Source organism: Azohydromonas sediminis, assembly GCF_003574675.1.
Classification (GTDB): Bacteria; Pseudomonadota; Gammaproteobacteria; order Burkholderiales; family Burkholderiaceae_C; genus Calidifontimicrobium; species Calidifontimicrobium sediminis.
This window is the reverse complement of record NZ_QOAZ01000011.1, coordinates 1-97,239: the sequence shown is the minus strand read 5'-3', so window position 1 is coordinate 97,239 and position 97,239 is coordinate 1. Positions and strand designations below refer to the sequence as shown.

General features: G+C 71.3%; 90 protein-coding genes. 46 read left to right on the top strand and 44 right to left on the bottom strand.

The annotated features are described in order from the left end of the window. The first annotated feature begins 100 nt into the window (after positions 1-100). Together DRV96_RS08445 and DRV96_RS08440 are read left to right on the top strand one after the other, a co-directional pair. Positions 101-1,105 carry a tripartite tricarboxylate transporter substrate binding protein gene (locus DRV96_RS08445; protein WP_119289861.1) on the top strand — a complete coding sequence of 335 codons (1,005 nt, stop codon included), beginning with the start codon at positions 101-103 and terminating at the stop codon, positions 1,103-1,105. 16 nt (positions 1,106-1,121) lie between these two features. Next, on the top strand, positions 1,122-2,315 hold the full coding sequence (locus DRV96_RS08440) for a M20 aminoacylase family protein (protein ID WP_119289860.1): 1,194 nt from the start codon (positions 1,122-1,124) through the stop codon (positions 2,313-2,315). A 150-nt stretch (positions 2,316-2,465) separates the two neighbouring features. Here the strand turns inward: DRV96_RS08440 and DRV96_RS08435 are convergent, their stop codons facing one another. The 3 genes from DRV96_RS08435 to DRV96_RS08425 form a co-directional block, all read right to left on the bottom strand. After that, positions 2,466-2,774 (bottom strand): high-potential iron-sulfur protein, encoded by a 309-nt coding sequence (locus DRV96_RS08435; RefSeq protein WP_119289859.1) that lies wholly within the window; start codon positions 2,772-2,774, stop codon positions 2,466-2,468. Between the two features lie 131 nt (positions 2,775-2,905). Further along, positions 2,906-4,654, bottom strand: coding sequence for a SulP family inorganic anion transporter (locus DRV96_RS08430; protein ID WP_119289858.1), 1,749 nt, complete (start codon positions 4,652-4,654; stop codon positions 2,906-2,908). Then, positions 4,651-5,427 (bottom strand): spermine/spermidine synthase domain-containing protein, encoded by a 777-nt coding sequence (locus tag DRV96_RS08425; RefSeq protein ID WP_119289857.1) that lies wholly within the window; start codon positions 5,425-5,427, stop codon positions 4,651-4,653. Before DRV96_RS08425 ends, DRV96_RS08430 begins: the two co-directional genes overlap by 4 nt. A gap of 141 nt (positions 5,428-5,568) precedes the next feature. Between DRV96_RS08425 and DRV96_RS08420 the strand changes: the two genes are divergently transcribed. Continuing rightward, positions 5,569-5,769, top strand: a complete 201-nt coding sequence (locus tag DRV96_RS08420; RefSeq protein ID WP_119289854.1) for a ribbon-helix-helix protein, CopG family — start codon at positions 5,569-5,571, stop codon at positions 5,767-5,769. A gap of 54 nt (positions 5,770-5,823) precedes the next feature. On the opposite strand, the gene DRV96_RS08415 is transcribed toward DRV96_RS08420, so the two are convergent. The 4 genes from DRV96_RS08415 to tal all read right to left on the bottom strand — a co-directional run bounded on the left by DRV96_RS08415 (position 5,824) and on the right by tal (position 11,787). Continuing rightward, a complete protein-coding gene (locus tag DRV96_RS08415; RefSeq protein WP_119289852.1) occupies positions 5,824-7,794 on the bottom strand; it encodes a gamma-glutamyltransferase family protein in 1,971 nt (656 codons plus the stop codon). 39 nt (positions 7,795-7,833) lie between these two features. After that, positions 7,834-9,024, bottom strand: a complete 1,191-nt coding sequence (locus DRV96_RS08410) for an SO2930 family diheme c-type cytochrome (RefSeq protein ID WP_210756999.1) — start codon at positions 9,022-9,024, stop codon at positions 7,834-7,836. Positions 9,025-9,235: 211 nt separating this feature from the next. After that, complete coding sequence (gene pgi / locus DRV96_RS08405) at positions 9,236-10,834, bottom strand: glucose-6-phosphate isomerase (RefSeq protein WP_119289847.1); 1,599 nt, start codon at positions 10,832-10,834, stop codon at positions 9,236-9,238. After that, on the bottom strand, positions 10,831-11,787 hold the full coding sequence (gene tal, locus DRV96_RS08400; RefSeq protein WP_119289869.1) for a transaldolase: 957 nt from the start codon (positions 11,785-11,787) through the stop codon (positions 10,831-10,833). The genes pgi and tal overlap by 4 nt, the downstream gene beginning before the upstream one ends. 140 nt (positions 11,788-11,927) lie before the next feature. Between tal and zwf the strand changes: the two genes are divergently transcribed. Both zwf and DRV96_RS08390 read left to right on the top strand, forming a co-directional pair. Beyond that, the gene (gene zwf / locus DRV96_RS08395) at positions 11,928-13,385 is read left to right on the top strand and encodes a glucose-6-phosphate dehydrogenase (RefSeq protein ID WP_119289845.1); all 1,458 of its coding nucleotides are present in this window, start codon (positions 11,928-11,930) and stop codon (positions 13,383-13,385) included. A gap of 34 nt (positions 13,386-13,419) precedes the next feature. Then, positions 13,420-14,322 carry an SIS domain-containing protein gene (locus tag DRV96_RS08390; RefSeq protein WP_119289867.1) on the top strand — a complete coding sequence of 301 codons (903 nt, stop codon included), beginning with the start codon at positions 13,420-13,422 and terminating at the stop codon, positions 14,320-14,322. Here the strand turns inward: DRV96_RS08390 and DRV96_RS08385 are convergent. From DRV96_RS08385 to DRV96_RS08330, 12 genes are all read right to left on the bottom strand, one after another. Beyond that, a complete protein-coding gene (locus tag DRV96_RS08385) occupies positions 14,271-14,591 on the bottom strand; it encodes an STAS domain-containing protein (RefSeq protein ID WP_119289843.1) in 321 nt (106 codons plus the stop codon). The genes DRV96_RS08390 and DRV96_RS08385 overlap by 52 nt on opposite strands. After that, on the bottom strand, positions 14,591-15,202 hold the full coding sequence (locus tag DRV96_RS08380) for an MlaC/ttg2D family ABC transporter substrate-binding protein (protein WP_119289841.1): 612 nt from the start codon (positions 15,200-15,202) through the stop codon (positions 14,591-14,593). Before DRV96_RS08380 ends, DRV96_RS08385 begins: the two co-directional genes overlap by 1 nt. Positions 15,203-15,270: 68 nt before the next feature. Beyond that, positions 15,271-16,077: an MlaA family lipoprotein gene (locus tag DRV96_RS08375; protein ID WP_119289839.1), complete on the bottom strand. Its 807-nt coding sequence runs from the start codon at positions 16,075-16,077 to the stop codon at positions 15,271-15,273. Next, positions 16,074-16,583, bottom strand: a complete 510-nt coding sequence (gene mlaD, locus DRV96_RS08370; protein ID WP_119289837.1) for an outer membrane lipid asymmetry maintenance protein MlaD — start codon at positions 16,581-16,583, stop codon at positions 16,074-16,076. The genes DRV96_RS08375 and mlaD overlap by 4 nt, the downstream gene beginning before the upstream one ends. Positions 16,584-16,737: 154 nt before the next feature. Next, positions 16,738-17,499 carry a lipid asymmetry maintenance ABC transporter permease subunit MlaE gene (gene mlaE, locus DRV96_RS08365; RefSeq protein ID WP_259374268.1) on the bottom strand — a complete coding sequence of 254 codons (762 nt, stop codon included), beginning with the start codon at positions 17,497-17,499 and terminating at the stop codon, positions 16,738-16,740. A 26-nt stretch (positions 17,500-17,525) separates the two neighbouring features. After that, positions 17,526-18,344 carry an ABC transporter ATP-binding protein gene (locus tag DRV96_RS08360; RefSeq protein WP_119289832.1) on the bottom strand — a complete coding sequence of 273 codons (819 nt, stop codon included), beginning with the start codon at positions 18,342-18,344 and terminating at the stop codon, positions 17,526-17,528. Between the two features lie 177 nt (positions 18,345-18,521). Then, on the bottom strand, positions 18,522-20,000 hold the full coding sequence (locus DRV96_RS08355) for a glutamate synthase subunit beta (RefSeq protein WP_119289830.1): 1,479 nt from the start codon (positions 19,998-20,000) through the stop codon (positions 18,522-18,524). A 24-nt stretch (positions 20,001-20,024) separates the two neighbouring features. After that, positions 20,025-24,776: a glutamate synthase-related protein gene (locus DRV96_RS08350; RefSeq protein ID WP_162910986.1), complete on the bottom strand. Its 4,752-nt coding sequence runs from the start codon at positions 24,774-24,776 to the stop codon at positions 20,025-20,027. A gap of 254 nt (positions 24,777-25,030) precedes the next feature. Further along, positions 25,031-25,744, bottom strand: coding sequence for a transposase (locus DRV96_RS08345; protein ID WP_119289826.1), 714 nt, complete (start codon positions 25,742-25,744; stop codon positions 25,031-25,033). Positions 25,745-25,756: 12 nt separating this feature from the next. Then, positions 25,757-26,908: a deoxyguanosinetriphosphate triphosphohydrolase gene (locus DRV96_RS08340; protein ID WP_235823333.1), complete on the bottom strand. Its 1,152-nt coding sequence runs from the start codon at positions 26,906-26,908 to the stop codon at positions 25,757-25,759. Further along, positions 26,905-28,038 carry a 3-dehydroquinate synthase gene (aroB, locus tag DRV96_RS08335; protein ID WP_119289823.1) on the bottom strand — a complete coding sequence of 378 codons (1,134 nt, stop codon included), beginning with the start codon at positions 28,036-28,038 and terminating at the stop codon, positions 26,905-26,907. Before aroB ends, DRV96_RS08340 begins: the two co-directional genes overlap by 4 nt. Before the next feature lie 40 nt (positions 28,039-28,078). Continuing rightward, complete coding sequence (locus tag DRV96_RS08330) at positions 28,079-28,681, bottom strand: shikimate kinase (protein ID WP_259371658.1); 603 nt, start codon at positions 28,679-28,681, stop codon at positions 28,079-28,081. 267 nt (positions 28,682-28,948) lie between these two features. Between DRV96_RS08330 and DRV96_RS08325 the strand changes: the two genes are divergently transcribed. From DRV96_RS08325 to DRV96_RS08295, 7 genes are all read left to right on the top strand, one after another. After that, a complete protein-coding gene (locus DRV96_RS08325) occupies positions 28,949-29,407 on the top strand; it encodes a type IV pilin protein (protein ID WP_119289819.1) in 459 nt (152 codons plus the stop codon). Further along, a complete protein-coding gene (locus DRV96_RS08320) occupies positions 29,401-30,012 on the top strand; it encodes a GspH/FimT family pseudopilin (RefSeq protein WP_119289817.1) in 612 nt (203 codons plus the stop codon). Before DRV96_RS08325 ends, DRV96_RS08320 begins: the two co-directional genes overlap by 7 nt. Position 30,013: 1 nt before the next feature. Beyond that, the gene (gene pilV, locus DRV96_RS08315) at positions 30,014-30,469 is read left to right on the top strand and encodes a type IV pilus modification protein PilV (protein ID WP_119289815.1); all 456 of its coding nucleotides are present in this window, start codon (positions 30,014-30,016) and stop codon (positions 30,467-30,469) included. A gap of 10 nt (positions 30,470-30,479) precedes the next feature. Then, a complete protein-coding gene (locus DRV96_RS08310) occupies positions 30,480-31,538 on the top strand; it encodes a PilW family protein (RefSeq protein WP_119289812.1) in 1,059 nt (352 codons plus the stop codon). Continuing rightward, positions 31,532-32,152, top strand: coding sequence for a pilus assembly PilX family protein (locus tag DRV96_RS08305; RefSeq protein ID WP_119289811.1), 621 nt, complete (start codon positions 31,532-31,534; stop codon positions 32,150-32,152). Before DRV96_RS08310 ends, DRV96_RS08305 begins: the two co-directional genes overlap by 7 nt. Positions 32,153-32,191: 39 nt before the next feature. Next, a complete protein-coding gene (locus tag DRV96_RS08300) occupies positions 32,192-36,505 on the top strand; it encodes a pilus assembly protein (RefSeq protein WP_119289809.1) in 4,314 nt (1,437 codons plus the stop codon). Between the two features lie 106 nt (positions 36,506-36,611). Further along, positions 36,612-37,226 carry a hypothetical protein gene (locus tag DRV96_RS08295; protein ID WP_119289807.1) on the top strand — a complete coding sequence of 205 codons (615 nt, stop codon included), beginning with the start codon at positions 36,612-36,614 and terminating at the stop codon, positions 37,224-37,226. Between the two features lie 545 nt (positions 37,227-37,771). Here DRV96_RS08295 and DRV96_RS08290 read toward each other — a convergent pair. The 5 genes from DRV96_RS08290 to DRV96_RS08270 are packed head-to-tail and all read right to left on the bottom strand — an operon-like array spanning position 37,772 to position 42,935. After that, positions 37,772-39,922, bottom strand: a complete 2,151-nt coding sequence (locus DRV96_RS08290; protein WP_235823332.1) for a type IV pilus secretin PilQ — start codon at positions 39,920-39,922, stop codon at positions 37,772-37,774. 38 nt (positions 39,923-39,960) lie between these two features. Continuing rightward, the gene (locus tag DRV96_RS08285; protein ID WP_119289803.1) at positions 39,961-40,503 is read right to left on the bottom strand and encodes a pilus assembly protein PilP; all 543 of its coding nucleotides are present in this window, start codon (positions 40,501-40,503) and stop codon (positions 39,961-39,963) included. Next, positions 40,500-41,213 carry a type IV pilus inner membrane component PilO gene (locus tag DRV96_RS08280; RefSeq protein WP_119289801.1) on the bottom strand — a complete coding sequence of 238 codons (714 nt, stop codon included), beginning with the start codon at positions 41,211-41,213 and terminating at the stop codon, positions 40,500-40,502. The genes DRV96_RS08285 and DRV96_RS08280 overlap by 4 nt, the downstream gene beginning before the upstream one ends. A gap of 13 nt (positions 41,214-41,226) precedes the next feature. Continuing rightward, the gene (locus DRV96_RS08275; RefSeq protein ID WP_119289799.1) at positions 41,227-41,859 is read right to left on the bottom strand and encodes a PilN domain-containing protein; all 633 of its coding nucleotides are present in this window, start codon (positions 41,857-41,859) and stop codon (positions 41,227-41,229) included. Further along, entirely contained in the window at positions 41,856-42,935 is a 1,080-nt protein-coding gene (locus DRV96_RS08270; RefSeq protein ID WP_119289797.1) for a pilus assembly protein PilM, read from the bottom strand. The genes DRV96_RS08275 and DRV96_RS08270 overlap by 4 nt, the downstream gene beginning before the upstream one ends. Positions 42,936-43,360: 425 nt before the next feature. Between DRV96_RS08270 and DRV96_RS08265 the strand changes: the two genes are divergently transcribed. Then, positions 43,361-45,682, top strand: coding sequence for a penicillin-binding protein 1A (locus tag DRV96_RS08265; RefSeq protein WP_119289794.1), 2,322 nt, complete (start codon positions 43,361-43,363; stop codon positions 45,680-45,682). Positions 45,683-45,709: 27 nt separating this feature from the next. Here the strand turns inward: DRV96_RS08265 and cyaY are convergent, their stop codons facing one another. Then, entirely contained in the window at positions 45,710-46,060 is a 351-nt protein-coding gene (gene cyaY, locus DRV96_RS08260) for an iron donor protein CyaY (RefSeq protein ID WP_119289792.1), read from the bottom strand. 19 nt (positions 46,061-46,079) lie between these two features. Between cyaY and lptM the strand changes: the two genes are divergently transcribed. Both lptM and lysA read left to right on the top strand, forming a co-directional pair. After that, positions 46,080-46,244 (top strand): LPS translocon maturation chaperone LptM, encoded by a 165-nt coding sequence (lptM, locus tag DRV96_RS08255; protein WP_210756998.1) that lies wholly within the window; start codon positions 46,080-46,082, stop codon positions 46,242-46,244. Beyond that, positions 46,241-47,512, top strand: a complete 1,272-nt coding sequence (gene lysA, locus DRV96_RS08250) for a diaminopimelate decarboxylase (protein WP_119289788.1) — start codon at positions 46,241-46,243, stop codon at positions 47,510-47,512. The genes lptM and lysA overlap by 4 nt, the downstream gene beginning before the upstream one ends. A gap of 499 nt (positions 47,513-48,011) precedes the next feature. Here lysA and DRV96_RS08245 read toward each other — a convergent pair whose 3' ends face one another. The 8 genes from DRV96_RS08245 to DRV96_RS08210 all read right to left on the bottom strand — a co-directional run bounded on the left by DRV96_RS08245 (position 48,012) and on the right by DRV96_RS08210 (position 57,484). Beyond that, on the bottom strand, positions 48,012-49,022 hold the full coding sequence (locus DRV96_RS08245; protein ID WP_119289786.1) for an ABC transporter ATP-binding protein: 1,011 nt from the start codon (positions 49,020-49,022) through the stop codon (positions 48,012-48,014). After that, complete coding sequence (locus tag DRV96_RS08240) at positions 49,019-49,996, bottom strand: ABC transporter ATP-binding protein (protein ID WP_119289865.1); 978 nt, start codon at positions 49,994-49,996, stop codon at positions 49,019-49,021. Before DRV96_RS08240 ends, DRV96_RS08245 begins: the two co-directional genes overlap by 4 nt. A 76-nt stretch (positions 49,997-50,072) precedes the next feature. Continuing rightward, complete coding sequence (locus DRV96_RS08235) at positions 50,073-50,984, bottom strand: ABC transporter permease (protein WP_119289784.1); 912 nt, start codon at positions 50,982-50,984, stop codon at positions 50,073-50,075. Positions 50,985-51,047: 63 nt separating this feature from the next. Then, entirely contained in the window at positions 51,048-52,616 is a 1,569-nt protein-coding gene (locus DRV96_RS08230; protein ID WP_119289782.1) for an ABC transporter substrate-binding protein, read from the bottom strand. Between the two features lie 25 nt (positions 52,617-52,641). Further along, positions 52,642-53,625: an ABC transporter permease gene (locus DRV96_RS08225; protein ID WP_119289780.1), complete on the bottom strand. Its 984-nt coding sequence runs from the start codon at positions 53,623-53,625 to the stop codon at positions 52,642-52,644. Between the two features lie 67 nt (positions 53,626-53,692). Beyond that, positions 53,693-53,842, bottom strand: coding sequence for a hypothetical protein (locus DRV96_RS08220; protein ID WP_162910983.1), 150 nt, complete (start codon positions 53,840-53,842; stop codon positions 53,693-53,695). A 203-nt stretch (positions 53,843-54,045) separates the two neighbouring features. After that, the gene (locus DRV96_RS08215; RefSeq protein WP_119289776.1) at positions 54,046-56,226 is read right to left on the bottom strand and encodes an O-linked N-acetylglucosamine transferase, SPINDLY family protein; all 2,181 of its coding nucleotides are present in this window, start codon (positions 56,224-56,226) and stop codon (positions 54,046-54,048) included. A gap of 124 nt (positions 56,227-56,350) precedes the next feature. Further along, positions 56,351-57,484 (bottom strand): porin, encoded by a 1,134-nt coding sequence (locus DRV96_RS08210; protein WP_119289774.1) that lies wholly within the window; start codon positions 57,482-57,484, stop codon positions 56,351-56,353. 246 nt (positions 57,485-57,730) lie between these two features. Here DRV96_RS08210 and coq7 point away from each other — a divergent pair, with 246 nt between their 5' ends. After that, the gene (gene coq7, locus DRV96_RS08205; protein ID WP_119289772.1) at positions 57,731-58,369 is read left to right on the top strand and encodes a 2-polyprenyl-3-methyl-6-methoxy-1,4-benzoquinone monooxygenase; all 639 of its coding nucleotides are present in this window, start codon (positions 57,731-57,733) and stop codon (positions 58,367-58,369) included. A 37-nt stretch (positions 58,370-58,406) separates the two neighbouring features. On the opposite strand, the gene DRV96_RS08200 is transcribed toward coq7, so the two are convergent. After that, the gene (locus tag DRV96_RS08200; protein WP_119289770.1) at positions 58,407-58,832 is read right to left on the bottom strand and encodes an OsmC family protein; all 426 of its coding nucleotides are present in this window, start codon (positions 58,830-58,832) and stop codon (positions 58,407-58,409) included. Positions 58,833-59,143: 311 nt separating this feature from the next. Between DRV96_RS08200 and ilvA the strand changes: the two genes are divergently transcribed. Both ilvA and DRV96_RS08190 read left to right on the top strand, forming a co-directional pair. Continuing rightward, entirely contained in the window at positions 59,144-60,715 is a 1,572-nt protein-coding gene (ilvA, locus tag DRV96_RS08195; RefSeq protein ID WP_119289768.1) for a threonine ammonia-lyase, biosynthetic, read from the top strand. Between the two features lie 33 nt (positions 60,716-60,748). Next, positions 60,749-61,837: a nicotinate-nucleotide--dimethylbenzimidazole phosphoribosyltransferase gene (locus DRV96_RS08190; RefSeq protein ID WP_119289766.1), complete on the top strand. Its 1,089-nt coding sequence runs from the start codon at positions 60,749-60,751 to the stop codon at positions 61,835-61,837. Positions 61,838-61,958: 121 nt separating this feature from the next. On the opposite strand, the gene DRV96_RS08185 is transcribed toward DRV96_RS08190, so the two are convergent. Next, the gene (locus DRV96_RS08185) at positions 61,959-62,549 is read right to left on the bottom strand and encodes a type II secretion system protein N (RefSeq protein WP_119289764.1); all 591 of its coding nucleotides are present in this window, start codon (positions 62,547-62,549) and stop codon (positions 61,959-61,961) included. Between the two features lie 55 nt (positions 62,550-62,604). Between DRV96_RS08185 and gspG the strand changes: the two genes are divergently transcribed. The 14 genes from gspG to DRV96_RS08115 all read left to right on the top strand — a co-directional run bounded on the left by gspG (position 62,605) and on the right by DRV96_RS08115 (position 75,509). Continuing rightward, complete coding sequence (gene gspG, locus DRV96_RS08180) at positions 62,605-63,072, top strand: type II secretion system major pseudopilin GspG (RefSeq protein ID WP_119289762.1); 468 nt, start codon at positions 62,605-62,607, stop codon at positions 63,070-63,072. Positions 63,073-63,099: 27 nt separating this feature from the next. Beyond that, positions 63,100-63,546 carry a pilus assembly FimT family protein gene (locus DRV96_RS08175; RefSeq protein WP_119289760.1) on the top strand — a complete coding sequence of 149 codons (447 nt, stop codon included), beginning with the start codon at positions 63,100-63,102 and terminating at the stop codon, positions 63,544-63,546. Next, positions 63,543-63,926: a type II secretion system minor pseudopilin GspI gene (gene gspI / locus DRV96_RS08170; protein ID WP_119289758.1), complete on the top strand. Its 384-nt coding sequence runs from the start codon at positions 63,543-63,545 to the stop codon at positions 63,924-63,926. Before DRV96_RS08175 ends, gspI begins: the two co-directional genes overlap by 4 nt. 1 nt (position 63,927) lies before the next feature. Further along, the gene (locus tag DRV96_RS08165; RefSeq protein ID WP_119289756.1) at positions 63,928-64,593 is read left to right on the top strand and encodes a prepilin-type N-terminal cleavage/methylation domain-containing protein; all 666 of its coding nucleotides are present in this window, start codon (positions 63,928-63,930) and stop codon (positions 64,591-64,593) included. Beyond that, positions 64,590-65,552 carry a type II secretion system minor pseudopilin GspK gene (gene gspK / locus DRV96_RS08160; RefSeq protein WP_119289754.1) on the top strand — a complete coding sequence of 321 codons (963 nt, stop codon included), beginning with the start codon at positions 64,590-64,592 and terminating at the stop codon, positions 65,550-65,552. The genes DRV96_RS08165 and gspK overlap by 4 nt, the downstream gene beginning before the upstream one ends. Positions 65,553-65,636: 84 nt before the next feature. After that, on the top strand, positions 65,637-66,881 hold the full coding sequence (gene gspL / locus DRV96_RS08155; protein ID WP_119289752.1) for a type II secretion system protein GspL: 1,245 nt from the start codon (positions 65,637-65,639) through the stop codon (positions 66,879-66,881). Then, the gene (gspM, locus tag DRV96_RS08150) at positions 66,878-67,387 is read left to right on the top strand and encodes a type II secretion system protein GspM (RefSeq protein WP_235823330.1); all 510 of its coding nucleotides are present in this window, start codon (positions 66,878-66,880) and stop codon (positions 67,385-67,387) included. Before gspL ends, gspM begins: the two co-directional genes overlap by 4 nt. Beyond that, positions 67,384-68,286, top strand: coding sequence for a type II secretion system protein N (gene gspN / locus DRV96_RS08145; protein ID WP_235823329.1), 903 nt, complete (start codon positions 67,384-67,386; stop codon positions 68,284-68,286). Before gspM ends, gspN begins: the two co-directional genes overlap by 4 nt. A 2-nt stretch (positions 68,287-68,288) precedes the next feature. Then, the gene (gene gspD / locus DRV96_RS08140) at positions 68,289-70,472 is read left to right on the top strand and encodes a type II secretion system secretin GspD (RefSeq protein ID WP_119289750.1); all 2,184 of its coding nucleotides are present in this window, start codon (positions 68,289-68,291) and stop codon (positions 70,470-70,472) included. A 15-nt stretch (positions 70,473-70,487) separates the two neighbouring features. Then, positions 70,488-71,909, top strand: a complete 1,422-nt coding sequence (gspE, locus tag DRV96_RS08135; RefSeq protein ID WP_119289748.1) for a type II secretion system ATPase GspE — start codon at positions 70,488-70,490, stop codon at positions 71,907-71,909. A 3-nt stretch (positions 71,910-71,912) separates the two neighbouring features. After that, positions 71,913-73,127, top strand: a complete 1,215-nt coding sequence (gspF, locus tag DRV96_RS08130) for a type II secretion system inner membrane protein GspF (protein WP_119289746.1) — start codon at positions 71,913-71,915, stop codon at positions 73,125-73,127. 151 nt (positions 73,128-73,278) lie between these two features. After that, entirely contained in the window at positions 73,279-74,277 is a 999-nt protein-coding gene (locus DRV96_RS08125) for an AAA family ATPase (protein WP_119289744.1), read from the top strand. Between the two features lie 54 nt (positions 74,278-74,331). Then, positions 74,332-75,273, top strand: a complete 942-nt coding sequence (locus tag DRV96_RS08120; RefSeq protein WP_119289741.1) for a 5'-nucleotidase — start codon at positions 74,332-74,334, stop codon at positions 75,271-75,273. After that, positions 75,267-75,509: a hypothetical protein gene (locus tag DRV96_RS08115; RefSeq protein WP_119289739.1), complete on the top strand. Its 243-nt coding sequence runs from the start codon at positions 75,267-75,269 to the stop codon at positions 75,507-75,509. Before DRV96_RS08120 ends, DRV96_RS08115 begins: the two co-directional genes overlap by 7 nt. Here DRV96_RS08115 and DRV96_RS08110 read toward each other — a convergent pair. Continuing rightward, positions 75,500-76,186, bottom strand: coding sequence for a Crp/Fnr family transcriptional regulator (locus DRV96_RS08110; protein ID WP_235823335.1), 687 nt, complete (start codon positions 76,184-76,186; stop codon positions 75,500-75,502). The two genes, DRV96_RS08115 and DRV96_RS08110, sit on opposite strands and share 10 nt — an antisense overlap. A gap of 172 nt (positions 76,187-76,358) precedes the next feature. Between DRV96_RS08110 and DRV96_RS08105 the strand changes: the two genes are divergently transcribed. The 10 genes from DRV96_RS08105 (at position 76,359) to DRV96_RS08060 (ending at position 86,781) form a co-directional block, all read left to right on the top strand. Beyond that, positions 76,359-78,293 carry an AMP-dependent synthetase/ligase gene (locus DRV96_RS08105; RefSeq protein ID WP_119289735.1) on the top strand — a complete coding sequence of 645 codons (1,935 nt, stop codon included), beginning with the start codon at positions 76,359-76,361 and terminating at the stop codon, positions 78,291-78,293. Next, positions 78,290-79,120, top strand: a complete 831-nt coding sequence (locus DRV96_RS08100; protein WP_119289732.1) for an ABC transporter ATP-binding protein — start codon at positions 78,290-78,292, stop codon at positions 79,118-79,120. The genes DRV96_RS08105 and DRV96_RS08100 overlap by 4 nt, the downstream gene beginning before the upstream one ends. Before the next feature lie 18 nt (positions 79,121-79,138). After that, a complete protein-coding gene (locus tag DRV96_RS08095) occupies positions 79,139-80,068 on the top strand; it encodes a branched-chain amino acid ABC transporter permease (RefSeq protein ID WP_119289730.1) in 930 nt (309 codons plus the stop codon). A gap of 18 nt (positions 80,069-80,086) precedes the next feature. Beyond that, entirely contained in the window at positions 80,087-81,163 is a 1,077-nt protein-coding gene (locus DRV96_RS08090) for a branched-chain amino acid ABC transporter permease (protein WP_119289728.1), read from the top strand. Positions 81,164-81,247: 84 nt separating this feature from the next. Further along, positions 81,248-82,573 (top strand): ABC transporter substrate-binding protein, encoded by a 1,326-nt coding sequence (locus tag DRV96_RS08085; protein ID WP_119289725.1) that lies wholly within the window; start codon positions 81,248-81,250, stop codon positions 82,571-82,573. Positions 82,574-82,759: 186 nt separating this feature from the next. Then, positions 82,760-83,575, top strand: coding sequence for an ABC transporter ATP-binding protein (locus DRV96_RS08080; protein ID WP_119289723.1), 816 nt, complete (start codon positions 82,760-82,762; stop codon positions 83,573-83,575). Between the two features lie 111 nt (positions 83,576-83,686). Further along, complete coding sequence (locus DRV96_RS08075; RefSeq protein ID WP_235823328.1) at positions 83,687-83,983, top strand: hypothetical protein; 297 nt, start codon at positions 83,687-83,689, stop codon at positions 83,981-83,983. Beyond that, positions 83,976-85,241, top strand: a complete 1,266-nt coding sequence (locus DRV96_RS08070; protein WP_119289719.1) for a phenylacetate--CoA ligase family protein — start codon at positions 83,976-83,978, stop codon at positions 85,239-85,241. Before DRV96_RS08075 ends, DRV96_RS08070 begins: the two co-directional genes overlap by 8 nt. A 137-nt stretch (positions 85,242-85,378) precedes the next feature. Next, entirely contained in the window at positions 85,379-86,344 is a 966-nt protein-coding gene (locus tag DRV96_RS08065) for a tripartite tricarboxylate transporter substrate binding protein BugD (protein ID WP_119289717.1), read from the top strand. Positions 86,345-86,367: 23 nt separating this feature from the next. After that, on the top strand, positions 86,368-86,781 hold the full coding sequence (locus DRV96_RS08060) for a hypothetical protein (protein WP_210756997.1): 414 nt from the start codon (positions 86,368-86,370) through the stop codon (positions 86,779-86,781). A gap of 13 nt (positions 86,782-86,794) precedes the next feature. Here the strand turns inward: DRV96_RS08060 and dtd are convergent, their stop codons facing one another. From dtd to tyrS, 5 genes are all read right to left on the bottom strand, one after another. Beyond that, the gene (dtd, locus tag DRV96_RS08055) at positions 86,795-87,238 is read right to left on the bottom strand and encodes a D-aminoacyl-tRNA deacylase (RefSeq protein WP_119289715.1); all 444 of its coding nucleotides are present in this window, start codon (positions 87,236-87,238) and stop codon (positions 86,795-86,797) included. Positions 87,239-87,245: 7 nt separating this feature from the next. Continuing rightward, positions 87,246-88,136 (bottom strand): cation diffusion facilitator family transporter, encoded by an 891-nt coding sequence (locus DRV96_RS08050; protein WP_119289713.1) that lies wholly within the window; start codon positions 88,134-88,136, stop codon positions 87,246-87,248. A 45-nt stretch (positions 88,137-88,181) separates the two neighbouring features. Next, a complete protein-coding gene (locus DRV96_RS08045; RefSeq protein WP_119289710.1) occupies positions 88,182-89,153 on the bottom strand; it encodes a lysylphosphatidylglycerol synthase transmembrane domain-containing protein in 972 nt (323 codons plus the stop codon). After that, a complete protein-coding gene (locus tag DRV96_RS08040; protein ID WP_235823334.1) occupies positions 89,150-90,157 on the bottom strand; it encodes a glycosyltransferase family 2 protein in 1,008 nt (335 codons plus the stop codon). The genes DRV96_RS08045 and DRV96_RS08040 overlap by 4 nt, the downstream gene beginning before the upstream one ends. Positions 90,158-90,245: 88 nt before the next feature. Next, a complete protein-coding gene (tyrS, locus tag DRV96_RS08035; protein ID WP_119289706.1) occupies positions 90,246-91,499 on the bottom strand; it encodes a tyrosine--tRNA ligase in 1,254 nt (417 codons plus the stop codon). A gap of 227 nt (positions 91,500-91,726) precedes the next feature. On the opposite strand from tyrS, the gene DRV96_RS08030 reads away from it, so the two are divergent. Together DRV96_RS08030 and DRV96_RS08025 are read left to right on the top strand one after the other, a co-directional pair. Continuing rightward, the gene (locus tag DRV96_RS08030) at positions 91,727-93,100 is read left to right on the top strand and encodes a M23 family metallopeptidase (protein ID WP_119289703.1); all 1,374 of its coding nucleotides are present in this window, start codon (positions 91,727-91,729) and stop codon (positions 93,098-93,100) included. A gap of 19 nt (positions 93,101-93,119) precedes the next feature. Beyond that, a complete protein-coding gene (locus DRV96_RS08025) occupies positions 93,120-94,244 on the top strand; it encodes an anhydro-N-acetylmuramic acid kinase (RefSeq protein ID WP_119289701.1) in 1,125 nt (374 codons plus the stop codon). Between the two features lie 48 nt (positions 94,245-94,292). Here the strand turns inward: DRV96_RS08025 and erpA are convergent, their stop codons facing one another. The 3 genes from erpA to rplM form a co-directional block, all read right to left on the bottom strand. Beyond that, positions 94,293-94,667: an iron-sulfur cluster insertion protein ErpA gene (erpA, locus tag DRV96_RS08020; RefSeq protein WP_119289699.1), complete on the bottom strand. Its 375-nt coding sequence runs from the start codon at positions 94,665-94,667 to the stop codon at positions 94,293-94,295. A 241-nt stretch (positions 94,668-94,908) separates the two neighbouring features. Continuing rightward, positions 94,909-95,301 carry a 30S ribosomal protein S9 gene (rpsI, locus tag DRV96_RS08015; protein ID WP_119289697.1) on the bottom strand — a complete coding sequence of 131 codons (393 nt, stop codon included), beginning with the start codon at positions 95,299-95,301 and terminating at the stop codon, positions 94,909-94,911. A gap of 11 nt (positions 95,302-95,312) precedes the next feature. Further along, the gene (rplM, locus tag DRV96_RS08010) at positions 95,313-95,741 is read right to left on the bottom strand and encodes a 50S ribosomal protein L13 (RefSeq protein WP_119289695.1); all 429 of its coding nucleotides are present in this window, start codon (positions 95,739-95,741) and stop codon (positions 95,313-95,315) included. A 349-nt stretch (positions 95,742-96,090) separates the two neighbouring features. Between rplM and DRV96_RS08005 the strand changes: the two genes are divergently transcribed. Together DRV96_RS08005 and DRV96_RS08000 are read left to right on the top strand one after the other, a co-directional pair. Then, positions 96,091-96,801, top strand: a complete 711-nt coding sequence (locus DRV96_RS08005) for a GNAT family N-acetyltransferase (RefSeq protein ID WP_119289693.1) — start codon at positions 96,091-96,093, stop codon at positions 96,799-96,801. A gap of 61 nt (positions 96,802-96,862) precedes the next feature. Continuing rightward, positions 96,863-97,239 (top strand): transposase (locus DRV96_RS08000; protein WP_473199541.1); only part of this gene is annotated, 377 nt, incomplete at its 3' end.

The window sequence follows — 97,239 nt, the reverse complement described above, 5'->3', positions numbered from 1 at the left end:
CGCATGACTCGGGGCCGCCGTAGCTGGCTAAGCCTTCAACGTATGACTCTTTCATTCACTACATCTCGCCGGTTTTGACCGGCGCACGGAGACACACGCGATGAAACGATCCACTGCACTGAAGGCCCTCGTCGCGCTGGGCCTGGCCGGGGCCCGCCTCGCGGCACCCGCGCTCGTGGCCGCACAGGCGCTCACGCCGGTGAACCTGATGGTGCCGTACCCGGCCGGCGGGCTGTCCGACGCGATCGCGCGCGTCGTCGAGCGCCCGCTCGGCAAGGCGCTGGGCCAGATGGTGATCGTCGAGAACCTCGGCGGCGCGGGCGGGTCGCTCGGCGCGCAGAAAGTGCTCGGCGCGCCCGCCGACGGCGGCTACCTGTACCAGGGATCGCCGAACGAGCTGATCCTCACGCCGATGGTGCTGCCCACGGTGCGCTACAAGGCCGAGGACTTCCGCTTCGTGCAGATGATCGGCACGTTCCCGCTCGCCGTGCTGGCGCGCAAGGGGCTGCCGGCGGCCAACGTCGACGAACTCGTCGCGCTCGCGCGCCGGCAGGCCGCCGCCGGCAAGCCGCTGACCTACGGCAGCGTCGGCGTCGGCTCGCTGTACCACGTGATCGGCGCGCACTTCGCGCAGGTCATCGGCGCCGAGATGACGCACGTCCCGTACAAGGGCATGGCGCCGCTGCTGACAGACCTCGGTGGCGACCAGGTCGACGTGTCGTTCCTCGTCGTCGGCGACTCGACGATCGCGCTGGCCGACCAGGGGCGGCTCAAGGTGCTCGCGACGCTCGCGCCCAAGGGCCAGGTCGAGGCCGAGTTCCTGCGCCGCTACCCGTCGATCAACGATAGCGCCTCGATCAAGGACTTCGCGTTCAACACCTGGACCGGCTACTTCGTGCGCAGGGACACGCCCGAGCCGGTCGTCGAGGCCCTGCACAAGGCGCTGAGCGCGACGATGGCCGACCCCGAGGTGCGCGCGCAGCTCGAGAAGATCGGCGGCCGCGTGCCGGCGCCGCTGTCGCTGGCGCAGGCGGCGCAGGAGTACCAGGCGCAGACGGCGCGCTTCCGCGCGATCGCGAAGAGCATCAAGCTCGAGGCGCAGTGACACCGCGGGCCACGCGATGACGCACCCCGTCCTCGCGGCGATGCAGCGCGACGCCGCCGAGTTCGTCGCGATCCGCCGGCAGATCCACCGCCACCCCGAACTCGCGTTCGACGAGCACCGCACCGCGGCGCTCGTGGCCGACCACCTCGAGGCCTGGGGCTACGCGGTCGAGCGCGGCGTCGGCGGCACCGGCGTCGTCGGCGTGCTGCGCCGGGGCACCTCGCCGCGGCGGCTGGGCCTGCGCGCCGACATGGATGCGCTGCCGATCGACGAGGCCAGTGACCGGCCGTGGAAAAGCCAGCGCGCGGGCCTGATGCACGCCTGCGGCCACGACGGCCACACCGCGATGCTGCTCGCCGCCGCGAAGCACCTGGCCGAGCACGGCGGCTTCGACGGCACGCTGGTGCTGATCTTCCAGCCCGCCGAGGAAGGCGGCGGCGGCGCGCTGCGGATGATGGCCGACGGCCTGTTCGAGCGCCACCCGGTCGACGCCGTGTTCGCGATGCACAACATGCCCGGCGTGCCGCTGGGGCACCTGTGGCTGCGCGCGGGCGCGGCGATGGCGTCGAGCGACTACGCGACGATCACGCTGCACGGCACCGGCGGCCACGGCGCGATGCCGCACCGCGCCGCCGACCCGGTGGTCGCCGCGGCGAGCCTCGTGATGGCGCTGCAGACCATCGTCTCGCGCAACGTCGACCCGCAGCACACCGCCGTCGTCACGGTCGGCGCGCTGCACGCCGGCGAGGCCAACAACGTGATCCCGCACACCGCGCGGCTGGAGCTCAGCGTGCGTGCGCTCGACGCCGGCGTGCGCCGGCTGCTGGAGGCGCGCATCCGCGAGCTCGCCGACGCCCAGGCGACGAGCTTCGGCGTGCGCGCCGAGGTCGACTGGCGCCGCGGCTACGCGGTGCTCGTCAACGACGCCGCGCAGACCGCATTCGCCGCCGGCGTCGCCGAGGAACTCGTCGGGCCAGGCCACGTGCGCCGCGACGCACCCGCACTCACCGGCAGCGAGGACTTCGCGTTCATGCTCGAGCGCGTGCCGGGCAGCTACCTGCTGATCGGCAACGGCGACGGCCCCGGCAGCTGCATGGTGCACCACCCTGGGTACGACTTCGCCGACGACAACGTCGCAGTCGGCGGCGCGTACTGGGTGCTGCTGGCGCGTCGCTTCCTGCCGGCGGCCGACGCATGCGCCACCGGCTGACGCGACAGATCACGGCCGCGTCGCGCCGCGCGGCAGCGGCCGTCACCGGCAACGCGCGCATCGCGATCGGCCGCGACCCCGGGCGCGATCTCGCGCTCGGCGCCCGCTGCGGTGCGTCCGCAGCGGGCAGGTCGGAGGGCAGCGTGGAGATCAGGCCTTCTTCGCGTAGGCGCTGCACCAGCCCTTGGCCGACACCTGCTTGCCGGGGAAGATGCCGCAGCCGCCGCTGGCGTCGCCGGCCTTGCCCTGGAACAGCGCGCAGTTCGCGCACGCCTGCCCGGCGGCGTACTTCTTCTGCTTGGCCGGGTCGACTTTCGTCGCGTCGGCCACGTAGCCCACGGCGGTGGCCTGAGGGCTCTTCTCGTCGACCATCGGCGCCTGCGCGAAGGCGGGGCGGGCGGCGGCGAGCGCGCCGGCCGCGATGGGCAGCAACTGGATGAACTGGCGACGTGAGGTCATGGCGTGCTCCTGGAGGGTGACGGTCGTTGCAGGATCGAACGGCCGATGGGCCGACTTCGCCAGCCGCAGCGCACGCGGCGCCCGGCTGTGACCACCACGGTCGGCGTCGTGGTGTGTTCGCAGCGCCCCGCTCATGGCGCGTCCCCGGCGCCGAGGTAGCGGCGGCTCGTCTCGATGAAGCGGCCGGCGATGCCGGCGAGCCCGCCGTGCCCGGCGTCGGCGACGACGGCGTCGAGCCGCGCGAGGCGCAGCGCGTCGGCGAAATGCTCGGCGTAGCGTTCCTCGTGGCCCTCGCCGGTATCGCCGCCGAGCACGCCGGCGCGCCTGAGTTTGGCGTGCACGCGCGCGTTGGCCTCGCACAGGATCACCCGCACGCCGCGCTGGCGCAGCTTGGCCGTGACCTCGTCGAGCGTCTGGATGCCGGTGATGTCCATGAACGGCACGCGGCGCAGGCGGATGATCAGCGTCTGCGGGTCGGTGTGCGTCTGCAGCAGCGCGCGCTCGAAGTTCTCGACCGCGCCGAAGAACATCGGCCCGGCGATCTCGTAGACCATCACGCCGCTGGGCAGGTGCTCGAGGCCGTGCTGCTTCAGCTCGGCGGCCAGTTCCTGCGCGTCGACCGGCTGCGTCTCGACGACCTCGGCCATGCGGCGCAGGAAGTGCAGGATCGCCAGGATCACGCCGACGTTGACCGCGACGACGAGGTCGGCGAAGACGGTCAGCAAGAACGTGATCACGAGGATCGCGCGGTCGGCCGTCGGCGCCGTCTTCAGGATGTGCGCGAAGTGCTTGACCTCGCTCATGTTCCACGCGACGACGAAGAGGATCGCCGCCAGCGCCGCGAGCGGCACGCTGGCCGCGAGCGGGGCCAGGAACAGCAGCACCGCGACGAGGGTCAGGGCGTGCACGATGCCGGCCAGCGGGCTGGTGGCGCCGTTGCGGATGTTGGTCGCGGTGCGTGCAATCGCGCCGGTGGCGGCGAAGCCACCGAACAGCGGTGCGGCAATGTTGGCGATGCCCTGGCCGATCAGCTCCTGGTTCGAGTCGTGCTTCGTGCCGGCCATGCCGTCGGCGACGACGGCCGACAGCAGCGACTCGATCGCGCCCAGCATCGCGATCGTGAACGCCGGGCCGATCAGCGTGACGACCTGCGCCATCGACAGCTCGGGCAGCGTCAGGCTCGGCAGCCCGGTGGGGATGCCGCCGAACGCGCTGCCGATCGTCGCGACGCCGGGCAGTCCGACCAGACTCTGCAGCAGCGTGGCCACGACCATCGCCACCAGCGGGCCGGGCACGCGCTTGAGGCCGGGCACCCGGTTCGCGTAGATGACCAGCGCCAGGCTCAGCAGCGCGATGCCCGTGGTGGCCGCGTGCGCCTGCGGCAGCACCTGCACGAGGTGCCACAGCTTCTCGTGGAAGTGCTCGCCCTCGACCGCCGGCAGGCCGAGGAAGTAGCGCCACTGGCCGACGAAGATGATCACGCCGATGCCGGCGGTGAAGCCGACGATGACCGGCGCCGGGATGAACTTGATGACGCCGCCCATGCGCGCCACACCCATCAGCACGAGCATCACGCCGGCCATCAGCGTGGCCAGCTGCAGCCCGGCGATGCCGTACTTCGCGGTGACGCCGGCGAGGATCGCGATGAACGCGCCGGTCGGGCCGGCGATCTGCAGCCGGCTGCCGCCGAGGATCGACACCAGCCCGCCGCCGATGATCGCGGTGTACAGCCCCTGCTCGGGCCGCGCGCCGGAGGCGATCGCGAACGCCATCGCCAGCGGCAGCGCGACGACGCCGACGATGACCCCCGCAATCACGTTCGGCAGCCACTGGTGGCGCGCATACAGGCCCGCGCGGTGGGCTTCGAGCAAAGCGATCATCCGAACTCCCGATGCCAGGCGGCACGCACCCGTGCCATCGCGCCGCGCAACGAGGCCCAGGCGGCCGCATCGAACCCCGCCGGGCGCGCCGGCGCGTCGGCCGGCCGCGTCGACAACGTGTGGCCGTTCGTGGCCAGCACGATGCTGTTGAGGGCCTCGCTGTCGTCGACGCACAGGGCCTTGCCGCCGAAGGCGCGCCGGATACGCTCGATCACCTGCGCCTTGCGCGTCGAGGGCGCACACAGGTTCATTACGAACAGGCCGCCCGGGTGCAGGGCCTGCGCGCAGTGCCCGAAGAACCGCTGCGTGCCCAGGCTCGGCGGCAGGCCGTCGATGTCGTAGCCGTCGACGAGCAGCACGTCGAAGCGCTTCGGCACGAAGCGCACGAACGAGGCGCCTTCGGCCTCGATCACGCTGAAGCGCTCGCCGTCCGGCGGCACCTCGAAGCGCTCGCGCAGCGCGATGACGTGCGGGTTGTTCTCGACGACGCGCAGGTGCGCCTGCGGCAGGTGGCGGTGGCAGAAGCGCGCGAGCGAGCCGCCGCCCAGGCCGATCATCGCGATGCGCTCGGGCCGGGGCTGCCACAGCAGGAAGCCCATCATCAGCCGCGTGTACTCGAGGTCGAGCCGGTCGGGATGGCGCAGGTCGACGCGGCTCTGGATCGCGCTGATGCTGAAGTGCAGCACGCGCTTGCCGCCGGCCTCGTAGACCCACGGCTCGGCGTGGCGCGAGGCATCGCGCGCACTGGCCGGCGCACCCGCGTCACGGCTCATCGTGTCTCCATGGTCGCGCGGCGGGCGAAAGACGATGCGCGGACGGCTTCGACATGCGTGCTGTGCTGGACACGCTGCTGCGTGCTGGAATGTGCCTTTTAATCACATCTTATTATAATCAAATGCACCTTTGAGGGGCTTATGGAACTGAAAACTGCGCGCCTGACCGTCCTGATCGACCCGGCGAAGAAGAAAGCCTTCGAGCAGCTGTGCGCCCAGCAGGACGTGACGCCGTCGCAAGTCGTGCGGCAGCTGATCCGCGACTACCTGCGCCGCCACGGCGTGACGTGGCAGCCCAGCGGCATGCCCGACGTCGCGCGCGCGGCCGACGACGAGCGCTAGCGCGGCGACGCGACGGAGCTGCCGCCGGCGCGTCAGCCCTGTCGCGCAGACGCGTCACTCGCCCGCGGCCACCCCCTCGCGCCGCGGGTCGGCGCCGGCCTCGTAGACGCAGCGCGCCGCATCGCAGCGCCGCACGACGATGGCCAGCCCGCTCGACTGCGCGGCCAGCCGCACGTCGTGGCCGCGCGAGCGCAGCGCGGCCACCAGCGGGTCGGCGGCACCGCCGTCGCGCGCCTCGACGAGCGGGTGTTCGGCGCCGACGATCGTCGTCGGCCCGTCGAAGGCGACGAACGCGACGAGGGCCGCGGCCTGCCGCGCGTCGAGCCCCCAGTCGAGCACGCCGACGAGCGACTTCAGCACGTGGGCGATGATCGTCGCGCCGCCGGGCGAGCCGGTGGCCATCGCGAACGCCGCCGGGCGACCCTGCGCGTCGGGCGTGAAGACGAGCGTCGGCGCCATCGAGCTGCGCGGGCGCTTGCCGGGCTCGAGCCGGTTCGCGAGCGGGCGGCCCTGCGCGTCGACGGGCGCCGGCGCGAAGTCGGTGAGCTGGTTGTTCAGCAGCATGCCGCCGCGCGTCATGCGGCGGCTGCCGAACGCCGACTCGATGCTGCTCGTCAGCACGACGGCATTGCCGTCGCGGTCGACGACCGTCAGGTGCGTCGTGCCGCCGCGCGGCGCGCCGGCGTCGCGCCCCGGTGCCGGCGCGCCGAACTCGCCCGGCGGCGCGGTGCCGATCGACCGCGCGGGATCGAGCCGTGCGGCGCGGCGGCGCAGGTAGTCGCGGTCGAGCAGCGACTCGACGCCGGCGCCCGGCAGCGGCACGAAGTCGGTGTCGGCGACGTAGCGGTTGCGGTCGGCGAAGGCCAGGCGCAGCGCGTCCGTCACGAGGTGCACGCCTAGCGGGTCGGGGCGGCCGCCGTCGGCGTCGACGGCGGCGGGCCGCAGCGCCGCGAGGTCGAAGGTCTCGAGCACGCCGAGCGCCTGCGCCACCGCGAGCCCGCCCGACGACGGCGGCGGCATGCCGCACACGACGTGCGCGCGGTACGGCGCGCACAGCGCGTCGCGCCGCACGCTGCGGTAGGCGGCCAGATCGGCGAGCGTCATGCGCCCGGGCGTGACGGCGCCGCCGCGCGTCTCGGCCACCGCGTCGACGACGTCGCGCGCGAGTGAACCGCGGTAGAACGCGTCGGGCCCGTCGTCGGCGAGCGTGCGCAGCGTCGCCGCGAGCGCGCGCTGCACGAGGCGGTCGCCGGCGGCGAGCGGGCGGCCGTCGGCGTGCAGGAACACGCCGCGCGCGTGCGCGTCGCGCGCCAGCGCGTCGGCCGACGCGGCGATCGAAGCGGCCAGCCGCGGGCTCACCGCGAAGCCCTCGTCGGCCAGCGCGATCGCCGGCGCCAGCAGCTCGCGCCACGGCCGCCGGCCATGTTCAGCGTGGATGGCAGCGAGCAGGTGCACCAGCCCCGGCACACCGACCGAGCGGCCGCTGTCGCGCGCGTTCGGCCGCGGCGGCACGCGCTCGTCGGCGCCGATCCAGCGCAGGTCGTCGGGCGTGCTCGCGGCGGGCGCCGTCTCGCGGCCGTCCCAGGCCGTCACGGCCCGCCGCGCGGCGTCCCAGTGCAGCAGGAAACCGCCGCCGCCGAGTCCCGACGACTGCGGCTCGACGACGGCGAGCACCCATTGCGCGGCGACCGCCGCGTCGGCGGCCGTGCCGCCGCCGGCCAGCACCTGGCACGCGGTGCGCGTGGCCAGCGGGTGCGCGGTGACGGCGACGTACGACGACGCGCGCACGAGCGGCTTGCGCACGTAGCCGGTGGCCACTTCGGGCGCGCCGGGCAGCGCGGCGACCGCACGCGCCGGCTCGGCGGCCTCGACGCCGGCGGGCTCGACGGCGCAGCGGTCGGGCGGGCCCCCACGCGGCGCGACGGCGGCGCACCCGCCCAGCAAGACGGCCAGGCCCAGCGCGACGATGCGCCCGGCGCGAGGCGCGGGTGCGCGGCGGTCAGCGGGGTGGCGCAGGCGGCTCATGCCGCGCCGATTGTGGTGCCGCGCGGGGCGCCGCGCGCGTCAGGGGCAGACGGGCGGCATCGCCGCGATCCACGCCCGGATCAGCGCGTTGCCTTCGGCGTCGAAGACGTGGCGGCCGAGTTCGGGCATCGCGACGCGCGGCGGCTCGCTGTTGGGCCGGTAGCTCGTCAGGCGGTGGTAGAGGAACGACGCGTCGGGATCGCCGGGCTGGACGTCGTACGCGAAGCGGCGGTACTGCGCGCCGCCGACCGGCGGCTTGCACACGCCGAGCGACGTCGGCGCGACCACGTCGGCGCCCAGCCACAGCCCGGTGGCTGCGGCGCGGCCAACGGGGTTGTGGCACGACGCGCAGTTCACGTCGAGGTAGGCGCGTGCACGCGCCTCGATGCTGGCCGCGGCGTCGTTCCACACTGTCGTCGCCGGCGCCCCGGTCGCGTCGCCGGCCAGCAGGCCCAGCGCGCTCAGGTGCTCGAGCTGGTTGACGCTGCCGCCGGCGTAGGCGTAGCGGCGGTTCAGGTGGCGCGCCTGTGGGCCGATCGGTTCGAAGCGGCGCGTCGTGGCGTTGGTCGCGTGGCAATCGACGCACTGGCGGTCGGTCGGCACCTGGTAGGTGAACGGTGTGCGCGCGCCGGCATCGGCGACGAGTTCGACCGCGATCGCCTGACCGCTGCGCACCGGCGTCGCGTCGCGCTGGTCGGCGTCCCAGACGTAGGTCACGGCGCCCCAGGTGCCGTCCTCCTGGCGCACCATCAGCCGCGTCTCGACGAGGTGGTGCGTCGCGAGGTCGATCGTTTCGCCGCCTTCGGCCTGTTCGATGCGCCGCGCGCCCAGCGCGCCAGGCGTCTGCGCCGCCGCCTTCGGGTAGTAGAACGTCTTCGTGACGACGGCGCCGATCGGGAACTGCAGCGGGCCGCTGGCGGTGCGCTCGATCTGCGTACCGGGCGGCACCCACAGCGTGCGCAGCTTGTGCGCGTAGTCCGAGAACAGCGGCGTGTTCAGCGCATACGGCACGACGCGATCGCCGAGCGCGAGCGTGGCGCCGTCGCTGGCGACGACGCGCCATGCCGACAGCTTCTGCGGCGCGGCGGCGGCCGGGTAGACGCGCACGCCGGACGCGGCCTGCGGCTCGCCACCCTCGACGGTGACCGCAGCGCTGACGGGCGCCGGTGGCGGCGCGGAGCCGCCGCCCCCGCCGCAGGCAGACAGTGCGACGGCCAGCGCGACGGCCAAGACAGGGCGGGGCGGGGTCGGATCGAAGGGCATCGAAGGTCGTGCCGCACGTGGGCCGCAGGTGACGGTGATACCCCCGAGCCTAGGCGTTCGCCGCGCGCGTGCAGCGGGAAGTGAGCCACGCGCCCACGCCAGTTCGCTTTCGGACTTGATCTCGGCCAAGGCGGCTTGACGCGCGTCAGGCGCCGCGCCGCGCGAGGCCGGGTCCGCGTCAGCGCGAGGCCATCAAGCGCTGCAGCAGACCGGCCGTCGAGCCGTCGAGCCCGCGGGTGTCGCCGCCGCCCTCGAGCCGCGGCAGCAGGTCGCCGGCCAGCGCCTTGCCGAGCTCGACGCCCCACTGGTCGAAGCTGTTGATCCCCCACACGGCGCCGCTGGTGAAGACGCGGTGCTCGTACAGTGCGATCAGCGCACCGAGCGAGCGCGGCGTCAGCGCGTCGAGCAGCAGCGTCGTGCTCGGCCGGTTGCCGGGGAAGCTGCGGTGGCGCGCGACGGTGGCCGCGTCGAGCGCGGGCGATGCGGTCGGCGCCTTCTCGGCCAGCGCCTGCGCGACCGTCTTGCCGAGCATCAGCGCCTGCGCCTGCGCGAGCCCGTTGGCCAGCAGCTTGCGGTGCAGGTCGCCGTGGCCGTGGCTCGGCGTCTTGACGAGGACGAACTCGACCGGGATCACGTCGCTGCCCTGGTGCAGCATCTGGAAGAACGCGTGCTGGCCGTTGGTGCCCGGCTCGCCCCACACGACCGGGCTGGTCGCATAAGGCAGCGGCTCGCCGGCGAGGTCGACGCCCTTGCCGTTGCTCTCCATCTCGAGCTGCTGCAGGTACGCCGGCAGGCGCCGCAGGCCCTGGTGGTACGGCGCGACGCAGCGGCTCGTGAAGCGGTGGAAGTTGCGGTACCAAACGTCGAGCAGCCCGAGCTGCAGCGGCAGGTTGGCCTCGGGCGGCGCCTCGGCGAAGTGGCGGTCCATCGCGTGTGCGCCGGCCAGCAGTTCGCGAAACGCGTCGCTGCCGATCGCGATCGCCAGCGGCAGCCCGATCGCGCTCCACAGCGAGTAGCGCCCGCCGACCCAGTCCCAGAAGCCGAACGTGGTGTCGATGCCGAACCTCGCCGCGGCCTCGACGTTGGTCGTCGTCGCGACGAAGTGCCGCTCGAGGTGCTGGCCGTGCTGCGACAGGAACCAGTCGCGCGCGACGTGCGCGTTGGCCATCGTCTCCTGCGTCGTGAACGTCTTGCTCGCGATCACGAACAGCGTGCGCCGCGGGTCCAGCCGGCGCAGCACCGGCTCGATGTCGTGGCCGTCGACGTTGCTGACGAAGTGGAAGCGGATGTCCGGGTGCACGAAGGCGTCGAGCGCCAGCACCGCCATCTGCGGGCCGAGGTCGCTGCCGCCGATGCCGATGTTGACGACGTCGGTGATGCCGCGCTCGGGGTGACGCACGCCGTCGGCGAACGCGAGCATCGCGTCGAGCACGGCGTGCACCTCGGCATTGAACGGGCTCGCCGCGCCCTTCGGCGCACGCAGCGCGGTGTGCAGCACCGCGCGGCCTTCGGTCGTGTTGATCGGCTCGCCGGCGAACATCGCGTCGCGGCGGGCGGCCACGCCGCACTCGCGCGCGAGCTCGAGCAGCAGCGTGCGCGTGGCCAGGTCCCAGCGGTTCTTCGACAGGTCGGCGAAGACCTCGGGCGCCTGCAGCGCGAAGCGCTCGAAGCGCTGCGCGTCGCGCGCGAACGCGTCGCGCAGGTCGAAGTCGCGCCCGTGCGCCTCGTGGTGGCCGGCGAGCGCTGCCCATGCGGTGGTGCGGTCGCAGCGTGTCATGGCCGGCGGTGCGACTCGATCATCGCGTCGAGCTTCTCGGCGTCGGCGGCGAACAGGCGGATGCCCTCGGCGAGCTTCTCGCACGCCATCGCGTCGGCGTTGAGCGCCCAGCGCAACGCCGGCTCGTTGAACGTCAGCGCGTGCAGCGGCGCGCGACGCGCGGCCTCGACATCGAGGCGGCGCGGCAGCGGCGCGTCGCTGGCCTGCAGCTGCGCGAGCAGCTCGGGGCTGATCGTCAGCAGGTCGCAGCCGGCGAGCGCGGCGATCTGGCCGACGTTGCGGAAGCTCGCGCCCATCACCTCGGTGGCGATGTCGAAGTGCTTGTAGTAGGTCCAGATCTGCGTCACCGACTGCACGCCGGGGTCGTTCGCGCCGGCGTGCGCCGCCTCGTCCCACGCGGCGCCGGCGGCCTTCTTGTGCCAGTCGTAGATGCGCCCGACGAACGGCGAGATCAGCGTGACGCCGGCATCGGCACAGGCCACCGCCTGCGGCAGCGAGAACAGCAGCGTCAGGTTGCAGTGGATGCCCTCGTGCTCGAGCGCGCGCGCGGCCTGGATGCCTTCCCACGTGGCGGCGATCTTGATCAGCACGCGCTCGCGCGCGACGCCGGCACGCTCGTACAGGCGCATCAGCCGCTGCGCGCGCACGATCGTCGCCGCCGTGTCGAAGCTCAGCCGCGCGTCGACCTCGGTGCTGACGCGCCCGGGGACGACCTTCAGGATCTCGACGCCGAAGCGCACGAGCAGCGCGTCGACCACCGCGTCGAGCGGCTTGCCGCGGTGCGCCGCGACGACCTCCGCGAGCAGCGGCGCGTACGCCGGGTCCTGCACGGCCTTGACGATCAGCGACGGGTTCGTCGTCGCGTCGCGCGGCGCGAACTGCGCGAGCTGGCGGAAGTTGCCGGTGTCGGCGACGACGGTGGTGTACTGCTTGAGCTGGTCGAGCTGGTTCATCGCGAACGGCGCGCCCGGCACGCGCCCCGGTGACGGTGGGTCGATGGTAGCGCGTTGACCCGCCGTGGAAACCCATGCATCATGATCCATGAAACAAAGTTACGGCTGCAGCGTGCACGGACGCGCGGCGGCGACCTGCGATGTCCTTCGACCTCGTCCTGTTCGGCGGCACGGGCGACCTCACGTGGCGCAAGCTGATGCCGGCGCTGTTCCAGGCGTGGCGGCACGGCACGCTGCCGGCCGGCGGGCGCATCCTCGCGGTGGCGCGCGACGCGCGCAGCGACGACGAGTACCGCGCACTGATCCACGAGCGCTTCGCCGAGGTCGACAGCGCCAAGCGCCCGAGCGACGACGAGTTCGCGCGCTTCGCGCAGCTGCTGCACTACCGCCGCATGGACCTCGCGCAGCCGCAGGACTATGCGGGGCTCAAGCAGTGGCTCGATGCGCGCGGTGCCGACACCGTCGTGCTGTTCCTCGCCACCAGCCCGCACCTGTTCCCGCAGATCTGCGCGCAGCTCGGCGCGGTGGGGCTCAACGGGCCGCACGTGCGTGTCGTGCTCGAAAAGCCGCTCGGCCACGACCTGGCCAGTGCGCAGGAGATCAACCGCGTCGTGCGCGCGTCGTTCAACGAGCGCCAGGCGCTGCGCATCGACCACTACCTCGGCAAGCCGGCGGTGCAGAACCTCACCGCGCTGCGCTTCGGCAACGCGCTGTTCGAGCCGCTGTGGCGGCGCGAGAGCATCGCCAACATCCAGATCACGATCGCCGAGGCCATCGGCGTGGGCACGCGCGGCGACTTCTACGACCGCACCGGCGCGCTGCGCGACATGGTGCAGAACCACGCGCTGCAGCTGCTGACGATGATCGCGATGGAGCCGCCGGCCAGCGGCGACGCCGACGCGATCCGCGACGAGAAGCTCAAGGTGCTCAAGTGCCTGAAGCCGTTCGGCGCCGAGTCGGTCGCGCGCGACGTCGTGCGCGGCCAGTACAAGGCCGGCACGGTCGACGGGCGGCCGGTGCCGGGCTACCTCGACGAGGTCAAGGTGCCGCCCGACAGCCGCTGCGAGACCTTCGTCGCGCTGCGCACCGAGGTGCAGAACTGGCGCTGGGCCGGCGTGCCGTTCTACCTGCGCACCGGCAAGCGGCTGGCCGCGCGCGACGCGCACATCGTCGTCAACTTCCGCCCGGTGCCGCACCCGATCTTCCCCGGCGCCAGCGGCGCGAACAAGCTCGTGATCAAGCTGCAGCCCGAGGACGGGCTCGAGCTGCACCTGCTCGCCGCCAAGGGCAACGGGCCGAGCGGTGCGATCGGCGAGGTGCTCAGCCCCGTCAAGCTCGACCTCGACTTCGACAAGGCGTTCCCGACGCAGCGCGTGGGCGCCTACGAGCGGCTGCTGCTCGACGCGATCGCCGGGCGGCTGAACCTGTTCGTGCGCAGCGACGAGCAGGAGCAGGCCTGGCGCTGGGTCGAGCCGGTGCTCGACGCGTGGGCGCGCGACCCGACGCCGCCGCGCCCGTACGCCGCCGGCAGCTGGGGGCCGCCGGCGGCGAGCGCGCTGGTCGCGCGCGACGGCTTCACGTGGGACGAGGAAGCGTGAGCCCGTGCCGCTGCGCGCCGCGAGGGGCGCGCTGATGCTCGAGCGCATCCGCGCATCGCTGCCGGCGCTGTCGCCGGCCGAGCGGCGCGTCGCGCAGCTCGTGCTCGACGACGCGCGCGCCTTCGCGACGCAGCCCGTCGCGGCGCTGGCCGCACGTGCCGGCGTCAGCAAGCCGACGGTGGTGCGCTTCTGCCGCCGCGTCGGCTACGACGGGCTCGCCGACTTCAAGCGCAAGCTCGCCGGCACCGTCAACGAGGGCGTGCCGTTCGTGCACGTCGCCGTCGACGACGACGACAAGCCCGCCGACCTCGTCGTCAAGATCGTCGACAACACCGTCGCGGCACTGCTGCGCTACCGCAACCAGGCCGCCGCCCACGCGTTCGAGCGCGCGATCGCGGCGCTGGCCGACGCGGGCCGCCAGGGGCGGCGCATCGAGTTCTACGGGGTCGGCAACTCGGGCATCGTCGCGCTCGACGCGCAGCACAAGTTCTTCCGCCTCGGCGTGCACGCGGCCGCGGTCAGCGACGGCCACGTGCAGGTGATGAGCGCGACGATGCTGCAGCCCGGCGACGTCGCGGTGCTGATCAGCAACTCGGGGCGCAGCCGCGACCTGCTCGACGTGGCCGAGATCGCGCGCCGGCGCGGCGCGACGACGGTGCTCGTGACCGCGAGCGGCTCGCCGCTGGCCGCCACCGCGACCGGCGAGCGGCAGATCCTGCTCGCTGCCGACCACCCGGAGGACCACGACCGCTACAGCCCGATGGTGTCGCGGCTGCTGCACCTCGTGATCATCGACGTGCTGGCCACCGGCGTCGCGCTGCGGCTGGGCAGCGCGGCGCTGCGCCCGCTGCTGCAGGAGATCAAGAAGAACCTGCGCGCGACGCGTTACGTCGCCGACGCCGCGCGCCCCGAAGTGAGCAGTTCCTCGACGCCGTAGAGCCGCGCCAGCTCGAGCAGCGGCGCGGGCAGGCCGTCGATGCGCAGCGTCCGCCCGCGCTGCTGCGCCAGGCGGCGGCACTCGAGCAGCACGGCGATCGCCGAGGTGTCGAACTGGCGCAGCGCCGACGCGTCGAGGCGCACTTCGCCGCTCCCCGGCGAGCCGAAGGCCGCGGCCAGCGACGCCAGCGTGGCCGTGGCCTCGCGGTGCGTCAGCGTGGCCGGCAGCGCGGCGGCTGCACCGGCCACGGTGGCGGCGGGGCCGGCCATCAGCTGCGCGCCGCCCTGTTGCGCTCGGCCAGGCGTGCGATCAGCCCGTCGATGCCGAACTGCGTGATCTCCTGGTTGAAACTCGTGCGGTACTGCTGCACCAGCCACACGCCGAGCACGTTGACGTCGTAGATCTTCCAGGTGTCGCCGACCTTCTCGAGGCGGTAGTCGAGCTGGATCGGGTCGCCGCGGCCGCGCACCTCGGTCTGCACGACGACGTCGGTGTCGGTCGGCGCGGCGCGGAACGGCCGCAGCACGACGTTCTGGTCCCGCACTTCGCTCAGCGCGCCCGAGTAGGTGCGCACCAGCAGCGTCTTGAACTCGGCCTGCAGCCGCTCGCGCTGCTCGGGCGTCGCGCTGCGCCAGTGGCGGCCGACGGCCGACGCCGTCATCTTCTGGAAGTTGACGTACGGCATCACCTTGGTGTCGACGAGCGCGATGATCTTGCTGATGTCGCCGGCCTGGATCGCCGGGTCGGCCTTGACGGTGGCGATGACCTCCTCCGACAGCTTCTGGATCAGTGCGTCGGGCGTCGTGGCCTGCGCCTGCGCGGCGCCGCCGGTCACCAGACCAAGCACGAGCGCCAAACGGGTGAACAGCGTCTTCCACATGGGCGGATTCCTTTCAGTGCAGACCGGATTCTCGCTGCACGCCTTCGACCCGCGCCGCAGCGCGGCGTTCACTTGGCGGGCGCAGCGGCCGGCGGCGTGGGCGCGCTGCCGTCGATGGCGCCGTTGTCCTCGTCGTAGTCGAAGCCGTCGTCCTGCGGCGGCGGGTTGCCGTCGTAGACCAGGTTGCGCCGGCGCTGCAGGTACGCGTCGCGCACGAACTGGTAGCGGTCGAGCGCGACCTCGCCGAGCAGCTGCGTCGCGCCAAGCAGCGTGCTGCGGCGGTGCACGACGTCGAGCACCGTCGCGGCCGCACGGTCGCTCGCATGGCTGAACACGAGCATCTCGGCCGAGGCCTGTGCGTCGGCGACGAGACCGGCCGTGTCCCGCAGCGTCGACGGCCCGAGCAGCGGCAGCACGACGTAAGGCCCCGGCCCGAGCCCCCAGCGGCCGAGCGTCTGGCCGAAGTCCTCACTGCGCCGCTCGAGGTTGGCGCTGCTGGCGATGTCGATGAGGCCGGCGAAGCCGAACACCGTGTTCAGCCCGAAGCGCATGCCCATGTGCACCGCGTCGGCGGGCTTGCCCTGGAGCAGGTGGTTGACCGCCGACCACGCATCGCCGATGTGGCCGAAGAAGTTACCGACCCAGGTGCGCACCAGCTCGGGCACGACGTCGCGGTAGCCGCGCGCCACCGGCGCGACGATCGCCTCGTCGAGCGCCTCGTTGAACGCGAACACGCCGCGGTTCCAGCGCTCCCACGGATCCTGCGGCGAAGGCGGCGGCGCCATGCCAGCGCCCGCCGGCGGCACGCTGGCGCAGCCACCGAGCACCGCCGCGAGTGCGACGACAGTGGCCGTGGTGCGGGCCCGCCTGCTCATGGCCGACTGGCGCCACCGCTGCCGCTGCTACCGCTGCCGCCGCTACCCGACTCGGCCGCCCGACTGAAGAGGAACTGCCCGATAAGGTTCTCGAGCACGACGGCGCCTTGCGTCTGCGCGATACGCTCGCCGGGCTTGAAGTCGGCGTCGTCGCCGCCAGGCTCGATGCCGACGTACTGGTCGCCGAGCAGGCCCGACGTGAGGATCTTGGCCGACGAGTCGCGCGGGAACTTGACGCCGGTGTCGATCGCCATCGTGACGACGCCTTCGAAGGTCTTCGGGTCGAGGCGGATCGACGTGACGCGGCCCACCGTGACGCCGGCGCTGCGCACCGGTGCGCGCGGCTTGAGCCCGCCGATGTTGTCGAAGCGCGCCTGCAGCTCGTAGGTGTTGCGCTGCTCGAAGAAGCTCGTCAGGTTGGCCGCCTGCAGCGACAGGAACACGAGCCCGACGATGCCCAGCAGCACGAAGCCGCCGACGAGGGTCTCGATGCCTTTCTTGCCCATGCCGATCTTTCTTTTGTAGGGTGTCAGTTCTACACGTTTCGCGCGTCGCGTGTGCAGCGCTGGGCTGCCACGCCTTGCAGGCAGCGCCGCCGACCCGGCTGGGCTGCTGCGCCGCCGGCGCCGGGCGGCTGCGGGCCGTGGCGGGTGATTGGCTTCATGGCGTCGAGAACATCAGCGCCGTGAGGATGAAGTCCATCCCCAGCACCGACAGCGACGAGATCACCACCGTGCGCGTCGTCGCGTAGGCCACGCCCTCGGGTGTGGCCTCGGTCTCGTAGCCCTGGTACAGCGCCACGGCGGTGCAGATGATGCCGAACACGAAACTCTTGACGAGGCCGTTGCCGACGTCGTCCCAGACGTCGACGCCGTTTTGCATCGTCGACCAGAAGTTGCCGCCGTCCAGCCCGATCAGCCCGACCGCGACGAGCCACGCACCGAGGATGCCGATCGACGAGAACAGCACCGCCAGCAGCGGCATCGAGAACACGCCGGCAAGGAAGCGCGGCGCGAGCACGCGCTCGCGCGGGTCGATGGCCATCATCTCCATCGCGGCGATCTGTTCGCCGGCCTTCATCAGCCCGATCTCGGCCGTCAGCGACGTGCCGGCACGGCCGGCGAACAGCAGCGCCGTGACCACCGGCCCGAGCTCGCGCACGAGCGACAGGTTGACGATCAGCCCTAGCGACTCGGTGGCCCCGTAGCGCACCAGCGCGTAGTACATCTGCAGCGCGAGCACGAAGCCCACGGCCAGCCCCGAGGCCAGGATGATCAACAGCGACAGGTTGCCGATCGCGTGCACCTGCACGACGACGAGCCAGAAGCGCCGCAGCGACGCCGGCAGCGCGCGCAGCAGGTCGACGAAAAACAGCGCCGCGTGACCGAAGCTGCGCAGCACGTGCAGCGTGCGCTCGCCCAGACGCGTGACGAACTCGACGAACGCGCTCACGGCCGTGGCTCCAGCCCGAGGTCCTGCGCAAGCGGCGGCGCGGGGTAGTGGAACTTGACCGGCCCGTCGGGTTCGCCTCGCACGAACTGGCGCACCTCGGGGTCGGTCGAGTCCATCAGCTGCTGCGGCGTGCCCTGCGCGACGACGCGCCCGCCGGGCGCCGTCATCAGGATCACGTAGTCGCTGATCGCCATGCACTCTGGCACGTCGTGCGAAACGACCAGCGACGTGGCGCCGGTCGTGTCGTTCAACTTGCGGATCAGGTTGGCGGCCACGCCCATCGAGATCAGGTCGAGCCCGGCGAACGGCTCGTCGTACATGATCAGCTCGGGGTCGAGCGCGATCGCGCGCGCCAGCGCGATGCGCCGCGCCATGCCGCCCGAGACCTCCGAGATGCGCAGCCCGGCCGCACCGCGCAGGCCCACCGCGTTGAGCTTCATCAGCACGATGTCGCGGATCAGCGGCTCGGCCAGGTCGGTGTGCTCGCGCAGCGGGAACGCGACGTTCTCGAACACCGACAGGTCGGTGAACAGCGCGCCGAACTGGAACAGCATCCCCAGCCGCCGGCGCAGTGCCTGCAGCTGCTTGCGGTTCTTCGCGTCGACGACCTCGCCGTCGAACACGACGCGCCCGCGCGTGGCGCCGTGGATGCCGCCGATCAGCCGCAGCAGCGTCGTCTTGCCGCAGCCCGAGCCGCCGAGGATCGACGTGACCTTGCCGCGCGGGAAGCGCAGCGTGACGTCGTTCAGGATCAGACGGCTGGCGTCGTACCCGAACGACACATGGTCGATCTCGATGAGAGTGTCGGACTCCACGCGTGAGCGCGCTCGCTGTCGGGCACCGACCGGTGCCGCAGGTTCTTCTGGAGGATCGCGCCGCGGGTCACCCGCGACGAAAGCGCAGATTGTGTCATGCCCCTGCACGAGGCGTGGCGCGCGAAGGCCAGCCACCGCGGTGAGCGACCGCTTTGCGGTGGCGCGCCGACCAGCGGTTCAACGAGGCAGGTCGCTCGTGCCCATCAGGAACTCGTCGACGGCGCGCGCCGCCTGGCGGCCTTCGCGGATCGCCCACACGACGAGGCTCTGGCCGCGGCGCATGTCGCCGGCGGCGAAGACCTTGGGCACGTTGGTCGCGTAGCCGCCGGTGACCTCGGTCGTGGCCTTCGCGTTGCCGCGGTTGTCCTTCTCGACGCCGAACGCGTCGAGCACGGTGCCCACCGGGCCGACGAAGCCCATCGCGAGCAGCACGAGGTCGGCCTTCCAGACCTTCTCGGTGCCCGGCACCTCGACCATCTTGCCGCCCTGCCACTGCACGTGCACCGTCTTGAGTCCCACGACGCGGCCCTTGTCCTTGCCGGTGCCGCCGATGAACTCCTTGGTCGCGATCGCGAACTCGCGCTGGCAGCCCTCCTCGTGGCTCGACGAAGTGCGCAGCTTGTACGGCCAATACGGCCAGGTCAGCGGCTTGTCCTCGTGCTCGGGCGGCATCGGCATCAGCTCGAACTGCGTGACGCTGGCCGCGCCGTGGCGGTTGCTGGTGCCCACGCAGTCGCTGCCGGTGTCGCCACCGCCGATCACGATCACGTGCTTGCCGTCGGCACGGATCTGGCCTTTGACCTTGTCGCCGGCGACGACCTTGTTCTGCTGGGGCAGGAACTCCATCGCGAAGTGGATGCCGTCGAGCTCGCGCCCGGGCACCGGCAGGTCGCGGCTGTTCTCGGCGCCGCCGGCCAGCAGCACGGCGTCGAATTCGGCGAGCAGCTGCTCGGGGCGGACCGTCTCCTTCGCCCAGTTCGTGACCTTGCTGCCCGCGGGCAACTCGCCGACGAGCACGCCGGGGCGGAACGTCACGCCCTCGGCCTTCATCTGCTCGAGCCGGCGGTCGATGTGCGACTTCTCCATCTTGAAGTCGGGGATGCCGTAGCGCAGCAGCCCGCCGACGCGGTCGTTCTTCTCGAACACGGTCACGTCGTGGCCGGCGCGCGCGAGCTGCTGCGCCGCCGCGAGCCCGGCCGGGCCCGAGCCGACGATCGCGACCTTCTTGCCCGTCTTCGCCTTCGGCGGCTGCGGCACGACCCAGCCCTCGGCCCACGCACGGTCGATGATCGCGTGCTCGATCGACTTGATGCCCACCGGGTCGTCGTTGATGTTGAGCGTGCACGCCGCCTCGCACGGCGCGGGGCACACGCGGCCGGTGAACTCGGGGAAGTTGTTCGTCGAGTGCAGCACGTCGATCGCGTGCTTCCAGTCGCCCCGGTACACGAGGTCGTTGAAGTCCGGGATGATGTTGTTGACCGGGCAGCCGCTGTTGCAGAACGGCGTGCCGCAGTCCATGCAGCGCGCGGCCTGCACCTTGGCCTCGGGCTCGGCGAGCCCGATGACGAATTCCTTCCACGTCTTCAGCCGCTGCGGCACCGGCTCGTAGCCCTCCTCGAGGCGCTCGTACTCCAGAAAACCCGTGACCTTGCCCATCGTCGTTCTCCTGTGGTCAGCGCCTCACTTGGCCGGCACCGGCTTGGTGTCGCTGCCCTTGGCCTTGGCGATCGTCGCCGCCGTCTCGGCGCGCGCCCCCAACTCGGTCAGCGCGCGCTTGTACTCGTGCGGGAAGACCTTGACGAACTTCGCGCGCGCCGCGGCCCAGTCGTCGAGGATCTCGCGAGCGCGCAGCGAGCCGGTCCACTTGTGGTGGTCCTCGATCAGCTTCTTCAGCAGCGCCTCGTCGGTCTGGCCCTTGTGCAGCGGGCCGCCGGCGGCTTTCTGCTCGTCGGCGGGCAGCACGCGCTCGAGCGAGACCATGCTGGTGTTACAGCGCTTGGCGAACTGGCCGTCCTCGTCGTAGACGTAGGCGATGCCGCCGCTCATGCCGGCGGCGAAGTTGCGCCCGGTCTTGCCGAGCACGGCCACGGTGCCGCCGGTCATGTACTCGCAGCCGTGGTCGCCCGTGCCCTCGACGACCGCGGTCGCCCCGGACAGCCGCACCGCGAAGCGCTCGCCGGCCACGCCGCGGAAGAAGGCCTCGCCGCTTGTCGCGCCGTAGAGCACGGTGTTGCCGACGATGATGTTCTTCGTCGCGTCGCCGCGGAACTCGATCGACGGGCGCACCGCGATGCGTCCGCCCGACAGCCCCTTGCCGGTGTAGTCGTTGGCGTCGCCGATCAGGTACAGCGTGATGCCCGGCGCGAGGAAGGCGCCGAAGCTCTGCCCGCCGGTGCCTTCCATCTGGATGAAGATGGTGTGGTCGGGCAGGCCCTCGGGGCGGCGGCGGATCAGCTCGCCCGACAGCATCGCGCCGACGCTGCGGTTGACGTTGCGCACCTCCTCCATGAACTGGACCTTCTCGCCGCGCTCGATCGCCGGGCGGCACTTCTCGATCAGCCTGACGTCGAGCGCCTTCTCGAGGCCGTGGTCCTGCGCCTCGCAGTGGTGGCGCGGCACGTCGGCCGGCACGTCGGGCTGGTGGAAGATGCGGCTGAAGTCCAGGCCCTTGGCCTTCCAGTGCGCGATGCCCTTGCGCATGTCGAGCAGGTCCGAGCGGCCGATCAGGTCGTCGAACCTGCGGATGCCCAGCTGCGCCATGATCTGGCGCGCCTCTTCGGCGACGAAGAAGAAGTAGTTGACGACGTGCTCGGGCTTGCCGGCGAACTTGCGGCGCAGCACCGGGTCCTGCGTGGCCACGCCCACCGGGCAGGTGTTGAGGTGGCACTTGCGCATCATGATGCAGCCCTCGACGACCAGCGGCGCGGTCGCGAAGCCGAACTCGTCGGCGCCGAGCAGCGCGCCGATGACGACGTCGCGCCCGGTCTTCATCTGCCCGTCGGCCTGCACGCGGATGCGCCCGCGCAGGCGGTTGAGCACCAGCGTCTGCTGCGTCTCGGCCAGGCCCAGCTCCCACGGCGTGCCGGCGTGCTTGATGCTGCTCCACGGCGACGCGCCGGTGCCGCCGTCGTGGCCGGCGATCACGACGTGGTCGGCCTTGCACTTGGCCACGCCGGCGGCCACGGTGCCGACGCCGACCTCGGACACCAGCTTGACGCTGATCGACGCCTTCGGGTTCGCGTTCTTCAGGTCGTGGATCAGCTGCGCGAGGTCCTCGATCGAGTAGATGTCGTGGTGCGGCGGCGGGCTGATCAGGCCCACGCCGGGCACGCTGTAGCGCAGGAACCCGATGTACTCGCTGACCTTGCCGCCGGGCAGCTGGCCGCCCTCGCCGGGCTTGGCGCCCTGCGCCATCTTGATCTGGATCTGGTCGGCGCTGACGAGGTACTCGGTCGTGACGCCGAAGCGGCCCGACGCGACCTGCTTGATCTTCGAGCGCAGGCTGTCGCCGTCCTTGAGCTCGTAGTCGGCCTCGATGACGTGCTTGCCGATCACGTCGCTGACCTTGGTGCCGGCCGTGATCTTGATGCCCTTCAGTTCGTTGCGATAGCGCGCCGGGTCCTCGCCGCCCTCGCCGGTGTTGCTCTTGCCGCCGATGCGGTTCATCGCGATCGCGAGCGTCGTGTGCGCCTCGGTCGAGATCGAGCCGAGCGACATCGCGCCGGTGGCGAAGCGCTTGACGATCTCGCTGGCGGGCTCGACCTCCTCGATCGGGATCGCCTTGCTCGGGTCGAGCTTGAACTCGAACAGGCCGCGCAGCGTCATGTGGCGGCGGCTCTGGTCGTTGATGAGCTGCGCGTATTCCTTGTAGGTCTCGAACTTGCCCGCACGCGTGCTGTGCTGGAGCTTCGCGATCGCGTCGGGCGTCCACATGTGCTCCTCGCCGCGCACGCGCCAGGCGTACTCGCCGCCGGCGTCGAGCATCTGGGCGAGCACCGGGTCGTTGCCGAAGGCGGCCTTGTGCAGGCGGATCGCCTCTTCGGCGACCTCGAACACGCCGATGCCGCCGACCTGGCTCGCGGTGCCGCGGAAGTACTTGTCGACGAACTCCTTCTGCAGGCCGATGGCCTCGAAGATCTGGGCGCCGCAGTAAGACATGTACGTGCTGATGCCCATCTTCGACATGATCTTCGACAGGCCCTTGCCGACCGCCTTGATGTAGTTGGCGATCGCCTTCTCGGGCTTCAGGTCGCCGGGCAGGTCCTGGTGCATCGCGACCAGCGTCTCGAGCGCGAGGTACGGGTGCACCGCCTCGGCGCCGTAGCCGGCGAGCACGGCGAAGTGGTGCACCTCGCGCGCCGAGCCGGTCTCGACGACGAGGCCGGCCGTCGTGCGCAGGCCCTCGCGCACGAGGTGGTGGTGGACGGCCGACAGCGCGAGCAGCGCCGGGATCGCGACGTGGTCGCGGTCCATGCGGCGGTCGGTGATGATCAGGATGTTGTGGCCGCTGGCCAGCGCGTCCTGCGCCTCGGCGCACAGCGACGCGAGCTTGGCCTCGATGCCCTCGCGGCCCCAGGCCAGCGGGTAGACGATGTCGAGCTCGTACGACTTGAACTTGCCGTGCGTGATCTTCTCGATCGCGCGCAGACGCGCCATGTCGTCGAAGTCGAGCACCGGCTGCGACACCTCGAGCCGCATCGGCGGGTTGACCGCGTTGATGTCGAGCAGGTTCGGCTTCGGCCCGATGAAGCTGTTCAGGCTCATCACGATCGCCTCGCGGATCGGGTCGATCGGCGGGTTCGTGACCTGCGCGAACAGCTGCTTGAAGTAGTTGTACAACGGCTTGCTGCGGTCTGACAGCACCGCCAGCGGCGAGTCGTTGCCCATCGAGCCCACCGCTTCCTCGCCGGCGGCGGCCATCGGGCTCATCAGGAACTTGAGGTCCTCCTGCGTGTAGCCGAAGGCCTGCTGGCGGTCGAGCAGCGTCTCGGTGAACGGCAGCGGCGCGCTGTCGGGGTGCGGCACGTCGTCGAGCTTGATGCGCACGTTCTCGATCCACTGCCGGTACGGGCGCGCCGACGCGAACTGGTTCTTCAGCTCCTCGTCGTCGACGATGCGCCCCTGCTCGAAGTCGATCAGGAACATCTTGCCCGGCTGCAGCCGCCACTTCTTGACGATCTTGCTCTCGGGGATCGGCAGCACGCCCGACTCGCTGGCCATCACGACGAGGTCGTCGTCGGTCACGCAGTAGCGCGCGGGGCGCAGGCCGTTGCGGTCGAGCGTCGCGCCGATCTGCTTGCCGTCGGTGAAGACCATCGCCGCCGGGCCGTCCCACGGCTCGATCATCGCCGCGTGGTACTCGTAGAACGCGCGGCGGCGCTCGTCCATCAGCTCGTGGTTCTCCCAGGCCTCGGGGATCATCATCATCGCCGCGTGCGCGAGCGGGTAGCCGGCCATCACGAGCAGCTCGAGCGCGTTGTCGAACGTGGCGGTGTCGCTCTGGCCCTCGAAGCTGATCGGGTAGAGCTTCTTCAGGTCGTCGCCGAGCACGGGCGACTTCATCACGCCCTCGCGCGCGCGCATCCAGTTGAAGTTGCCCTTGACGGTGTTGATCTCGCCGTTGTGCGCGACCATGCGGTACGGGTGCGCGAGCGGCCACTCGGGGAACGTGTTGGTCGAGAAGCGCTGGTGCACGAGCGCGAGCGCCGAGACGGCGCGCGGGTCCTGCAGGTCGCGGTAGTACTGGCCGACCTGGTTCGCGAGCAGCAGCCCCTTGTAGATGACGGTGCGGCAGCTCATGCTCGGCACGTAGTACTCGCGGCTGTGCGTGAGCCTCAGGCGCTGGATCGCGGCGCTCGCGGTCTTGCGGATCACGTACAGCTTGCGCTCGAGCGCGTCGGGCACGATGACGTCGGCGCCGCGGCCGATGAAGATCTGGCGGATCACCGGCTCCTTCGCGCGCACCGCCGGGCTCATCGGCATCTCGCGGTCGACCGGCACGTCGCGCCAGCCGAGCAGCACCTGGCCCTCGGCCTTGACGGCGCGCTCGAGCTCCTGCTCGCACGCCAGCCGCGAGGCGTGCTCCTTCGGCAGGAAGATCATGCCGACACCGTACTCGCCCGGCGGCGGCAGCTCGACGCCCTGGCGCGCCATCTCGGTGCGGTAGAGCTCGTCGGGGATCTGGATCAGGATGCCCGCGCCGTCGCCCATCAGCTTGTCGGCGCCCACCGCGCCACGGTGGTCGAGGTTCTCGAGGATCTTCAGGCCCTGCTCGATGATCGGGTGCGAGCGATCACCTTTGATGTGCGCGACGAAACCGACGCCGCACGCGTCGTGTTCGTGCGCCGGGTCGTACAGGCCGCCGCGCGCCAGCGCGGCGCGTTCGTCGTCGGCGGACAGCGGGGCATCGGCCCCGGCATTGAGGTGACGCATGGCAGCCTCCGTTCGGTGCGATCGGGCAGGGTCCGCAAGCCTAATGCAGTGCAACATGAACCGCAAGCCAAATTAAATGGGGTCGGAGTTATTAAATAAGCAGCGCGTCTGGTTATCCAAATAAATTGGGGACAAGCAATCTTCGGGTAGCACGATCGTGCTCGACCCGCCAACCGCGGACGCCAAGGACAAGCAGGAACGATGCCGTGGGCCGACCCGCGCCGCACAGCGAACGGTCGGTGCGGGCCGCGGATTCAGCGCGATGCCGCGCCTGCGGTCGCTACCGCGCGCGGCGGGCGGCCACGGCGGCGCCGCGCCACTGGCCGCCCCGCCAGCTGTTCGACCAGCGCGAGGAACGACGGCGGGCCGAGGGCCCAGCCGTGCCGCGCCGCGTCGTCAATGGCCTGTCGCTGCGCCGGCGCAAGGCCGGCGTCGAGACGGCGCCGCCACGCCATCTCGCGCTCGAAGGGCGTGTTGCCCAGCGCCCACAGCGGCGGGGGATCGGCCAGCAGCGGGTCGCGTCGCTGGCCGACGTGGTGCACGGCGCTGGACCAGGGCCACTGCACAGGGGTCGCGGCCAGCCCGGCGTCGACCGGCTTGGTCTCAACGTGCACCAGCACATCGACCAGGTGCGTTGCCGAATCGATCACGGTCGCACGGTAGCGACCGTCCCACAGCGTGCCGCTGCGCCCGTGCCGGCGGTTGACCGCCGCAACGAAGCGCCGCCCGAGCGCCTGCATCGCACGGCTCAAGCCCTCGGCGGCGTCGGGCTGCACGACGAGCCAGACCTCGGCGTCGAGCAACGTGTAGCCGTACAGCAGCACGCCGTGCGCGCGCAGCACCTCGCCCAGTGCATGCAGGTAGGCCTGGCGGTCGACGTCGTCGGCGAATACCGCCTTGCCGTCGTGGCCGCGCTGCACCACCAGGTGTGGCATGCCGCCGACCGCCAGCCGTCGCAGCCGCGCCATCACCGTGTCCCGTCAGGCATCGGCGAACACGGCGCGGCCGGTCAGCCGCTGGTGCTCGCGCAGTGCAAAGCGGTCGGTCATGCCGGCGATGTAGTCGGCCACGGCGCGCGGCAGGTCGACCGCCTGCGCGTAGTCGGCCGGCATCTCGGTCGGCGCCGCCAGGTAGGCGGCATAGAGTTCGCGCACGACCTGCCGCCCGGCGTTGGTCTTCGCGACCACCTGCGGGTGCCGGTACAGCGCCTGGAACAGGAAGCGCTTGAGGGTGACGACTTCGGCGCGCGTCGCCTCGCCGAAACCCACCAGCGGCGGCGCGCGCCGCGCGGCGTCGGCGTCGGCCGGCGCCAGCTGCCGCAGGCGCTCGCCGGTGTGGTCGATCACGTCGTAGACGAGCTGCGACAGCAGCCGGCGGATCGTCTCGAACAGCAGCCGCCGCCCGGCGAGCCGCGGATGGTCGGCGCGCGCCGCTGCGAGATAGCGCGCCACCAGCGGCACCGCCTCGAGCTGCTCGAGCGTCAGCAGCCCCGAGCGCACGCCGTCGTCGATGTCGTGCGCGCTGTACGCGATCTCGTCGGCGACGTTGACCAGCTGCGCCTCGAGCGAGGGCTGCGTGCCATCGAGGAAACGGCGCGCGACGCCGCCGGGCTCGCGCGCGTCGAGCTCCTCGGCGCGGCGGCGCGTGCAGTGCTTGAGGATGCCCTCGCGCGTCTCGAAGGTCAGGTTCAGCCCATCGAATTCGGGGTAGCGCTGCTCGAGGCGGTCGACGACGCGCAGGCTCTGCAGGTTGTGCTCGAACCCGCCGTGGTCGTGCAGGCACTCGTCGAGCGCGTCCTGCCCGGCGTGGCCGAACGGCGTGTGGCCGAGGTCGTGGGCCAGCGCGATGGCCTCGACGAGATCCTCGTTGAGCCGCAGCGTTCGCGCGATCGAGCGGCCGAGCTGCGCGACTTCGAGCGAGTGCGTCAGCCGCGTGCGAAACAGGTCGCCCTCGTGGTTCAGGAAGACCTGCGTCTTGTAGACCAGCCGGCGGAACGCCGTGCTGTGCACGATGCGGTCGCGGTCGCGCTGGTGGTCGTTGCGCGTTGGCGCCGGCGGCTCGGCGTGGCGGCGCCCGCGCGAGCGCGCGGGGTCGCACGCGTAAGGAGCCAGCGCGCCGGCCTGACCGCTCACGCGCTGCAGGCGGCGATCGTCGCGCGCACCGCGGCATCCAACGCCGGGCGCTGCACCGCGTGGCCAACCTGGCCGCCGTCGGCCTCGATCAACACGAAGCGGATCTCGCCGCCCTCGGCCTTCTTGTCGACGCGCATCAGCTCGATGAAACGCTCGACGCCGATCGCAGCCGGCGCCACCACCGGCAGCCGCGCCCGCGCGACGACGCGGCGCATGCGCTCGACGAACGCGGGGGGCACGAGCCCGAGCCGCGCCGAGAGGTCGGCGGCCATCACCATGCCGCAGCCCACCGCCTCGCCGTGCAGCCACTCACCGTAGCCGAGCGCGGCCTCGATCGCGTGGCCGAACGTGTGGCCGAAGTTCAGGATCGCGCGCAGCCCGCTCTCGCGCTCGTCGGCGCCGACCACCGCCGCCTTGATCTCGCACGAGCGGCGCACCGCATGCGCGAGCGCCGCCTTGTCGCGCGCGAGCAGCGCATCGACGTTCGCCTCGACCCAGTCGAGGAACGCGGCGTCGGCGATCGGGCCGTACTTGATCACTTCGGCCAGGCCGGCGCTGAGCTCGCGCTCGGGCAGCGTGTCGAGCACCGACAGGTCGGCCAGCACGCGCCGCGGCTGGTAGAACGCGCCGATCATGTTCTTGCCGCGCGGGTGGTTGATCGCCGTCTTGCCGCCGACCGACGAGTCGACCTGCGCGAGCAGCGTCGTCGGCACCTGCACGAACGGCACGCCGCGCATGTAGCACGCCGCGGCGAAGCCCGCGACGTCGCCGATCACGCCGCCGCCGAGCGCGAACAGCACCGTCTTGCGGTCGCAGGCGTGGGCGAGCAGGTGGTCGAAGATCAGGTTCAGCGAGGTCCAGTCCTTGTACTGCTCGCCGTCGGGCAGGTCGACGTGCAGCACGCGCGCGTAGCGGCCCTCGAGCTGCGCATGCAGGCGCGCGCCGTGCAGCGCCGACACGGTCGGGTTGCTGACGACGACCGCGGTGGCTGCGCGCGGCAGGCCTTCGTAGCAGGCGGGATCGTCGAGCACGCGCTCGCCGATCAGGATGTCGTAGCTGCGTTCACCGAGCGCGATCGGCACGCGCACGACCGGTGCGATGTGACCGTTGGAGCCGGAGTCGATGGACATGGCGCCGAGTGTACGGGCGCCTTGCGCCCCAATTAGACGGTCAGCGGCCCTCGGGCTCGTCGGCGCCGCTCCGGGGCGTGCGCGGCGCGCTGATCGGCGACGGCACGCGCGCCGGGTCGACCAGGCCGGCCAGCTCGAGCTGCATCAGGATCATGTGCACCAGTGCCGACACCGACGGGCGCCCGGTGTCGATCGTGTAGTGGGCGGTGCGCCGGTACAGCGGGTCGCGCTCGCGGTACAGCTGGCGCAGCTTGAGCAGCGGGTCGCCGCCTTGCAGCAGCGGGCGCTGCGTGTCGTGACGCAGCCGGCGCACCAGCTCCTCGGGCGTCGAGCGCAGGTAGATCACCGTCGTGCGCTCGCGCAGTGCGCGCCGGTTGGCCTCGCGCAGCACGACGCCGCCACCGGTGCCCAGCACGATGGACTTGCCCTGTGTCAGCACGTCGACCGCCTCCTGCTCGAGGTCGCGGAACGCCGCCTCGCCGTGCGACGCGAAGAAGTCACGGATCGTGCAGCCGATGACCGACTCGATCTCGTGGTCGGTGTCGCGAAACGGCAGCCCCAGCTGCCGCGCGAGGTACCGCCCGACGGTGGACTTGCCGCCGCCGGGCATGCCGATGAGGCTGATGGTGCGGGGTGGAACCAAGGCTGCGTCCCGCCTGCCGTTGACGTGGCCGAGTATGCCCGACGCCGTCCGTCGCCCCGGGGCAACCGCCGGTCGCCAGCGCGCTGTCCGTTCGTCGCCGATTACCGGCCGGCCATCGAAAGCGGCGCTTTGACAGTGCATTTTTGCCTCACCGATGCGAAGGGCGTTCCGACAATGCCGAGTACGAGCCACCTGCCGGCGCCCCTCTGGGGTGGTGCCATTGGCAGGTCGGGACCGATGACCCGCCGCACAGGACGACTGACTGCCATGCGCCCGCTGCACATCGACTTTGCCCACCTCCGCCGCCGGTCGACACGGGGCTTCACGCTGACCGAGGTCATGATCACGGTGGCCATCGTCGCGATCCTTGCCGCCGTCGCGCTGCCTTCGTACCGCGATTACGTGATCCGCGGCCGCATCCCCGAGGCCACGTCGCAGCTCGGTGCACTGCAGGTGCGGCTGGAGCAGTTCTTCCAGGACAACCGCACCTACGCCGGCGCGCCCGCCTGCGCGGCCGACACGACGACGAGCCGGGTGTTCGACTTCGAATGCACCGCCGCCGATGCCAACGGCTACACGCTGCGCGCGCAGGGCAAGGGCGCGATGGCCGGGTTCACCTTCACGGTCAACCAGGCCGGCCAGAAGACGACGGCGAGCGTGCCCGACGGCTGGTCCACGCCGTCGCCGAACAACTGCTGGGTCACGCGAAGGGGCGGCGTATGCTGAGCCGGCGACCCGCGGCACGGGGCATGACGCTGATCGAGGTGCTGGTCGGCCTGACGCTGCTGGCCATCATCCTCGCGCTGGGCGCTCCGGGCTTCTCGACATGGCTGACGAACAGCCGTGTGCGCACGACCGCCGAGTCGCTGCTCGCCGGCCTGCAGATGGCCAAAGCAGAGGCCGTCGCGCGCAACGCACGCGTGCGATTCCAGCTCGTCGACTCTCTGGGCGACAGTTGCGCCATCGACGCTGCTGGCACGAGTTGGGTCGTCAATCTGGATCCGGCCAACGAGCCCGATGCCGTCGAAGGTGCGTGCAGCGCCGAACCGTCCGACACCGTGGCGCCGCGCATCCTGCACACGCGGCCGGGCGCAGAGTCCGCCGCCATGGCGCAGGTGAACGCCTCCGAAGCGACGCTGGTGTTCAACGGACTGGGCCGCGTGACCCCGGTGCCGGCGGGCGACATCACGATCGACGTCACGGCCCCCGCGGCCGGCGACTGCGCCACCGCCGGCGGCGAGGTTGCGTGCCTGCGCATCGTTGTCTCGCCAGCGGGCCAGATCCGCATGTGCAACCCGAAGTTCGCGCTGCCCGATCCCCAAGGGTGCTGACATGAGTCCATCGCATCGACTGCGGCCGCAGGCCGGCTTCATGCTGATCGAGGTGCTGATCGCGGTGCTGGTCTTCTCGCTGGGCGTGCTGACCATCGTCGGGCTGCAAGCCGCGTCGGTGCAGCAGTCGACCAAGGCCAAGTACCGTGCCGACGCGACGCTGCTGGCCAACGACCTGGTCGGCCGCATGTGGGTCACGGACCGCAAGTTCGAGACGCTCAGCGAGAACTTTGCGACCGGCGGTGACGGTTACGGACAGTGGCTGGCGAACGTCGCCGCGACGCTGCCCGGCGCTGCCGACAACCCGCCCGAGGTGACCGTCGAGTCGATCGAGGGCGGCGGTACCCCGCCGTCGGAGCCGAGCAGCCTGGTGACGATCACACTGCGCTGGAAGCCGCCGCAGGAACCGGCCGGGGACCCGCCGCACAGTCTGACCGTGGTCACCCGCATCAAGTAAGGAGCCGGCCGTGACCCACACACCCAGCCTGCCGCGGCGTGCCCAGACGGGGATCACGCTGGTCGAGCTGCTCGTCGGCATCGTGCTCGGCATGGTCGCCGTCATCGTGATCCTGCAGGTGTTCCAAGTGTCCGAGGGATCGAAGCGCACGACGCTCGGTGGCGACGACGCGCAGATCAACGGGGCGATCGCCCTCGCAGCGTTGCAGCGCGACCTTCGCCAGGCCGGCTACGGCGCCAGCGCGCTGGCCTTCATCGGCTGTGACATTGCGCTGCCTGGCGGTCGCAGCGTGCCCGGGATGGGGCCGGTGACCATCAACCATCCAAGCGTGCCCGCCGGTGACGCGAACACGGATACGCTGCTCATCGTCTACGGCAGCAACGCGGGGTCACCCGAGGGCGACCGCATCAACCTGCAGCCGTCCACCGACACCTATGCTGTCGCGACCCCGACCGCATTTCGCGCCGGCGACATCGTGCTCGCGACCCCGGCGTCGCGGCCCGATCCCTGCACCTTGACCGCGGAGGCGGTGACCGCCGTCACGGCTTCGCCGCCGTACGTCACGGTGGGCACCGGTATCGCGGGCATGGCCAATGGCACGCTGTTCAACCTCGGTCCGGCCCCGCGCGTGCTCGTTTACGCGGTGCGCGACGGCAACCTGACCGTGTGCGACCACATGGCGGCCGACTGCATGGACCCGGATCTGGCCAGTGACCCCAGCGTGTGGGTGCCGGTCAGCAGCAACGTGGTCAGCCTGCGTGCGCAATACGGGCGCGACAGTTCGGCGTCAATGGACGGCGTGGTCGACGTCTACGACCGCACGACACCCGGCAGCGCCTGTGCCTGGGCGCGCACCTCGGCGCTGCGGCTGGCACTCGTGGCGCGCAGTGCGCAATTCGAGAAGGAGGCCGTCACGACGGCTTCTCCCGCGTGGGCCGGCAGCGCCGATGCAAACGCCGCGATCGACCTGGGCGATCTCCCCGACTGGCAGCGCTACCGCTACCGGACTTACGAGACGACGGTGCCGCTGCGCAACATGGCTTGGCAAGGAGTGCAGTCCGGATGCTGACCCCCGCCCCGCTCCACCGCCGGCGCGCTGCGCCGCCGCTGCGCCAGCAGGGCATCGTGCTGCTGGTGGCTCTCGTCGTGCTGATCGGCATGACGCTCGCCGGGCTGAGCCTGCTGCGCTCGGTGTTCACGAGCAACCGCATCGCCGGCAACCTCGCATTCCAGCAAGCCGCCACGCAGTCGGCCGACGTCGGCATCGAGACGGCGATCGCCTGGCTCGAGAACAACAACACCGGTACGACACTGCACCAGTCACGCGATGCCGCCGGTGGTGAGCTCGGCTACTTCGCCCGCCGCGAGGATCCGGGGCCCGGGCAGTCGTGGGAAGACTTCTGGCAGCAGGTGCTCGCCGGCTCCAACCGGGTCAATGTGCTGCCTCCCGATGCTGCCGGCAACACCGTCGCCTTCGTGATTCACCGGCTGTGCAACTCGGTCGGCGACCCGCTGGCCGGCGCACGCTGCGAGACGTCGCCGCTGACGAAGAACGAAGGCAACAGCCAGACGGCGCTCAGCCCCGCCTTCAGCGCCCCGCAGCAGCAGTACTACCGCATCACGGCGCGGGTCAGTGGCCCGCGCAACACGCTGAGCTACGTGCAGGTCGTCGTCGCGATGTGAGGCGACGCACACCGGTCTGAGAACGACACAGAGGACACCATGAACGTCTTGCGCCAGATTGCCAGGTATGCCGTCGCGGCGCTGGCCGGCCTCGTGCTGGTCGGCGCCGGAATACCCGCAAGCGCGGTCGACATCTCGCCGGTTCCATTGGTCACCTCGGCGGGCGCGTCGGTCAAGCCCAACATGCTGTTCATCCTCGACGACTCGGGCAGCATGGACTGGGACTACATGCCCGACTGGGTCAACGACAACTTCTGCCGCGCCGCCGGCGCGACGGCGACGAACAGCGGAACCTGGAACCGCGCCTGCTGCCAGAACGACGCGGGCAGCGGCAGCGGCAGCAACGCCTGCTGGCGCAGCAGCAACTTCGCCTCGAGCCCGGTCTTCGGCACCTGGCGCGGTCATCCACCGTACCTGGCCAGCGCGTTCAACGGCGTCGCCTACAACCCTGCGGTGCGCTACCAGCCGCCGCTGGACGCCAACGGCAATCCATACCCGAGCATGACGGCGTCGAACACGGCCGGGTGGACCAGCGTCCGCAACGACCACTACAACGTCCAGTTCACGTCGTCGATCAACCTGCTGACGCAGTTTCCCGACACGGCCTGGTGCACCGACACCACCTACACCGACTGCCTGCGCAACGGCAACTACGTGCTGCCGGGCACCGTCAACGGCAAGAGCTACACGACGTACCGCCCCACGGTGGCCATTGGCACCGGGCTGATCGCCATCGGCGCGCCCGACGCGGCGACGACGCAGTGGCGCACTTTCGGCCCGCACTACTACGCGATCGTGCCCGGTGAGTACTGCACCGACACGACGCTGCGCAACTGCCAGGCGACTGCGTCGGCCACCCACCCGGTGCCGGCCTACGTGCGCTGGTGCAACAGCGACGCCAACGCGCGCGCCGCGACGCCAGCTGCCGGTTCCTGCCAGGCCGTGCGCACCGCGACATACAACCAGGTCCGCTATCCGACGAAGTTCGCGACACCCGGCGCGCCGGCCGTCGCGGCCACGCCCGGATCGGGGGCAAAGGCCACGTTCACGGTGATGCAGTCCGGCACCTGCAACGGCAGCAATCAGGTCGCCTACAGCGCGGTCATGGTCAACGGCGTGAACCTGCTCGCGGCCAACACGGTGCCCACGACCGGCAACAACAACATCGCGGCGAACATCCGCACGCAAATCAACAACAAGACCGTGATCACTGGCTACACGGCCGGCGGCACTGGCAACACGGTTGTCATCACGGCTCCGGTCTCGGCGGGCAACATCAGCCACACCGTCATGCTGATCCGCTCGGGCAGCAATGCATGCACGGTGTCGATCTCGCCATCGACGCCGACCTTCAGCGGTTACGTGGCCCCGACGCCAGCGATTCCTGCCACCCCGGCGGGCTACGCCGGCCGCTTCGAGCGCATCGACATCGTCCCGTCGGTCACCAGCTATCCGAAGGCCCCGACGCGCACCGACTGCGCCGGTGGCACGTGCACCTACGAAGAAGAAATGACCAACTTCGCGAACTGGTGGACGTACTACCGCACGCGCATGCAAATGATGAAGACGTCGGCCAGCATCGCATTCGCGCCCGTCTCCGACCAGTTCCGCCTCGGCTACCTGAGCATCAACAACGGCACCGGCAGCGACTTCCTCAACCTCGACACGTTCGCCGGCACGCACAAGACCAACTGGTTCGACAAACTGCGCGCGGCGAGGCCGAGCGGTTGGACGCCACTGCGCACCGCGCTGTCGCGTGCCGGCCGGCTGTACGCCGGGCAGCTCAACGGCCAGACCCTCAATGGATCCACCGTCGTGGACCCGATGACGGTGTCGTGCCAGCAGAACTTCACGCTGCTGTCGACCGACGGCTACTGGAACGAGACGGCGACACCGGTGCGCATCGACGGCTCGACAGCCATCGGCAACGTCGATGGCAGCCTCGACCGGCCCTACCGCGACGGTACCAACACGTCGAACTCGTTGTCGGACGTCGCTGCGTATTACTACCTGACCGATCTGCGCACGCCCGAACTCAACAACTGCACCGGACCCGGCGGCGTCGACCTGTGCCAGAACAACGTGCCCACCGCCGGCGACGACACCGCGCCGCACCAGCACATGACGACGTTCACGCTCGGTCTGGGCGCGCCGGGCTACATGCTGTACGACCCGAATTACCGCTCCGCGACCAGTGGTGACTACCATGCGGTCGCCAACGGTACCACGGCGAATCCTGCAGCCGGTGTTTGCAGTTGGCAGGCCGCCGGCACCGTGTGCACCTGGCCGGCCCCCGTCAACAACACCGAGACGGCGATCGACGACATGTGGCACGCCGCCGTCAATGGCCGTGGCACCTACTTCGCCGCCACCGACCCGGCGTCGCTGTACACAGGCCTGTCGAATGCACTGGCGCAGATCGACCGCGTCAAGGGTGCAGCAGCCGCGGCGACGACGAGCAACCCGAACATCTCGGCCGGCGACAACTTCCTGTACCTGTCGCGCTACGTTACCAACGAGTGGTCGGGCGAGCTGCTCGGCCGCCAAATCAGCGCCACCACCGGCGAGATCCTGACCAAGGACGAGGTCGATCCGACGACGGGCGAGAAGCTGCCGCTGGACAGCGACTGGTCGGCGCGCGATCTGCTCGACGGCAACGCCAGCCGCACCCTCTTCATGCACGACCCCTCGAACACGTCGACGGGCCGGCGCCCATTCGACTGGGACCACCTCACGGCGGCTGAACGGGCCTACTTCGGCCTGGCGCACATCACGGCGCCGGGGCAGTCTTTGAGCCAGTTCTGCACCTTCGGCAGCACCTGCCTGCCCCCTTCGGTGCAGAGCGCGGCCGCTGGCGAACGGCTGGTCAATTTCCTGCGCGGCGTACGCACCGACGAGGGCGAGGCCACGCAGCTCGACAAGCCCTTCCGCAAGCGTGCACACTTGCTCGGCGACATCGTCAACTCCGAAGCGGTTTTCGTCGGCAAGCCGATGTTCAACTACGCCGACTCGGGCTACTCGGCGTTCAAGACGAGCATGATGACGCGCCAGGGCATGGTCTACGTGGGCGCCAACGACGGCATGCTGCATGCATTCAACGCCGACACCGGCGTCGAGGAATGGGCCTTCGTGCCGAGCATGGTGCTGCCCAAGCTGTACCGGCTCGCCGACAAGGACTACGCCAACCGCCACCAGTTCTACGTCGACGCGACCCCCACGGCGGGCGACGTTCGGATCGATGGCGCGTGGCGCACCATCCTCGTTGGTGGACTCGGCGCCGGCGGCAGCGGCTACTATGCGCTTGACGTCACCGATCCGGCGTCACCGAAGGTGCTGTGGGAGTTCACGCATCCGAATCTCGGCCTGACCTTCGGCCGCCCGGACATCACCAAGCTCAAGGACGGCACCTGGGTGGTGATCTTCGGCTCCGGCTACAACCACACGGGCGCGAGCCGGCTGTTCATCGTCGACGCCAAAACCGGCGTGCTGATCCGCACCATCACCACGAGCACTGGCAGTGGTCTGGCGCACGTGCGCAGCTGGGTCGACAAACCCGACGTCGACAACACCGTCAAGCGGGTCTACGGCGGCGACAACGACGGCAACCTGTGGCGCTTCGACGTCAACGGCGACATCGACCCCGCGGGCCACGATGCCCACCTGCTGGCCACGCTGCGTGGCCCGGCCGGCAACGTTCAGCCGCTCACGGCGCGCCCCGAACTCGGCCTGGTCGCGGGCCGGGCCGTGGTCTTCGTTGGGACCGGCCGCTATCTGGGTACGCCCGACCTCACGGACGACAGCCCGCAGAGCATCTACGCGATCGAGGACCCGCTCGACGGCACGACCCACCACAACCCGCGCACCCTGCCGACGTTCGTCAACCAAACGCTGACGGCCGGCACCTGCCCGAGCGGTGCGACGATCTGCACACCGGGCCAGGAAGTGCGCACCGGCAGCCATCATGTGGTCGACTTTGCCACCCATGACGGCTGGTACATCGATTTGCCGCTGACACGCGAGCGGGCCAACACCGACCCGCAGCTGGTGCTCGGCACCCTTGTGATGACGACCAACATCCCTGAACAGAGCGCGTGCAGCGTCGGCGGCAAGAGCTACATCAACTTCTTCGACTACCGCACCGGCGCGCCGGTGGCGACCGCCACTGGCGTCGCCAGCGTGGCGCTCGGCAATGCGCTGGCCACCCGTCCGACCGTCGTGCGGCTCGAAGGCGGCGGCATCCGCGCACTGACGCGGCTGTCGAACGACCGCACCGTCGTGTCACCGGTACCGGTCTCGCTGCCCGGAGGCACGGCACGCCGGCTGTCGTGGCGTGAACTCGCGATCGAGGAGTGAGCCGGGAGGTCATGCGCGGCAGCCGGCTCCTGCCGGCGCCCGCAGACCTTCCGATCCGCGCGGCCCGTGGGCGTCGAGCCTGCTGGCCGCGCTTTCTCTGCACGCCGTGGCGGCCGTGCTGCTGCCCGCGCCGGGCCCGATGGCTGTCTCGGCAGGCACCGCGGTGCACGTGCCGCTCGAGGTCCGGTGGATCGCCGCCGCGCCGCCCCCGGCTGCGCCCGCTGAGGCAACCGAACGCGTGAGCGTGCGCGTCGAGGCCCTGCCGAGGAGCGCAAGTCCGGATGCGGCGCCTTCGGAGCTCGTGGCGCAGCCCACGACAGGCGCCCATGAGGCGGCGGCTTCGGTCGCGCCGGTCGTCCCGCGGCCGTCGGCGTCCCTCGTGGACGAGACCGCTGACGAGACCGTGTACGGGTCGCCCATGTTCGATTCCACCCTCGGCGGCACCGGCTTCGTGCTGCCGATGCCCGACCTGGCGATGCCTGGCCCGGTGACGGTGCTGCGCCTGGCGCTCAGCGTGGATGCGACGGGCCACGTGGCCGCGCTCGAGCCGCTCGACCCCGACGCGCTCGATGCGCTGGTCGACGCCGTCCGCGAGGCGTTCGTCGGTCAGCCGCTGCCGGGTGTCGGCGCGGTGGCGGCGACGGCGCCGCGCTGGCATCTGGAGGTGCGCTTCGTCGAGGGCACGCCGAACGGCCAATGGCGCCTGTGGCGCGCGTCGTGACGCCCGCGTCGATCTGACACGTCGGCATCGGGGCCGGCCAGCAGTTACCTGCGCCCGGCAGGGGTGCAGGCAAGCCCCAAGCCCCCGGTCGCGGTTCGAAGGCGCGCGCCGGGCTGCGTTCCGCTCCTGCCCCTCTGCCGCGTGCCGCGCGCGATCCGTGACGTGGCCCGACCAGATCGACCGGATCCCTGGCGCGAACCGATCCTGCCCCCAGTCGACCGCGCCCTGGTCGAACGCAACGACTCGAGGTGTCGCCGCGCTACCACCCGCGCCCGCCTGACACCGACCCTCGGGGCCCAGAGCGCGCTGTGGAGCGCCCCTCGATCAGCGGACACCATGGAGCGCCCACAGTTGGGGCGTCGGCCCCGACGGTCATGCTCCTGTACGCGGCTCGGCTGTCGGCCCGAAGGTTCGGCGCCATCGGCACGTGGCCCTGGCGCGGCGAGCCTTGCGGCGGCTCCAGTAGTAGTGCCGGCGCCTCGCGCGAGAAGAAGCGGGACAGCGCCCGAGGGCACTGTCCCGCTGCGCGCCGTCGAGCCGGGGTGTTAGCGCGCCGCCGTGCGCTCCGTGACCACCTTCGGCGTCAGGAACACCAGCAACTCCGTCTTCTTCGTCGTGCGTGCCGTGTTCTTGAACAGGTTGCCCAGGACCGGCACGTCGCCCAGCACCGGGACCTTGTTGACGTCGGTGCGGTCTTCCTGCGTGAAGATGCCGCCGATCACCACGGTGCCACCGTTCTCCACCAGCACCTGCGTGCGCACGCGCTTGGTGTTGATCGCGGGGCCGGCGTTGGTCAGCGCGCCGCGGCTGTCCTTGCTGACGTTGACGTCGAGGATCACGTTGCCCTCGGGGGTGATCTGCGGCGTCACCTCGAGGCGCAGGCTGGCCTTCTTGAACTCGACCGCCGTCGCGCCCGAGCTGGTCGCGTTCTGGTAGGGAATCTCCTCGCCCTGCTCGATCTCGGCCTTGACCTGGTCGGCCGTGATCACGCGCGGGCTCGAGACGATCTTGCCCTTGCCATCGGCTTCGAGCGCCGACAGCTCGAGGTTCAGGAAGCGGTTCATCGACGCGCTGAACAGCGACAGCGCGAACGTCGCGGGCGCCGCGGTGCCCAGATTGGGCGCAGGCAGGTTGACGAACTGCGTGTTGTTGAACGGCACCTGCGGGCTTTGCAGCGTCTGGTAGCCGATCGCGCTGTAGTTGCCGCCGGGCATGATGTAGTTGCCGGCACCGAGGTTGGCGCCCGGGATGCCGCCCTTCAGGCCGGTGAGGTCGCTGAAGCCGAGCTTGACGCCGAGCGAGCGGCCGAACGAGTCCTCGGCCTCGACGATGCGCGCCTCGATCTGCACCTGGCGCACCGGGATGTCGATCTTGGCGATCAGCGCCTGGATCTCCTCGAGCTTGCTCGGGATGTCGGTGACGAACAACTGGTTCGTGCGCGTCTCGAAGATCACGCTGCCGCGCGGGCTGAGGATGCGCGCCGGGTTGTTGGCCGCGCTGCCGCTGGCGCCGCCCCCCATCGACTGCCCCGTCAACCCCTTGGCGACCTCCTCGGCCTTCGTGTAGTTGAGCTGGAACGACTGCGTGCGCACCGGCTCCAGGTCGGCGACCTTGCGCCGCGCCTCGAGCTCGACCTGCTCCTTGGCCAGCAGCTCCTCCTTCGGCGCGATCCAGATCACGTTGCCCGACTTGCGCAGCCCCAGGCCCTTGGCTTGCAGGATGATGTCGAGCGCCTGGTCCCACGGCACGTCCTTCAGCCGCAGCGTGACGTTGCCGGTGACGGTGTCGCTGGTGACGACGTTGAAGTTGGTGAAGTCGGCGATGACCTGCAGCAGCGCGCGCACTTCGATGTTCTGGAAGTTCAGGCTCAGCTTCTCGCCTGTGTAGCCGGGGCCCTGCACCAGCTTGTTCGGGTCGATCGCCATCGGCCGCACTTCGAGCACGAACTGACGGTCGCTCTGGTAGGCGCTGTGCTCCCACGCGCCGCGCGGCTGCACGACCATGCGCACGCGGTCGCCGTCCTGCGTCGTCGTGATCAGGTTGACCGGCGTGCCGAAGTCGGTCACGTCGAGGCGGCGGCGCAGGCGGTCGGGCACCGTCGTGCGCGGGAACTCGACGACCAGATTCTGGCCCTGCTGACGGATGTCGACGCCGACTTGCGTGCTCGGCAACTCGACGATGACGCGGCCGGCGCCGTCGGCGCCGCGGCGGAAGTCGATGTCGCCGATCGCCTGCACTTCGGTGTTCTGCGCCGGCGCGAACGACGGTGCAGCCGGTGCGGTGCCGGTGGCCGCGACGGTGGGCGACGGCGCGCCGCTGTCGACGACGAGCAGCAGCGCCTTGCCGTCGAGCTGGGCGCGGTAGTTGGCCGCCTGGCGCAGGTTGAGCACCAGTCGCGTGCGGTCTTCGCCCTGCGCGATGTTGACCGAGCGCAGGTTGCCCTGGTTGATCTCGACGCTGGGGCGTCCCATCGCGCTGCGCACGCCGGGCAGGTCGATCGCGATGCGCGGCGGCGCCTGGATCGCGAAGCCCGCGGGCACCGCCGCCAGCGGCTCGCTCAGCTCGATGCGCACGACGTCGGCGCCGGCCTGCTGGCTGCTGCTGATCGACTGGATCAGGCTCTGCGCCCACGCGCCCAGCGGGGTCCCGGCCACCAGCGCGATCGCCGCGCCCCAGGCTCGCCAATTGATCGACATGCGGTTCTCCAGCATGGTTGTCACTCCGTGCGCCGCGTTCAGCGGCGCCCCTCCTGCAGTTGCAGTGCCATCGGACGCTCGATCCACTCGCCGGCGGCGTCCTGCACGATCTCGCGCAGCTTGATCTCGGTCTCGCTGATCGCCGTGATGCGGCCGAAGTTCTGGCCGATGTAGTCGCCCACGCCGACCTGGTACAGCAGGTTGTTGACCTTGAGCAGTGCGTGCGGGCGACCGCCCTTGCTGACGCTGCCGACCATCGTCATGCTGTCGAGCGGGAAGTCCTCCAACGGCTCCTTGCGGCGGTTCAGTTCGGCCGCCAGCACCGAACTCGGCTGGCGCGCCTCCTGGCGCAGCGCCACCGTCAGCTTCTGGCTGCTGAACGGCTCGACGACGTCGAGCCCCGAGTACGGCTCGGGCTCGAACTTCTTCGGCGGCTGCAGCGGGGTCACGTTGGGCTTGACCTCGCGGCGCTGCTGCGCCATCCACTGGCTCAGCTCTTCCTGCTCGCCGCCGCAGCCGGCCAGCGCGACGAGCACGCCGGCCAGCGCGAGCCACACGCGATGTCGGTGCGCCCTCTTCATTTCTTCGCTCCGGACTTCTTCTTGGCGGCCTCGGCGGCGGCCTTGCGCTGCTCGGCGACTTCGGCCGCATCGAGATAGCGGTAGGTTCGCGCCGTGGCTTCCATCGCCAGCAGCCCGCTGCCGGCCTGCGCGTCGCGGCCCGAAGGCGCCGTCAGCACCAGGTTGTGCAGCGTGACGATGCGCGACAGATTGGCCACGTCGGCGGTAAACGCGCCGATGTCGTGGTAACGGCCGCTGACCTTGATCGAGATCGGCAGCTCGGCGTAGTACTCCTTGACCGCGACCTGGCCCGGGCGGAACAGCTCGAACTGCAGCCCGCGACCGAGTCCGGCCTGGTTGATGTCCGACAGCAGCGCGTCCATCTCGGCCTTGCCGGGCAGCTGTTTCTCGAGCTGCGTCACGTACTCCTCGACCTGCAGCTTCTGCTTGCGCAGTTCCTCGAGGTTGACCGCCTGCGTCAGCTTGCTGCGGTAGTCCTGCTTGAGTGCCGGCTCGCGGTCACGTTCGGCCTGCAGCGTGTCGGTGGCGTCGGAGATCACCAAGAACCAGCCGGCGACGACCACCAGCACCGCGACGACGGCGTAGGCAGTGATCTTGGGCAGCGGCGGCCACTGCCCGGGCTTGTTCATGTCCAGGCCGCGGAACTGCGCCGCCGCCTCTTGGAACGCGCGCCCGAGGTCGAGGCCGGGCTTGTTCGCCTTGGTCACCATGGTGGGTCCGTCCTCAGGGCTTTTGCGCCACGCGCGCGGGAGCCGCGCCAGGGGCGTCGGCCGGCGGCTGCACCTGCTTGAGCGACACGCGCAGCGAGAAGTCGTACAGGCGGCGCTGCTGGGCGCGCGCAGCCTCGCGGGCATTGGACGACTGCGTGCCGGCGATCTTGATCTCGACGAGCTCCGGACGCTCGAGCCACGGCGAGTTGTACTGCGTGTTGCGCAGAAACTCCGAGACGCGCTCGTTGGTCTGCGCCACGCCGGTGATCGTCACGACGTTGCCGCTCTGGCGGATCGCCGTCAGGTAGACACCCTCGGGCGTCTGCTTGGCGATCTCGTTGAGCAGGTGCACCGGCACGTTGCGGTTGGTCTGCAGGTCCTCGACCGCCTTCTGCCGCGCCTTCAGCGCCTCGATCTCGGCGCGCAGGTTCGCGATGTCCTTGATCTGCGCCTCGAGCTTGCGGATCTCGCTGGTCAGGAACGCGTTGCGGCCCTGCTGCGCCGACGTCAGCTGCTGCAGCAGCACCCACCACGTGCCGGCGATGGCCAGGCCCGCGATGGCGGAGACGACGAGACCGGCGTAGAACGCCTGCTGGCGCCGACGGCGCTTCTCTTCCCGGTGGGGAAGCAGGTTGATCAGGATCACTGCACGAACCTCCGCATCGCCAGACCGCAGGCAGTCAGGTACGACGGCGCCTCGCGACGCACGCGGCTCTCGCGCACCGCCGAGCCGAGCCTCATGTGCTCGAAGGGGTTGACGACCTGCGCAGCGAAACCGGTCAGATCGGTCACACGCTCCTTCAGTCCCGGCAGCGTCGCCGTGCCGCCGCCGAGCATGATGTAGTGCACCTTGTGGTGCGGCGTGCTGGTGAAGAAGTACTGCAGCGCGCGCCCGATCTCCTGCGACAGCGTGTCGACGAAGGGCACGAGCACGGTCGACTCGTAGTCGTCCGGCAGGTCGCCCGAGAGCTTCTTGGCCTCGGCCTCCTCGAACGACAGGCCGTACTGGCGCGAAATCAGGTGCGTCAGCTGCGATCCGCCGAACGCCTGGTCGCGGTCGTACAGCAGCTCGTCGTCGCGCAGCACCTTCAGGCTCGTCGTGTCGGCACCGATCTCGAACAGCGCGACCAGCGCGTCCTTGCCGCCGCCGGGCAGCTGCGCGACGAGCCGGCTCATCGCCAGCCGTGATGCATGCGACTCGATGTCGAGGATGACCGGCTTCAGGCCCGCGGCCTCGGCGAGGCCCTGGCGGTCCTGGACCTTGTCCTTGCGCGACGCGGCGATCAGCACCTCGACGTCGCCGACCGAGGTCGTGCTCGGCCCGATGACGCAGAAGTCGAGGCTGACCTCGTCGAGCGAGAACGGGATGTACTGGTTGGCCTCGGACTCGACCTGCAGCTCGAGCTCTTCCTCGCGCAGGCCTGCCGGCAGGATGATCTTCTTCGTGATCACCGCCGACTGCGGCATCGCGAGCACGGCCTGGCGCGTCTTCGTGCCGCTCTTGCTGACGACGCGCTTGACGGCCTCGGCGACCTCGTCGAACTTCTCGATCTGACCGTCGACGATCCAGCCCTTCTCGAACGGCTCCGACGCGAATCGCTCGAGCACGTACTCGCCATCGGGGCCGCGATTGAGCTCGACGAGCTTCGCGCTCGACGAGCTGATGTCCAGCCCGAACATCGCCGGGTGCTTGCGCCCGAGCAGCGCATCGACAAAGCTCACGACCGACTCTCCCAACGATGGACCTGCGCACGCGGCGCGCCGCCGCAGACCCGTTATCGGCACCGAAGCGCGGCCCCTGGAGCCACCGTCGCTGGGCCAACTGTCTTAATAAGTTACTTCCATGCTAGCAGCAAAGCCCGTGTGCGAAGGGCGAAAAGACGGGCACCTGGCGCCCATCTCATCTCGTTGCACCCCGCCGACGCCTGCCGGCCACGCTGCGTGCGTGTGACAGCATCGGCCATCGCGGCCTTGGCGGCACGGCGGCGTTCGCGGCACACTTCACGCGGCCGCAGGTTTCCTGGCCCCGATTCCTATAATCGGCGGTCCGTTGCGGCACCGTGATGGCGCCTCGGCGCCACGCGCGGCGGTGACGGCCCGGACGGCACACCGCCGGCTGCGCCCGCCCGCCCCTTACGTCTCGTTTCGTGCCCAACATCGCCGTTTCGAAGTCCTGGCTGCTCAAGGCCCTGGTGTGGGCCGTCGGCGGCGCCGTCGCGGCGGTGCTGTCGGCCGGTGCGCTGGTGGCCATCGCGCTGGCGTTCGCGTACCCGAACCTGCCGCCGATCGACAGCCTGACGGACTACCGTCCCAAGCTGCCGCTACGCGTGTTCTCCTCGGACGGCATGCTGCTGGCCGAATTCGGCGAGGAGCGGCGCACCTTCACGCCGATCGCGCAGATCCCCCTCGTGATGCGCCACGCGGTGCTCGCCGTCGAGGACGCGCGCTTCTACGAGCACGAGGGCGTCGACATCCTGGGCATCGTGCGCGCCGGCCTGGCCAACGTCGGCGAGGCCAAGAGCCAGGGCGGCTCGACGATCACGATGCAGGTCGCGCGCAACTTCTACCTGTCGTCCGAGAAGACGTTCACGCGCAAGATCTACGAGATCCTGCTGGCCCTGAAGATCGAAACGCAGCTCTCGAAGGACCAGATCCTCGAGGTCTACATGAACCAGATCTTCCTCGGCCAGCGCGCCTACGGCTTCGCCGCCGCGGCGCAAACCTATTTCGGCAAGCCGCTGGCCGAGCTGACCACCGCCGAGGCGGCACTGCTCGCCGGCCTGCCGAAGGCGCCATCGGCGTACAACCCGTTCGCCAACCCGCAGCGCGCGCTGCAGCGCCAGCGCTACATCCTCGACCGCATGCTCGAGGTCGGCTTCATCGACGAGGCCGAGCACGCCAGGGCGCGCGCGCAGGAATTGCGCTACCGCCGCCCGTCGGAGGTGCGCGTGCACGCCGAGCACGCCGCCGAGACCGCGCGCCAGCTCGTGTTCGCCCAGTACGGCGAAGAGGCCTACACGCGCGGGCTGAACGTGACGCTGACGATCGACACCGGCGACCAGACGGCCGCGTTCCGCGCGCTGCGCGATGGTCTGATGGCGTTCGAGCGCCGCCAGCACTTCCGCGGGCCCGAGGCCTACGTCGACCTGCCCGCCGACCCGGCCGCACTCGACCTGCGCATCGCCGAGGCGCTGGCCGACCACCCGGACAACGACGAGCTGCGCGCCGTCGTCGTGCTCGAGGCGTCGCCGCAACGCGTCGTCGCGGCGCTGCAGTCGGGCGAGACGATCACCGTCACCGGTGCCGGGCTCAAGCCGGTCGAATCGGGGCTGTCGGCCAAGGCACCGCCGAACAAGCAGATCCGCCGCGGCGCCGTCGTGCGTGCGGTGCGGCTGGCCAACGGCAGCTGGACACTCACGCAGATGCCCGAGGTCGAGGCCGCATTCGTCGCGCTCGAGCCGAAGACGGGACACGTGCGCGCGATGGTCGGCGGCTTCGACTTCCGCAAGAGCGCGTTCAACCGCGTCACGCAGGGCTGGCGCCAGCCGGGCTCGAGCTTCAAGCCTTTCATCTACTCCGCCGCGCTCGAGCACGGCGTGACGCCGACCACCATCGTCAACGACGCGCCGCTGTTCTTCGACGCCGCCACCACCGGCAGCCAGCCGTGGGAGCCGAAGAACTACGACGGCAAGTTCGAGGGCCCGATGCCGCTGCGCACGGCGCTGGCGAAGTCGAAGAACATGGTCTCGATCCGGCTTTTGCAGGCCATCGGTCCGCAGACGGCGCAGGACTGGATCGTGCGCTTCGGCTTCGACCGCGACAAGCACCCGCCGTACCTGACGATGGCGCTGGGCGCCGGCAGCGTGACGCCGCTGCAGATGGCCACCGCCTACGCCGTGTTCGCCAACGGCGGCTACCGCGTGCCGCCGACGCTGATCCAGCGCATCACCGACTCGCGCGGGCGCGTGCTGTTCGAGGCCGAGCCGCCGGTGCTCGACCCGAGCACGCGCGTGATCGACGAGCGCAACGCGTTCGTGATGACGAGCCTGCTGCAGGAAGTCACGCGCAGCGGCACCGCCGCGCGTGCGCAGGCCACGCTCAAGCGCCCCGACCTGTACGGCAAGACGGGCACCACCAACGACTCGATGGACGCCTGGTTCGCCGGCTGGCAGGCCAACCTCGTCGCGGTGGCCTGGGTCGGCTACGACACGCCGCGCAAGCTCGGCGACCGCGAAACCGGCGGCGGGCTGGCGCTGCCGATCTGGATCGACTACATGGCCTACGCCCTCAAGGGCGTGCCGGTGCAGGAGCCCACGCCGCCCGAGGGCGTCGTGCACAGCGGTGGCGACTGGGCCTATGCCGAGTTCGCCGACGGCGCCGGCATCCGCGCCATCGGGCTCGAAGACGCGCTGCCGCCGACGCCCACCGAAGACGAGCGGCGCGGCATCCTCGACCTGTTCCGGCGCTGAACCGGCGCGGCTCGCGCCGGCCGACCGTCAGGGCGCGACGCGCAGCGGCCGACCCGCGTACTCGCTTGCGCAGTCCGACAGCACGGCGAAGAACTCGCGCCCCTCGCGGTCGATCCACGCGCCGCCGGCGTGGTGGAAGTGGTAACCCTGGCGCGCGGCGAGCCAGATCTCGTGCAGCGGCGGCTGCGTGTTGATGACGATCTTGCGCCCGCCCGGGAACACGAGCTCGAGCAGGCCACCGGTGCGCTGCGTGTCGACGTCGATCACGTCGTCCTGCAGCCAGCGGTCGGCCGCGGCCTCGACGGTGGCCAGCACGGCGGCGCTCAGTCGGTCGTACTCGCTGTCGGTCAGCGGCGTGGCGGCAGGGACGGAAGCCATGGTCGATAGAATTCGCGCGATGAACGAAACCCGTCGGCGCAGTGTATCGGCGACCTCGATGCCCCTGCGGCCGACGGCGCTGATCGCGCTGGTCGCCGCAGCCGCGGCGCTCGCCGGCTGCGGCCAGAAGGGCGACCTGTACCTGCCGCCGCCCGACAAGGCCGCCTCGGCCCCCGCACGATGACGCTGCCCGGCGCGCCCTGGCTGCAGCGCCGCGGCCGTTCGCTGTGGCTCGACGGCGTCGAGCTCGACGCGCTGGCGCGCACGCACGGCACGCCGCTGTACGTCTACGCGAAGCGCGCGATCGTCGCCGCCGCCGAGGCTTACCACCGTGCCCTCGCGGGCCGCGCACACCTGCTGTGCTACGCGATGAAGGCCAACTCGAACCTGGCCGTGCTGCACACGCTGGCGCGCGCGGGCTGCGGGTTCGACATCGTCTCGGTGGGCGAGCTCGAGCGCGTGCTGGCCGCGGGCGGCGACGCGGGCCAGGTCGTGTTCTCGGGCGTCGGCAAGACGCGCGCCGAGATGGCGCGCGCGCTCGAGGCGGGCGTGCGCTGCTTCAACGTCGAGAGCCGCGCCGAGCTCGAGCGTCTCGACGAGGTCGCGCGCGCGCACGGCGTGCGCGCGCCGGTGAGCCTGCGCGTGAACCCCGACGTCGACGCGAAGACGCACCCGTACATCTCGACCGGGCTGCGCGACAACAAGTTCGGCATCGCGCACGACGAGGCGCTCGCCGCGTACCGCGACGCGGCCGCACGGGCGGGCCTGCAGGTGGTCGGCATCGACTGCCACATCGGCTCGCAGATCACCGAAGTCGCACCGTATCTCGACGCGCTCGACCGCGTGCTCGACCTGGTCGAAGCCGTCGAAGCCGAGGGCATCGCGCTGCACCACCTCGATCTCGGCGGCGGCCTGGGCATCACCTACACCGACGAGAGCCCGCCCACACCCGACGCGCTGGTGCGCGCGCTGCTCGCGCGGCTCGACGCGCGCGGCCACGCGCAGCGCGAGCTGCTGCTCGAGCCGGGCCGCTCGCTGGTGGGCAACGCCGGCGTGCTGCTGACCGAGGTGCAGTACCTCAAGCCCGGCGCGCACAAGAACTTCTGCATCGTCGACGCGGCGATGAACGACCTCGTGCGCCCGGCGATGTACGAGGCCTGGATGGCGATCGTGCCCTGCGTCGAGCGCGACGCCGCGCCGCGGACCTGGGACGTCGTCGGCCCGGTGTGCGAGTCGGGCGACTGGCTCGGCCGCGACCGCGTGCTCGCGGTCGCGGCCGGCGACGTGCTCGCCGTGCTGTCGGCCGGCGCCTACGGCATGGCGATGGCGAGCAACTACAACAGCCGCCCGCGCGCCGCCGAGGTGATGGTCGACGGCGACCGCGCCTTCGTCGTGCGCGAGCGCGAGACGGTGCGCGCGCTGTTCGCCGGTGAGCACCTGCTGCCCGGCTGATTCGGCCTGTCTGCAGAGGTCGTGGCGACAGGGCGACGGCGGTACCTGCGTTCTCCGGCCCACCTCGCGCGGACAGGTCGCGGCATGCGAGGGTCGGCACGATCGACCCCCAACCGTGCCGTGCTCGGGCTGGCGCAAGCGCGAATGGGGCCTGCGCCCGCAGGTACCCCCATCGCCCTGCTCTCCACTGTGGTCAGCCTGCACGCGCGCGCAGTGCGCCATCGTTGGGACGGCGCGCGGCACGGGTGTGCGGGCGCAGGCCCCATTCGCGCCCGCCGCCCAGCGTGGCAGGACCGCGACGGGCCGGACGGCACGACGGCGTGCAGTGCGCCGACGCTGCCGCGCGAGTTGGGCCGGAGAACGCATGCCCGCGCCGCGTGCCACGCGCCCACCTGCGCAGTCGACCAGATGCGAGGAACCGCCACGGGTCGATTCCGCCCGTCAAACCCCTGTGGGCTGGGCCCCGCGACGGCCAGCCGGCGCAGGCCGAGGCCCGGCGTCAGATCCGCCCTTCCTCAACGGCGTGGCAGGCCACTTGCACGCCCTTGAACGTCGTCAGCGCCGGCCGCTCGCGGCGGCAGCGCGCGTCGGCGTGTGGGCAGCGCGGGTGGAACGCGCAGCCGCTCGGCGGGTTCAGCGGGTTGGGCACCTCGCCTTGCACCGGCGTGCGCGCGCGGCCCGTCATGTGGATGTCGGGGATCGCGTCGAGCAGCATGCGCGTGTACGGGTGGCGCGGCGCGGCGAACAGCTCGCGCTTGGGTGCCAGCTCGACGAGCCGCCCGAGGTACATCACGCCGACCTCGTCGGCCACGTGACGCACCACCGCCAGGTTGTGCGAGATGAACAGGTAGGTCAGCTGCCGCTCGCGCTGCAGGTCCTTCATGATGTTGAGGACCTGCGCCTGCACCGACACGTCGAGTGCCGAGGTCGGCTCGTCGCAGACGAGGAACTCGGGCCCGGTGGCCAGCGCGCGCGCGATCGACACGCGCTGGCGCTGCCCGCCCGAGAACTGGTGCGGGAACTTCTCGCAGTCGGCCGCGGCCAGTCCGACCGACTGCAGCAGCCCGACGACGCGCTCGTGGATCGCCGCGTCGCCCTTGACCAGCCCGTGCTCGCGCAGCGGCTCGGCGACGATGTCGAGCACCTTCCAGCGCGGGTTCAGGCTCGCGTACGGGTCCTGGAAGATCATCTGCATGCGCCGGCGCAGCATGCGCAGCGCCGCGCCGTCGAGCGACGCGGTGTCGGCGCCGTCGAAGTACACGCTGCCGCGCGTGGGCGCATACAGCCCCACGAGCAGCCGCGCGACGGTGCTCTTGCCGCAGCCCGACTCGCCCACCAGCGCCAGCGTGCGGCCGCGCGCGATCGCGAAGCTCACGCCGTCGACGGCGTGCACGAACTGGCGCGGCTTGCGCTCGACGACGCGGCTGAGCCACGGTGCCGAGACGTCGAACACCTTGGCCAGGTCGCGCACCTCGACGAGTATGCGGGTGTCTTGGGCCACGGCGCTCACGCCCCTGCTCCCGGCACGTGCAGCCAGCACGCCGCGCGCGTCGCGCCGGCCGGCATCAGCTCGGGGCGCTCGCGGCGGCAGCGCTCGAACGCCTTCGGGCAGCGCGGGTTGAACGCGCAGCCCGCGGGGATTGCGTTCAGCCGCGGCATCGCGCCGTCGATCTGCGCGAGCCGCTCGCGCCCGTCGTCCATCGCCGGGATCGAGCCCATCAGGCCCTCGGTGTACGGATGGTTCGGGCGGTGGATCACGTCGTGCACCGGGCCGATCTCGACGATGCGCCCGGCGTACATCACCGCGACGCGGTCGCAGGTCTCGGCGATCACGCCCATGTCGTGCGTGACGAGCATCACCGCCGCGCCGTGCTCCTTGCACAGGCGCTTGAGCAGCGCAATGATCTGCGCCTGGATCGACACGTCGAGCGCCGTCGTCGGTTCGTCGGCGACGATCAGCCGCGGCTCGGCGGCCAGCGCGAGCGCGATCACGACGCGCTGGCGCATGCCGCCGCTGAACTGGTGCGGGTAGTGGTCGATGCGCTGCTCGGCGGCCGGGATCCCGGTCTCCTGCAGCAGCCGGATCGCGCGCTGCCGCGCCTCGGCCGCCGACACCGGCAGGTGCGTGCGGATCGTCTCGACGAGCTGGCGGCCCACCGTGTACAGCGGGTTCAGCGACGTCAGCGGGTCCTGGAAGATGGCGCCGATCCTGCGCCCGCGGATCGCGCGCATCTGCTCGTGCGGCAGGTCGTCGATGCGCTGCCCCTCGAGGCGGATCTCGCCGCCGGCGATGCGCCCCGGCGGCTCGAGCAGGCCGATGATCGACGCGCCGGTCAGGCTCTTGCCCGCCCCCGACTCGCCGACGACGCCGAGGATCTCGCCCGGCGCGATCGTGAACGACACGTCGTCGAGCGCGAGCAGCGTGCCGCGGCGCGTCGGGAACTCGACGCGCAGGTGGCGCACCTCGAGCAGCGGCGGCTTCATCGGCACCCGCCACACCGCCGCGCGGGCGCCGCGGCCCGCCGGGGCGACACCGAACGAAGGAAGGTCGCCACCACGTTCACCGCAGCCGGGGGTTCAGCGCGTCGCGCAGCCAGTCGCCGAGCAGGTTGACCGACAGCGCGATCAGCACCAGCACGGCGCCGGGGAAGACGGTGATCCACCACTCGCCCGAGAACAGGAAGTCGTTGCCGACGCGGATCAGCGTGCCCAGCGACGGCTGCGTCGGCGGCACGCCGACGCCGAGGAACGACAGCGTGGCCTCGATGATGATCGCCGAGGCGACCTGGATCGTCGCCAGCACCAGCACCGGGCCCATCACGTTGGGCAGCACGTGCCTGAGCATGATGCGCGCGGGCGCCACGCCGATCACGCGGGCGGCCTGCACGTACTCCTTGTGCCGCTCGACCAGCGTCGAGCCGCGCACGGTGCGCGCGTACTGCACCCAGCCCGACAGCGAGATCGCGAGGATCAGCACCGCGAAGGCCAGCGTCTCGTGCGCGTCGGGGAACATCGCGCGGCCGACGCCGTCGATCAGCAGCGCGATCAGGATCGCCGGGAACGACAGCATCACGTCGCACACGCGCATGATGAAGGCGTCGGTCTTGCCGCCGACGAAGCCCGACAGCAGCCCGAGCGACACGCCGATCACGACCGACAGCACGACCGACGCCAGCCCGACGAGCAGCGAGATGCGCGCGCCGTACATCAGCGCCGACAGGATGTCGCGCCCCTGGTCGTCGGTGCCGAGCAGGTACTTGGCGCGGCCCTCGTCCATCCACGCCGGCGGCAGCCGCGAGTCGGCGAGCTCGAGCGACGCGAGGTCGAACGGGTTGTGCGGTGCGACGACCTCGGCGAACAGCGCGCAGAACACGCAGACGAACGTGATCGCCGCGGCGGCGATCGCCACCGGCGAGGTGCGGAAGCTGTACCAGACGTCGCCGTCGAAGAAGCGGCGCAGCGCGGCTTGCATGGGAGCGGGACTTCACACGGCCGGTCCGCCCGCCGCACGCGGCGACGGGCGGACCCGCAGGACTCACTTCACGTGGATGTAGCGGAACGGCATGAAGTTGTCGGGCAGCTGCACGACCTCGACGTTCTTCTTCATGCCCCACGCCAGCGCCTGCTGGTGCAGCGGGATGTGGCCGATGTCGTCCTGGTGGATCTTGAACGCCTCGGCGATCATCGCGTTGCGCTTGGCCTGGTCGGTCTCGCTCTGGATCAGGTTGGTCAGCTCGTCGACGCGCCGATTGCTGTACGAGCCCAGATTGAACTGGCCCTGGCCCTTGTCGTTGGGCGTGTGCATCAGCGCGTTGAGCGGGTTGTGCGAGTCGTAGGTGCCCGGCGTCCAGCCCAGCAGGTAGAAGCTCGTGTCGCGGCGCAGGATCTTCGGGAAGTACGTCGCCTTGCTCTCGGCCTGCAGGTTGACCTTGACGCCGATGCGCGCGAGGTTCGCCGCCACCGCCTGGCAGATCTCGCCGTCGTTGACGTAGCGGTCGTTCGGGCAGTTCATGCCGACCTCGAAGCCGTTCGGGTAGCCGGCCTCGGCGAGCAGCTTGCGCGCCGCGTCGGGGTCGTACGGCAGGCGCTTGTTGAGCTCGGGCACGAAGCCCTTGATGCCCGGCGCGACCATCAGCCCCGTCGGTGTGGCCGCGCCGCGCATCACGCGGTTCTTGATCGTCTCGATGTCGATCGCCTGGTAGAAGGCCTGGCGCACCCGCTTGTCCTTGAACGGGTTCTTGCCCTTGACGCTGGACTGCAGCAGCTCGTCGCGCTTCTGGTCCATGCCGAGGAAGATCGTGCGCAGCTCGGGGCCCTGCATCACCTTCAGGTTCGGGTTCGCGGCGATGCGCGGCACGTCCTGCAGCGGCACCGGCTCCATCAGGTCGATCTCGCCCGACAGCAGCGCCGCGACGCGCGTCGCGTCGTTGCCGATCGGCGTGAAGATCACCTCGGTGACGTTGCCTTCGATCTTGCCCCAGTAGTTCGGGTTGCGCTGGAACGTCGTGCGCGTCGTCGGCTGGCGCTCGCGCAGGCGGAACGGGCCGGTGCCGTTGGCGCGGAAGCTCGCGGCGTTCTCGACGCCCTTGCGGCGGTCGACCGGCAGCTCGGCCTTGTTGTCCTCGCACCACTTCTTGCTCATGATGTACACGAGCGAGATCACGTCGGGCAGGATCGGGAACGGCGCCGTCGTCTCGATCTCGACGGTGTGCGCGTCGACCTTGCGCACCTCCTTGATCGACGCCGTGTAGCTCTTCATGTCGGAGCCCTCGCCGGCGGCGCGCCTGAACGAGAACACGACGTCGTCGGCGGTGAACGGCGTGCCGTCGTGGAACGTGACCCCCTTGCGCAGCTCGAAGCGCCACACGGTGGGCGAGGTCTGCCGCCACGCGGTGGCCAGCGCGGGCTTGAGCGCGAGCTTCTCGTCGCGCCCGACCAGCGGCTCGTAGACGTTGCCGGTCACGCTCAACTGCAGCGACTCGTTGAGCGAGTGCGGGTCCATCGACGTCGCGTCGCCCTGGTTGGCCACGCGCAGCGTGGCCGCCGACGCGGCGCCGAACGCCAGCGCGAGCGTGGCGGCGACGAGGGTGGTCTTGAGCTTCATGCAGATCTCCTGGGACGAAGTGCCGTCAGTGCGCGGCAGCGGTTGTCTCGATCCGCAGTCGCGGATCGACGGCGAAGTACAGCAGGTCGACGACGAGGTTGATGACGACGAAGATCAGCGCGATCAGGCACAGGTACGCGGCCATCACCGGGATGTCGGCGAACTGCACGGCCTGGATGAACAGCAGCCCCATGCCGGGCCACTGGAACACGGTCTCGGTGATGATCGCGAACGCGATCAGCGAGCCCAGCTGCAGCCCGGTGATCGTGATCACCGGCACCAGCGTGTTCTTCAGCGCGTGGCCGAAGTGCACCGCGCGGTCGGGCAGCCCGCGCGCACGCGCGAACTTGATGTAGTCGGTGCGCAGCACCTCGAGCATCTCGGCGCGCACCAGCCGCATGATCAGCGCGAGCTGGAAGATCGCCAGCGTGACCGCCGGCAGGATCAGGTGCTTCCAGCCGGCGGGCGTCAGCAGCCCGGTGGTCCACGCGCCGATCGCGACCACCTCGCCGCGGCCGAAGCTCGGCAGCACCTTGAGCTCGACGGCGAACACGAGGATCAGCAGGATGCCGATCAGGAAGGTCGGCAGCGACACGCCGAGCAGCGACGCCGCCATGGCTACTTGCGCACCGAAGCTGCCGCGCCGCAGCGCCGCGTACACGCCCAGCGGCACGCCGACCGCGAGCGCGAGCACCGCGGCGGCGAAGGCGAGCTCGATCGTCGCCGGGAAGCGCTCGACGATCAGCGCCGACACCTTGCGCCCCTGGCGCAGGCTCAGCCCGAACTCGCCTTGCACCGCGTTGCCGACGAAGCGCGCGAACTGCACGACGAACGGCTGGTCCAGCCCGAGGTCGGCGCGCAGCCGCTCGCGCTGCTCGGGCGTCGCGTCCTGGCCGAGCAGGTTGGTCACCGGGTCGCCGACGTACTGGAACAGCATGAAGGCGATGAAGGCCACCGTCAGCATCACGACGATGGCCTGCACCAGGCGGCGGAGGATGAACGCGAGCATCGGGGGCGGACTGTAGCGCGCCTGCAGGCGCGCAGCGGCGGGCCGGCCTTCGGGCCTCAGGGAACCTTCACGAGCCGCATGTCGATGCCATGGTCCGCGCGGTGCACGAACTCAGGCTGGCCTTCACCGCCCAGGCGATCGCCGGGTCGTGCCGCAGGATGTGGGAGACGTCCCGGTGGCCGAGCCGCAGCGCCGACTCGATCAGAGCGTCGTGCATCGCCGAGTCGGTGTCCTTCTCGATGCGGCCGCGAGCGTCGCGCCTGCCCAGAACATGACGCCCGCGCAAAGGCGCCGAAACTGCACCATGTCGATACCTCGAATGGGGTCGATACCCGAGTGTTGCAACGGGCGTGCCGCGTGTGAACGCGGGTCATCCCGGTTGCGCGGTGCACACCCGTCTTGCGCGCGGCCGCCGGCGCGTCAGTGGGTGCCTTCGGCTTCGTCGGCAACCACCACGGTGGCGTCGTCGTGAACCTTCAGGTGCACCGCAGGCAAACCGGCGCGGTGCCGCTCGACCATCGCGACGTAGGCCGCCTCGAGGTGGCGCGCGAACCGCTCGGCGTCGAACAGTGGCGCGCTCAGACGGTTCGCCGCCAGCCGCGCACGCAGCGCGTCGAGCTCGCCGCGGCGTTCGGTGGCCAGCGCCACCGCCAGCGCCTCGTAGTCGGCCCAGTTCTCGGTGACGAGTTCGGGCAGGCCCACCGCGCGCAGCAGGCTCGCGCCGACGCGGCTGGCGAACGAGCGGCCCATGCAGGTCAGCAGCGGCACACCGCCCCACAGCGCGTCGCTGGCGGTCGTGTGCGCGTTGTACGGCGCGGTGTCGAGGAACAGGTCGGCCAGCCGGTGGCGCGCGAGGTGCTCGGGCAGCGGCGCGCGCGGCGCGAACACGAGGCGCTGCGGGTCGACGCCGCGCGCCGCGGCCTCGCGCTTCAGGTTCGCCGCCGCGAGCGCGTTGTCCTCGAGCAGCCACAGCACGCTGGCCGGCACGCGCTGCAGGATGCGCATCCACACGTCGAACACCGCCGGCACGATCTTGTAGTTGTTGTTGAAGCAGCAGAACACGAAGCCCTCGGCCGGCAGGCCCACCGCTTCGCGCGTCGGCGTCGCCTCGGCGATCGCGCGCGTCGGGTCGTTGACCTGGTAGCTGTGCGGCAGCCACACGACCTTCTCGTCGTACCAGACCCGCTCGGGCGGCGGAATCACGGTGGCGTCGGCGACGACGTAGTCGATGAACGGGGCCCCCATCGTGCCGGGGTAGCCGAGGTACTGCACCTGCACCGGCGCCGGCCGCCCGGCGAAGATGCCGATGCGCTCGCCGCCCGTCGCACCCTTGAGGTCGACGGCGATGTCGATGCCCAGTTCGCGCGACAGCGCGACGACCTCGTCGTCGGTGCGCTCGCGCACGTCGACGAAACGGTCGACGGCGGCCACCAGCCGCTGGCGCATCGCGCCGTCCGACTCGGGACCGAACGAGAACGCGGTGAACTCGAAGCGCTGCCGGTCGTGCACCTCGAACAGCCGCGCCATCAGGAACATCGTCGCGTGGTCGTGGAAGTCGGCCGAGTAGTAGCCGATGCGGATCTTCCTCGGTCGCAGCTGCGGCTCCTGCATGGCCGCGCACACCGCTGCCGGGAACTGCCGCGATGCGATCCACGCACGTGCGGCGCGCTGATGAACTTCCGGTCGGTCGATCATGGACAGCAGCGAGAACGGCGTCGGCCCCTCCTCGACGCCGGCCTGCACCATGTCCACCAGCCGCCCCACATCTGCCGCCCAACCCGCCCAGTCGCACGTCATCATGCGCGCGCCGAGCCAGGTGGCAAGGAAACTTCCGTTGTCGGGCTCCAGTTGCGCCGCGCGACGATAGGCCTGCAGGGCCTCCTCGAGTCGCTTGAGCTCGCGCAGCACGTGCGCACGCTGCTCGTGCGCGTCCGCGTAATCCGGTTTGAGCATCACGGCCTGGTCGAGGTCGCGCAGCGCCTCAGCGAAGCGCCGGCGGTCGACCAGCAGCCGGCCACGGTTGTAGAACGGTTCGGCCAGACGCGAGTTCAGTGCGATGGCGCGGCTGTAGTCGGCCCATGCGGCGTCGAAGTGGCGCAACACGTGGTGCACGATGCCACGGTTGCCGTAGGCTGCGGCCCAGTCCGGCCGCAGCGCCAGGGCACGGTCGTAGCTGCCCAGCGCCTCGCGCGGCCGGTCGAGGCGCTTGAGCACGTTGCCGCGGTTGTACAGCGCGTCGGCGTGGTCCGGCTGCAGCGCCAATGCGCGCTCGTAGCTGGCCAGCGCCTCGTCGAGGCGGTCGAGCGCGAGCAGCGCGTTGCCCAGGTTGTTGTGCGCGGCAACGTGGCCCGGATCGCGGCGCAGCACGCGCTCGAAGAAGCCGATCGCACGCTGCGGCTCGCCGGCCTGCGCGGCGGCGACGCCGCTCAGGTGCAGCGCGTCGACGTGGTCGGGCTGCAGGCTCAGCATCTGCGCATAGAGCTGCGCGGCCTGCGCCAGCTGGCCGCGCTGGTGGCACTGCAGCGCCTGTTCGAACAGCACACGCAGGCGCGCCGCTTGCCAGCCGATGGGCGAGAAGGGGGGGGACGGACGGCGGTTCACAGCGGCGATTGTCGGGCGCCGTAGGCGGGAGCCGCGCGAGGCGGGCAAGAAAAAACCCGCCGTGCGGTGCACGGCGGGTTCCCAGATCGAACTTGGGTAGCTGACGCGGTGGTCAGCGCCCCAATCAGAACGTGTGGATGACGCCAGCGATCCAGTTCGTCTTCTTGTCGATCGCGCTGGTGTTCGTGCCGTCGTCCTCGGTGACACCGTAGTAGACGTACGCCGTCGTGCGCTTGCTCAGGCTGTACGTCGCGCCGAGCTGCCACTGGGTGTGGTCGCTGATCTTGGTGCCGGCGGTGTTTTCGGTGTTGCCCTGCCCGTACGTGGCCAGCACGGCGGCGGCGCCGAACGGCACGCGCACACCGACTTGCCAGGCCTTCAGGTCGTTGTCGCTGGCGTCTTCACCCATGTTGTAGGTGCCGGCCACGCGCGCGATGCCGAAGTCGTAGCTGGCGCCGATCTGCGTCAGCTTGGCGGTCGGCGACGTGTCGGCGGTGGCGAAGATCGGGGTCGCCGCCGTACCGGCCTCGGTGTCGGTCTTGTACTGCGTGTAGCCGACGCCGACGCTCAGCGGGCCCGAGGCCCATTGCGCCATCACGCCGAAGCGCTTCTCGTCCTTGTAGCCTTCGAGGTCGCTGCCGTACTCGTTCTGGTTGGCGCCCGCGCCGTACTGCAGGCGCAGCGTCAGGCCGCCGGCGATCTTCGGCGAGATGTAGCTGATGCCGTTGGCACGCCCGCCACCGATGGCCGCCAGACCGTAGGTGCGCGAGGTGTCGGCACCGTGCACGCCTTCCGAGCCGATGTTGTAGCCGGCCAGCGTCGACATCTCGTAGCCGACCGTGTACTGGTAGCCGAGGCGCACTTCACCGAAGCCACCGCTCAGCGCGACGAACGACTGGCGGTTCAGACTGGTCGACGAGCGGCCCGTCAGGCTCCAGTTCAGGTTGGTGTCGATCTGGTGGCCCGACGTCGACGTGCGCTGGTTCGTCAGCTGCTGGCTGGTCGGGCTGAAGCCCTGCTCGATCACGAAGCTGGCCTTCAGGCCGCCGCCCAGGTCTTCGGTGCCGCGGAAGCCGAAGCGGCTGCCGGCGATGGCGCCGTCCTGGATGCCGAGCGTCTTCGAGTCGCCGACCGTGTCGTCTTTCCAGCTCTTGCCGCCGTAGCCGATGTCGACGACGCCGTACAGCGTAACCGACGACTGCGCGAACGCGCCGCCCGCGACCAGCGCTGCGGCCAGGGCAATCAGGGATTTCTTCATTACCTATCTCCAGGGTTGAACGGGGGAAGTCCCGGTTCGGGGAACGATGCCCGCCTGCGCAGCGGGGTCGATCTGCGTAACCTCCGCAACGGGAAGTCGGGGCGTATTGCACCAGACGGGTTCGCCCGCGCGCTAGCGGGGAACCGTGAAGCAGCCCGACTTTGTTGCAGTGATACAACGCACTTACATGTGAGCATGCGCTCGCTTCTTTCGACTGTGAACCGTGTCACGCCGCGGCGATCGGCTATGCTCGGGGGCATGAGCTTCGCCGACGCCTTGCTGGTGGCCGCCGACAACGGATTGCGCACCCTCTTCGGGCGCGTGCACGCGTCGCGCCCGGCGCCCGCGGCGGGCGCTGCGGCACCCGAACTCGACGCCGACGAGCGCGAACTCGCCGGCGCGCTGATGCGCGTGAACCACGTCGGCGAGGTCTGCGCGCAGGCGCTGTACCAGGCGCAGGCGCTGACCGCGCGCTCGCCCGCGCTGCGCGCGCAGATGCAGCGCGCGGCGCGCGAGGAGACCGACCACCTCGCGTGGACGCAGCAGCGGCTGGACGAACTCGGCGACCACGCGAGCCGGCTCAACCCGCTGTGGTACGCCGGCGCGTTCGGCATCGGCCTGCTGGCCGGGCGCTTCGGCGACCGCGTGAGCCTGGGCTTCGTCGTCGAGACCGAGCGCCAGGTCGAGCAGCACCTGGCCGGGCACCTCGAGCGCCTGCCCGCGCGCGACACCGCGTCGCGCGCGATCGTCGAGCAGATGATGGTCGACGAGGCGCGCCACGCCGCCGACGCGCTGGCCGCCGGCGGCGCCGAGCTGCCGCTGCCGGTGCGGCTGCTGATGCGCGTCGCGGCGAAGGTGATGACGGTCACGGCGCACCGCGTCTGACGCGGCGTGCAGCGGCGTCGGATGCCGCTCGCGTCGTTCAGGCCGTCTCGACGATCTCGAAGCTGGTCACGATCTCGGCCGTCTTGGCCAGCATCGCGGTGGCCGAGCAGTACTTCTCGTGCGACAGCGCGATCGCACGCTCGACGGCCGCCGCGGGCAGCCCCTTGCCGCGCACGACGAAGTGCAGCGCGATGCGCGTGAACACCTTGGGGTCGGCGGCGGCGCGCTCGGCGCTCATCTTCACCTGGCAGCCGCGCACGTCGTGGCGGCCGCGCTTGAGGATCAGCACGACGTCGTAGGCCGTGCAGCCGCCGGCGCCGGCGAGCAGCGTCTCCATCGGCCGCGGCGCCAGGTTGCGCCCGCCGCCGTCGGGGGCGCCGTCCATCGCGAGCAGGTGGCCGCTGCCCGTCTCGGCGACGAAGGCCATGCCGCTGTCGGCGAGCCACTGAACCGTGCATTCCATGCGTGCGCTCCTGCACCACGACGGTGCCGGTGTTGCGAAAGCGTGGCATTGTGCACTGCGGCGACGGGCGTCTGGAGTGGTCACTCCAACGATGGCGCCATGGGCATATTGCAGCGCAACATCGCTCGCGCTAGACTACCACCAAGGTTTGGACGAGCGATCAAGCCTCGCAGGCTGCGCGACGCCGACCACCGGTTGTCTCCTCCACCTCCTTCAATGGTGGTTCGGGCCCGGGGCGCGAGCCCCGGGCTCTTTTTTTGTCGCGCCGGAGCGGCGGCTATCATCGCCGCCCCCACCGATTCGCCCACGCCATGGCTGGTGCCCGCCCCCGAGCCGACCGAGCGCCGCGCGCACCGCGCCGCGCGTCCAAAACCGCCCCCGACTACCTGCGCCGCATCCTCACGGCCAAGGTCTACGACGTCGCGATCGAGTCGCCGCTGGAGCCGGCGCGGTCGCTGTCGAAGCGGCTGCGCAACACGGTGCTGCTCAAGCGCGAGGACCAGCAGCCGGTGTTCAGCTTCAAGCTGCGCGGCGCGTACAACAAGATGGCGCACCTGGCACCCGAACAGCTCGCGCGCGGCGTGATCTGCGCGTCGGCCGGCAACCACGCGCAGGGCGTCGCGCTCGCGGCCAAGCGGCTGGGCTGCCGCGCCGAAATCGTGATGCCGGTGACGACGCCGCAGCTCAAGATCGACGCGGTGCGCGCGCTCGGCGGCCACGTCGTGCTGCACGGCGACAGCTACTCCGACGCCTATGCGCGCGCACTCGAGATCGAGCGCGAGCGCGGCCTGACCTTCGTGCATCCGTTCGACGACCCCGACGTGATCGCCGGCCAGGGCACGATCGGCATGGAGATCCTGCGCCAGCACCCGGGGCCGATCGACGCCGTGTTCGTCGCCATCGGCGGCGGCGGGCTGGTCTCGGGCGTGGCGGCGTACATCAAGGCGGTGCGCCCCGAGGTGCGCGTCATCGGCGTGCAGATGCGCGACTCCGACGCGATGCTGCGCTCGGTGCGCGCCGGCAAGCGCGTCGCGCTGCACGACGTCGGGCTGTTCTCCGACGGCACCGCGGTCAAGATGGTCGGCGAGGAGACGTTCCGCCTCGCGCGCGCGCTCGTCGACGACTACGTCGTCGTCGACACCGACGCGGTGTGCGCCGCGATCAAGGACGTGTTCGAGGACACGCGCAGCATCATGGAGCCGGCCGGGGCGCTGGGCGTGGCGGCGATCAAGCAGTACGTCGAGGCCACCGGCGCGCGGGACCAGACGCTGGTGGCGATCACCTGCGGCGCGAACATGAACTTCGACCGCCTGCGCTTCGTCGCCGAGCGCGCCGAGGTCGGCGAGCAGCGCGAGGCGCTGTTCGCGGTGACGATCCCCGAGGAGCGCGGCTCGTTCAAGCGCTTCTGCGCGCTGGTGGGCCCGCGCAACGTGACCGAGTTCAACTACCGCATCAGTGACGCAAAGGTCGCGCACGTGTTCGTCGGCGTCGCGACGCACGAGCGCGGCGAGGCGGCGCGCATCGCGGCGAACTTCGAGCGCCACGGATTCCCGACCGTCAACCTCACCGACGACGAGCTGGCCAAGCTGCACGTGCGCCACATGGTCGGCGGCCGTTCGGAACTCGCCCGCGACGAGCGGCTGTTCCGCTTCGTGTTCCCCGAGCGGCCCGGCGCGCTGATGAAGTTCCTCGCGGCGATGCACCCGGGCTGGAACATCAGCCTGTTCCACTACCGCAACCAGGGCGCCGACTACGGCCGCATCCTGGTCGGCATCCAGGTGCCGCGCGGCGACCGCCGCGCGCTGCGGCAGTTCCTCGACACGCTGGGCTACCCCTACGTCGACGAGACCGACAACCCGGTGTACCGCCTGTTCCTGCGCTGACGCGTCGCGCGGGGGCGCGCATACACTGGGGCCATGTCCGCCTCGCGCTCGCTCGTCGCCCCGACGTCGAACCCGCTGCTCGAACGCGCACTGCTCGACAAGCTGCACAAGCGCAGCCTGACGTGCGGCAGCTTCGGCGAGCTCGAGCCGCTGGCGGTGCGCCTCGGCCTGATCCAGAACACGCTCAAGCCGCGGCTGCGCGACCCGCAGGTGCTGCTGTTCGCGAGCGATCACGGGCTGGCCGTCGACGGCATCGCCGAGGCCGGGCGCAGCACGCGCGACCAGGTGCTGCAGGTGCTGCACGCGCGCTCGCCGCTGACGGTGTTCGCGCGCCAGCAGGGCATCGCGCTGACGGTCGTCGACGCCGGCGTCGCCGACCCGCTGCCGGCGCACGAGCTGCTGCTGGTGCGCAAGATCGCGCACGGCACGCGCAACGCGCGCGTGCACGCGGCGATGAGCCTCGAGCAGGCGCACGCGGCGATCCGCGCCGGCATGGAGATCGCCGAGGCGATGCCAGGCAACGTCGCGTTGTGCGCCGGCCTCGGCGTGGGCGCCGACGTCAGTGCCGCGCTGGTGCTCGCGCGCCTTTCGCAGGTGCCGCTGCGTCACCTGCTGTGGGCCGGCCCGACGATGACGGAGGCCACGCTGGCGCAGCTGCTGCTCGTCGCGCAGAGTGCGCAGGGGCGCCACCGCGGCGTCGCCGAGCCGGTCGAGGTGCTGGCCGCGTTCGGGGGCTTCGAGATCGCGATGCTCGCCGGCCTGATGCTCGCGGTGGCCGCCAAGCGCCAGCTGCTGCTCGTCGACGGCATGGCGGCCTGCGCGGCGCTGCGCGTCGCGCAGCGCATCGCAGCGCCGGTCACCGACTACTGCGTGTTCTGCCGCAGCCACGGCCGCCAGAACCTCGACCACGCGCTGGGCGTGTTCCACGCGAGCGCGCTGCTCGAGCTGGGCATGGACAGCATCGACGGCACCGGCGCGACGCTCGCGTGGCCGCTGGTCAAGTCGGCCGCCGCGCTGCTGACCGACGTCGCCGAAGGCGACGAGCCCGGCCCGTCGCGCCCGGCCGCGCTCGATGCCGCGCCGGCCGCCATCCCCGCCACCGCCGGCGACTCGGTACGCTGAGCGCCGCGGCTCACGGCCTGCCGGTGCAGGCCGGGACGGCGCGAAGAGGCCGAGCTCTGCGAGGCCGCGGCCTGCAGGGCTGAGCGCCGCGGCCGTCAATCGGCCGGCCCGCGCCGGCGGTTCAGTCGTTGCTCGGCGGTTCGTCGCCCGCTGGCGGCGCCGGCGCAGGGGCAGCGACAGCCGGCGGACGCGGCAGCATCCCGGGCATCGGCGCCGGCGGCGGCATCGCGCCGGCGCGTGCCGGCGGCAGCGCGCCGGTGGCGGGCGGCGGCAGCGCCGGCAGTTCGAGTTCGACCGTCGCGGTGCCGTCGCGCGGCCCGAGCGACGCGCCGCGCCGGTGCACGGCCCGCAGCACGGTCTGCCCATCGACGACGGCGCCGACGCGAAACGCGCGCGCGGGCTTGTCGTCGACGGCGATCAGCGCGACGCCGTCGCGGTCGGACGGCGTCTTCGGTGCAACGACGCCGAACAGGCGAAAGCGCGACGCCGAAGCCGGCTCGACCGCCCCGTCGGCGTCGCCGTCGTCGGTCGCTGCGGCCTGCGGCGGCTCGCCGAGCACGCGCGACCAGTCGCCGCGCATCGCCGCGGCGGGGCCCACCGGCGTCGTGAACGACGGCGCGCGCGGCGCCTCGACGCCCAGGCGCAGCGCCCAGAACACCGTACTCGCGCCCACGGCGCCCCAGCTCACGAACGCAAACAGGCGGGTCATCATCGGCGTCTATTATTGAGAAGTTCCGTTCACGCCCGCTGCCGGGTTCCCGCGCGCCATGCCCCCGCCCCCCCAACCCCGCCCCGCCCGCGACTTGCCTGCCGTTGCGCGCCGCCGCGCCGCGGCGGGCTTCACGCTGATCGAGCTGATGGTGGTGCTCGTCATCATCGGCGTGCTCGCCGCGCTGATCGTGCCCAACGTGCTCGACCGCGCCGACGACGCGCGCGTGACCGCCGCGCGCACCGACGTCAACAACCTGATGCAGGCGCTCAAGCTGTACCGCCTCGACAACCAGCGCTACCCGACCGCCGAGCAGGGGCTCGACGCGCTGGTGCGCCGGCCCACCACCGGCCCGATCCCGCCGAACTGGAAGCCCTACGTCGAGAAGCTGCCCAACGACCCCTGGGGCCGCCCGTACCAGTACCTGAACCCCGGGGTGCGCGGCGAGATCGACGTCTTCAGCTTCGGCGCCGACGGACAGCCCGGCGGCGAAGGCAAGGACGCCGACATCGGGTTCTGGCAGTAGCGCCGCGCGCTGGCGCGACGACCCGTGATGCGCGTCCAACGCGGGTTCACGCTGATCGAGCTGATGGTGGTGGTCGCGCTGGTCGCGATCAGCGCCGGCGCGATCGCGCTCGCGCTGCGCGACAGCGCCGCCGACCGCCTCGAGCGCGAGGGCGCGCGGCTGGCCGCGCTGCTCGAGTCGGCGCGCGCCGAGGCGCGCGCCACCGGCGTGCCGGTGCGCTTCGAGCTGGCGGCCGCCGACGACCCGTCGGGCGCGCACTTTCGCTTCGTCGGCCTGCCGTCGGCGACGCCGCTGCCGTCGCGCTGGCTCGACGCCGACGTCGGCGCGCAGATCGTCGGCGCGCGCGCGCTCGTGCTCGGCCCCGAGCCGCTGCTGCCGCCGCAGGCCATCGTGCTGCGGCTGGGCGCGCAGCGGCTGACGCTGGCCACCGACGGGCTCGCGCCGTTCGCGCCGTCGGCGCCGGTCACGCCATGACCTCGGCGGCACGCCACCGCCGCCGCGGCGCTGCAGGGTTCACGCTCGTCGAGACGCTGGTCGCGCTGGCCATCGTCGCGATCACGCTCGGCGCCGGCCTGAAGGCCGCCGGCGCGCTGAGCGGCAACACGCAGCGGCTCGTCGACGTGACCGCGGCGCAGTGGTGTGCCGACAACCGGCTGACCGAGCTGAAGCTCGCGCGCCAGTTCCCCGGCATCGGCGACAGCGACTTCGCGTGCGAGCAGCTCGGCCGTACCTACGCCGGGCGGCTCGAGGTGCGCGCGACGCCGAACCCCAATTTCCGCCGCGTCGATGCCCGCATCGCCGACGAGGCCGGGCAGCCGCTGCTGACGCTGTCGACGGTGCTGCCGCGCTTTTGAGATGGCCCGTCTTCACAGCGACTTCGGCCCACCGCGCCGCCGCGGTACGCGCGGCTTCACGCTCGTCGAGGTGCTCGTCGCGCTCGTCGTGATGGCGGTGCTCAGCGCGCTGGCGTGGCGCGGCGTCGACGGCATGGCGCGCGCGCGCGAGGTCAACGCCGAACAGACGCAGCGTATCCTGCGCCTCGACACGGTGCTCGCGCAGTGGGCGCACGACCTGCAGGCGGTGCGCGAGGTCGGCGTCGTGCCCGCGCTGGCCTTCGACGGCGCGTCGCTGCGGCTCGTGCGCGACGCCGGCGACGGCGTGCAGCTCGTCGTGTGGGCGCTGCGCGGCACGACGCTGACGCGCTGGGCCGGCCCCGTCGTCACGCGCGTGGGCGAGCTGCAGGACAGCTGGCTGCGCTCGCTGCAGCTGCTGGGCAACGAGCCGGGGCAGCTGCGCGCGCTCGACGGCGTGGCCACGCTGCAGGTCTTCTTCTTCCGCCGCAACGGCTGGAGCAACGCGCAGTCCAGCGGCGACGTCGCCGCGCCGGGAACCGCGCCGGCCGGTGCCGCCACCGAGGAACTGCCCGGCGGCGTGCGCATCGTGCTCGCGCTCGACGCCGCGTCGGGGTGGACCGGCACGCTCACGCGCGACGTCGCGCTCGGCCCTCAGACGCCGCAATGAACGCGCCGCACCACGCCGTCCCCCGCTGGCGTCCGCGCCCGCAGCGCGGCGCCGCGTTGCTGGTGGCGATGCTGATCCTCAGCGTCGTCGCGACGCTCGCCGCCGGGATGGTCTGGCAGCAGTGGCGTGCGGTGCAGGTCGAGGCGGCCGAGCGTGCGCGCACGCAAGCGGCGTGGATCCTCAACGGGGCGCTCGACTGGGCGCGGCTGATCCTGCGCGAGGACGGCCGCGACGGTGGCGCCGACCACCTCGGCGAGCCGTGGGCCGTGCCGCTGGCCGAGGCGCGGCTGTCGACCTTCCTCGCGGTGGACCGCGATGCGACGACCGACGACGGCCCCGAGGCCTTTCTCGCCGGCGCCATCACCGACGCGCAGGCGCGCTACAACCTGCGCAACCTCGTCGTGCAGGGCCAGGTCGTGCCGGCGCAGCTGCGCGTGCTGCAGCGCCTGTGCGAGGCGGCGGGGCTGCCGGCCTCGGTGGCCGAGCAGATCGCCGCCGGGCTGCGCGCCGCGTGGAGCGACAGCGCCGACGCCGACGCGCCGCTCGCGCCGCGCCACGTCGCCGAGCTGCGCTGGCTCGGCGTGTCCGACGACGCGGTGCAGCGTCTGGCCCCGTGGCTGACGCTGCTGCCGGCGGCCACGCCGGTCAACCTGAACACGGCGCCGCGCGAGGTGCTGGTGGCCGTGCTCGAGGGGCTGGACGCCGCCAGCGCCGAGCGCCTCGTGCAGGCGCGCGACCGCAGCCCGTTTCGCAGCGTCGAACAGGCCAAGTCGGTGCTCGGCGCCGACTCGCCGGTGCGCTTCGACGGCACCGGCGTGACGACCGCCTACTTCGTCGTGCAGGGCCGCCTGCGGCTCGACGACCGCATCGTCGAGGAACGCTCGCTGGTGCAGCGCGCCGGGCGCGATGTCGTCGTGCTGCAGCGCGAGCGTGTCAACATGGTCGAGGCACCGCGGTGACCGCCGCCGCAGACGCCACCCCGCGCCGCGTCGTCGTTTTCGACGTTGTCCGCCGTTGCCGAACCCGCTAGCCTGCCCGCCCCGATGTCGTACCTCGTGATCCAGCTGCCCGCGCGCGAGCGCCTGCGCCCCGGCGCCACCGCCGCGGCCCGCGCGGCGGGCGAATACGCCTACGTCACGAGCGCCGACGGGCGCAGCGTCGCCGCGCACGGCCGCTGCGCGCCGGCGCTGCTGCCGAAGGCCGACACCGTCGTCGCCGTCGTCGCCGACACCGACGTCGGCTGGCACCGGCCGACGCTGCCGAAGGCACCGCCGTCCAAGCTGCGCGCGGCGCTGGTCGGCGTGCTCGAGGACGCGCTGCTCGACGAGCCCGACGCGATGCACTTCGCGCTCGCGCCCGACGCCGTCGCGGGGCAGCCGGCGTGGGTGGCCGTCGTGCACAAGGACTGGCTCGCCGCGCACCTGGCCGCGCTCGAGCAGGCCGGTGTCGTCGTCGAGCGCGTCGTGCCGTCGTCGTGGCCCGGCGACGAGCCGCAGGGCCATTTCTGGCTGCCGGCCGGCGCCGACGCCGACACACCCCCGATGCTGACCTGGTCCGACGCGCAAGGCGTGGCCACGCTGCGGCTGGCGGGCGGGCTCGCGCGCGCGCTGCAGCCGCAGTGGCAGCGCGAGGACACGCGCTGGAGCGCGACGCCGGCGGCCGCGGCCGCAGCCGAGCAATGGCTCGGCCAGCCGGTGCGCGTCGTCAGCGACGACGAACGCGCGCTGCAGGCCGCGCGCTCGCTATGGAACCTGCGCCAGTTCGACCTCGCGCCGCGCCACCGCGGCACGCGGGCGCTGCGCGCGCTGGCGCGCCAGCTGCTCGGCCCCGCGTGGCGGCCGGTGCGCATCGGGCTCGCCGTGCTGGCCGTCGTGCACGTCGTCGGGCTGAACCTGTGGGCCTGGCAGCAGCGCGCGGCGATCGCCGAGCGCCGGCAGGCGATGGTCGAGCTGCTGCGCAGCACGCACCCGCAGGTGCGCAGCGTGCTCGACGCGCCGCTGCAGATGCAGCGCGAGACGGCGCTGCTGCGCGCGTCGGCCGGCCGCGCCGGCGACGCGGACCTCGAAGCGCTGCTCGGCGCCGCCGCGGCCGCGTGGCCCGAGGACCAGGGCCCGGCGCCGTCGCTGCGCTACGAAAGCGGACGGCTGAGTTTCGGCGCCGCCGGCTGGAGCGCACCGCACGTCGAGGCCTTCGGCCAGCGCCTGCGCGCCGGCGGCTGGCGCGTCGAGGCCGCCGACGGGCGCGTGACCGTCTCGCGCCCGGCCGACGCGGCAGGGGGGCGCTCGTGACGGCGTCGGCGCGCGGTGCACTGACGGCCTGGGCCGCGCCGTGGCGCGCACGCTGGCAGGCCTTGGCGGCACGCGAACGCCGGCTGCTCGCGCTGGCCGCCACCGTGGTCGCGGCGTTCGCGCTGTGGTCGGTCGCGGTCGCACCGGCGTGGCGCACCGTGCGCGACGCACCGGCCGAACTCGAGCGGCTCGAGCGGCAATGGCAGGAGATGCAGCGGCTGGCCGCCGAGGCACGCGAGCTGCGCGCGACGCCGCCGCTGCCGCCGGGGCAGGCCACTGCCGCGCTCGAGGCATCGACGCAGCGCCTGGGCGGCGCGGCGCGGCTCGTCGTCGCCGGCGACCGCGCGACGGTGACGCTCAACGGCGTCGACGGCGTGCGCCTGCGCGAGTGGCTCACCGAGGTGCGCAGCGGCGCGCGTGCGCAGCCGGTCGAGCTGCAGCTCACGCGCAGCGCGCAGGGCTACAGCGGCAGCGTCGTGCTGGTGCTGCCGGGAGGCAGCACGTGAACGCGACGCGCCGCAGCGCATGGCTGCCGCGCCGCACGACGGTGCGCACGGGGTTCGCGACGTCGGCCTTCGCCGAGTCGACGCTGGCGGATCGCGCCTGGGAGCGCCGCCGCCGCGCGGTGCGGCGCTGGGGCGCGTGGGGCGCGGCCGTCGGCGCGCTCGCCGCGCTCGTCGTCTTCGCGCCGGCGGCGTGGCTCGCGCGCGCCGTCGACGGTGCGACGCAAGGGCGCGTGCAGCTCGCCGACGCGCAGGGCACCGTCTGGCGCGGCAGCGCCGTGCTGCTGCTCACCGGCGGTGCAGGCAGCCGCGACGCCGCCGCGCTGCCCGGGCGGCTCGCGTGGTCGCTGCACTGGCGCGCACGCACGGTCGACCTGAGGCTCGAGCACGCCTGCTGCCTGCCCGAGGGCGTCACGCTGCGCTGGCACCCCGGCGTCGCGCGCCAGACGGTCGAGATGCTGCCCACGCGCAGCGGCACCATCGGCCAGTGGCCGGCGGCGTGGCTCGCCGGGCTGGGCACGCCGTGGAACACGCTGCAGCTCGGCGGCGCGCTGCGGCTGAGCTCGCCGGGGTGGCGCATCGAGCACGAGGCCGGCCGCACGCGCTTCGCTGGCCGGCTGCAGCTCGACCTCGTCGGCGCGTCGTCGCGGCTGGCGACGATCGACCCGCTGGGCAGCTACAGTGTGTCGCTGCAAGGCGGCGCCGGCGACGACGGCCCGTCGCTGGTGCTGACGACGCTCGACGGCGCGCTGCGCCTGTCGGGCAGCGGGCAGTGGCGCGACGGCCGGCTGCACTTTGCCGGGCAGGCCGAGGCCGCACCCGGCAGCGAGGCCGCGTTGAACAACCTGCTGAACATCATCGGCCGCCGCCAGGGCGCGGCCTCGCTGATCAGGATCGGATGACCATGTCCCCGCGATGCCCCCCCGCCGCGCTGGCCACCGCCGTGTTGACCGCGGCCGTCGCGATGGTCGGCCCGGCCGCCGCGCAAAGCGCCGACGCCCTGCGCGGCAGCGGCGGCGTCGGCGCCGCGATGCGCTCGCGCACGCCGGTGACGCTGAACTTCGTCAACGCCGACATCGACGCCGTCACGCGCGCGATGAGCGCGATGATCGACCGCCCGATCGTCGTCGACCCGCGCGTGCGCGGCACGATGACGCTGTACAGCGAACAGCCGATCACGGTGCGCGAGGCCTACCTGAGCTACCTCGCGGCGCTGCGCGGGCTGGGGTTCACGGTGGTCGACACCTCCGGCCTGCTCAAGCTCGTGCCCGAGGCCGACGCCAAGCTGCAGACCGGCGTCGTCTCGGTGGGTACGCCGACCGCGCGCGGCGACACGATCGTCACGCAGGTGTTCCGGCTGAACTACGAGAACCCGAACAACCTGGTCGCGATCCTGCGCCCGCTGATCAGCCCGAACAACACGATCAACGCCAACCCGGCGAGCGCGTCGCTCGTCATCACCGACTACGCCGACAACCTGCAGCGGCTGGCCAAGATCATCGCGGCGCTCGACCAGCCGGCCGCCACCGACGTCGACGTCGTCCCGCTCAAGCACGCAGTGGCGGCCGACCTCGCGCCGCTGGTGCAGCGGCTGGCGGCCGACAGCGGCGCGGTGGCCGTGGTGCCCGGCGCGCCGCCCGCGGCCGGCGGCGCCGCCGTGCAGGTGGTGGCCGAGTCGCGCAGCAACGCGCTGCTCGTGCGCGCGCCGAACAACGCCAAGCTCGGCCAGGTGCGCGCGCTGATCGAGCGCCTCGACGTGCCCGGCGCCGCCGGCAGCGCGGGCGGGCAGATCTGGGTCGTGCACCTGAAGAACGCCGACGCGACCAGGCTCGCGACGGTGCTGCGCGCAGCGTTCGCCGGCAGTGGCGGCGGCACCGCGACGACGGCGCCGGCCGCGCTGCCCACCGCCGCGACGCCGACGACGCCCGGCGGCGCCACGACAGCGACTTCGACGGCCGCGACGGCGCCGCTCGCGGCCTCGGCCGGCCCGTCGACCGGCGGCTTCATCCAGGCCGACCCGTCGACCAACTCGCTGATCATCACCGCGCCCGAGCCGCTGTACCGGCAGGTGCGCGCGATGATCGAGCAGCTCGACACGCGCCGCGCGCAGGTCTACATCGAGAGCATGATCGTCGAGGTCAAGGGCGACAACGCCGCCGACTTCGGCTTCCAGTGGCAGGGCGTGCTCGGCCGCCAGGGCGACCGCTACATCGGCGGCGTGGGCACCAACTTCGGCAGCACCGGCAACATCATCGACCTGACGGCCGCCGGGCTGAGCGGCAACACGCAGGGCGTCTCGCTCGGCGAGGGCATCAACGTCGGGCTGATTCGCAACTACGGCGGCACCTACGCGCTGGCGGCGATCGCGCGCATGCTGCAGAGCCAGACCAACACCAACATCGTCTCGACGCCGAACCTGATCACGCTCGACAACGAGGAAGCCAAGATCGTCGTCGGCGCCAACGTGCCGTTCATCACCGGCCAGTTCACGAACACCGGCACCGGCACGACGAACCCGTTCCAGACCATCGAGCGCAAGGACGTCGGCCTGACGCTGCGCATCAAGCCGCAGATCGGCGAAGGCGGCAGCGTGCGCATGACGATCTACCAGGAGTCCTCGAGCGTCGACGCGCGCGTCGCGCCGGGCACCTCCAACGCCGGGCCGTCGACGAGCAAGCGCTCGATCGAGTCGACGGTGGTCGTCGACGACGGCGCGATCCTCGTGCTCGGCGGCCTGATCGAGGACAAGTTCGAGGAGAGCCGCTCGCAGGTGCCGCTGCTCGGCGACCTGCCGGGCATCGGCGCGCTGTTCCGCAGCCAGAGCCGCACCAAGAACCGCACCAACCTGATGGTGTTTCTGCGCCCGGTGATCATGCGCGACGCCGCCAGCGCGGCGCAGCTGTCGCTCGACCGCTACGACCTGATCCGCGCGCAGCAGCAGGGCGCGCAGCCCGTGCCGAGCCTGCTGCTGCCGATCAACGAGTCGCCGGTGCTGCCGCCCGCGCCCCCGTCCACGTCCGCCCCCGGGCCCGCACCGTCACCGCCCGGCACGGGCGCGGCGCCGGCGGTCAGCGCGCCGGTCCAGTAACGCGGCACCGCAGCGATGGGCGCACGCCACCCCCTGCCCTACGCATTCGCGAAGGCGAACACGCTGCTGCTCGAGGACGACGGGCACGCGCTGACGCTGTGGGTCGGCGACACGACGCCGCCGGCGGCGCTGTCGGAGGTGCTGCGCGTCTACGACGTCGAGACCTTCGAGCGCGAGGCGGCGGCCACGCTCGCGCAGCGCATCGCCGCCGCCTACGCCGGCGGCGAGTCGAGCGCCGCGGCCGTGGTCGGCGAGGTCGAGAGTGCGGTCGACCTGTCGCGCCTGATGCAGGACCTGCCCGCGGTCGAGGACCTGCTCGAGGCCGCCGACGACGCGCCGATCATCCGCATGCTCAACGCGCTGCTGACGCAGGCGGCCAAGGACGGCGCGAGCGACATCCACATCGAGCCGTACGAGCGCAGCTCGAGCGTGCGCTTCCGCGTCGACGGCACGCTGCGCGAGGTCGTGCAGCCGAACAAGGCGCTGCACGCGGCGCTGATCTCGCGGCTGAAGATCATGGCCGAGCTCGACATCGCCGAGAAGCGCCTGCCGCAGGACGGGCGCATCAGCCTGCGCATCGGCCAGCGCGCGATCGACGTGCGCGTCTCGACGCTGCCCAGCGCGCACGGCGAGCGCGCCGTGCTGCGCCTGCTCGACAAGAGCGAGAGCCGCTTCACGCTCGAGGCGCTGGGCATGAGCGGCGACGTGCTGGCCGGCTTCCGTCGGCTCGTGCAGCAGCCGCACGGCATCGTGCTCGTCACCGGCCCTACCGGCAGCGGCAAGACGACGACGCTGTACGCCGCGCTGCAGACGCTGGACACGGCCACCACCAACGTGCTGACCGTCGAGGACCCGATCGAGTACGAGCTGCCCGGCATCGGCCAGACGCAGGTCAATCCGAAGATCGAGCTGACGTTCGCGCGCGCGCTGCGCGCGATTCTGCGCCAGGACCCCGACGTGATCATGATCGGCGAGATCCGCGACTTCGAGACCGCCCAGATCGCGATCCAGGCGTCGCTCACCGGCCACCTAGTGCTCGCGACGCTGCACACCAACGACGCGCCGAGCGCGGTCACGCGGCTCACCGACATGGGCGTCGAGCCGTTCCTGCTGTCGAGCTCGCTGCTGGGCGTGCTCGCGCAGCGGCTCGTGCGCAAGCTGTGCCCGCAGTGCAAGCGCGCCGACGCGCAGGGGCGCTGGCACCCGGTAGGCTGCGACGCCTGCGGCCACACCGGCTACAAGGGCCGCACCGGCGTGTACGAGCTGATGGTCGCCGACGAGCAGGTGCGCGCGCTGATCCACGCGCGCGCTGCCGAGAGCGAAGTCCTCGCCGCCGCGCAGGCCGCCGGCCTGAAGCCGATGCGCGAAGACGGCGAGCGCCTGATCGCCGAAGGCGTCACCTCGCTCGAGGAGGTGCTGCGCGTGACCCGCGAATGACCGATGCCGGCCTACCGCTTCGAAGCGCTCGACGCCGCCGGTAAGTCGACCACCGGCCTGCTCGAGGCCGACAACGCGAAGGCCGCGCGTGCGCAGCTGCGCGCGCAGGCGCTGGTGCCGCTGGCGGTGTCGCCGGTGGCCGCCGGCGACGCCGCGCGCGGCGCGGTGCGCTTCTCGCGGCGCGTGTTCACGGCGACGTCGCTGGCGGTGTGGACGCGCCAGCTCGCCGGTCTCGTGACCTCGGGGCTGCCGCTCGAGCGTGCGCTGACCGCGCTGGCCGACGAGGCCGAGGACCCGCGCCAGCGCGAGCTCGTCGCGCACCTGAAGAGCGAGGTCAACGCCGGCAGCACGTTCGCACGCGCGCTCGCGAGCGCGCCGCACGAGTTCGACGAGGTCTACCGCGCCGTCGTCGCGGCCGGCGAACAGAGCGGCGCGCTCGGACAGGTGCTCGAGCGGCTGGCCGACGACCTCGAGGCGCGCCAGGCGCTCAAGGCCAAGCTCGTCGGCGCGACGCTGTACCCGGGGATCGTCTCGCTGATCGCGATCGTGATCGTCGTCTTCCTCGTGACCTACGTCGTGCCGCAGGTGGCCAGCGTGTTCGCCAGCTCGAAGCGCGCGCTGCCGCTGCTGACGGTGGCGATGCTCGCGGTCAGCGACTTCGTGCGCGGCTGGGGTTGGCTCGTCGCGTTCGCGCTGGCCGGCGGCGCGGCCACGCTCGCGCTGGCGCTGCGCAACGCCGCGTTTCGCGAGCGCTTCGACGCGGCGTGGCTCGCGCTGCCGCTCGTCGGGCGGCTCGCGCGCGGCTACAACGCGGCGCGCTTCGCCGGCACGCTGGCGATGCTCGCCGGCGCCGGCGTGCCGATCCTCAAGGCGCTGCAGGCGGCGGCCGAGACGCTGGCCAACAACGCGCTGCGCGCCGACGCGATGGACGCGCTGGTGCAGGTGCGCGAGGGCGCGCCGCTGGCCGCCGCGCTGGCGGCCAAGAAGCGCTTCCCCGGGCTGCTGGCGATGTTCGCGCGCCTGGGTGAGCAGACCGGCACGCTGCCGAAGATGCTGCAGCGCGCCGCCGACCAGCAAAGCGCCGAGGTGCAGCGCCGCGCGATGGCGCTGGCGACCCTCCTCGAGCCGCTGCTGATCGTCGCGATGGGCGTTGTCGTGATGCTGATCGTGCTCGCGGTGCTGCTGCCGATCATCCAGCTCAACACCTGGGTGCGGTAGCCCGCCGCAGCGACTGCGGCGTCCGGACAGCAGGCGCGCGTCTTGCTAATCTACGGCGTGCAGTTGTTGGGAATTTCCCCGCTGCTCCGGGCTTGAAGCCCGGCCGGGTTTGTTTGAATCATTCGCACGTGTGCCGTTGTTGGAGGTGTGCATGACGAAGTCGCACGAGCTCGTTCCGGTGGCCGATCGCGGTGCGATCCCGATCGCGAAGATGCGCACCGTGTTCCGCGTCGACGACGTCGAGAAGCGGCTGGCCAAGCTGCCGCCGAAGGAACACGAGACGCTGCGCAGCACCTACGAGCGCATGCTCGAGAAGGGCCCCGAGCGCTTCCAGGTCAAGCCCGCCGGCGTGCCGGCGATGGACCACCTTTACGACGAGCTGCCCAACTTCCATGAAGTCCTCGACGACGTCAAGCGCCAGCTCGCGTTGTGCGAGGACAGCCGCGACGCGCTCGAGATCACGCCGATGCTGCTGCTCGGCCCGCCGGGGGTCGGCAAGACGCACTTCGCGCGCGAGGTCGCACAGCTGCTGGGCACGGGGCTGGGCTTCATCTCGATGAGCTCGCTGACCGCCGGCTGGGTGCTGTCGGGCGCGTCGAGCCAGTGGAAGGGCGCGCGCCCGGGCAAGGTGTTCGAGACGCTGGTCGACGGTGCCTACGCGAACCCGGTGATGGTCGTCGACGAGATCGACAAGGCGCGCGGCGAGCACGCCTACGACCCGCTGGGCGCGCTGTACAGCCTGCTCGAGCACGACACGGCGCACCACTTCACCGACGAGTTCGCCGAGGTCGCGATCGACGCCAGCCAGGTGATCTGGGTCGCCACCGCCAACGACGAGCGCGCGATCCCCGAGCCGATCCTCAACCGCATGAACGTCTACCAGGTGCAGATGCCCGACCGCGACGCCGCGCGCGCGATCGCGCTGCGCCTGTACGCGAGCATCCGCGCCAGCCACGATTGGGGGGCGCGCTTCGAGCCGCAGCCCGCAGAGGCCGTGCTCGACCGCATGAGCGAGCTCGCGCCGCGCGAGATGCGCCGCGCGTGGATGACGGCGTTCGGCAACGCCAAGCTCGACGGCCGCGGCACCGTCGAGGTGCGCGACCTGCCCGAGCCGAGCACCAGGCGCGCCCCGATCGGCTTCGTGCACTGAAGGCGGGCGGCGCCCGGCGCGCGCGGGCATGGCCCTGCGCGTAGCATCGCGGCCATGCCCGGCTCGCTCGCCGGCCGCCTCGTCGTGGCCATCTCGTCGCGTGCGCTGTTCGACTTCGAGGACGAGAACCGCGTCTTCGAGGCCGGCGACGACCGCGCCTACATGCAGCTGCAGCTTTCGCGGCTCGACGAACCGGCACGCCCGGGTGTCGCGTTCTCGCTGGTGCACAAGCTGCTCGCGTTCAACGCCGGCGCGGCCGAGCGCGACCGCGTCGAGGTCGTGATGCTCTCGCGCAACGACCCCGTGTCGGGGCTGCGCGTGTTCCGCTCGGCGCGGCATTACGGGCTGGCGATCGAACGCGGCGTGTTCACGCGCGGCGAGAGCCCCTGGCGCTACCTGCACCCGCTGAAGGCCCACCTGTTCCTGTCGGCCAACGAGGCCGACGTGCGCCAGGCGCTGGCCGCCGGCGTGCCGGCCGCGCGCGTGTACCCGGCGAGCGCGCGCGCCAGCGAGCACCACCCGCACGAGGTGCGCATCGCGTTCGACGGCGACGCCGTGCTGTTCTCCGACGAGGCCGAGCGTGTCTACCGCGCCGGCGGGCTCGACGCGTTCCAGCACCACGAGCACGCCCGCGCCGCGACGCCGCTCGCACCGGGGCCGTTCAAGCCGCTGCTCGAGGCACTGCACCGGCTGCAGCAGCAGCCCGGCAGCGGCATGCGCATCCGCACCGCGCTGGTGACCGCGCGCAGCGCGCCGGCGCACGAGCGCGCGATCCGCACGCTGATGGACTGGCGCATCGACGTCGACGAGGCGATGTTCCTCGGCGGCCTGCCCAAAGGCGAGTTCCTGCGCGCGTTCGAACCCGACTTCTTCTTCGACGACCAGACCGGTCACGTCGAGCACGCGGCCCGCCACGTCCCGGCGGGGCACGTCGCCGCCGGCATCGCCAACGCCGATGCCGACGCGGTCGTGCCCACCGACGGCCAAGAATGCTGAGCCCGTGGCGCCGTCTGTGGCAGCCGCGGCGTGCGCTGTTCTGGCTGTGGGTGCTGTTCAGCGTGCTGTCGTCGACGTTCGGCTGGGCGCTTCGGCTGCCGGGGCTCAGCGGTGCGGGCGTCGCGCTGTTCGGCCTGCTCGCGCTGGCCAACGCCGCGGCGTCGCTCGTCGTGCTGTGGCGGCTGTGGCGTGAGCCGGCCGCTCCAGCGCGCGGGCCGGCGGGCGGTCAGTCGTAGCGGCGCAGCCGCTCGAGATCGACGACGCGCACGCCACCGTACTCGATGCGGATCAGCCCCTGCTGCTGCAGCGCGTGCAGCGCCTCGTTGACGCGCTGGCGCGACAGCCCGACGAGGTAGCCCAGTTCCTGCTGCGTGATGCGCAGCAGCTCGCCGACGCCCGGGTACAGCACCGGGTGGAACAGCGCCGCGAGGCTGCGCGCGACGCGCTGGTTGGGGCTCGTCAGGCGATCGATCTCGCGCGCGGCGATGAACTGCCCGAGCCGCTCGTTGAGCTGCTGCATCACGAAGCGGTTGAAGCCGATGCTGCGGTCGAGCAGCCAGTCGAAGGTGCGCACCGTGATGCCGGCCACCAGACTGCGCCGCAGCGCCTGGATGTTGTAGCGGTACGGCTCGTGCTTGAGCACGGTGCCCTCGCCGAACCAGCCGCCCGGCGGCACCCCGGTGAACGTGATCGGGATGCCCAGCGACGTGTCGTTGCTCATCTTCAGCAGCCCGTCGATGAGCCCGAACCAGTACGTCACCGGCCGGCCGACGCGGCACACGTACTCGCCGGCCTCGACCTGGACGACGCGCAAGTCGGCCTCGGCCACGGCGCGCTCGTCGGGGCGCAGCGTGCGCAGCCACGGGATGCCCTCCAACTCGTCGGCGCGCAGCGTGCGCGAACGCGCCAGCAGCGTCGAAGGGCCGGGTGCGAGGGCGCTCACTTCGGGAAAGGCCGCATAGGACAAGCCCGAGGATTGTCGTCACAACGACAAGCCGGCGTCAAACTTGTTTCCACAATCGGCGCCGTCAGGTGGTCGCAGAGGCACGGTGCGACCCCCACCCTGGCGCCACGAGGAGACGTCCGTGACGGCCACCTTTCCCCGACTGCTGCTCGACCACGCCGCCAGGCGCCCGCAGGCGCCGGCGCTGCGCGAGAAGGTCTACGGCATCTGGCAGACGCTCACCTGGGCCGACCTGGCCACGCTGGTGCGCCAGCTCGCGTGCGGCTTCGCGCAGGCCGGGATGAAGCGCGGCGACCACGTCGTGATCGTCGGCGAGAACCGCCCGCGCCTGTACGCGAGCATGCTCGCCGCGCAGTCGCTCGGCGCGGTGCCGGTGCCGCTGTACCAGGACGCGGTGGCCGCCGAGTTCGTGTTCCCGATCAACAACGCCGAGGTCGCGTTCGCCGTCGTCGAGGATCAGGAGCAGGTCGACAAGCTGCTCGAGATCCGCGCGCAGTGCCCGCAGCTCGCGCGCCTGTGGTACGACGACCCGCGCGGGCTGCGCAACTACGCCGAGCCCGGGCTCGCATCGCTCGACGTGCTGATCGCCGCCGGCGCCGAGCACGACCGGCAGCACCCGCGGCTGTTCGACGACGAGGTCGCCAAGGGCCAGCCGCACGACGTCGCGGCGATGTTCTTCACCTCCGGCACCACCGGCAACCCGAAGGGCGTCGTGCACACGCACTTCACACTGCTCGACCGCGCGAGCGCCGGCGCGCGCTTCGACAAGCTGACCGACAAGGAAGAAGTGCTCGCCTACCTGCCGCCGGCGTGGATCGGGCAGAACATCTTCAGCTACGCGCAGTGGCTCGCGTGCGGCTACGTCGTCAACTGCCCCGAGTCGTCGAGCACGGTGATGATCGACCTGAAAGAGATCGGCCCGACGTACTACTTCGCGCCGCCGCGCGTGTTCGAAGGGCTGCTCACCAGCGTGATGATCCGCATGGAAGACGCCGGCGCGTTCAAGCGCTGGCTGTTCCACACCTACGTGGACGTCGCCCGGCGCGTCGGCCCGGCGCTGATGGACGGCAAGCCGGTCGGCGTGCTCGACCGGCTGAACTATGCGCTGGGCAACGTGCTGATCTACGGGCCGCTGCGCAACACGCTGGGCCTGAACCGCGTGCGCGTGGCCTACACCGCCGGCGAGGCGATCGGCCCCGACCTGTTCACGTTCTACCGCTCGATCGGCATCAACCTGAAGCAGCTCTACGGCTCGACCGAAACGGCCGTGTTCGTCTGCCTGCAGCCCGACCACGAGGCCAGGGCCGACACGGTGGGCGTGCCGATCGAGGGCGTCGAGATCAAGCTCGCCGACAACGGCGAAATCCTCGTCAAGTCGCCCGGCCTGCTGAAGGAGTACTACAAGAACCCGGCGGCCACCGCCGAGGTGCTGACCCCCGACGGCTGGTACCACACGGGCGACGCCGGCTTCCTCGACGCCAGCGGACACCTGAAGATCATCGACCGCGCGAAGGACGTCGGCCGCATGGCCGACGGCTCGATGTTCGCGCCCAAGTACATCGAGAACAAGCTGAAGTTCTTCCCCTACATCAAGGAGGCGGTCGCGTTCGGCGACCGCCGCGACAAGGTCTGCGCGTTCATCAACATCGACTTCGAGGCCGTGGGCAACTGGGCCGAGCGGCGCAACCTGCCGTACGCCGGCTACACCGACCTCGCCGGCAAGAAGGAAGTGCTCGAGCTGATCCGCGACTGCGTCGAGAAGGTCAACGCCGACCTCGCCGCCGACGAGAAGCTCGCCGGCAGCCAGATCAGCCGCTTCCTCGTGCTGCACAAGGAGCTCGACGCCGACGACGGCGAACTCACGCGCACGCGCAAGGTGCGCCGCGGCTTCATCGGCGACAAGTACCAGGTCCTCGTCGACGCGATGTACGCGGGCAAGAGCGAGCAGTACATCGAGACGCAGGTCAAGTTCGAGGACGGGCGCACCGGCAGCGTGTCGGCGACGCTGAAGATCGTCGACGTGAAGACGTTCCCGGCCATGCGGAGGGCAGCATGAACACCGTGGCCGAACCGGTCGTGCAGGCCGCCGCCGACGGAGGACGCCGCCGCCGGCAGGGCGACGTGATCCTCGAGGTGAAGAACATCAGCCTGCGCTTCGGCGGCGTCAAGGCGCTGACCGACATCAGCTTCGACGTGCGCGAGCACGAGGTGCGCTCGATCATCGGCCCCAACGGCGCCGGCAAGAGCTCGATGCTCAACTGCATCAACGGCGTCTACACGCCGCAGGAGGGCTCGATCACGTTCCGCGGCCAGACGTTCAGCCACATGAACTCGCGCCAGGTCGCCGAGATGGGCATCGCGCGCACGTTCCAGAACCTCGCGCTGTTCAAGGGCATGAGCGTGCTCGACAACATCATGACGGGCCGCAACCTGAAGATGAAGACGAACCTCTTCCAGCAGGCCATCCGCTGGGGCGCGGCCGAGCGCGAGGAGGTCGAGCACCGCGAGGTGGTCGAGAAGATCATCGACTTCCTCGAGATCCAGGCCTACCGCAAGACGCCGGTCGGCCGGCTGCCCTACGGACTGCAGAAGCGCGTCGACCTTGGCCGCGCGCTCGCGATGGAACCGCAGGTGCTGCTGCTCGACGAACCGATGGCCGGCATGAACGTCGAGGAGAAGCAGGACATGAGCCGCTTCATCCTCGACGTCAACGACGAGTACGGCACGACGATCGTGCTGATCGAGCACGACATGGGCGTCGTGATGGACATCAGCGACCGCGTCGTCGTGCTCGACTACGGCAAGAAGATCGGCGACGGCACGCCCGACGAGGTGCGCCGCAACGAGGACGTGATCCGCGCGTACCTCGGCACCTCGCACTGACCCGCCAGGAGACCGACGATGGGGTTCTTCATCGAAGCGCTGATCGGCGGCCTGATGACGGGCATGCTGTACTCGCTGGTCGCGCTCGGCTTCGTGCTGATCTTCAAGGCCAGCGGCGTGTTCAACTTCGCGCAGGGCGCGATGGTGCTGTTCGCCGCGCTCGCGATGGCGCGCTTCTCGGAGTGGTTCCCGCACTGGGGCGGCTTCGACAGCAAGGTGCTCGCCAACGTGCTCGCGTTCATCGCCGCGATGGCGCTGATGGTCGTCGTCGCGTGGCTGATCGAGCGCCTCGCGCTGTCGAAGCTCGTGAACCAGGAGGGCATCACGCTGCTGATGGCCACGCTGGGCATCACCTACTTCCTCGACGGCTTCGGGCAGACGCTGTTCGGCAGCGACATCTACAAGATCGACGTCGGCCTGCCGAAGGACCCGATCTTCCTGCTCGAGAGCGTGTTCGAGGGGGGCGTGCTCGTCAACAAGGAAGACCTGTACGCCGCGGCGATCGCCGCCGCGCTGGTGATCGGTCTGTCGATGTTCTTCCAGTACACGTCCACCGGCCGCGCGCTGCGCGCGGTGGCCGACGACCACCAGGCCGCGCAGTCGATCGGCATCCCGCTCAACCGCATCTGGGTCATCGTCTGGAGCGTGGCCGGCTTCGTCGCGCTGGTGGCCGGGATCATCTGGGGCTCCAAGCTCGGCGTGCAGTTCTCGCTGAGCCTGGTCGCGCTCAAGGCGCTGCCGGTCGTGATCCTCGGCGGTCTGACCAGCGTGCCGGGCGCGATCATCGGCGGGCTGATCATCGGCGTCGGCGAGAAGCTGGCCGAGATCTACATCGGCTCGCAGATTGGCGGCGGCATCGAGATCTGGTTCGGCTACGTACTCGTGCTGTTCGTGCTGCTCGTGCGGCCGCAGGGGCTGTTCGGCGAGAAGATCATTGACCGCGTGTGAGCACCCGGGAGTCGCAAGATGCTCTACCGTGAGAACGGCCAGTTCAAGACCAGCTACCGCGCCGACCAGCAGATCTTCCCGATCGCGCAGGACCGCATCGCGATCGGGCTGCTGATCGCGTTCGCCGTCGTCGGCGTGCCGCTGCTCGTCGACGAGTACCTGCTGCGCGCGATCCTGATCCCGTTCCTGATCCTGTCGCTGGCCGCGCTCGGGCTGAACATCCTGGTGGGCTACTGCGGCCAGATCTCGCTCGGCACCGGCGCCTTCATGGCGGTCGGCGCCTACGCCGCCTACAACTTCGTGATCCGCGTCGACGGCCTGCCGATGGTCGTGGCGATCCTGCTCGGCGGCGTGTGCGCGACCGTCGTCGGTGTGCTGTTCGGCATCCCGAGCCTGCGCATCAAGGGGCTGTACCTGGCGGTGGCGACGCTGGCCGCGCAGTTCTTCTGGGACTGGGCGTTCCTGCGCATCAAGTGGTTCACAAACTACTCGACCTCCGGGTCGGTGTCAGTGTCGAACCTGAACGTGTTCGGCATCCCGATCGAGACGCCCGCCGAGAAGTACCTGCTGTGCCTTGGCTTCATGATCGTGTTCGCCGTGCTGGCGAAGAACCTCGTGCGCAGCCACATCGGCCGCGAGTGGATGGCGATCCGCGACATGGACGTCGCCGCCGCGGTGATCGGCATCCGGCCCGTCTACGCCAAGCTCACCGCATTCGCGGTCAGCTCGTTCATGGTCGGCGTCGCGGGCGCGCTGTGGGGCTTCGTGCATCTCGGCGCGTGGGAGCCGGCGGCGTTCTCGATCGACCGCTCGTTCCAGCTGCTGTTCATGGTCATCATCGGCGGGCTGGGGTCGATCATGGGCAGCTTCTTCGGCGCCGCGTTCATCGTCATGCTGCCGATCTTCCTGAACCAGTTCCTGCCGGCGCTCGGTCACCTCGTCGGCGTCGAGATCAGCACCGCGGCGGTCTCGCACGCTGAGTTCATGATCTTCGGCGCGCTGATCGTGTTCTTCCTGATCGTCGAGCCGCACGGGCTGGCGCGGCTGTGGTCGATCGGCAAGGAGAAGCTGCGACTGTGGCCGTTCCCGCACTGATTCCGCGATTCACCGCCCACGGGCGGTGCCCCGAGCACTGACGAGAGTGCACACGTTGTCGTTACCAACCCTCTGGAGGCAGACATGAACCTAAAGTCCCTTGCCGTCGCGACCGCCATCATGGCTGCCGGCCTCGGCAGCGTCGCGACCAGCGCCTACGCGCAGGCGAACACGCAGTTCTTTCCGGCGCTGGTCTACCGCACCGGTGCCTACGCGCCCAACGGCGTGCCGTTCGCCAACGGCTACATCGACTACCTGAAGCTCGTCAACGCCAAGGGCGGCATCAACGGCGTCAAGGTCAGCTGGGAGGAGTGCGAGACCGGCTACGCGACCGACCGCGGCGTCGAGTGCTACGAGCGCCTCAAGGGCAAGGGCGCCACCGTGTTCCACCCGCTGTCCACCGGCATCACGTTCGCGCTGACCGAGAAGGTTCCGGTCGACAAGATCCCGCTGATCACGGCGGGCTACGGCCGCAGCGAGAGCACCGACGGCATGGTGTTCAAGTGGAACTTCCCGCTGACCGGCACGTACTGGGACGCCGCCGACATCCTCGTGCAGCACGTCGCGAAGAAGGAAGGCGGCTTCGACAAGCTCAAGGGCAAGAAGATCGCCCTCGTCTACCACGACAGCCCCTACGGCAAGGAGCCGATCGCGCTGCTGACCGAGCGCAGCAAGATGCACGGCTTCGACCTGCAGCTGCTGCCGGTCGCCCACCCGGGCGTCGAGCAGAAGGCGACCTGGCTGCAGATCCGCCAGAACCGCCCCGACTACGTGTTCCTGTGGGGCTGGGGCGTGATGAACTCGACCGCACTGAAGGAAGCGCAGGCCACCGGCTACCCGCGCGAGAAGATGTACGGCGTGTGGTGGGCCGGCGCCGAACCCGACGTGAAGGACGTCGGTGCAGGCGCCAAGGGCTACAACGCGCTCGCGCTGCAGCACGGCGCCGAGCCGAACGCCAAGGTCGTCAAGGACGTGCTCGCGCTCGTGCACGACAAGGGCCAGGGCACGGGGCCGCGCGAAGAAGTCGGGCAGGTGCTGTACATGCGCGGCCTGATGGCGGCGATGCTGTCGGTCGAGGGCGTGCGCCGCGCGCAGGAGCGCTTCGGCAAGGGCAAGGTGATGACCGGCGAGCAGGCGCGCTGGGGCTACGAGAACCTCGCGCTCGACCAGAAGAAACTCGACGAACTCGGCTTCGCCGGCGTGCTGCGCCCGATCAGCACCTCGTGCGCCGACCACCGCGGCGAGGTGTGGGCACGCATCCACACCTGGGACGGCAGCAAGTGGCAGTTCACGAGCGACTGGTACCAGAGCGACCAGTCGATCATCAAGCCGATGATCAAGGCCGCCGCCGACAAGTACGCGGCCGAGAAGAAGATCCAGCGCCGGACGGCGGCCGATTGCCAGTCCTGATCGGCTTTCCCGATCAGGCTGGCCTTCGGGGATCGCCGCACTGACGGCTCCCGCCCCTGCCCCTCCCTCCATGAGGGAGGGATGCCGGGGTCCTCCCCTGGCCCCTCCCCCGCGGGGAGGGGGACGGACTGCAGGGGACTCGTTCGAGCGCCGCGCGCGGCGCTCGAACGAGTCGAAAGGCGCCTCATGAGCACACCACGACAGATCGTTCTCAACGTCAACGGCATCGAGGTCATCTACAACCACGTGATCCTCGTGCTCAAGGGCGTCTCGCTGCAGGTGCCAGAAGGCGGCATCGTCGCGCTGCTCGGCGGCAACGGCGCCGGCAAGACGACGACGCTGCGCGCGGTGAGCAACCTGCTCGCCGGCGAGCGCGGCGAGGTCACGAAGGGCTCGATCGAGTACCGGGGCGAGCGCATCGAGAAGATGACGCCGGCGCAGATGGTCGAGCGCGGCGTGATCCAGGTGATGGAAGGCCGCCACTGCTTCGCGCACCTGACGATTGAGGAGAACCTGATGACCGGCGCCTACACGCGCCGCGACGGCAAGGCGGCGGTGGCGCAGACACTGGAGAAGGTCTACACCTACTTCCCGCGCCTGAAGCAGCGCCGCACGAGCCAGGCGGCGTACACGTCGGGCGGCGAGCAGCAGATGTGCGCGATCGGGCGCGCGCTGATGGCCAACCCGAAGATGGTGCTGCTCGACGAGCCGAGCATGGGGCTGGCGCCGCAGATCGTCGAGGAAGTGTTCGAGATCGTGCGCGACCTCAACACGAAGGAGAAGGTCACGTTCCTGCTCGCCGAGCAGAACACCAACATGGCGCTGCGCTACGCCGACTACGGCTACATCCTCGAGAACGGCCGCATCGTGATGGACGGCGAGGCCAAGGCGCTGCGCGAGAACGAGGACGTCAAGGAGTTCTACCTGGGCATGGGCGGCGGCGACCGCAAGAGCTTCCGCGACGTGAAGTCGTACAAGCGCCGCAAGCGGTGGTTGAGTTGACCCCCCCCGTAGCGCCTACGGCGCTCCCCCCCAGGGGGGCGCCGCCCGCGGACCGGCGAAGCCGGATCCGCGGCGGCTGCTTGATCGCTTGCGCGTGTGCGGAGCTTGCCCGTGGATGACTTCGGTTTTGCGCCACCGCCGTTCAAGCCCGACGACGCCCTCGCGGGGCTGAAGCGCAGCCTGCGCGAGCTGGGTCTCAGCGAGCGTGAGGGTCGCTTCGAGCGGCGCGGCATCGCGATCGCGAAGGCGGCGGTCGACGGCGGTGCGATCGCCGCAGCGGTGGTCAAGAAGCCGTCGCGCCTGAGCCCCGAGTGGCAGACGAAGACGCTGAAGTCCGGCGCCGACGTGCGCGACTTCGTGGCCCACGTGAAGAAGAACCTCGCTGCCTGGAGCGACCGCGATGACTGAGTTCTACGACGCGCTCGAGACGCGCGACCCCGCCGCACGCGAAGCGGCACTGATGGCGGCGCTGCCCGCGCAGATCGAGCGCGCGCAGGCCACGCCCGCGCTCGGCGAGATCCTGCGCGGCGTCGACGCGCGCGCCGTCACGTCGCGCGAGGCGCTGGCTGCGCTGCCGGTCACGCGCAAGAGCGAGCTGCTCGCGCGCCAGAAGGCGGCGCGCGAAGCCGGCGGCGATCCGTTCGGCGGCTTCTCGGCAATCGGCTGGGCAGCGCTCGGCCACGCGCGCACTGCGCGGCGCGTGTTCCAGTCGCCGGGGCCGATCTACGAGCCCGAGGGCGATGCGCGCGACTACTGGCGCTTCGGCCGGGCGCTGTTCGCCGCGGGATTCCGTGCCGGCGACCTCGTGCACAACAGCTTCAGCTACCACCTGACACCCGCCGGTTCGATGATGGAGACCGGCGCGCACGCGATCGGCTGCACCGTCTTTGCCGGCGGCGTCGGCAACACCGAGCTGCAGCTGCAGGCGATGGCCGAGCTGAAGCCGCAGGCCTACGCGGGCACGCCGAGCTTCCTGCGCATCGCGCTCGAGAAGGCCGACGAACTCGGCATCCGTCTGCCGTCGTTGACCAAGGCCTCGGTCGGTGGCGAGGCGTTCCCGCCGGCGCTGCGCGACGCGCTGCGCGCACGCGGCATCGAGGCATACCAGAGCTACGGCACCGCCGACGTCGGGCTGATCGCGTACGAGACCGCCGCGCGCGAGGGCCTGGTGCTCGACGAGGGCGTGATCGTCGAGATCGTGCGCCCCGGCACCGGCGAGCCGCTGCCCGACGGCGAGGTCGGCGAAGTCGTCGTCACCGTGCTCAACCCCGACTACCCGCTGGTGCGCTTCGGCACCGGCGACCTGTCGGCGATCCTGCCCGGCACCTGCCCGACCGGCCGCACGAACGTCCGCATCCGCGGCTGGATGGGCCGCGCCGACCAGACCGCGAAGGTGCGCGGGATGTTCGTCCACCCGAGCCAGGTCGCCGAGATCGTGCGCCGCCACCCCGAGATCGGCCGCGCGCGGCTCGTGATCGAAGGCGAGATGGCCAATGACCGCATGACGCTCCAGGCCGAAGTCGCCGCTGCCGCCGAGGGACTCGCGCAGGCCGTCGCGGCGACGATCCGCGACGTCACGAAGCTGCGCGGCGAGGTTGCGCTCGTCGCACCGGGCACGCTGCCCAACGACGGCAAGGTCATCGAGGACGCGCGCAAGTACGACTGACGCCAGCGCCCAGCGCCGCGGCCGCGGCCGGCCGCGACGCCGCCCGCGGCGCGCCACTCTACGTAGTTCCCGCGACGCGGAAGCGAGCCTGGCCCCGCTAGCATCGCCGGGCCGTCATCGACCGAGGAGTCCCTTCCATGAAGAAGATGCTGATCGCCGCGCTGGCGCTGGCCACGGGCGCCGCGTTCGCCTACCCCGACAAGCAGATCACGATCGTCGTGCCGTTCGCCGCCGGCGGGCCGACCGACAAGGTCGCGCGCGACCTCGCCGAAGCGCTGCGCAAGCCGCTGGGCAACGCGACGATCGTCGTCGAGAACGTCGGCGGCGCCGGCGGCACGCTGGGCGCCAACAAGGTCGCCAAGGCCGCCCCCGACGGCTACACGCTGCTGCTGTACCACATCGGCATGGCGACCTCGGCCACGCTGTACCGCAACCTGCCGTACAAGACGCTCGACGACTTCGAGTACCTCGGCCTGGTCAACGACGTGCCGATGACGCTGATCGGCCGCCCGACGCTGCCGGCCAACAACTTCGCCGAGCTGCAGAAGTGGCTCAACGACAACAAGGGCAAGATCAACCTCGCCAACGCCGGCCTCGGCGCCGCGTCGCACCTGTGCGGGCTGCTGTTCCAGCAGGCGGTGAAGATCGACATGACGACCGTGCCGTACAAGGGCACCGCGCCGGCGATGACCGACCTCATCGGCGGCCAGGTCGACATCATGTGCGACCAGACGACGAACACGACGGCGCAGATCGAAGGCGGCAAGGTCAAGGCCTACGCGGTGACGACGAAGCAGCGCCTGACGACGCCGGCGCTGAAGAACCTCCCGACGCTCGACGAGGTAGGCCTCAAGGGCTTCAACGTCTCGATCTGGCACGGCTTGTACGCGCCCAAGGGCACGCCGAAGGCCGTCACCGACAAGCTCAACGCCGCGCTGCGCGAGGCGCTGAAGGACCCCGACTTCGTCAAGCGCCAGGAAGCGCTCGGCGCGGTCATCGTCACCGACGAGCGGCTCACGCCGGCCGGCCACAAGCAGTTCGTCGCCGCCGAGATCGACAAGTGGGGTGCGGCGATCAAGGCCGCCGGCCAGTACGCCGACTGACGGCGACCGTCGGCGTCCGCACGATGCACGACCCCGAGGCCGCCCGCGAGGGCGGCCTTTTCGTTGCGGTGGCCGGCCGGCGATGGCCGCTGCTCGTCGTCGACAGCATCACCGAGGCCATCGGCCGCGGTGCCGGCTGCGCCGTCGTCAGCGGCTCGCACGGCGGCATCAGCGCCGCGCGCTTCGCGCTCGAGGCCCGCGTCGCGCTCGCCGTGTTCAACGACGCCGGCGTCGGCCGCGACGCAGCCGGCATCGCCGGGCTCGACGGGCTGCAGCGCGAAGGGGTGCCGGCCTGCGCCGTGCGGCACGACAGCGCGCGCATCGGCGACGCGCGCTCGACCTGGGACGACGGCGTGATCTCGCACGCCAACGCCGCCGCCGTCGCGCTGGGTGCCCGCGCCGGGCTCGCCGTGCGCACGTGGCTGCGGCGGGCCTGAAGCGGCCGCTCGCTCAGCCGCGCACCGACAGCGGGATCGTCACCGGCCCGTCGTTGACGAGGTGCACCTGCATCGCCGCGCCGAAGCGCCCGGCCTCGACGCGCGGGTGCGCGGCGCGCGCGAACTCGAGCACGCGCTCGTACAGCGCGCGACCTTGCTCGGGTGGTGCGGCGCCGGCGAAGCTCGGCCGGTTGCCGGCCGAGGTGTCGGCCGCGAGCGTGAACTGGCTGACGATCAGCAGCGCGCCGCCGACGTCGCGCACGCTGAGGTTCATGCGCCCGTCAGCGTCGCCGAAGATGCGCAGCTTGAGCAGTTTGTCGACCAGCTTGCGCGCCCGTGCGTCGGTGTCACTCGGCTCGGCGCAGACGAACACGAGCAGGCCGGGCCCGATCGCGCCGACGGTCTCGCCGGCCACGACGACGCGCGCCTCGCCGACCCGCTGCACCAGCGCCAGCATCGCCGCGTCAGAGCAGGTCGCGCGCGTCGTCGAAGTGCGCCTCGACGTCGCTGGGCAGCAGCTGGATCGTCGCGCGCAGCCCCGGCACCGCACTCATCAGCGCCTGCTCGACCGAGGTGCGCAGCGCGGCCGCGCGGCCGAGCGACCAGCCGGCGGGCATGTGCATGTGCAGGTCGACGAAGCGGCGCTGCCCGGCGCGGCGCGTGACGACGTGGTCGAAGCGGATCGTCGGGTGCGCGAAGCCGGCGAGGACCTGGTCGATCTGCGCGCGCACCTCGGGCTCGAGCGCGCGGTCCATCAGCCCGTCGGCCGAGCTGCGGATCAGTGACACGCCTTCGCGCGCGATGTTGGCCGCCACCGCGATCGCGATGACCGGGTCGAGCCACAGCCAGTCGGTGACCGTGACGGCGGCGAGGCCGACGACGACGCCGACCGAGGTCCACACGTCGGTCATCAGGTGGCGCGCGTCGCCCTCGAGCGCCATCGAGCGGTGCTCGCGCGCCTTGCGCAGCATCGCCCACGCGAGCGCGCCGTTGAGCGCCGAGGCGAGCAGCGACAGGCCCAGCCCCCAGCCGAGCTGCTCGAGCGGCTGCGGCGCCCACAGCCGCTCGACGGCGGTCACGATGATCGCCAGCGCCGCGGCGAGGATCAGCACCCCCTCGAAGCCGCTGGAGAAGTACTCCGCCTTGTGGTGGCCGTACGGGTGGTCCTCGTCGGGAGGCGCCGCCGCGAGCGTGACCATCAGCAGTGCGAAGCTCGCGCCGGCCAAGTTGACGAGCGATTCGAGCGCGTCGGACAGCAGACCGACCGAGTCGGTGATCCACCACGCCCCGGCCTTGAGCGCGATCGTCGCCACCGCGACGGCGACCGACAGCTTCAGATAGGTACTGACCTGCATGATGGCGCGATTGTCGGTGCACGGCCGCGGGCCCGCTGCGCGGCGTCAAGACCACCGGTCGGTCGTGCCGGCCAGCGCGCCCACCGCGGCGACCGCCTGCACCAGCGCGGCCACGCCGTAGAGCATGGCCACGGCGACGGCCTGCGATGCGCTGACGCCGAACGCCGCCAGCGCGACCACCGCTGCGGCCTCGCGCGTGCCCCAGCCGCCGAAGCTCACCGGCAGCGCCGCGAACAGGAACACCGGCACCGCGGCGACCGCCCAGGCCCAGTACGGCAGCGCGACGCCGACGGCGGCCCCCGCGCACGCCAGCGTGCCCACCGACAGCACCTGCACCGCCGCCGAGCCGAGCACCTGCCAGCCGTACTGCGCCACCGCCCCGCGGCGATGCGCCAGCCGCACAAGCCGCTCGTGCCAGCGCGCCGCGGCCACCTCGCCGCCCGGCGGCGCGGCACCGCGGCGCCACGCGACGAGCACCGCCAGCGGTACCAGCAACGCCAGCACGGCGAGCGCGGCAAAAGCCCACGGCCCGATGGCGACGAGGGCGCCGGCGCCGAGCCGGCCGAGCGCGGCTGCGGCGCCCTCGCCGGCCAGTGCGAACGCGGCGGCGAGCGCCCCGATGACGATCAGCACCCACAGCCCGCCGACGCGGTCGAACAGCACCGACAGCCCTGCCTCGAGCATCGGCAGGCCGCGCCGCGCGAGCGCGTGCGCACGGTAGACGTCGCCGCCGACGACGGCGCCGGGCAGCACGGCGTTGATCGCGACACCGCGGAAATACATCACGAGCGCCCAGCGCGCGCCGACACGCGCACCCAGCCACCGCGCCAGCGCCCACCAGCGCAACCCCGACGCGACATTGGCCGCCACGGCCGACAGCAGCCCGAGCACGAGCCACCCCCCGTCGGCACTGCGCAGCAGCTGCCACAGCGTGCGCGGGTCGGTCCACCACAGCAGCGCCGCGAGCAGCAGCACCGCCACCGCGATGCGCGCCGCGGCGCGCGCACGCGGACTCAACCGGCCTCCCCGGCCTCCGCGCCTGCCGGTCGTGGCGGCGCTGCGCGCGGCGCGGGCGCCGCGTCGTCGGCGGCGGCCGGCGCACGCACGTGGTACTGCGGGCGTCCCTGCCCTTCGTGGTAGACGCGCATCAGCATCTCGCCGGTCAGGCCGGCGACGACGAGCTGCGCGCCGATGAGGATCAGCATCACGGCGGCGATCAGCAGCGGGCGCCCGCCGATCGGCTCGCCACCGATCTTCAGCGCGAGCAGGTACGCGAGGATCAGCACGCCCGGCGTCGCCAGCCACAGGCCGAGCCCGCCGAACGCGTGCAGCGGGCGCTGGCGGTAGCGCATGAAGAAGACGATCAGCACCAGGTCGAGGATGACGCGGAACGTGCGGTCGATGCCGTACTTGCTCTGGCCTCTCGTGCGCGGGTGGTGGCGCACCGGCATCTCGGCGATGCGCGCGCCGGCGTCGCGCGCCAGCGACGGGATGAAGCGGTGCAGCTCACCGTACAGACGGATGCGGTCGATGATCGGGCGCCGGTAGGCCTTCAGCGCGCAGCCGTAGTCGTGCAGGTGCACGCGCGTCGCGCGCGAGATCAGGCGGTTGGCGATCAGGCTCGGCAGCCGGCGCGAGATCGCCGCGTCCTGGCGCTCGCGTCGCCAGCCCGAGACCATGTCGACGTTCGGATCGGTCTCGAGGCGCTGCAGCAGCAGCGGGATGTCGAGCGGCTCGTTCTGCAGGTCGGCGTCGAGCGTGACGACGTAGCGCCCGCGCACGCGGTCGAAGCCGGCCTGCAGCGCGCTCGACTGGCCGTAGTTGCGTGCCAGGATCACCGGCCGCAGCCATGGGTACTGGGGCGCCAGCCGCTCGAGCAGGTCGGCGCTGCCATCGGTCGAGCCGTCGTCGACGGCGATCAGCTCGAACGTGAAGCCGCTGCCGGCCATCGCGTCGCCGATGCGCGCGACGAGGTCGGGCAGGTTGTCGACTTCGTTGTAGACCGGCACGACGATCGACACGTCCGGCGGCGCCGCGACGCCGCTCGCGCGGGCCGCGGCGGTCGAAGGCGACGGCGCTCGGGTGGCCGAAACGGACACCGCGGTCCCCTCAGGCGAGCGTGACACGCGCGAACTTGCGCTTGCCGACCTGCACGACGAAGGTGCCGGCACCGAGCCTGAGGGCCTTGTCGCTGACGACGCCGCCGTCGATGCGCACGCCGCCGCCGTCGATCAGGCGCATCGCCTCGCTCGTCGACGGCGCCAGGCCGGCCTGCTTGAGCAGCGCCCCGATCGGCAACGGCGCCCCGGTCAGCGACACCTCGGGGATCTCGTCGGGGATGCCGCCGCGCGCGCGCAACTCGAAGTCAGTCTGCGCGGCGTCGGCCGCCGCGGCACCGTGGAAGCGCGCCGTGATCTCGCGCGCGAGCAGCACCTTGGCGTCCTTCGGGTTGCGCCCGGCGTCGACCTCGGCCTTGAGCCGGGCGATCTCGGCCTCGCTGCGGAAGCTCAGCAGCGTGAAGTAGCGCCACATCAGCGTGTCGTTGATCGACAGCAGCTTGGCGAACATCGTCGCTGGCGGCTCGGTGATGCCGATGTAGTTGCCCTTGCTCTTGGACATTTTCTCGACGCCGTCGAGCCCCTCGAGCAGCGGCATCGTCAGGATGCACTGCGGCTCCTGGCCGTATTCCTGCTGCAGCGCGCGGCCGACGAGCAGGTTGAACTTCTGGTCGGTGCCGCCGAGCTCGAGGTCGCTCCTCAGCGCCACCGAGTCGTAGCCCTGCATCAGCGGGTACAGCAGCTCGTGCACGCTGATCGGCACCCCGCTCTTGAACCGCTTGCTGAAGTCGTCGCGCTCGAGCATGCGCGCGAGCGTGTATTTGGCGGCGAGCTGGATCATCCCGCGCGCGCCGAGCGCGTCGCTCCATTCGGAGTTGTAGCGGATCTCGGTCTTCGCCGGGTCGAGCACGAGGCTCGCCTGCGCATAGTAGGTCTGCGCGTTGGCCTCGATCTGCTCGCGCGTCAGCGGCGGGCGCGTCGTGTTGCGCCCCGACGGGTCGCCGATCGTCGACGTGAAGTCGCCGATCAGGAAGATCACCTCGTGCCCCAAGTCCTGCAGCTGGCGCATCTTGTTGAGCACGACGGTGTGGCCGAGGTGGATGTCGGGCGCCGTCGGATCGAGCCCGAGCTTGATGCGCAGCGGCTGCTCGGTGGCCTCGGCACGGGCCAGCTTGGCCAGCCACTCGTCCTCCGGCAACAGTTCCTCGCAACCGCGGCGCGTGATCGCCAGCGCCTCGCGCGTGCGATCGGTCACCGGGTAGACCGACTTTCCGGGATGCGAAACGGTCGTCACAGCTGCAGACATGGCGAAAGGTCAAATCACAGAACCGGCCTCAACTGCCGCGTTGCGCGGACGATCACGCTGGCTATACTTCGTCGCGGTCATCTGGCCGTCATCGAAAAAAACAACCGCAGCGACGTTCGGCGGGTCCATGATTCTATTGGGCACCCGTGCGAGCACGATCGAGGCCACGGCCGTGCCGGGCTCGAGAAGATCAACAAGCGACGGGCCGAGGCGGCCCCTCCTGGTACGTGGAACCGTTGGGCTGGTTGAACCAGGCCGCCGAGAGTGGCCAACGATTCGTCACCCGCCATCACCGCGGCGTCGTCACCGGCGTGACGGTGGCGCTGATCGGCTTTGCCGCGACGGCGTTCGGCATCGCGCCGCTGGCGCCCGATGCCAACGATTTGCCGCGGCGGGTGATCTCCGAGGTGATCGAGCCGCTGCCGCTGGAGGTGCAGCTCGAAGCGCTGGCGGCGCACTCGCTCGAGCTGTCGCGCAGCCAGATCACGCGCACGGGCGACACGGCCGACAGCCTGCTGCAGCGCCTGGGCGTCAGCGACGCCGACGCCGCCGCCTTCCTGCGCCGCGACGCCGTGGCGCGCCGCATCGTCGAGGGCCGGCCCGGCAAGCTGGTCAGCGCCGTGGCGCGCGACGACGGCTCGCTGGTCGAGCTGGTGGCGCGCTACCCGGCCGAAGGCGAACGCGCGGCGACGCACTTCTCGCGCCTGACGGTGCAGCGCCAGGGCGACACGTGGCAGACGCGTCTCGAGACGGTGCCGCTCGAGACGCAAGTGCGCGTGGGCAGCGGCACGATCCGCTCGTCGCTGTTCGCGGCCACCGACGAGGCCGGCATCCCGGATCCGGTCGCGATCCAGATCGCCGAGGTCTTCGCCGCCGACATCGACTTCCACCGCGAGCTGCGCCGCGGCGACACGTTCAGCGTCGTCTACGAGACGCTGACCGCCGACGGCGAACCCATCGTCTGGAACCAGGGCACCGGCCGGGTGCTCGCTGCCGAGTTCGTCAACGCCGGACGCACGCACCAGGCGCTGTGGTACCGCGGCCGCGACGGGCGCGGCGGCTATTACGGCTTCGACGGCCAGAGCAAGCGCCGCACGTTCCTCGCCAGCCCGCTCGAATTCTCGCGCGTGACGTCGGGCTTCGCGATGCGCATGCACCCGATCCTGCAGCAGATGCGCGCGCACAAGGGCGTCGATTACGGCGCACCGACCGGCACGCCGGTGCGCGTCGTCGGCGACGGCGTCGTCGACTTCGCCGGCTGGCAGAACGGCTACGGCAACGTCGTGATCGTGCGCCACAGCAACAACCGCACGACGCTCTATGCGCATCTGAGCCGCATCGACGTCAAGCGCGGCGAGCGCGTGGCCCAGGGGCGGCACATCGGCGCCGTCGGCGCCACCGGCTGGGCCACCGGCCCGCACCTGCACTTCGAGTTCCACGTCAATGGCCAGCACGAGGACCCGCTGCGCATCGCGCGCTCATCGGAGCCCGTCGTGCTGCCGGCGGCCGAGCGTGCCGCCTTCGAGCAGCAGGCCCGCATCGCGGCGACCAAACTCGACGCCGCGCGCGCCACGGTCAGCGCGGCATTGACGCGCGATTGAGCGGCCCACCGCCGCCGCGATGCCGCTGTACGTCGGTCTGATGTCGGGCACCTCGCTCGACGGGCTCGACGCCGTGCTGACGCGGATCGACGACACACCGGCCGGGTTGGCGCTGACGGTGCACGCCCACCACCACAGCGCGTTCGACGACGGCCTGCGCGCCGAGCTGCTGGCACTGAACCGGCGCGGCGACGACGAGCTGCACCGTGCCGCCGTCGCGACGCGTCGTCTCGTCGCGCTGGCCGCCACCGCCGTGCGCCAGCTGCTCGCGCATGCCGGCGTTCGCGCGGCCGAGGTCCGCGCGATCGGCTCGCACGGGCAAACCGTGCGGCACCGGCCGCCCGCTGCCGACGTCGCCGTGCCCTACACGATCCAGCTCGACGATGGGGCCTGGCTCGCCGAACACACCGGCATCGACGTCGTCTGCGACTTCCGCCGCCGCGACCTCGCCGCCGGCGGCCAGGGCGCGCCGCTGGTGCCCGCGTTCCACGCCGCCTGCTTCGCGCGGCCGGGCCGCGCGGTCGCGGTGCTCAACATCGGCGGCATCGCCAACCTGACGCTGCTCGGCGCGGGCGGCGAGGTCGCCGGTTTCGACTGCGGCCCCGGCAACGTGCTGCTCGACCTGTGGTGCGAGCGTCACACCGGCCGCCGCTACGACGAAGACGGCCGTTGGGCCGCGGGCGGACGCGTGGACGCCGCCCTGCTGGCCGCGCTGCTCGCCGAGCCCTACTTCGCACTGCCACCGCCGAAGACGACCGGCCGCGACCTGTTCCATGCCGAGTGGCTCGACGCGCGGCTGCAGCCGTTCAAGACCCTGCCTGCGGCCGATGTCCAGGCCACGCTGGTCGCCCTGACCGCGGCGGCCGCCAGCGACGCGCTGCGCCGCCATGCCCCCGCCACCGAGCGGCTCATCGTCTGCGGTGGCGGTGCGCGCAATCACGCCCTGATGACGGCGCTGGCCGCGCATTCTCCGGGCGTCGAGGTCGTGACCAGTGCCGCCGTCGGGCTCGACCCGATGCACGTCGAGGCGGCGGCGTTCGCATGGCTCGCCCACGCGCACCTCGAGCGGCAGCCCGGCAACCGCTGCGAGGTCACCGGCGCGCGCGGCCCGCGCGTGCTCGGTGCGCTCTATCCGGCGCGCTGAAAGCACGACGGCCGCCCGCTGGCGGCCGCCGGCACGATCAGGTGACGGTCAGACCGAGAACGACGAGCCGCAGCCGCAGGTCGTCGTGGCGTTCGGGTTCTTGATGACGAACTGGGCGCCTTGCAGGTCTTCCTTGTAGTCGATCTCGGCACCGACCAGGTACTGCAGGCTCATCGCGTCGATCAGCAGCGTGACGCCATTCTTCGTCATCTGCGTGTCGTCCTCGTTGACGACCTCGTCGAACGTGAAACCGTACTGGAATCCCGAGCAGCCGCCGCCTTGCACGAACACGCGCAGCTTCAGGTCGGGGTTGCCCTCTTCGTCGACGAGCTGCTTGACCTTGTCGGCCGCGCTGTCGGTGAACAGCAGCGGGGCCGGCATCTCACCCGCGACGTCGGACTTCGGTTCGGCGACAGCACTCATGTGGCATCCCTCGGTGACATCAACTCGATATTGGGGTCGCGGCCCGCGGTTTTCAACTGCGTCCATGCCGACCCTGATCGCCTGCCTGCAGAAGCAGGCACGCCCACAGGCGCGACGTTAGCGCAAAAGGCTCCCGCCGCGCCGCCGCTTGCCCTTGCCCAGGTTGTGGGCTTCGTGCGAGGCGAAAAAGCAAAGGGCCGCACCGCGGCGGCCCCCCTTGGCGATCCCTACGGCGCCGCGATCAGCGCTTGCTGAACTGCTTGCGACGGCGCGCGCCGTGCAGGCCGACCTTCTTGCGCTCGACCTCGCGCGCGTCGCGCGTGACGAAGCCGGCGCGGCTGAGTTCGGGCTTGAGCGCCGCGTCGTAGTCGATCAGCGCACGCGTGATGCCGTGGCGCACCGCGCCCGCCTGCCCCGACTCGCCGCCGCCATGGACGTTGACCTTGATGTCGAAGGCCTCGCCGTTGTTCGTCAGCAGCAGCGGCTGCTTGACGATCATGATCGAGGTCTGGCGGCCGAAATATTCTTCGACGGGCTTGCCGTTGACGGTGATCTTGCCGCTGCCCTTCTTGATGAACACGCGCGCCACCGACGACTTGCGGCGGCCGGTGCCGTAATGCCAGTTTCCGATCATCACACCGCTCCTCAGATCTCGAGCGCCTTGGGCTGCTGCGCGGCGTGCGGGTGCTCGCCGCCCGCGTAGACCTTCAGCTTCTTGGCCATCGCGTAGCCCAGCGGCCCCTTGGGCAGCATGCCCTTGACCGCCTTCTCGAGCGCGCGCCCCGGATGCTTGGCCTGCATGTCCTTGAACGACGTGGCGTAGATGCCGCCGGGGTAGCCGCTGTGGCGGTAGTAGATCTTGTCGGTGGCCTTGTTGCCGGTCACGCGCAGCTTGGCGGCGTTGACGACGATGATGTAGTCACCGGTATCGACGTGAGGCGTGTAGATGGCCTTGTGCTTGCCGCGCAAACGGCGTGCCACTTCGCTGGCGACACGTCCGAGCACCTTGTCGGTGGCGTCAATCACAAACCACTCGTGCTTCACCTCGGCCGGCTTGGCGCTGAAGGTCTTCATGAGGGTCTTTCGTTGCGGCCGGAAGCGACCGACGCTCGTTCGCGCCGATCACCACTGACCTCGACACGGCTGCATGCTGTGCCCCGTCGCTCTCACCTCGGCGCGGCTTATTGGGGGCCGCCTCTCGGTGCTCAGGTGCTTCGGTGCTGATTCGCTGGAGGCGAACGCCTCGTGCTGCCGCCAGCGCATTCCCCGCCGCTATCGGGAAAGCCCGCGAGTATAGCGTGCAATGCCGCTCGCGGCGCGGCATCGTCCACACACCGGCACGAACGCTGGGGAGCGCACTCCAGCAGTGTCCGCTACGATTGGGGTTAACCCTAGGCCGACGTGCCGAAGGAAGGAGAACTGCATGGGCTTTCCCGGTGACATGCTGAGCCGCCCGGGGCTGCGCGAGCACCGCCACGGGCGCGACGACGACCCGCGCCCGCCGGCCCCCGCGTTTCGCTGGATCCCGATCCGCTCGCTGGCCGAGCGGCACCGGCCGCGCATCCTCGCGCACCTGCTGGCGCTCGACGAGGCCGATCGCTATCTGCGCTTCGGCCATCCGGCCACCGACGCGCAGATCGCACGCTACGTCGACGGGATCGACTTCGAGCGCGACGAGGTGTTCGGCATCTTCAACCGCCGGCTGGAACTGATCGCGCTGGCGCACCTGGCGTACCTGGGCGATTCGCGCGAGGCGGAGTTCGGCGTCTCGGTGCTGCCCAAGGCGCGGGGGCGAGGCTATGGCGCGCGCTTGTTCGACCACGCGGTGCTGCACGCGCGCAACCGTGGCGTCGACACGATGGTGATCCACGCGCTGAGCGAGAACACGGCGATGCTGCGCATTGCGCGCAACGCCGGTGCCACGATCGACCGCGCCGGCACCGACTCGCAGGCGCGCCTGCGCCTGCCGCCCGACGACGTGGCCTCGCACGTCAGCGAAATCGTCGAAGGCAGCGCGGCAGAGATCGACTACCGGCTCAAGGCGCAGGCGCGCCGGCTCGACGGGCTGATCGATGCGATCGCCGACGTCAAGGCGATGATCGGCAGCCGAAGCGGCCAAGCCGGCATCGACTGAGAGCGTGAGAGTTTTTCGTCCGCTGCCCTCGTGCTGGCATGTCTCTGGCTTGCTGTTGGGCATGAGCGATCCGAAGCACCAAGACAGCGTGGCCGGGGTTTTGTTCGAGGACTTGGCGCCCGTCGATGAGCAAGCAGCGCAGGCCGCCGCGCAAGCGCGAGCCGTTGCGCTGCGCGCGCAGCCGCCGCGGCTGCTGCAGCCCAACCGCAAGCAGATCGAACTGCGGGCATCGGACCTGGAGTCGCTGCTGGGCGAGGATCACCGAGCGCGGCTGGTATGGGGCTACGTCGAGCGGCAGGACCTGAGCCGGCTGACCGATGCGATCAAGGCGCGCGGCAGCAACGCCGGACGCGCGGCGATCGACCCGCGCATCCTGTTTGCGCTGTGGCTGTACGCCACGCTCGAAGGCGTGGGCAGTGGACGCGAGCTGGCGCGGCT

Bases quoted from the DNA above. Each gene is read 5' to 3' on its own strand.
- DRV96_RS08445 (WP_119289861.1), top strand. From the start codon at position 101: ATGAAACGATCCACTGCACTGAAGGCCCTCGTCGCGCTGGGCCTGGCC.
- DRV96_RS08440 (WP_119289860.1), top strand. From the start codon at position 1,122: ATGACGCACCCCGTCCTCGCGGCGATGCAGCGCGACGCCGCCGAGTTC.
- DRV96_RS08435 (WP_119289859.1), bottom strand. From the start codon at position 2,774: ATGACCTCACGTCGCCAGTTCATCCAGTTGCTGCCCATCGCGGCCGGC.
- DRV96_RS08430 (WP_119289858.1), bottom strand. From the start codon at position 4,654: ATGATCGCTTTGCTCGAAGCCCACCGCGCGGGCCTGTATGCGCGCCAC.
- DRV96_RS08425 (WP_119289857.1), bottom strand. From the start codon at position 5,427: ATGAGCCGTGACGCGGGTGCGCCGGCCAGTGCGCGCGATGCCTCGCGC.
- DRV96_RS08420 (WP_119289854.1), top strand. From the start codon at position 5,569: ATGGAACTGAAAACTGCGCGCCTGACCGTCCTGATCGACCCGGCGAAG.
- DRV96_RS08415 (WP_119289852.1), bottom strand. From the start codon at position 7,794: ATGAGCCGCCTGCGCCACCCCGCTGACCGCCGCGCACCCGCGCCTCGC.
- pgi (WP_119289847.1), bottom strand. From the start codon at position 10,834: ATGACACGCTGCGACCGCACCACCGCATGGGCAGCGCTCGCCGGCCAC.
- tal (WP_119289869.1), bottom strand. From the start codon at position 11,787: ATGAACCAGCTCGACCAGCTCAAGCAGTACACCACCGTCGTCGCCGAC.
- zwf (WP_119289845.1), top strand. From the start codon at position 11,928: ATGTCCTTCGACCTCGTCCTGTTCGGCGGCACGGGCGACCTCACGTGG.
- DRV96_RS08390 (WP_119289867.1), top strand. From the start codon at position 13,420: ATGCTCGAGCGCATCCGCGCATCGCTGCCGGCGCTGTCGCCGGCCGAG.
- DRV96_RS08385 (WP_119289843.1), bottom strand. From the start codon at position 14,591: ATGGCCGGCCCCGCCGCCACCGTGGCCGGTGCAGCCGCCGCGCTGCCG.
- DRV96_RS08380 (WP_119289841.1), bottom strand. From the start codon at position 15,202: ATGTGGAAGACGCTGTTCACCCGTTTGGCGCTCGTGCTTGGTCTGGTG.
- DRV96_RS08375 (WP_119289839.1), bottom strand. From the start codon at position 16,077: ATGAGCAGGCGGGCCCGCACCACGGCCACTGTCGTCGCACTCGCGGCG.
- mlaD (WP_119289837.1), bottom strand. From the start codon at position 16,583: ATGGGCAAGAAAGGCATCGAGACCCTCGTCGGCGGCTTCGTGCTGCTG.
- DRV96_RS08355 (WP_119289830.1), bottom strand. From the start codon at position 20,000: ATGGGCAAGGTCACGGGTTTTCTGGAGTACGAGCGCCTCGAGGAGGGC.
- DRV96_RS08350 (WP_162910986.1), bottom strand. From the start codon at position 24,776: ATGCGTCACCTCAATGCCGGGGCCGATGCCCCGCTGTCCGCCGACGAC.
- DRV96_RS08345 (WP_119289826.1), bottom strand. From the start codon at position 25,744: ATGGCGCGGCTGCGACGGCTGGCGGTCGGCGGCATGCCACACCTGGTG.
- aroB (WP_119289823.1), bottom strand. From the start codon at position 28,038: ATGTCCATCGACTCCGGCTCCAACGGTCACATCGCACCGGTCGTGCGC.
- DRV96_RS08325 (WP_119289819.1), top strand. From the start codon at position 28,949: ATGCGCCCGCTGCACATCGACTTTGCCCACCTCCGCCGCCGGTCGACA.
- DRV96_RS08320 (WP_119289817.1), top strand. From the start codon at position 29,401: ATGCTGAGCCGGCGACCCGCGGCACGGGGCATGACGCTGATCGAGGTG.
- pilV (WP_119289815.1), top strand. From the start codon at position 30,014: ATGAGTCCATCGCATCGACTGCGGCCGCAGGCCGGCTTCATGCTGATC.
- DRV96_RS08305 (WP_119289811.1), top strand. From the start codon at position 31,532: ATGCTGACCCCCGCCCCGCTCCACCGCCGGCGCGCTGCGCCGCCGCTG.
- DRV96_RS08300 (WP_119289809.1), top strand. From the start codon at position 32,192: ATGAACGTCTTGCGCCAGATTGCCAGGTATGCCGTCGCGGCGCTGGCC.
- DRV96_RS08290 (WP_235823332.1), bottom strand. From the start codon at position 39,922: ATGTCGATCAATTGGCGAGCCTGGGGCGCGGCGATCGCGCTGGTGGCC.
- DRV96_RS08285 (WP_119289803.1), bottom strand. From the start codon at position 40,503: ATGAAGAGGGCGCACCGACATCGCGTGTGGCTCGCGCTGGCCGGCGTG.
- DRV96_RS08280 (WP_119289801.1), bottom strand. From the start codon at position 41,213: ATGGTGACCAAGGCGAACAAGCCCGGCCTCGACCTCGGGCGCGCGTTC.
- cyaY (WP_119289792.1), bottom strand. From the start codon at position 46,060: ATGGCTTCCGTCCCTGCCGCCACGCCGCTGACCGACAGCGAGTACGAC.
- lptM (WP_210756998.1), top strand. From the start codon at position 46,080: ATGAACGAAACCCGTCGGCGCAGTGTATCGGCGACCTCGATGCCCCTG.
- lysA (WP_119289788.1), top strand. From the start codon at position 46,241: ATGACGCTGCCCGGCGCGCCCTGGCTGCAGCGCCGCGGCCGTTCGCTG.
- DRV96_RS08240 (WP_119289865.1), bottom strand. From the start codon at position 49,996: ATGAAGCCGCCGCTGCTCGAGGTGCGCCACCTGCGCGTCGAGTTCCCG.
- DRV96_RS08235 (WP_119289784.1), bottom strand. From the start codon at position 50,984: ATGCAAGCCGCGCTGCGCCGCTTCTTCGACGGCGACGTCTGGTACAGC.
- DRV96_RS08230 (WP_119289782.1), bottom strand. From the start codon at position 52,616: ATGAAGCTCAAGACCACCCTCGTCGCCGCCACGCTCGCGCTGGCGTTC.
- DRV96_RS08225 (WP_119289780.1), bottom strand. From the start codon at position 53,625: ATGCTCGCGTTCATCCTCCGCCGCCTGGTGCAGGCCATCGTCGTGATG.
- DRV96_RS08220 (WP_162910983.1), bottom strand. From the start codon at position 53,842: ATGCACGACGCTCTGATCGAGTCGGCGCTGCGGCTCGGCCACCGGGAC.
- DRV96_RS08210 (WP_119289774.1), bottom strand. From the start codon at position 57,484: ATGAAGAAATCCCTGATTGCCCTGGCCGCAGCGCTGGTCGCGGGCGGC.
- coq7 (WP_119289772.1), top strand. From the start codon at position 57,731: ATGCTCGGGGGCATGAGCTTCGCCGACGCCTTGCTGGTGGCCGCCGAC.
- DRV96_RS08200 (WP_119289770.1), bottom strand. From the start codon at position 58,832: ATGGAATGCACGGTTCAGTGGCTCGCCGACAGCGGCATGGCCTTCGTC.
- ilvA (WP_119289768.1), top strand. From the start codon at position 59,144: ATGGCTGGTGCCCGCCCCCGAGCCGACCGAGCGCCGCGCGCACCGCGC.
- DRV96_RS08190 (WP_119289766.1), top strand. From the start codon at position 60,749: ATGTCCGCCTCGCGCTCGCTCGTCGCCCCGACGTCGAACCCGCTGCTC.
- DRV96_RS08185 (WP_119289764.1), bottom strand. From the start codon at position 62,549: ATGATGACCCGCCTGTTTGCGTTCGTGAGCTGGGGCGCCGTGGGCGCG.
- gspG (WP_119289762.1), top strand. From the start codon at position 62,605: ATGCCCCCGCCCCCCCAACCCCGCCCCGCCCGCGACTTGCCTGCCGTT.
- DRV96_RS08175 (WP_119289760.1), top strand. From the start codon at position 63,100: ATGCGCGTCCAACGCGGGTTCACGCTGATCGAGCTGATGGTGGTGGTC.
- gspI (WP_119289758.1), top strand. From the start codon at position 63,543: ATGACCTCGGCGGCACGCCACCGCCGCCGCGGCGCTGCAGGGTTCACG.
- DRV96_RS08165 (WP_119289756.1), top strand. From the start codon at position 63,928: ATGGCCCGTCTTCACAGCGACTTCGGCCCACCGCGCCGCCGCGGTACG.
- gspK (WP_119289754.1), top strand. From the start codon at position 64,590: ATGAACGCGCCGCACCACGCCGTCCCCCGCTGGCGTCCGCGCCCGCAG.
- gspL (WP_119289752.1), top strand. From the start codon at position 65,637: ATGTCGTACCTCGTGATCCAGCTGCCCGCGCGCGAGCGCCTGCGCCCC.
- gspD (WP_119289750.1), top strand. From the start codon at position 68,289: ATGTCCCCGCGATGCCCCCCCGCCGCGCTGGCCACCGCCGTGTTGACC.
- gspE (WP_119289748.1), top strand. From the start codon at position 70,488: ATGGGCGCACGCCACCCCCTGCCCTACGCATTCGCGAAGGCGAACACG.
- gspF (WP_119289746.1), top strand. From the start codon at position 71,913: ATGCCGGCCTACCGCTTCGAAGCGCTCGACGCCGCCGGTAAGTCGACC.
- DRV96_RS08125 (WP_119289744.1), top strand. From the start codon at position 73,279: ATGACGAAGTCGCACGAGCTCGTTCCGGTGGCCGATCGCGGTGCGATC.
- DRV96_RS08120 (WP_119289741.1), top strand. From the start codon at position 74,332: ATGCCCGGCTCGCTCGCCGGCCGCCTCGTCGTGGCCATCTCGTCGCGT.
- DRV96_RS08115 (WP_119289739.1), top strand. From the start codon at position 75,267: ATGCTGAGCCCGTGGCGCCGTCTGTGGCAGCCGCGGCGTGCGCTGTTC.
- DRV96_RS08100 (WP_119289732.1), top strand. From the start codon at position 78,290: ATGAACACCGTGGCCGAACCGGTCGTGCAGGCCGCCGCCGACGGAGGA.
- DRV96_RS08095 (WP_119289730.1), top strand. From the start codon at position 79,139: ATGGGGTTCTTCATCGAAGCGCTGATCGGCGGCCTGATGACGGGCATG.
- DRV96_RS08090 (WP_119289728.1), top strand. From the start codon at position 80,087: ATGCTCTACCGTGAGAACGGCCAGTTCAAGACCAGCTACCGCGCCGAC.
- DRV96_RS08085 (WP_119289725.1), top strand. From the start codon at position 81,248: ATGAACCTAAAGTCCCTTGCCGTCGCGACCGCCATCATGGCTGCCGGC.
- DRV96_RS08080 (WP_119289723.1), top strand. From the start codon at position 82,760: ATGAGCACACCACGACAGATCGTTCTCAACGTCAACGGCATCGAGGTC.
- DRV96_RS08070 (WP_119289719.1), top strand. From the start codon at position 83,976: ATGACTGAGTTCTACGACGCGCTCGAGACGCGCGACCCCGCCGCACGC.
- DRV96_RS08065 (WP_119289717.1), top strand. From the start codon at position 85,379: ATGAAGAAGATGCTGATCGCCGCGCTGGCGCTGGCCACGGGCGCCGCG.
- DRV96_RS08060 (WP_210756997.1), top strand. From the start codon at position 86,368: ATGCACGACCCCGAGGCCGCCCGCGAGGGCGGCCTTTTCGTTGCGGTG.
- dtd (WP_119289715.1), bottom strand. From the start codon at position 87,238: ATGCTGGCGCTGGTGCAGCGGGTCGGCGAGGCGCGCGTCGTCGTGGCC.
- DRV96_RS08050 (WP_119289713.1), bottom strand. From the start codon at position 88,136: ATGCAGGTCAGTACCTATCTGAAGCTGTCGGTCGCCGTCGCGGTGGCG.
- tyrS (WP_119289706.1), bottom strand. From the start codon at position 91,499: ATGTCTGCAGCTGTGACGACCGTTTCGCATCCCGGAAAGTCGGTCTAC.
- DRV96_RS08025 (WP_119289701.1), top strand. From the start codon at position 93,120: ATGCCGCTGTACGTCGGTCTGATGTCGGGCACCTCGCTCGACGGGCTC.
- erpA (WP_119289699.1), bottom strand. From the start codon at position 94,667: ATGAGTGCTGTCGCCGAACCGAAGTCCGACGTCGCGGGTGAGATGCCG.
- rpsI (WP_119289697.1), bottom strand. From the start codon at position 95,301: ATGATCGGAAACTGGCATTACGGCACCGGCCGCCGCAAGTCGTCGGTG.
- rplM (WP_119289695.1), bottom strand. From the start codon at position 95,741: ATGAAGACCTTCAGCGCCAAGCCGGCCGAGGTGAAGCACGAGTGGTTT.
- DRV96_RS08005 (WP_119289693.1), top strand. From the start codon at position 96,091: ATGGGCTTTCCCGGTGACATGCTGAGCCGCCCGGGGCTGCGCGAGCAC.